The sequence below is a fragment of the Streptomyces sp. PA03-3a genome, assembly GCF_033792735.1.
Lineage (GTDB): Bacteria > Actinomycetota > Actinomycetes > Streptomycetales > Streptomycetaceae > Actinacidiphila.
Genome location: NZ_JARAVM010000031.1, coordinates 1 through 102,381, shown reverse-complemented (window position 1 = coordinate 102,381; position 102,381 = coordinate 1). Strand labels below are relative to the sequence as shown.

The 102,381-nt window shown below is 72.8% G+C and carries 100 protein-coding genes, 2 pseudogenes and 2 riboswitches; of the genes and pseudogenes, 47 read left to right on the top strand and 55 right to left on the bottom strand.

Going from position 1 to position 102,381, the window contains the following annotated elements; all coding sequences use genetic code 11:
- The 4 genes and pseudogenes from PV342_RS31280 to mraZ all read right to left on the bottom strand — a co-directional run.
- Positions 1-212 (bottom strand): annotated as a pseudogene (locus PV342_RS31280) (hypothetical protein); the annotation flags it as partial.
- Positions 213-285: 73 nt separating this feature from the next.
- Positions 286-717: a cell division protein FtsL gene (gene ftsL / locus PV342_RS31275; RefSeq protein ID WP_018557107.1), complete on the bottom strand. Its 432-nt coding sequence runs from the start codon at positions 715-717 to the stop codon at positions 286-288.
- On the bottom strand, positions 714-1,682 hold the full coding sequence (gene rsmH / locus PV342_RS31270) for a 16S rRNA (cytosine(1402)-N(4))-methyltransferase RsmH (RefSeq protein WP_500319584.1): 969 nt from the start codon (positions 1,680-1,682) through the stop codon (positions 714-716). The genes ftsL and rsmH overlap by 4 nt, the downstream gene beginning before the upstream one ends.
- 156 nt (positions 1,683-1,838) lie before the next feature.
- Positions 1,839-2,270: a division/cell wall cluster transcriptional repressor MraZ gene (mraZ, locus tag PV342_RS31265; protein WP_329188399.1), complete on the bottom strand. Its 432-nt coding sequence runs from the start codon at positions 2,268-2,270 to the stop codon at positions 1,839-1,841.
- 235 nt (positions 2,271-2,505) lie between these two features.
- On the opposite strand from mraZ, the gene PV342_RS31260 reads away from it, so the two are divergent.
- From PV342_RS31260 to PV342_RS31245, 4 genes are all read left to right on the top strand, one after another.
- Positions 2,506-3,048, top strand: coding sequence for a beta-class carbonic anhydrase (locus tag PV342_RS31260; RefSeq protein WP_386989268.1), 543 nt, complete (start codon positions 2,506-2,508; stop codon positions 3,046-3,048).
- Between the two features lie 108 nt (positions 3,049-3,156).
- Positions 3,157-4,134: an AAA family ATPase gene (locus PV342_RS31255; protein ID WP_018557102.1), complete on the top strand. Its 978-nt coding sequence runs from the start codon at positions 3,157-3,159 to the stop codon at positions 4,132-4,134.
- A gap of 33 nt (positions 4,135-4,167) precedes the next feature.
- Entirely contained in the window at positions 4,168-5,511 is a 1,344-nt protein-coding gene (locus PV342_RS31250; protein ID WP_500319581.1) for a DUF58 domain-containing protein, read from the top strand.
- Entirely contained in the window at positions 5,511-8,054 is a 2,544-nt protein-coding gene (locus PV342_RS31245; RefSeq protein WP_500319587.1) for a transglutaminase TgpA family protein, read from the top strand. The genes PV342_RS31250 and PV342_RS31245 overlap by 1 nt, the downstream gene beginning before the upstream one ends.
- Positions 8,055-8,237: 183 nt before the next feature.
- Here PV342_RS31245 and PV342_RS31240 read toward each other — a convergent pair whose 3' ends face one another.
- From PV342_RS31240 to PV342_RS31230, 3 genes are all read right to left on the bottom strand, one after another.
- The gene (locus PV342_RS31240; protein WP_386989259.1) at positions 8,238-8,648 is read right to left on the bottom strand and encodes an SCO2097 family morphological protein; all 411 of its coding nucleotides are present in this window, start codon (positions 8,646-8,648) and stop codon (positions 8,238-8,240) included.
- 234 nt (positions 8,649-8,882) lie between these two features.
- Positions 8,883-9,653 carry a methyltransferase gene (locus tag PV342_RS31235; protein ID WP_018557098.1) on the bottom strand — a complete coding sequence of 257 codons (771 nt, stop codon included), beginning with the start codon at positions 9,651-9,653 and terminating at the stop codon, positions 8,883-8,885.
- Positions 9,654-9,739: 86 nt separating this feature from the next.
- The gene (locus PV342_RS31230; RefSeq protein WP_386989255.1) at positions 9,740-10,231 is read right to left on the bottom strand and encodes an SAV_6107 family HEPN domain-containing protein; all 492 of its coding nucleotides are present in this window, start codon (positions 10,229-10,231) and stop codon (positions 9,740-9,742) included.
- Positions 10,232-10,459: 228 nt separating this feature from the next.
- On the opposite strand from PV342_RS31230, the gene PV342_RS31225 reads away from it, so the two are divergent.
- The 5 genes from PV342_RS31225 (at position 10,460) to PV342_RS31205 (ending at position 16,459) form a co-directional block, all read left to right on the top strand.
- Entirely contained in the window at positions 10,460-11,272 is an 813-nt protein-coding gene (locus PV342_RS31225; RefSeq protein WP_400803036.1) for an ATP-binding cassette domain-containing protein, read from the top strand.
- Positions 11,244-13,358, top strand: coding sequence for a YhgE/Pip family protein (locus PV342_RS31220; RefSeq protein ID WP_500319578.1), 2,115 nt, complete (start codon positions 11,244-11,246; stop codon positions 13,356-13,358). The genes PV342_RS31225 and PV342_RS31220 overlap by 29 nt, the downstream gene beginning before the upstream one ends.
- A gap of 43 nt (positions 13,359-13,401) precedes the next feature.
- Positions 13,402-14,013, top strand: a complete 612-nt coding sequence (locus tag PV342_RS31215) for a TetR/AcrR family transcriptional regulator (protein WP_018557094.1) — start codon at positions 13,402-13,404, stop codon at positions 14,011-14,013.
- Positions 14,014-14,304: 291 nt separating this feature from the next.
- Positions 14,305-14,919: a DUF4126 domain-containing protein gene (locus tag PV342_RS31210; protein WP_018557093.1), complete on the top strand. Its 615-nt coding sequence runs from the start codon at positions 14,305-14,307 to the stop codon at positions 14,917-14,919.
- A gap of 10 nt (positions 14,920-14,929) precedes the next feature.
- Entirely contained in the window at positions 14,930-16,459 is a 1,530-nt protein-coding gene (locus tag PV342_RS31205; RefSeq protein WP_500319576.1) for a phytoene desaturase family protein, read from the top strand.
- A 98-nt stretch (positions 16,460-16,557) separates the two neighbouring features.
- Here the strand turns inward: PV342_RS31205 and PV342_RS31200 are convergent, their stop codons facing one another.
- From PV342_RS31200 to PV342_RS31180, 5 genes are all read right to left on the bottom strand, one after another.
- Entirely contained in the window at positions 16,558-17,514 is a 957-nt protein-coding gene (locus tag PV342_RS31200) for a hypothetical protein (protein WP_500319575.1), read from the bottom strand.
- A 56-nt stretch (positions 17,515-17,570) separates the two neighbouring features.
- Positions 17,571-18,488 (bottom strand): methylenetetrahydrofolate reductase [NAD(P)H], encoded by a 918-nt coding sequence (gene metF / locus PV342_RS31195; RefSeq protein ID WP_018557090.1) that lies wholly within the window; start codon positions 18,486-18,488, stop codon positions 17,571-17,573.
- 156 nt (positions 18,489-18,644) lie between these two features.
- Positions 18,645-19,349 (bottom strand): thiamine phosphate synthase, encoded by a 705-nt coding sequence (gene thiE / locus PV342_RS31190; protein ID WP_500319573.1) that lies wholly within the window; start codon positions 19,347-19,349, stop codon positions 18,645-18,647.
- Positions 19,350-19,396: 47 nt separating this feature from the next.
- Positions 19,397-19,762 carry an Rv2175c family DNA-binding protein gene (locus tag PV342_RS31185; RefSeq protein WP_018557088.1) on the bottom strand — a complete coding sequence of 122 codons (366 nt, stop codon included), beginning with the start codon at positions 19,760-19,762 and terminating at the stop codon, positions 19,397-19,399.
- Positions 19,763-19,883: 121 nt separating this feature from the next.
- Positions 19,884-21,089 carry an NAD(P)/FAD-dependent oxidoreductase gene (locus PV342_RS31180; protein ID WP_018557087.1) on the bottom strand — a complete coding sequence of 402 codons (1,206 nt, stop codon included), beginning with the start codon at positions 21,087-21,089 and terminating at the stop codon, positions 19,884-19,886.
- Between the two features lie 82 nt (positions 21,090-21,171).
- Positions 21,172-21,285: riboswitch (TPP riboswitch) on the top strand.
- On the opposite strand from PV342_RS31180, the gene thiO reads away from it, so the two are divergent.
- The 6 genes from thiO (at position 21,281) to PV342_RS31150 (ending at position 27,029) form a co-directional block, all read left to right on the top strand.
- Positions 21,281-22,429: a glycine oxidase ThiO gene (gene thiO / locus PV342_RS31175; RefSeq protein ID WP_018557086.1), complete on the top strand. Its 1,149-nt coding sequence runs from the start codon at positions 21,281-21,283 to the stop codon at positions 22,427-22,429. It overlaps the preceding riboswitch by 5 nt.
- A complete protein-coding gene (thiS, locus tag PV342_RS31170) occupies positions 22,426-22,644 on the top strand; it encodes a sulfur carrier protein ThiS (RefSeq protein WP_018557085.1) in 219 nt (72 codons plus the stop codon). Before thiO ends, thiS begins: the two co-directional genes overlap by 4 nt.
- Positions 22,645-22,648: 4 nt before the next feature.
- Complete coding sequence (locus PV342_RS31165) at positions 22,649-23,452, top strand: thiazole synthase (protein ID WP_386989229.1); 804 nt, start codon at positions 22,649-22,651, stop codon at positions 23,450-23,452.
- A 172-nt stretch (positions 23,453-23,624) separates the two neighbouring features.
- Positions 23,625-25,526, top strand: coding sequence for a Stk1 family PASTA domain-containing Ser/Thr kinase (gene pknB / locus PV342_RS31160; protein WP_500319569.1), 1,902 nt, complete (start codon positions 23,625-23,627; stop codon positions 25,524-25,526).
- On the top strand, positions 25,514-26,416 hold the full coding sequence (locus PV342_RS31155) for a deoxyribonuclease IV (RefSeq protein ID WP_400803013.1): 903 nt from the start codon (positions 25,514-25,516) through the stop codon (positions 26,414-26,416). The genes pknB and PV342_RS31155 overlap by 13 nt, the downstream gene beginning before the upstream one ends.
- A gap of 91 nt (positions 26,417-26,507) precedes the next feature.
- The gene (locus tag PV342_RS31150; RefSeq protein ID WP_500319567.1) at positions 26,508-27,029 is read left to right on the top strand and encodes a DUF4396 domain-containing protein; all 522 of its coding nucleotides are present in this window, start codon (positions 26,508-26,510) and stop codon (positions 27,027-27,029) included.
- Between the two features lie 21 nt (positions 27,030-27,050).
- Here the strand turns inward: PV342_RS31150 and PV342_RS31145 are convergent, their stop codons facing one another.
- Positions 27,051-27,665 (bottom strand): sulfite oxidase-like oxidoreductase, encoded by a 615-nt coding sequence (locus PV342_RS31145; RefSeq protein ID WP_018557080.1) that lies wholly within the window; start codon positions 27,663-27,665, stop codon positions 27,051-27,053.
- A gap of 161 nt (positions 27,666-27,826) precedes the next feature.
- On the opposite strand from PV342_RS31145, the gene bfr reads away from it, so the two are divergent.
- Positions 27,827-28,306, top strand: coding sequence for a bacterioferritin (bfr, locus tag PV342_RS31140; RefSeq protein ID WP_391577209.1), 480 nt, complete (start codon positions 27,827-27,829; stop codon positions 28,304-28,306).
- A 19-nt stretch (positions 28,307-28,325) separates the two neighbouring features.
- On the opposite strand, the gene PV342_RS31135 is transcribed toward bfr, so the two are convergent.
- A complete protein-coding gene (locus tag PV342_RS31135; protein WP_392605462.1) occupies positions 28,326-28,631 on the bottom strand; it encodes a (2Fe-2S)-binding protein in 306 nt (101 codons plus the stop codon).
- 145 nt (positions 28,632-28,776) lie between these two features.
- Positions 28,777-30,126 carry a class II 3-deoxy-7-phosphoheptulonate synthase gene (locus PV342_RS31130; protein ID WP_391577211.1) on the bottom strand — a complete coding sequence of 450 codons (1,350 nt, stop codon included), beginning with the start codon at positions 30,124-30,126 and terminating at the stop codon, positions 28,777-28,779.
- Positions 30,127-30,406: 280 nt separating this feature from the next.
- On the opposite strand from PV342_RS31130, the gene PV342_RS31125 reads away from it, so the two are divergent.
- Positions 30,407-30,925, top strand: coding sequence for a hypothetical protein (locus PV342_RS31125; protein ID WP_400803003.1), 519 nt, complete (start codon positions 30,407-30,409; stop codon positions 30,923-30,925).
- Here the strand turns inward: PV342_RS31125 and PV342_RS31120 are convergent.
- Complete coding sequence (locus tag PV342_RS31120) at positions 30,876-31,400, bottom strand: anthrone oxygenase family protein (RefSeq protein ID WP_500319564.1); 525 nt, start codon at positions 31,398-31,400, stop codon at positions 30,876-30,878. The genes PV342_RS31125 and PV342_RS31120 overlap by 50 nt on opposite strands.
- 254 nt (positions 31,401-31,654) lie before the next feature.
- Here PV342_RS31120 and erm point away from each other — a divergent pair, with 254 nt between their 5' ends.
- From erm to PV342_RS31095, 5 genes are all read left to right on the top strand, one after another.
- Complete coding sequence (gene erm, locus PV342_RS31115) at positions 31,655-32,407, top strand: 23S ribosomal RNA methyltransferase Erm (RefSeq protein ID WP_386989207.1); 753 nt, start codon at positions 31,655-31,657, stop codon at positions 32,405-32,407.
- A 34-nt stretch (positions 32,408-32,441) separates the two neighbouring features.
- Positions 32,442-32,825 (top strand): hypothetical protein, encoded by a 384-nt coding sequence (locus tag PV342_RS31110; RefSeq protein ID WP_400802996.1) that lies wholly within the window; start codon positions 32,442-32,444, stop codon positions 32,823-32,825.
- Positions 32,826-32,867: 42 nt separating this feature from the next.
- Positions 32,868-32,927 (top strand): trp operon leader peptide, encoded by a 60-nt coding sequence (locus PV342_RS31105; protein WP_494400582.1) that lies wholly within the window; start codon positions 32,868-32,870, stop codon positions 32,925-32,927.
- Between the two features lie 99 nt (positions 32,928-33,026).
- Positions 33,027-34,970, top strand: coding sequence for an anthranilate synthase family protein (locus PV342_RS31100; protein WP_400802993.1), 1,944 nt, complete (start codon positions 33,027-33,029; stop codon positions 34,968-34,970).
- Positions 34,971-35,178: 208 nt separating this feature from the next.
- The gene (locus PV342_RS31095) at positions 35,179-35,502 is read left to right on the top strand and encodes a hypothetical protein (protein WP_400802990.1); all 324 of its coding nucleotides are present in this window, start codon (positions 35,179-35,181) and stop codon (positions 35,500-35,502) included.
- Positions 35,503-35,518: 16 nt separating this feature from the next.
- Here PV342_RS31095 and PV342_RS31090 read toward each other — a convergent pair whose 3' ends face one another.
- The 5 genes from PV342_RS31090 to PV342_RS31070 form a co-directional block, all read right to left on the bottom strand.
- Positions 35,519-36,181 carry a uridine kinase family protein gene (locus tag PV342_RS31090; RefSeq protein WP_386989198.1) on the bottom strand — a complete coding sequence of 221 codons (663 nt, stop codon included), beginning with the start codon at positions 36,179-36,181 and terminating at the stop codon, positions 35,519-35,521.
- A 131-nt stretch (positions 36,182-36,312) separates the two neighbouring features.
- The gene (locus tag PV342_RS31085; RefSeq protein WP_026250622.1) at positions 36,313-37,341 is read right to left on the bottom strand and encodes a 6-phosphofructokinase; all 1,029 of its coding nucleotides are present in this window, start codon (positions 37,339-37,341) and stop codon (positions 36,313-36,315) included.
- Between the two features lie 179 nt (positions 37,342-37,520).
- Positions 37,521-38,180 (bottom strand): response regulator, encoded by a 660-nt coding sequence (locus PV342_RS31080; RefSeq protein WP_089221871.1) that lies wholly within the window; start codon positions 38,178-38,180, stop codon positions 37,521-37,523.
- Between the two features lie 17 nt (positions 38,181-38,197).
- Entirely contained in the window at positions 38,198-39,352 is a 1,155-nt protein-coding gene (gene macS / locus PV342_RS31075; RefSeq protein WP_500319560.1) for a MacS family sensor histidine kinase, read from the bottom strand.
- A gap of 112 nt (positions 39,353-39,464) precedes the next feature.
- Positions 39,465-40,178 (bottom strand): lysophospholipid acyltransferase family protein, encoded by a 714-nt coding sequence (locus PV342_RS31070; protein ID WP_106434813.1) that lies wholly within the window; start codon positions 40,176-40,178, stop codon positions 39,465-39,467.
- A gap of 127 nt (positions 40,179-40,305) precedes the next feature.
- On the opposite strand from PV342_RS31070, the gene PV342_RS31065 reads away from it, so the two are divergent.
- The 4 genes from PV342_RS31065 (at position 40,306) to PV342_RS31050 (ending at position 43,392) form a co-directional block, all read left to right on the top strand.
- Positions 40,306-41,091, top strand: a complete 786-nt coding sequence (locus tag PV342_RS31065) for an alpha/beta hydrolase (RefSeq protein ID WP_500319558.1) — start codon at positions 40,306-40,308, stop codon at positions 41,089-41,091.
- Positions 41,084-41,656 (top strand): hypothetical protein, encoded by a 573-nt coding sequence (locus tag PV342_RS31060; RefSeq protein WP_400802980.1) that lies wholly within the window; start codon positions 41,084-41,086, stop codon positions 41,654-41,656. The genes PV342_RS31065 and PV342_RS31060 overlap by 8 nt, the downstream gene beginning before the upstream one ends.
- A gap of 96 nt (positions 41,657-41,752) precedes the next feature.
- Complete coding sequence (locus tag PV342_RS31055; protein WP_400802978.1) at positions 41,753-42,367, top strand: RNA polymerase sigma factor; 615 nt, start codon at positions 41,753-41,755, stop codon at positions 42,365-42,367.
- Positions 42,364-43,392: a CU044_5270 family protein gene (locus PV342_RS31050; RefSeq protein ID WP_500319556.1), complete on the top strand. Its 1,029-nt coding sequence runs from the start codon at positions 42,364-42,366 to the stop codon at positions 43,390-43,392. The genes PV342_RS31055 and PV342_RS31050 overlap by 4 nt, the downstream gene beginning before the upstream one ends.
- Before the next feature lie 6 nt (positions 43,393-43,398).
- On the opposite strand, the gene PV342_RS31045 is transcribed toward PV342_RS31050, so the two are convergent.
- The 6 genes from PV342_RS31045 to PV342_RS31020 all read right to left on the bottom strand — a co-directional run bounded on the left by PV342_RS31045 (position 43,399) and on the right by PV342_RS31020 (position 48,368).
- On the bottom strand, positions 43,399-44,163 hold the full coding sequence (locus PV342_RS31045) for an endonuclease/exonuclease/phosphatase family protein (RefSeq protein ID WP_400802972.1): 765 nt from the start codon (positions 44,161-44,163) through the stop codon (positions 43,399-43,401).
- Between the two features lie 149 nt (positions 44,164-44,312).
- The gene (locus tag PV342_RS31040; protein WP_018557061.1) at positions 44,313-45,254 is read right to left on the bottom strand and encodes an ROK family glucokinase; all 942 of its coding nucleotides are present in this window, start codon (positions 45,252-45,254) and stop codon (positions 44,313-44,315) included.
- Between the two features lie 105 nt (positions 45,255-45,359).
- Positions 45,360-45,761, bottom strand: a complete 402-nt coding sequence (locus tag PV342_RS31035; protein ID WP_018557060.1) for a DUF5304 family protein — start codon at positions 45,759-45,761, stop codon at positions 45,360-45,362.
- Positions 45,762-45,828: 67 nt separating this feature from the next.
- Positions 45,829-47,058, bottom strand: a complete 1,230-nt coding sequence (locus tag PV342_RS31030; protein WP_400802969.1) for an ArsA family ATPase — start codon at positions 47,056-47,058, stop codon at positions 45,829-45,831.
- 1 nt (position 47,059) lies between these two features.
- On the bottom strand, positions 47,060-47,503 hold the full coding sequence (locus PV342_RS31025) for an SRPBCC family protein (protein WP_018557058.1): 444 nt from the start codon (positions 47,501-47,503) through the stop codon (positions 47,060-47,062).
- Between the two features lie 97 nt (positions 47,504-47,600).
- The gene (locus PV342_RS31020; protein WP_400802964.1) at positions 47,601-48,368 is read right to left on the bottom strand and encodes a metallophosphoesterase family protein; all 768 of its coding nucleotides are present in this window, start codon (positions 48,366-48,368) and stop codon (positions 47,601-47,603) included.
- Between the two features lie 283 nt (positions 48,369-48,651).
- Between PV342_RS31020 and PV342_RS31015 the strand changes: the two genes are divergently transcribed.
- Positions 48,652-50,448 carry an AMP-dependent synthetase/ligase gene (locus tag PV342_RS31015; protein WP_400802962.1) on the top strand — a complete coding sequence of 599 codons (1,797 nt, stop codon included), beginning with the start codon at positions 48,652-48,654 and terminating at the stop codon, positions 50,446-50,448.
- An 87-nt stretch (positions 50,449-50,535) separates the two neighbouring features.
- Here the strand turns inward: PV342_RS31015 and PV342_RS31010 are convergent.
- Together PV342_RS31010 and PV342_RS31005 are read right to left on the bottom strand one after the other, a co-directional pair.
- Positions 50,536-50,847, bottom strand: a pseudogene (locus PV342_RS31010) (GMC oxidoreductase); the annotation flags it as partial.
- Between the two features lie 103 nt (positions 50,848-50,950).
- Positions 50,951-52,081, bottom strand: coding sequence for a glycosyltransferase family 4 protein (locus PV342_RS31005; RefSeq protein WP_361006033.1), 1,131 nt, complete (start codon positions 52,079-52,081; stop codon positions 50,951-50,953).
- 133 nt (positions 52,082-52,214) lie between these two features.
- On the opposite strand from PV342_RS31005, the gene PV342_RS31000 reads away from it, so the two are divergent.
- Entirely contained in the window at positions 52,215-53,465 is a 1,251-nt protein-coding gene (locus tag PV342_RS31000; protein ID WP_386989169.1) for a glycosyltransferase 87 family protein, read from the top strand.
- Here the strand turns inward: PV342_RS31000 and PV342_RS30995 are convergent.
- Positions 53,347-54,747 (bottom strand): MATE family efflux transporter, encoded by a 1,401-nt coding sequence (locus tag PV342_RS30995; RefSeq protein ID WP_500319553.1) that lies wholly within the window; start codon positions 54,745-54,747, stop codon positions 53,347-53,349. The genes PV342_RS31000 and PV342_RS30995 overlap by 119 nt on opposite strands.
- Before the next feature lie 106 nt (positions 54,748-54,853).
- Here PV342_RS30995 and PV342_RS30990 point away from each other — a divergent pair, with 106 nt between their 5' ends.
- Entirely contained in the window at positions 54,854-55,378 is a 525-nt protein-coding gene (locus tag PV342_RS30990; RefSeq protein ID WP_018557050.1) for a PadR family transcriptional regulator, read from the top strand.
- Positions 55,379-55,486: 108 nt separating this feature from the next.
- Here the strand turns inward: PV342_RS30990 and PV342_RS30985 are convergent, their stop codons facing one another.
- The 6 genes from PV342_RS30985 to PV342_RS30960 all read right to left on the bottom strand — a co-directional run bounded on the left by PV342_RS30985 (position 55,487) and on the right by PV342_RS30960 (position 62,078).
- Positions 55,487-56,578 carry a M48 family metallopeptidase gene (locus tag PV342_RS30985; protein ID WP_400802949.1) on the bottom strand — a complete coding sequence of 364 codons (1,092 nt, stop codon included), beginning with the start codon at positions 56,576-56,578 and terminating at the stop codon, positions 55,487-55,489.
- Positions 56,575-57,750, bottom strand: coding sequence for a hypothetical protein (locus tag PV342_RS30980; protein ID WP_400802946.1), 1,176 nt, complete (start codon positions 57,748-57,750; stop codon positions 56,575-56,577). The genes PV342_RS30985 and PV342_RS30980 overlap by 4 nt, the downstream gene beginning before the upstream one ends.
- A gap of 31 nt (positions 57,751-57,781) precedes the next feature.
- On the bottom strand, positions 57,782-58,837 hold the full coding sequence (locus PV342_RS30975; protein WP_392605424.1) for a C40 family peptidase: 1,056 nt from the start codon (positions 58,835-58,837) through the stop codon (positions 57,782-57,784).
- 155 nt (positions 58,838-58,992) lie between these two features.
- On the bottom strand, positions 58,993-60,018 hold the full coding sequence (locus PV342_RS30970; RefSeq protein WP_433418986.1) for a C40 family peptidase: 1,026 nt from the start codon (positions 60,016-60,018) through the stop codon (positions 58,993-58,995).
- 315 nt (positions 60,019-60,333) lie between these two features.
- On the bottom strand, positions 60,334-61,737 hold the full coding sequence (locus PV342_RS30965; RefSeq protein ID WP_386989150.1) for an NYN domain-containing protein: 1,404 nt from the start codon (positions 61,735-61,737) through the stop codon (positions 60,334-60,336).
- A gap of 89 nt (positions 61,738-61,826) precedes the next feature.
- Entirely contained in the window at positions 61,827-62,078 is a 252-nt protein-coding gene (locus PV342_RS30960) for a hypothetical protein (protein WP_018557044.1), read from the bottom strand.
- A 114-nt stretch (positions 62,079-62,192) separates the two neighbouring features.
- Between PV342_RS30960 and PV342_RS30955 the strand changes: the two genes are divergently transcribed.
- Both PV342_RS30955 and PV342_RS30950 read left to right on the top strand, forming a co-directional pair.
- A complete protein-coding gene (locus PV342_RS30955) occupies positions 62,193-62,972 on the top strand; it encodes a rhomboid family intramembrane serine protease (protein WP_018557043.1) in 780 nt (259 codons plus the stop codon).
- Positions 62,969-63,250 (top strand): Lrp/AsnC family transcriptional regulator, encoded by a 282-nt coding sequence (locus PV342_RS30950; RefSeq protein WP_018557042.1) that lies wholly within the window; start codon positions 62,969-62,971, stop codon positions 63,248-63,250. Before PV342_RS30955 ends, PV342_RS30950 begins: the two co-directional genes overlap by 4 nt.
- A gap of 37 nt (positions 63,251-63,287) precedes the next feature.
- On the opposite strand, the gene PV342_RS30945 is transcribed toward PV342_RS30950, so the two are convergent.
- The 6 genes from PV342_RS30945 to ctaE form a co-directional block, all read right to left on the bottom strand.
- A complete protein-coding gene (locus tag PV342_RS30945; protein ID WP_400809565.1) occupies positions 63,288-64,682 on the bottom strand; it encodes an aminotransferase class V-fold PLP-dependent enzyme in 1,395 nt (464 codons plus the stop codon).
- 156 nt (positions 64,683-64,838) lie between these two features.
- A riboswitch (SAM riboswitch) is annotated at positions 64,839-64,955 on the bottom strand.
- Between the two features lie 127 nt (positions 64,956-65,082).
- Complete coding sequence (gene trpD / locus PV342_RS30940) at positions 65,083-66,147, bottom strand: anthranilate phosphoribosyltransferase (RefSeq protein WP_500319550.1); 1,065 nt, start codon at positions 66,145-66,147, stop codon at positions 65,083-65,085.
- A 127-nt stretch (positions 66,148-66,274) separates the two neighbouring features.
- Entirely contained in the window at positions 66,275-67,912 is a 1,638-nt protein-coding gene (gene qcrB, locus PV342_RS30935) for a cytochrome bc1 complex cytochrome b subunit (protein ID WP_391577237.1), read from the bottom strand.
- A complete protein-coding gene (gene qcrA, locus PV342_RS30930; protein ID WP_400809560.1) occupies positions 67,909-68,949 on the bottom strand; it encodes a cytochrome bc1 complex Rieske iron-sulfur subunit in 1,041 nt (346 codons plus the stop codon). Before qcrA ends, qcrB begins: the two co-directional genes overlap by 4 nt.
- 8 nt (positions 68,950-68,957) lie before the next feature.
- Complete coding sequence (gene qcrC, locus PV342_RS30925; protein ID WP_018557037.1) at positions 68,958-69,767, bottom strand: cytochrome bc1 complex diheme cytochrome c subunit; 810 nt, start codon at positions 69,765-69,767, stop codon at positions 68,958-68,960.
- Positions 69,768-69,846: 79 nt separating this feature from the next.
- The gene (gene ctaE / locus PV342_RS30920; RefSeq protein ID WP_026250616.1) at positions 69,847-70,467 is read right to left on the bottom strand and encodes an aa3-type cytochrome oxidase subunit III; all 621 of its coding nucleotides are present in this window, start codon (positions 70,465-70,467) and stop codon (positions 69,847-69,849) included.
- 169 nt (positions 70,468-70,636) lie between these two features.
- Between ctaE and PV342_RS30915 the strand changes: the two genes are divergently transcribed.
- The gene (locus PV342_RS30915; RefSeq protein ID WP_386989135.1) at positions 70,637-71,038 is read left to right on the top strand and encodes a hypothetical protein; all 402 of its coding nucleotides are present in this window, start codon (positions 70,637-70,639) and stop codon (positions 71,036-71,038) included.
- Between the two features lie 2 nt (positions 71,039-71,040).
- On the opposite strand, the gene PV342_RS30910 is transcribed toward PV342_RS30915, so the two are convergent.
- From PV342_RS30910 to ctaC, 4 genes are all read right to left on the bottom strand, one after another.
- Positions 71,041-72,306, bottom strand: coding sequence for a L,D-transpeptidase (locus PV342_RS30910; RefSeq protein WP_400809555.1), 1,266 nt, complete (start codon positions 72,304-72,306; stop codon positions 71,041-71,043).
- 120 nt (positions 72,307-72,426) lie between these two features.
- Positions 72,427-72,825 (bottom strand): cytochrome c oxidase subunit 4, encoded by a 399-nt coding sequence (locus PV342_RS30905; RefSeq protein ID WP_400809551.1) that lies wholly within the window; start codon positions 72,823-72,825, stop codon positions 72,427-72,429.
- Positions 72,822-74,564 (bottom strand): aa3-type cytochrome oxidase subunit I, encoded by a 1,743-nt coding sequence (gene ctaD / locus PV342_RS30900; protein ID WP_361012246.1) that lies wholly within the window; start codon positions 74,562-74,564, stop codon positions 72,822-72,824. The genes PV342_RS30905 and ctaD overlap by 4 nt, the downstream gene beginning before the upstream one ends.
- The gene (gene ctaC / locus PV342_RS30895; protein ID WP_361012244.1) at positions 74,561-75,526 is read right to left on the bottom strand and encodes an aa3-type cytochrome oxidase subunit II; all 966 of its coding nucleotides are present in this window, start codon (positions 75,524-75,526) and stop codon (positions 74,561-74,563) included. The genes ctaD and ctaC overlap by 4 nt, the downstream gene beginning before the upstream one ends.
- Positions 75,527-75,794: 268 nt before the next feature.
- Here ctaC and PV342_RS30890 point away from each other — a divergent pair, with 268 nt between their 5' ends.
- Positions 75,795-77,195, top strand: coding sequence for a cysteine desulfurase/sulfurtransferase TusA family protein (locus tag PV342_RS30890; RefSeq protein WP_500319545.1), 1,401 nt, complete (start codon positions 75,795-75,797; stop codon positions 77,193-77,195).
- 128 nt (positions 77,196-77,323) lie between these two features.
- Here PV342_RS30890 and PV342_RS30885 read toward each other — a convergent pair whose 3' ends face one another.
- Positions 77,324-78,298: a carbohydrate kinase family protein gene (locus PV342_RS30885; RefSeq protein ID WP_018557029.1), complete on the bottom strand. Its 975-nt coding sequence runs from the start codon at positions 78,296-78,298 to the stop codon at positions 77,324-77,326.
- A 137-nt stretch (positions 78,299-78,435) separates the two neighbouring features.
- On the opposite strand from PV342_RS30885, the gene PV342_RS30880 reads away from it, so the two are divergent.
- Together PV342_RS30880 and PV342_RS30875 are read left to right on the top strand one after the other, a co-directional pair.
- Positions 78,436-78,639 carry a hypothetical protein gene (locus PV342_RS30880; protein WP_361012239.1) on the top strand — a complete coding sequence of 68 codons (204 nt, stop codon included), beginning with the start codon at positions 78,436-78,438 and terminating at the stop codon, positions 78,637-78,639.
- Between the two features lie 102 nt (positions 78,640-78,741).
- Complete coding sequence (locus PV342_RS30875) at positions 78,742-80,094, top strand: hypothetical protein (protein WP_500319542.1); 1,353 nt, start codon at positions 78,742-78,744, stop codon at positions 80,092-80,094.
- A 91-nt stretch (positions 80,095-80,185) separates the two neighbouring features.
- Here the strand turns inward: PV342_RS30875 and PV342_RS30870 are convergent, their stop codons facing one another.
- Positions 80,186-80,539, bottom strand: coding sequence for a HesB/IscA family protein (locus PV342_RS30870; protein WP_018557026.1), 354 nt, complete (start codon positions 80,537-80,539; stop codon positions 80,186-80,188).
- A 241-nt stretch (positions 80,540-80,780) separates the two neighbouring features.
- Here PV342_RS30870 and nadA point away from each other — a divergent pair, with 241 nt between their 5' ends.
- Both nadA and PV342_RS30860 read left to right on the top strand, forming a co-directional pair.
- Complete coding sequence (gene nadA / locus PV342_RS30865; protein WP_361012233.1) at positions 80,781-81,956, top strand: quinolinate synthase NadA; 1,176 nt, start codon at positions 80,781-80,783, stop codon at positions 81,954-81,956.
- A gap of 15 nt (positions 81,957-81,971) precedes the next feature.
- Positions 81,972-82,856 (top strand): GNAT family N-acetyltransferase, encoded by an 885-nt coding sequence (locus PV342_RS30860; protein ID WP_400809540.1) that lies wholly within the window; start codon positions 81,972-81,974, stop codon positions 82,854-82,856.
- Between the two features lie 62 nt (positions 82,857-82,918).
- Here PV342_RS30860 and PV342_RS30855 read toward each other — a convergent pair whose 3' ends face one another.
- From PV342_RS30855 to PV342_RS30835, 5 genes are all read right to left on the bottom strand, one after another.
- The gene (locus PV342_RS30855) at positions 82,919-86,059 is read right to left on the bottom strand and encodes an efflux RND transporter permease subunit (protein ID WP_500319540.1); all 3,141 of its coding nucleotides are present in this window, start codon (positions 86,057-86,059) and stop codon (positions 82,919-82,921) included.
- Positions 86,060-86,223: 164 nt separating this feature from the next.
- Positions 86,224-86,910: a response regulator gene (locus PV342_RS30850; protein ID WP_018557022.1), complete on the bottom strand. Its 687-nt coding sequence runs from the start codon at positions 86,908-86,910 to the stop codon at positions 86,224-86,226.
- Positions 86,907-88,124: a sensor histidine kinase gene (locus tag PV342_RS30845; RefSeq protein ID WP_500319538.1), complete on the bottom strand. Its 1,218-nt coding sequence runs from the start codon at positions 88,122-88,124 to the stop codon at positions 86,907-86,909. The genes PV342_RS30850 and PV342_RS30845 overlap by 4 nt, the downstream gene beginning before the upstream one ends.
- Before the next feature lie 112 nt (positions 88,125-88,236).
- Positions 88,237-88,515 carry a PspA-associated protein PspAA gene (pspAA, locus tag PV342_RS30840; RefSeq protein WP_018557020.1) on the bottom strand — a complete coding sequence of 93 codons (279 nt, stop codon included), beginning with the start codon at positions 88,513-88,515 and terminating at the stop codon, positions 88,237-88,239.
- Positions 88,516-88,535: 20 nt separating this feature from the next.
- On the bottom strand, positions 88,536-89,327 hold the full coding sequence (locus PV342_RS30835; RefSeq protein ID WP_018557019.1) for a PspA/IM30 family protein: 792 nt from the start codon (positions 89,325-89,327) through the stop codon (positions 88,536-88,538).
- Positions 89,328-89,555: 228 nt separating this feature from the next.
- Between PV342_RS30835 and PV342_RS30830 the strand changes: the two genes are divergently transcribed.
- The 3 genes from PV342_RS30830 to PV342_RS30820 are packed head-to-tail and all read left to right on the top strand — an operon-like array spanning position 89,556 to position 92,042.
- Positions 89,556-90,113 carry a DUF3043 domain-containing protein gene (locus PV342_RS30830; protein ID WP_386989107.1) on the top strand — a complete coding sequence of 186 codons (558 nt, stop codon included), beginning with the start codon at positions 89,556-89,558 and terminating at the stop codon, positions 90,111-90,113.
- 47 nt (positions 90,114-90,160) lie between these two features.
- The gene (locus PV342_RS30825) at positions 90,161-90,892 is read left to right on the top strand and encodes a class I SAM-dependent methyltransferase (RefSeq protein ID WP_400802187.1); all 732 of its coding nucleotides are present in this window, start codon (positions 90,161-90,163) and stop codon (positions 90,890-90,892) included.
- Between the two features lie 49 nt (positions 90,893-90,941).
- The gene (locus tag PV342_RS30820) at positions 90,942-92,042 is read left to right on the top strand and encodes a S1C family serine protease (protein WP_400801898.1); all 1,101 of its coding nucleotides are present in this window, start codon (positions 90,942-90,944) and stop codon (positions 92,040-92,042) included.
- Positions 92,043-92,131: 89 nt separating this feature from the next.
- Here PV342_RS30820 and PV342_RS30815 read toward each other — a convergent pair whose 3' ends face one another.
- Complete coding sequence (locus tag PV342_RS30815; protein ID WP_018557015.1) at positions 92,132-92,338, bottom strand: hypothetical protein; 207 nt, start codon at positions 92,336-92,338, stop codon at positions 92,132-92,134.
- A 69-nt stretch (positions 92,339-92,407) separates the two neighbouring features.
- Here PV342_RS30815 and PV342_RS30810 point away from each other — a divergent pair, with 69 nt between their 5' ends.
- The 3 genes from PV342_RS30810 to PV342_RS30800 are packed head-to-tail and all read left to right on the top strand — an operon-like array spanning position 92,408 to position 96,440.
- Positions 92,408-93,610 (top strand): bifunctional adenosylcobinamide kinase/adenosylcobinamide-phosphate guanylyltransferase, encoded by a 1,203-nt coding sequence (locus PV342_RS30810; RefSeq protein ID WP_386989101.1) that lies wholly within the window; start codon positions 92,408-92,410, stop codon positions 93,608-93,610.
- Between the two features lie 40 nt (positions 93,611-93,650).
- The gene (gene cobT / locus PV342_RS30805; RefSeq protein WP_026250609.1) at positions 93,651-94,694 is read left to right on the top strand and encodes a nicotinate-nucleotide--dimethylbenzimidazole phosphoribosyltransferase; all 1,044 of its coding nucleotides are present in this window, start codon (positions 93,651-93,653) and stop codon (positions 94,692-94,694) included.
- Between the two features lie 39 nt (positions 94,695-94,733).
- Positions 94,734-96,440 (top strand): phosphatidylglycerol lysyltransferase domain-containing protein, encoded by a 1,707-nt coding sequence (locus PV342_RS30800; RefSeq protein ID WP_500319535.1) that lies wholly within the window; start codon positions 94,734-94,736, stop codon positions 96,438-96,440.
- A 57-nt stretch (positions 96,441-96,497) separates the two neighbouring features.
- Here the strand turns inward: PV342_RS30800 and PV342_RS30795 are convergent, their stop codons facing one another.
- Positions 96,498-97,235 carry a hypothetical protein gene (locus tag PV342_RS30795; protein WP_386989092.1) on the bottom strand — a complete coding sequence of 246 codons (738 nt, stop codon included), beginning with the start codon at positions 97,233-97,235 and terminating at the stop codon, positions 96,498-96,500.
- 69 nt (positions 97,236-97,304) lie between these two features.
- Between PV342_RS30795 and PV342_RS30790 the strand changes: the two genes are divergently transcribed.
- The 4 genes from PV342_RS30790 to PV342_RS30775 all read left to right on the top strand — a co-directional run.
- On the top strand, positions 97,305-98,141 hold the full coding sequence (locus PV342_RS30790; RefSeq protein ID WP_400801903.1) for an adenosylcobinamide-GDP ribazoletransferase: 837 nt from the start codon (positions 97,305-97,307) through the stop codon (positions 98,139-98,141).
- A gap of 289 nt (positions 98,142-98,430) precedes the next feature.
- A complete protein-coding gene (locus tag PV342_RS30785; RefSeq protein WP_386989088.1) occupies positions 98,431-99,942 on the top strand; it encodes a leucyl aminopeptidase in 1,512 nt (503 codons plus the stop codon).
- 303 nt (positions 99,943-100,245) lie between these two features.
- Positions 100,246-101,634 carry a dihydrolipoyl dehydrogenase gene (lpdA, locus tag PV342_RS30780; protein ID WP_018557008.1) on the top strand — a complete coding sequence of 463 codons (1,389 nt, stop codon included), beginning with the start codon at positions 100,246-100,248 and terminating at the stop codon, positions 101,632-101,634.
- Between the two features lie 51 nt (positions 101,635-101,685).
- A partial coding sequence (locus PV342_RS30775) for a biotin/lipoyl-containing protein (protein WP_500319533.1) occupies positions 101,686-102,381 on the top strand: 696 nt, incomplete at its 3' end.

The window sequence follows — 102,381 nt, the reverse complement described above, 5'->3', positions numbered from 1 at the left end:
GTCCTGCGCCGGGGCTCCCCGGCCTCGCCGCCGCGTGCGGGGGCTCCGCCGTCGCCGTCGCGGCCCCGGGGCACCTGCCGGCGCCGGGGGGCGGCCCCGCCGCCGTCACCGCGCTCACCGCGGCCCTGGGCGCCCTTCTCCCGGTCGGCCCGGTCACGCCGCTCGCCTCGTTCGCCCCGGTCGCGCGGCGGCTCCCCGTCGCGGCTCACCACGCCCGGGCACCTTCCCGGCCGGCCGGACGGGCGGATCGGGACGGACGGAGGGCGCGGGGCCCCGGAGCTGCCGTCACGGGGTCTCCTTCGGGCTCGTGCTGGGCTTGGCGGACGGCGTCGGGCCCAGGGAGGCGGCCGCGGAGCCGCTGGGCGCGACGGTGGCGGGCGCCGTGCTCGGGCTGGGCGCCGGGACGTACGGCGCGGCGCCGGGGCTGCCGAGGACGGTGCCGTCGGGGGCGAGGAAGGCCGGGTTGCCACCGGGGACCAGGCCCAGCTCGCGGGCCTGCTCGTCGAGCGCGTCCGGCGCCGAGTACCGGTCGACCTCCTGCTGCAGCGCCTGCTCCTCGTCGGTGTACTGGGTGGTCTTCTTCTGCAGCTCGCTCAACTTGAAGGAGTCCCGGTTCACCGCCGAGTTGAGCAGCAGCAGGGTGATCAGGCCCCCGCCCAGCAGCAGCACGATCAGCAGCACGAAGGGCGAGCGCGCCGCCGAGCTGCGCCGCCTCATTTCAGCGCCTCGCGGATCCGCTGGGCGCCGCGCAGGCGGGCCGGGGCGGCCCTGCGGTTGGCGGCGATCTCGTCCTCCGTGGGCAGCTCTGCGCCGCGGGTGAGCAGCTTGAGCCGGGGCTGGTACTGCTCCGGCACCACGGGCAGCCCGGGCGGCGCCGTGGTGGCCGCGCCGGCCGCGAGGACGCCCTTGACGAGGCGGTCCTCCAGGGAGTGGTACGACATCACGGCGATCCGGCCGCCCACCGCGAGCGCGGCGACGGCCGCCGGGATGGCCCGCTCCAGCACCGTCAGCTCCCCGTTCACCTCGATGCGCAGCGCCTGGAAGGTGCGCTTGGCCGGGTTGCCGCCGGTGCGCTTGGCGGCCTGCGGCAGCGCCTCGCGGATCAGCTCGACCAGCCGGGCGCTGGTGGTGAAGGGCTCGCGTTCCCGCTCGCGGACGACAGCCTCCACGATCTTGCGGGCGAACTTCTCCTCGCCGTACTCGCGCAGCACCCGTACCAGCTCGCCCGGCGGATAGGTGTTGAGGACCTCGGCGGCGCTGATGCCGGCCGTCTGGTTCATGCGCATGTCCAGCGGCGCGTCCTGGGCGTAGGCGAAGCCCCGGTCGGCCTCGTCCAGTTGCATGGAGGAGACGCCGAGGTCGAACAGGACGCCCTGCACCTTGGGGACGCCGAGCCGCTCCAGCACCTCGGGGATCTCGTCGTAGACCGCGTGCACGAGGGTGGCCCGGTCCCCGTACGGCGCGAGTCGCTCACCGGCGAGCTTGAGCGCGGCGGGGTCGCGGTCGACGGCGACCAGCCGGGCCTCGGGGAACCGCCGCAGCAGTGCCTCGCTGTGCCCGCCGAGGCCGAGGGTGGCGTCCACGACCACGGCGCCCGGCACTTCGACGGCGGGGGCCAGCATGTCCAGGCAGCGGTCCAGCATGACCGGGACGTGGCGTGGCTCGGACGGGGTGGCGCTCATGAAGCCCTTCTCATCTGCTCGCGGGGACGTACCACTGGGTCCCCGCCCGCTCGTGGGCGGCCATCTGGCACCGGGGAAGGAGTGCCAGCGGGCCGGGGAGCGGGAGGAGGCCGAGCGTCACGTACACGGACGTGAGTCATCAGGCTACGGGCGAGGTCACATTAAGCCGGGAGGCACCTCCTGGGACAACGCCGAAAAGGCGTCTTCCTGACCCGCCAGATAGTCCTCCCAGGCCGCCGCGTCCCACACCTCGACGCGGGTGTTGGCGCCGATCACCGCGCATTCGCGGCGCAGCCCGGCGTAGTCGCGCAGGGGCTGCGGGAGGGTGACCCGCCCCTGCTTGTCGGGGACCTCGTCGTGGGCGCCGGCGAAGAGGACCCGCATGTAGTCGCGTGCCGCCTTGGAGGTGAGGGGGGCGCGCCGGAGCTCCTCGGTGAGGGCGCGGAAGCCCTCGACCGGCCATACGTACAGGCAGCGCTCCTGGCCCTTGGTGATGACCAGGCCGTCCGCGAACTGTTCGCGGAACTTCGCGGGCAGGACCAGCCGGCTCTTGTCGTCCAGCCGTGGCGCGTACGTCCCGAGGAACATCCGCACCTCCCGCGTCAGGTTGGCGACCCACTTCGCGCCACTTTACTCCACCGGTCCCCACGGTCAACGAGAAGCCTGCCCTGGCGCAGGCGCCCTCGCGGGCCCGGGCGGCCGAATCACCCGCACGGGCGAGCGCGCGCGGCGCCTGTGGGTTACCTCACAGTGCACCGGTTTGACCGAGATTTGCCGGACCCCACAGCAGGTCGGAAGAGACCGCGCGCTCTACGGTCGTGTCATGTCGATAAACGCGCATCAGTCCGCGGTTCCCGCAGGCACCGGCACGGCGTCCGTCACCGACCGGCTGGTCGAGGCGAACCGGCGTTACGCGGAGCAGTTCCGCGACCCCGGCATGGACGCCCGCCCGGTGCTCCACGTGGCCGTGGTCGCCTGTATGGACGCCCGCCTCGACCTGCACAAGGCGCTGGGCCTGGAGCTCGGCGACTGCCACACCATCCGCAACGCCGGCGGGGTGGTCACCGACGACACCATCCGGTCGCTCACCATCAGCCAGCGCGCGCTGGGCACCCGCTCGGTCGTGTTGATCCACCACACCGGCTGCGGCCTGGAGTCGCTGACCGAGGAGTTCCGCACGGAGCTGGAGGAGGAGGTGGGCCAGCGTCCGACCTGGGCGGTGGAGTCCTTCCGCGACGTCGACCAGGACGTGCGGCAGTCGATGCGGCGGGTCCGCACGTCCCCCTTCCTGGCCCACACGGACGACGTCCGGGGGTTTGTGTTCGACGTGCACACCGGCCTGCTGCGCGAAATCACAAACGAGTAACGGAAGCGGAGTGACGCGGAGCATAGTTGAAGGAGAGAATGCTTCGTGTGACGGGGAGGGCCGGTCCAGGGATGACCGCGACCCTAGGAACGGGCCGAGGAGAACCGGGTGACGACCTATGACGCACGAGCGAGCCTCAGCGATCTGACTGCCACGGCGGACCGCGTACGCCGGTCGGTGGAGAACGTGATCGAGGGCAAGCCCGAGGTCGTACGGACTGCGCTGACGGTGTTGCTCGCCGAGGGACATCTGCTGATCGAGGATGTCCCCGGCGTCGGCAAGACGATGCTTTCCAAGGCGCTGGCCCGGTCGATCGACTGCTCGGTCCGGCGCATCCAGTTCACGCCGGACCTGCTGCCGTCGGACATCACCGGGGTCAGCGTCTTCGACCAGCAGCGCCGCGACTTCGAGTTCAAGCCGGGCGCGATCTTCGCGCAGATCGTGGTCGGCGACGAGATCAACCGCGCGTCGCCCAAGACGCAGTCCGCGCTGCTGGAGTCGATGGAGGAGCGCCAGGTCACCATCGACGGCAGCACCTATCCGCTGCCGAGCCCCTTCATGGTCATCGCCACCCAGAACCCGGTGGAGATGGAGGGAACGTATCCGCTGCCCGAGGCGCAGCGGGACCGCTTCATGGCCAGGGTCTCCATCGGTTACCCCAGCATGGAGGCCGAACTGGAGATGCTCGACGTGCACGCGGGTGTCAGCCCGCTGGACGACCTGCAGCCGGTCGCCCACGCGCACGAGATCGTCAAACTGGTGGAAGCGGTACGGACGGTGCACGTGTCCCCGGCCGTGCGGCACTACGCGGTGAGCCTGGTGTCGGCCACCCGGGACCACCCGGACCTGAGGCTCGGCGCCTCCCCGCGCGCCACGCTGCACCTGGTGCGCGCGGCACGCGCGGCGTCGGCCCTGGACGGCCGGGACTACGTGCTCCCCGACGACGTCCAGACGCTGGCCTCGGCCGTGCTGGCGCACCGTCTGCTGCCGACCGCGCAGGCGCAGTTGAACCGGCGCACCCCGGAACAGGTCATCGCGGAGATCGTGCAGCGCACGCCGGTCCCCGACCCGTACGGCAACCGGTGACCCGGACGACGGGCGGGGCGCTGGAGGTGCCGCGTGACCGAGCGTGAAAGCGGCTTCCGGGCCGCCCTGGGCGGCCTCACCACGCGGGGCCGCTCCTTCCTCGCCGCGGGGATCGCGGCGGCCGTCTGCGCCTACGTCCTGGGGCAGCCGGACCTGCTGCGGGTCGGCCTGCTGCTGGCCGTGCTGCCGCTGGTCTGCGTGGCGGTCCTGTACCGCACGCGCTACCGCGTCGCCGGCAGCCGCAGGCTGTCGCCCTCGCGCGTGCCGGCGATGTCCGAGGCGCGGGTGCACCTGCGGGTGGACAACGTGTCGCGGCTGCCCACCGGGCTGCTGATGCTCCAGGACCGGGTGCCGTACGTGCTGGGGCCCCGCCCCCGCTTCATCCTGGACCGGGTGGAGCCCGGCGGGCACCGCGAGGTGTCCTACCGCGTCCGCTCCGACCTGCGCGGGCGCTACCCGCTGGGGCCGCTGCAACTGCGGCTGACCGACCCCTTCGGCATGTGCGAGCTGACCCGCTCCTTCAGCGCGTACGACACCCTGACCGTGGTGCCCCGCGTGGAGCCGCTGCCGCCGGTCAAGCTCAAGGGCGACTCCTCCGGCTACGGGGAGAGCCGCACCCGGGCGCTGGCCCTGGCCGGCGAGGACGACGTGATCCCGCGCGGCTACCGCCACGGAGACGACCTGCGCCGGGTGCACTGGCGCTCCACCGCCAAGTACGGCGAGCTCATGGTGCGCCGCGAGGAGCAGCCGCACCGCGCCCGGTGCACGGTGCTGCTGGACACCCGCGCCGTGGCGTACTTCGGCGCCGGGCCCGACTCGGCCTTCGAGTGGGCGGTGTCCGGGGCGGCGTCGGTGGCGATGCACATGCTGGAGCGCGGGTACTCCGTACGGCTGCTCACCGACACCGGCAGCACGGTGCCCGGCTCCGAGGGCTTCGGCGGCACCGACTCCTCGGACGCGGCAGGCGCCATGCTGGACACCCTGGCCGTGATCGACCACTCGGACGGCGCCGGGCTCTCCCGTGCGCTCGACGTGCTGCGCACGGGCAGCGAGGGCCTGCTGGTGGCCTTCTTCGGAGATCTCGACCAGGAGCAGGCCGCGATGGCGGGGCGGATGCGGCAGCGGGCGGGGGCGGCCGTCGCCTTCGTCCTGGGCAGCGCGGCCTGGGGCGCCCTGGACGAGGACGGGACGGCACCGCTCGCGGCCCCGCGGCCGGACGCCGGCGCCGACGCGCCCGAGGGCGCCTCGGCGCGGACCGTGCGGATGCTGCACGAGGCGGGCTGGACGGTGCTCCAGGCCGCCGCCGGCGACCGACTGCCCGATCTGTGGCAGCGGGCCGACCGGCACCGGTCGCGCGAGGAGGCGGGGACGCGATGATGAGCGGACGGGGACGGCTCGCGGTCTGCGCGGCGGCGGCGACGCTGATGACGACCTGCTCGCTGCTGCCGCTGGCGACGCCGAACTCGTGGATCCTTCAGGCCGTCTTCCTGGTGCTGCTGCAGACCGGGGTGGGTGCGCTGACCCGCCGGGCGCCGCTGGCCCGGCCGCTGACCGTACTGGCGCAGGCGGTGTTCTCGCTGCTGGTACTGACCCTGATGTTCGCGAACGAGCAGGCCGTGCTCGGGTTCCTGCCCGGGCCCGCCGCGTACACGCAGTTCGGCAACCTGCTGACGGCCGCGATGCAGGACGTGACCCAGTTCGCCATCCCGGCGCCGGTCACCCCGGGCATCCGGCTGCTGCTGCTCGGCGGGGTGCTGCTGATCGGCCTGGCCGTGGACGCGCTGGCGGTGACCTACGGCAGCGCGGCCCCTGCCGGGCTGCCGCTGCTCGCCCTGTACTCGATCGCGGCGGGGCTCGCCGGGGGCGACGGCACCCGCTGGCCGTACTTCCTGCTGGCCGCCGTCGGCTACCTGCTGCTCCTGCTGGCCGAGGGCCGCGACCGGATCTCCCGCTGGGGCCGCGTCTTCGGCGGCGTCGGATCCGGGGCGCGCGCCGGCTACGGAGGACCGACCGGGGCGGTGGCCCCGGTACGGACCGGGCGCCGCATCGGGGCGATGGCGCTCGGCATCGCCCTGGTGGCGCCGGCCGCGCTGCCCTCCATGGGCGTGGGGCTGCTGCCGACCGGCGGCTCGGGCACGGGGAACGGGCGCGGCGGCGGAACGATCTCCGCGGTCAACCCGGTGGTCGCGCTCCAGGACAACCTGAACCAGTCCGACGACCGGGTGGTGCTCCGCTACCGGACGAACGCCGTCTCCAACGCGGACATGTACCTGCGGATCGTGGCCCTCGACCGCTTCACCGGTGACAAGTGGGAGCCCGCCCAGCGTTCCCTCACCGGCGTGCCCAAGGTGCTGCCCAGCCCCCAGGGGCTCGGCCCCGGCGTGAAGGCCGCCGAGGTCGCCACCTCGGTCGCGGCGGACAAGAGCTACGTCCAGATGTGGCTGCCGCTGCCGTACCCGGCCACCCAGGTGCAGGTCGACGGGCGCTGGCGCTACGAGACCACGGGCCGCACCATCATCGGCGACCGGGGTCAGACCACCTCCGGCGCGCAGTACCAGGTCAGCAGCCTGGCCCTGGAGCCGACCGCGCAGCAGCTGGCGAGCGCGCCGCCGGCCGACGACCGGCTGCGGGCCGAGTACACGAAGGTGCCGGACTCGCTGCCGCAGGTGGTGACGCAGACGGCCCTGGACGTCACCAAGGACGCCGGCAACGACTACGAGCGGGCCCTCGCCCTGCAGCGGTGGTTCACCTCGGGCGCCTTCTCGTACGACACCTCGGTGCGCTCCGGCACCGGGGTGCAGGCGATCACCCGCTTCCTGCGCAACAAGGAAGGGTTCTGCATTCACTTCGCCTTCACCATGGCGGCGATGGCGCGGACCCTGGGCATCCCGGCACGGGTGGCGGTCGGCTTCACGCCCGGCACCGCGGAGGCGGACGGCGCGTACGCGGTCGGGCTGAAGGACGCTCACGCCTGGCCCGAGCTGTACTTCGAGGGTGTCGGCTGGACCCGGTTCGAGCCCACGCCCACCCGTGGCACCCTGCCGGGCTACACCCAGGAGACGACCGCCTCCGACAGCGGGCCCTCGGCGCCCGACACCCCGGAGGAGTCCGCGGGGGCGGGCGCGAGCACCGGACCGACCGTGGCCCCGACCTGCGTGGGCAAGGACGCCCAGCTCGGCAACTGCGACCCCCTGGGCCAGGCCTCGGGCATCGGCGGGGATGACGAGGGGCTGTGGCCGCGGATCCTCGAGTGGACGCTGCGGGTCCTCGCCTGGGCGGTGGTGCCGCTGGTGGTGCTCGTGCTGCTGCTGCCGCTGCTCTGGCGGCGCAGGCAGCGTTTCCAGCGGCTGGGCGGCGGCCAGGACCCGGCCGCCCTGGCGGCGTGGCTGGAGCTCACCGGGCGGGCCCGGGGCACGGCGCCGGACGGCGGGGACGGGCGGGGCGGGGCCCCTAAGGGCCTGACCCCCGGCGAGCTGGACGCCATGGGCGCCCGCGACGGCGCCCGGACCCTGGCGGCCTGGCTGGAGCTGACCGACACCGCCTGGGACTACGGCCTGCGGCCCGACGAGTCCGAGACACCGCGCCGGGTCGCGGGGCGCCTCGTCCGCGACGGGGGCCTTGAAGGGCCCGCCGCGGAGGCGGCGCAGCGTCTGGCCGGCGCGGTGGAGCAGGCCCTGTTCTCGCCGCGGCCGCCGGCCACCACCGGCTCGGCGAAGGACGTGCAGCTGGTCCGGGAGGGACTGCACAGGAACGCGGACGCCAAGACGCGGATCCGTGCCGTGCTGCTGCCGCGGTCCGCGGTCCGGGTCGTGTGGCGGTCCGCGGAGCGCTGGTCCGCGTTCTCGGCCCGCGTGTCGGCCCGGCTGCGGGGTGCGGGCGACGCGGTGATGCGGCCGCTGCGGCAGCGCCGGACCTCCTGAGGGTTCCTCCGGGGGCGGCCGGGTGGCCGCTCCCGGAGGCCGCACGCCGCGGACGCCGGGTGAAGCACGCCGGGCGTCGCATGCTGTGTGTCGGATGCAGCGGCACCCCGGGCGACGGCAGGGCGGCATGGCGAAGGGGCGGGGTTCCGACCGGAACCCCGCCCCTTCGTCTTCGTCCGTATGTCAGTGGCCCTGTTCGTCGCGGCGCCGCTGCCAGCGCTCTTCGATGCGGTCCATCATCTTGCGCCGCGGCTGGTTGCGCCGGCCGCGTCCGACGGCCCCCTGCTGGGGCTGCCCCGCGGGAGCGGCGGCCGCACCCGGTTTGGCGGCACGACGCCAGCCGGTGACGGCGAGAACGGCACAGCCGAGCATCACGAGGAAGCCCACGACGCTGATCCAGGGCTGCTGGGCGATCATGCCGCCCATCAGCAGCCCGATGCCCACCAGGAAGCCCGCCACAGCCAGGTAGACGCGCCGCCTGGTGTAGGTGCGCAGCCCGCTTCCCTCAAGCGCCGACGCGAACTTGGGATCTTCGGCGTACAGCGCTCGCTCCATCTGCTCGAGCATGCGCTGCTCGTGCTCCGAGAGCGGCACGGAGTCCTCCTCCTCGTCGGTCGCGGGGGAGCGACCGGTACGACCCTTCCAGGATAGGCAGGGAATCGCCCCCGTGAAACCCGCCCCACTACGCCAATCCGACGGGGGGTGTTTTCCCCGTCGAACGCCACGTCATGCCAGCATACGGCCCTTGACCGGGAATCGGGGGGCGTGTGACGGACTCCTCCCGCTGGGTGACCGGAAGAGGCGACGCCGACCGCCCCCGGTTCCGGCTCAGCCGCGCTCGGCCAGCACGTGCAGCTGGGTCGCCACGGCGTGGAAGGCGGGCTGCTCGGCGGCGGCCAGTTCCAGCCTCAGCAGGGCGTCCATCGCGCCCGGTTCGGTGTCCACCAGGACGCCCGGCACCAGGTCGGCGAAGACACGGACGCCGTGCACCGAGCCGACCCGCAGCCCGGCGTCGGCGACCAGGGCGGTGAGCTCCTCGGCGGTGAAGCGGCGGGGCATCGGATCACCCTCGCCCCAGCGGCCGTCGGGGTCGTCCAGGGTGTGCCGGGCCTCGCCGAAGTGACCGGCGAGGGCCCGGGCGAGGACGGCGCCGTGGCGGCCGGCGGCGAGCAGGCTGAGGGCGCCAGAGGCGCGCAGGGTGCCGGCGGCGTTCCGCACGCCCTCGGCGGGGTCGTCCACGTACTCCAGGACGCCGTGGCAGAGCACGACGTCGTGACTGCCGGCCGGCACGACGTCGAGCAGCCCGTGGGCGTCGCCCTGGACCCCGCGGACACGTTCGGTGACGCCCGCCTCCGCCGCACGGCGTTCGAGGGCGAAGAGGGCGTCGGGGCTCGGGTCGACCACGGTGACCCGGTGGCCCAGACTGGCCACCGGCACCGCGAAGTTGCCGGTGCCGCCACCGGTGTCGAGCACGTCGAGGACGTCCCGTCCGGCGGCCTTGGCCTGCCGGTCCAGCGCATCGCGCAGGACCTCCCAGACCACGGCGGTACGCAGGGCTGCGCGGGGCCGCAGCGGTTCGGCCCCTCCTGGACGGGACATGCGGACGGCTCCTCGCGGACGGACGGGGCTGGGACCGGTCGGCCCGGCCTGGGACCCACTCTAGTGGGACGCCGCCCGGCGGCCGATCAAGCGGGACGGCCGGTCTGCGGCCGTTCCAGCACGGGTTGCAGCGCCAGCGTGCGCTCCACGAGGCGCAGGAACATCTCCGTCGCGCGGACGAGGTCGTCGGCCTCGCGGGCGCTGGCCGCGCCCTGGATGCCGGCCTCAGCGCGGGCCCGCTGCCGGGCGCCCGCCTCGAACAGGGCACTCCATTCGGCCAGTTCGGGGGCGACCTCGGGCAGCACCTCCCAGGCACTGCGTATCCGCTGCCGGCGTCGCCTGGTGGGTTCGGGGCGGCCGCGCACGGCGAGGACGGCGGCCGCGGTACGCAGGGCGGCCAAGTGTGCTGTGGCGAAGCGGTCGTTGGGGACCTCCAGGACGGCGGCCTCGTCGAGCCCCCGCCGGGCCTGGACGAGCAGGTCGAGGGCGGCCGCGGGGGCGTTGGCCCTGCGCAGCACGGGGTGGACGTCGGCGGCACTGCCGCCTGCGACGGCGCCGCTGCGGACTGACGCGGTCATCACATACCTCCTGTCTTCGCAGGACGTGTCCGACACTTCCCTGTCTTCACCACTCATCGTGAAGCACACCTCTGACAATCGCGCTGACCTGGGAAAACGGCGGCCATGGCCGGACAGCGCCCCGAACGTCCCCGAAGGTTCCCGAACATCCCCGGATTCGCGGTCCGATGACCCCGTGGGCTAGAGTTTTTGCACTGACCAGTCAGTGCAATTGAGAGGGGTGGCCACGTGATCGCCGCCGAGGGGTTCGGGCTCGAGGGGCCCCGGGGCCGGGTGTTCGGGGACGTCACCTTCACCGCGCCGGCGGGCAGCGTGATCGCCGTCGAGGGGCCTTCCGGCTCGGGCCGGACCTGCCTGCTGCTGTCGCTGACCGGGCGCATGCGCTCCACCGAAGGCCGGGCCGAGGTGGCCGGGTTCCGGCTGCCCGGGCAACTCGCCGCGGTCCGCCGCGTCACCGCGCTCGGCCCCGTCACCGGGGTCTCGGAACTCGACCCCGCCCTCACGGTCGGCGAGCACCTGCGGGAACGCGTGCTCCTGCAGCGGCGGTTCGGCGGCTCGCTGCGCGAACTGCTGCGGCCCGGCGGAACCCGCGGGGCGCGCGTCGACGACGCGCTCTCGGCGGCCGGGCTGGACCTGTCGGCACTGCCCAAGGCCGAACGCACCGCCGCCCGGGACCTGGAGCGGCTGGAGGCCCTGCGCCTGGGCACCGCCCTCGCACTGCTGGCCCGTCCCGAGGTGCTGGCGGTGGACGACACCGACCACAAGCTGGCCCCGGCCGAACGCGAGCAGGCCTGGGCGATGCTGCGCGGCATCGCCGCGAACGGCACGACGGTCCTGGCGGTCTGCACGCAGGCACCGGAGGACGCCGTGGTGGTACGCACCCGGGCGCCCGCCGCACACGGCCGCGCGACCGAGGACTCCACCGGCGAGCCCGGTGGCGGGCACGCCGACGAACACGACGACGAGCACCACCCCGAGCACGAGGACGACACCGACGAGGAAGGGGCGGCCGATGCGCACGCCGAGGCTGGCAGCGCTTGAGCTGAGGAAGTTCGGCAGAGGGCGGCTGCCACGCGCCGCCATGGTGTCGGTGCTGCTCCTGCCGCTGCTCTACGGCGCCCTGTACCTGTGGTCGTTCTGGGACCCCTACGCACGGCTGGACAAGATCCCCGTAGCCCTGGTGAACGCCGACGATGGCACCACCGTGGACGGGCGACGGCTCGCCGCGGGCGACTCCGTCGTGGACGGCCTGCGGGAGAGCGACACCTTCGACTGGCACGAGACCGACGCCGCCGAGGCCGCCAAGGGCGTCCGGGACGGCCGCTACTACCTGTCGCTCACCATCCCGCGGGACTTCAGCGCGCGCGTCGCGTCGAGCTCCGGCGACCACCCGCGCACCGGCGCGCTCCAGGTGCGCACCAACGACGCCAACAACTACATCGTGGGGCAGATCTCCCGGACGGTCTTCTCCGAAGTACGGTCCGCCGCCTCCACCAAGGCGTCGAGGAATTACTACGACCGGATCTTCGTGGCCTTCTCCGACCTCCACGACGAGACGGTCGAGGCCGCCGACGGCGCCGACGACGTCACCAAGGGCGCGGGCACGGCCCGTACGGGCTCCGAGGAACTGGGCGACGGCATCGCCGGCGCCGAGGACGGCGCGCGGCGGCTGGCCGGCGGCCTGCGCACGGCGAAGCAGGGCAGCGGTTCCCTCGCCGGCGGGCTGGGAGCGCTCGACACCGGAGCGGGACAGGTCGCCGCGGGGACCCAGTCACTGGCGGACAAGGTCAACGGCGCCTCGGACGAACTGACCTTCGTCAAGCAGCACGTCAAGGAGATCAACGCGGTGGCGCGGGTCGTCGCCCGGGGCTCGCAGGCCGCGCGCGCCGGCATCGACGACCTGCCGGGGCAGGCGGCGCGGGCGGCCGAGGACGCCGAGGACGCCGCCGCGGGGATCCACGACGCCTATGACGAGCAGTGCCCCCTGGGCGCGGTCACCCCGCAGTGCCGGACCCTGAGGGATGCCGTGGACGCCGCCGACGAGGTGGCGGACGTCGCGCGCCGCCTCGACACCTATGTGCACGGGCACTCCGCGGCCCTGGACGGGCTCCGCGACGACCTGGGCGCACTGCACTCGGCGGCCGTGGAGCTGTCCGACCCGGCGCTCGCCGCCAAGCTCCAGAACGCCGTCGACGGCGTCAACCGGCTCAACGACGGCGCCCACAAGGTGGCGAAGGGCCTGCGGACCGCCTCCGCCGGCGCGGGCGCCCTGGACGCCGGGCTACGGGACCTGGCGTCGGGTGCCGACACCCTGGCGGGCGGGATGTACCGGCTCTCGGACGGCAGCAACCGGCTGACGACCGGCCTGACCCGGCTCACCGACGGCAGCGGGCAGCTCGCCGACGGCCTGCACGACGGCGCGTCCCGGATCCCCGACTACGACGACCGGGAGCGCGCCGGCCGCACCGAGGTGATGGCGGACCCCGTCCGGCTCGCCGCACGGTCGCTGCACAAGGCGCCCAACTACGGGACGGGCTTCGCCCCCTACTTCATACCGCTGTCGCTGTGGGTCGGCGCGATGGTCGCCTACATGCTGCTGCCGCCGCTCAGCAGGCGCGCAATGTCCGCGGGCGCCCCCGCCGGGCGGATCGCGGTGGCCGGGTGGCTGCCGGTGCTGGCCACAGGGGTGCTGCAGACGCTGGCGCTGATGGCGGTGCTGCACTGGGCGATCGGCCTGCAGATGGTGCGGGCGGCCGGGACGATCGGCTTCCTCGTGCTGGTGACCGCCTGCTTCGCCGCCGTCGTGCAGTGGCTCAACGCCCGTTTCGGGCCCGCCGGCCGCGTGCTGGTGCTGGCGCTGCTCATGCTGCAGCTCACGTCGGCGGGCGGCACCTACCCGGTGCAGACCAGTCCGGGCTTCTTCAACGCGATCCACCCCTTCCTGCCGATGACCTACGTCGTCGAGGGGCTGCGCCACCTCATCACGGGCGGTGGGCTCTGGCCGGTGTGGCGGGCGGTCCTGGTGCTGCTCGCCTTCACCGCGGGAGCGCTGGCGCTCACCGCGGTGTCGGCCCGACGCAAGCAGGTATGGACGGTCGACCGGCTGCATCCGGAGCTGTCCCTGTGAGGCCGCGCCGAGACGACCGCCCGGAGCGTAGACAATCGTCGTCATGAACAGTGCACGACGGCAGGCCACCCGGCAGCGGCTCTTCCAGGCCGCGGTCACGCTCATCGCCGAGCAGGGTTTCTCCGCGACGACCGTCGACGAGATCGCCGAGCGCGCCGGGGTGGCCAAGGGCACCGTCTACTACAACTTCGCCAGCAAGAACGAGCTCTTCGAGGAGCTTCTGCGGCACGGCGTGGGCCTGCTGACGGCCTCCCTGCGGGATGCGGGCGCCGACGTCACCGCGCGCGGCGGCAGCCACGTGGACGCCATCGACGCGATGATCAGGGCCGGGCTCGCCTTCATCGCGGAGTACCCGTCGTTCACGCAGCTGTACGTGGCCGAGCTGTGGCGGACCAACCGTGCCTGGCAGGACACGCTCATGGTGCTGCGCAAGGAGGCGGTCGCGGTCGTGGAGCAGACGCTGCGCGACGCGGTGGAGGCGGGCGAGCTCTCCGAGGAGATCGACGTGCCGCTCACGGCGGCCGCGCTCTTCGGGATGGTGCTCGTCGCGGCGCTGGACTGGCTGTCCTTCCAGCCCGAGCGGTCGGTCGACGACGTGCACGCGGCTCTGTCGCGGCTCCTGCAGGGACGGGTCGCGGGGCACGCCCGCGCCTGAACGCCGCACGGTGGCGCGCCGCCCCGGCGCGAGCCCGATCCCCCGTCGGGCCGTTCCGGGACGGCGCTCCCCCGTGCACCCCCGCTCCGGCCGGGCGTCGCAGCCGTTCCGCCGCCCCGTGTCGGCGGTGCCGGTGCCGTGCCCTTCCGTTGCCTCCACCTTGGCGTCCGGGCCGGTCCGCGCTCATCCGCGCAGCTACTCAAGTGGGGGTCTGAGTACGGATACTCATCACCGCGTCGTATCGCTCAAAGGCGGCGGCGCCTTTCCGGGGGTTCGGTAGCATCACGGCCCATGTCGGTACTTCCGCTCGTGTTCACCAGCGGCTGGGCGAGCGGGATCAACGCCTATGCCGTGGTCTTCCTGCTGGGCCTGATGGGCGTCACGGGGGTCAGCGACGAGGTGCCGCCGGCGCTGGAGCGCACCGATGTGCTGGTCGTCGCGGGGATCCTGTTCCTCTGCGAGGCGGTCGCGGACAAGATCCCCTACGTGGACACCACGTGGGACGCCGTGCACACGGCGATCCGGCCGGTCGCCGGAGGCGTGGTGGCGGCCCTGCTGGCCGGACAGGACGGCTCGCTCCCGCAACTGGCGGCAGGCGCGGTCGGCGGGACGACGGCGCTGGTGAGCCATCTGGTGAAGGCCGGGCTCCGGCTGGGCGTCAACACCTCGCCGGAACCCGCGAGCAACATCGTGATCAGCCTGGCGGAGGACGCCGGCGTCGCCACGATCATCGTCTTCGCGCTCTTCCACCCGGTGGCCGCGGCCTGCGTCGCGGCCGTGCTGCTGGTGCTGGGCATCATCCTGGTGATCTTCATACTGTCGCGGATCCGCCGTGCCTGGCAGCGCTGGAGGGCCCGAAGGGAACGCCGCAAGGCCGGTCGCGGCGTTGTCGGTGGCTGGGGCTAGAGTCCCCTTCATGGCACGGATTGCGGTGATCGGCGCGGGGATGGGCGCCATGGCTGCCGCCGCCCGGCTCGCGATCGGCGGGCACCGGGTGGCGGTGTACGAGCGCGCCGCCACCCACGGGGGTGCGGTGCGGCGGCTGGAGCGTGCCGGCTTCGGGTTCGACACGGGCCCCGGTCTGCTGCACCTGCCGGCGGTCTACCGCGATTTGTTCGTCAAGACCGGCCGGGAGAGCCTGGAGGACAGCGTCACCCTCACCCAGGTCGACCCGGCGAGCCGCCATGTCTTCTCCGACGGCACGTCCGTGTCGCTGCCCAACGCGTCGCGCGGCGGGGTCGTCGCCGCCCTGGACGCGGCGCTCGGCACCGGCGCGGGCGAGCGCTGGAGCGAGCTGCTGGTGCGGGCCCGGGAGGTCTGGGACGCCACACGCCGCCCCCTGCTGGAGGACGCGCTCGCGGGCGACCCGTCTCCGCTCGGCCGCGACCCGTATCCGGCGCCCGCCGTACGCCGAGGGCTGTTCCGGCGCGGCGCACCCGCCCTGGCCGACGTCGCCCGGCGTGAACTGGACGATCCGCGGCTCGCCGCGCTGCTCGGCTCATATGCCCTGGCGTACGGCTTCGACCCGCGTACCGCGCCCGCGAGCGCCGCCGTGCTGCCGTACATGGAGCAGACCTTCGGCAGTTGGTACGTGCGCGGCGGCATGCGGGCACTGGCCGACGCCGTGCACGCGCGGTGCGTGGCACGGAGAGTGGAGTTCCACTTCGGGACCGCGGTCGCGGGGATCGTGGAGAAGGACGGCCGCGCGGCGGGCCTCGAACTCGCCGACGGCACAAGGGTGGAGGCCGACACCGTGGTCGCCGGTGTCGCGCCGTGGCTGCTGCCTCCGCTGCTCTCGCACGGCGCCGAAGGCGCCCGGCCCGCCGACCGGGTGTGGGACGGAGTCGGCCCCGGCCGCCGCCGCGAGGGCCCCGGGCGCCTCACGGTCTGCCTGGCACTGCGCGGGGCCCGGCCCTCGGACACCGCGCACCGTACGGTCGTGCACACCGCGGACCCGCGGGCCGAGGCGGCCGCCGTGGCAAGCGGCGAGCTGTACGACAGCCCGACGGTCACGGTGCTGCGCCCCGACGACGACACCCTGCGGCCCGACGGCGCCTCGGAGTCGGTCACGCTCGGCGTGACGGTCCCGCCCCACGGCCCCTCGGGGGTGGACTGGCGTGCGCCGGGCCTGGCCGAGCGCGCCGCGGACGCGGTGCAGGCGGTCGCGGCCGCGGTGCTGCCCGATCTGACGGACCGCCTGCTGTGGCGTGCCGTGCACACCCCCGCCGACACGGAAGAGGAGACCGGCACCCCGGGCGGCCGGCTCCCCCGCCCCGCCCTGGCCGGCGCGGACGGGGCACACCTGCACCCCGGCAACCGGCTGCTCGTCCCGGGTCTGTACCTGGTGGGCGGCTGGTCCCACCCCGGCGGCGGCCTCGCCCACACCGGCATGTCCGGTGCCATCGCCGCCGACCTCGTCATGGGCGGTCCGGGCGGCAGCCGCTGAGCCGCGCGCCGGTCTCACGGCCCGCGGCCCGTCGCCGCGGGCTGCCGGTCTCCCGGCCGGAGCGGACCGGCTCCGGCTGAAGGGCCCGCCGTCGGGCGCTAGTTGTAGCGGTAGGGGTCGTACTGGTCGTACTGCCCCTGGCCCTGCTGCTGCGCCTGCTGCTGGCCCTGCTGGTCGTAGGAGTTCTGCTGCTGCGGGGCGTAGGGCTGCTGCTCCCCGCCCTGCTGCGGCACCCACACACCGCCCGCCGGGGTGTCGTAGCCGTACTGCTGCTGAGGGGCGCCCTGCCCCTGGTACGGATCCTGGTAGCCGCCCGCGTAGTTGCCGTACGCCGTCTGCTGCTGCTCCCAGCTGCCGGTCTGCTGCTGCTGGCCGTAGGCGTCGTACGAGGCGGCGGGCTGCTGTTGCTGCTGGCCGCCGTTCCAGTCCCCGTAGCCGGTCGTGGCGTCGTAGTTCTGGTAGCCGGCGCCGGCACCCGCGTACGGGTCCTGGGCGTAGTTCGGCTGCGGCTGCCCGTCGTACATCGGGTACTCGCCGCTCTCCTCGTGCAGGGGCATGGGCTGGTAGACCTGCGTGGAGTCCGTCCCGGGTGCCGCGGCGGCCTGGCCGGCGGTGGCGTAGCTGTCGTAGGACTGCCCGACGCCCGCACCGGCCGGGGCCTCGTTCCCGGGCTCCTCGTACGGCGCCGACAGGCCCTCGGCCGACGGCTCTTCGTGCTGCGCGCCCCGGCCGCGGCGGCCGGCGGCACGGCGCGGCAGCGGCGGTGCGTCGTCGTCCTCGTCGTCGTCGGCGCCCTCCTTGGGAGACCGCAGCGCCCAGCCCTCGACGAAGCCGCGGCGGTAGGAGAGCGTGACGAAGGTCTGGCCGGCGCCGAAGGCGAGCGCACCCACCACGATGACGAGGACCGAGGGCAGATAGACGCCCAGGACGACTCCGAGGAATCCCGCGAAGGCCAGCAGGCGCCACCTCAGCCGTGCCTTGTACTGCAGGAGCACTTCGCCGAGCAGCCACAGCGCGACCACCCCGAAGGCGATGTAGAGCACTGTGTAGGCCATGAGCGCACTTCCTCACCGTTCACCGTCGTCGGCCAACAGGGGCGGCTGGTCCGCCCTCACGACCTCTGGTGCAGTCCCAGATTCTCGTAGATTTCCAACGACGCCGTGGAGTGATTGAGGGTAATGAAGTGCAGCCCCGGGATGTCCTCGGCCATCAGCCGCCGGCACATCTCCGTCGCGTACTCGACCCCGATCGCCCGCACCGCGGCCGGATCGTCCTTGACCGCGAGGATACGGTCCGCGAGCTCCTGCGGGAAAGGCGCGTTGCCGAGCTGGGCGAAGCGCTCGATCTGCCGCACGTTCGTGACCGGCATGATCTCGGGGATGATCGGGGTCTCGCAGCCCGCCTTCCCGACCCGGTCACGCAGGCGCAGGTAGTCCTCGGCGTTGAAGAACATCTGGGTGATGGCGTAGTCCGCGCCCGCCCGGCACTTGTCGACGAAGTGACGCGTATCACTTTCCCAGTCGGCCGAGCGGGGGTGCATCTCCGTGAAGGCGGCGACTCCCACGCAGAAGTCGCCCGACTCCTTGATGAGCCGCACCAGTTCGTAGGCGTAGTCGACGCCTTCCGGGTGCCGCTGCCACTCCCCCATGGGGTCGCCGGGCGGGTCCCCGCGCAGTGCGAGCATGTTGCGGATGCCCGCGTCCGCGTACTGGCCGATGATGTTGCGCAGCTCGGCGATGGAGTGGTCGACCGCCGTCAGGTGGGCGACCGGGGTCAGGGTGGTGTCGGAGGCGATCCGCTCGGTCGCCCGGACGGTGCCCTCGCGTGATTTGCCGCCGGCGCCGTAGGTGACGGAGACGAACGTCGGGCCCACCGCCTCGATGCGGCGGATCGCGTTCCACAGGGTCCGCTCGCCCTTCTCGGTCCTCGGCGCCATGAACTCGAAGGAGTACGAGCGCTCACCGGAGGCCAGCAGCTCACGAATGGTGACCGCATGATCGGTCCTGGTGGAGGCGGTTCCGAGGGCCATGCGCCTCAGGCTAGCGGCGAGAGCTGGGCCGTCCCAACAGGCGACGCCCAAATGTCCACCCCTTGGACATTCAGCGCTCGCGGCGCGAGACGGCCCCGCGGGGCGCCGGGCAGCCGTACGCCACCCGGCCGGCGCGGGCACCCGCCAGGGCCTCGCTCACTCGTCGTACGCGCGCACCCGCCTGGCCAGCTCGGCCGCCGCGGCACCCGGGTCCTCCGCCTCCGTCACGGCCCGTACGACCACGATCCGGCGGGCCCCGGCGTCGAGCACCTGCTCCACATTGGCCAGGTCGATCCCGCCGATCGCGAACCACGGCCGGTCCGTGCCCAGCCCCGCGGCGTACCGGACCAGGCCGAGTCCGGGCGCGGGCCGGCCCGGCTTGGTCGGGGTGGGCCAGACCGGCCCGGTGCAGAAGTAGTCCGCACCGGGCTCCGCGGCGGCCGCGGCCGCCTCGTCCTCGGAGTGGCAGGATCGCCCGATGATCACCTCGTCGCCGAGGATCGCGCGGGCGGCCGGCACGGGCAGGTCGCCCTGGCCCAGGTGCAGGACGTCCGCCCCCGCGGCGTGCGCCACGTCGGCGCGGTCGTTCACCGCGAGCAGCCTGCCGTGGCGGCCGCACTCCTCCGCGAGGACCGCGAGGTACTTGAGCTCCTCACGGGCCTCCAGACCCTTGTCGCGCAGCTGGATGACGTCCACCCCGGCGGCCAGCACGGCGTCCGCGAAGGCCGCGAACTCCGCCAGGCCGCCGCGGCTCCGGCGCGCGTCCGTGCACAGGTAGAGCCTGGCATCGGCGAGCTGGGCGCGGGTGGCGCTGCTCGTGCTGGTGCTCGTACTGCCGCTCGTGCTCGTACGCGTGCTCATGCGGGCGGGACCCCCTCGGTTGGCTGCGTCGGTGGCGGGTCGTGCGGTCAGACGGCGAGCGCCTGGGCGCGCCGCTTCACCTCGGTGCCGCGGTTCTCGCGCAGCGCCTGGACGGGGGTGCCGGGCAGGCTCTCGTCCGGGGTGAACAGCCACTCCAGGGCCTCTTCGTCGCTGAACCCGTCGTCCTTGAGGACGGTGAGGGTGCCCACGAGGCCCTTGACGATCTTCTCCTCGCCGATGAAGTCGGCGGGGATCATCAGCGCCCGGTTCTCACCGCGGCGCACGGCGATGAGCTGGCCCTCCTTGATGAACTGGCGGACCCGGGTCACCTCCACGCCCAGGCGTTCGGCGACGTCGGGGACGTACAGCCAGGAGGGGACGAGGGAGTCAATCTTTGCGTCGATCTCGGTCACAGGACAAGCGTGCCATCCCGGACCGACACCATGGAACCGCTCACGCCCCCCGTTGCTCCGTCCTGACGGGTCCGCTACGCCCCGCCGACGCCGCGGCGGCCCGTCCGGCACGGCCCGCGGCTCAGACGACCGCGGCCCGCAACTGGACCGCCGGGTCGGCGGCCAGGGTCTCGTCGAGGCGGGCGCCGCGCGCGATGAGCTTGCGGGCCTGCGCCAGGTCGCGGGGCCGTCCGACGGCGAACAGGGCGACCAGTTGGCCGTCGCGCAGCCACAGCACCGACCAGGCGGTGCCGTCGGGGTCGCCGCGCAGCAGCATGTGGTCGGAGTCGACGTGGTGTCCGGCGTACTGCACGAAACGCCCGAACTGCTCCGACCAGAAGTAGGGGACGGGGTCGTAGGGCTCGTCGCCGCCCAGGATGTTCGCGGCGGCCGTGCGCGGCCCCTGCACCGCGTTGTCCCAGTGGTGGATCAGCAGCCGCTCCCCGTACCGCGCCGACGGGAAGGACGCGCAGTCCCCCACGGCGTACACCTCCGGCACCGAGGTGCGCAGCCGGTCGTCGGCGAGGACCGAGCGGTCCGGCCCCAGCTCGACCCCGGAACCGGCCAGCCATCCGGTGGCCGGCCGGGCGCCGATCCCGATGACGACCGCCTCGGCGGCGAGCACGCTGCCGTCGGCCAGCCGCACCGCGCCCGGCTCGACGGAGGAGACGACCGCGCCGGTGCGCAGCTCGACGCCCTCCTCCGCGTACCAGCCGCGCATCCGCTCGGCGATGTGCGCGGGCAGCACCCCGGCGAGCGGGCGGTCGGCCGCCTCGACGACGGTCACCTCGCACCCGGCATGACGTGCCGCGGTGGCGAACTCGGCGCCGATCCAGCCCGCGCCGACCACCACGACCCGGTTCCGGCCCTCCAGCACCGGGCGCAGCGCGGTGGCGTCGTCCAACGTGCGCAGCACGTGCACGCCCGGCGTGCCCTCGCTGCCGGGGAGCATGACGGGCTCGGCGCCGCTGGCCAGCACGAGCTTGTCGTACGCGACCGGGCCGCCGTCGGTGAGGACCTCCCGTTCGCCGACGCTCAGGGCGGTCGCGTGCCGCCCGAGCAGCAGCTCGACGCCGATGCCGGCGAAGTCGACGTCCAGCGCCGGGCCCTCCTCGGCGCCGAAGAGCACGCCCTTGGACAGTGGCGGCCGGTCGTAGGGGGCGTGCCGCTCCGCGCCGATCAGCGTGATCGTCCCGCCCCACCCCTGCTCGCGCAGGGACACGGCGGTCTGCACCCCGGCCATCCCGGCCCCTACGACGACGACGCGCTGCTCGCTGCTGGTGGTCACGCGATCACCGTAACGCCGCGGGGGCGCCGCCCGCCGGTACCGGTGCCCTACTCGCCGCGGATGGTGCGTACTAAGGTGGGTCGGGAGCACTCGCGGGAGCCCGGCGCACCGGGCTGAGAGGGCGGCTGAAGCGGCCGCCGACCGTACGAACCTGATCCGGGTCATGCCGGCGAAGGGAGGAGCGGGACATCATGCACCGTCATGACGTCGTCGTGATCGGCGGCGGGATCATCGGACTGGTCACCGCGTGGCGGGCCCGCCGGCGCGGCCTGCGCACGGCGGTCGCGGACCCCGAACCGGGCGGCGGGGCCGCCCAGGTGGCCGCGGGGATGCTGGCCCCCGTGACGGAGGTGCAGTACGGCGAGCAGGCGCTGCTGGAGCTCAACCTCGCGGCGGCGCGGCGCTATCCGTCCTTCGTGGCCGAGCTGGAGGAGACCACGGGGCTCGACGTCGGGTACCGCACCTGCGGCACCCTCGCCGTCGCCCTCGACGCCGACGACCGCGCGCAGCTGCGCGAACTCCACGCCTTCCAGCAGTCCTTGGGTCTGGCCTCGGAGTGGCTCGGCGGCCGCGAGTGCCGCCGGCTGGAGCCCATGCTCGCCCCCGGCGTGCATGGCGGGCTGCGGGTCGACGGCGACCACCAGGTCGACCCGCGGCGGCTGGCGGCGGCGCTGGTGCGCGCCTGCGAGCTGTCCGGGGTGGAGTTCCACCGGTCGCGGGTGGCGCGGGTGGAGGTCGCGGGCGACCGCGCGCACGGGGTCGTCCTGGAGGACGGCACCCGGATCGCCGCCGGGCAGGTGGTGCTGGCGGCCGGCAGCCTCAGCGGCCGGATCGAGGGGCTGCCCGCACGGGTGCTGCCGCCCGTACGGCCGGTGAAGGGGCAGGTGCTGCGGCTGCGGGTGCCGCCGGCGTACGCGCCGTTCCTGTCGCGGACGGTACGGGCCGTGGTGCGCGGCGGCCACGTCTACCTGGTGCCGCGCGAGAACGGCGAACTGGTCGTCGGCGCCACCAGTGAGGAGATGGGCTGGGACACCACCGTCACCGCCGGCGGGGTGTACGAACTGCTGCGCGACGCCCACGAGTTGCTCCCCGGCATCACCGAACTCCCGCTGACCGGGACGCAGGCGGGGCTGCGCCCCGGCACCCCCGACAACGCCCCGCTGCTCGGCCGCGGCGCGCTGGACGGACTGGTGCTCGCCACCGGCCACCACCGCAACGGCGTGCTGCTGACCCCGCTGACCGGCGACGTGATGGCCGAGGTCCTCACCGGCTCGGAGGTCCCCGCGCAGGCCCGGCCCTTCTCCCCCGACCGTTTCGCCCTCCAGGAGCAGCACGCATGACCGCGCCCGTCCTTCTCTCCGTCTCCGTCAACGGCGAGGCGCGCGAGGTCGCCGAGGGCGTCACCCTCGGCGGCCTCGTCGCGACCCTGACCGCCGCCCCGTCCGGGGTGGCGGCCGCGCTCAACGAGACCGTCGTCCCCCGCGCGCAGTGGCCGGCGACACCGCTGCGCGACGGTGACCGCGTCGAGGTCCTCACTGCAGTCCAGGGAGGCTGAACCCATGGCCGACGACCCGCTGACCATCGGCGGCACCACCTTCGACTCCCGGCTGATCATGGGCACGGGCGGTGCGCCCAGCCTGGAGGTCATGGAGCAGGCGCTGCTCGCCTCCGGCACCGAGCTGACCACGGTCGCCATGCGGCGGCTGGACCCGACGGTCAAGGGCTCCGTGCTGACCGTGCTCGCCCGGCACGGCATCCGCGTGCTGCCGAACACCGCCGGCTGCTACACCGCCGGCGAGGCCGTGCTCACCGCCCGCCTGGCGCGGGAGGCGCTGGGCACGGACTGGGTGAAGCTGGAGGTGATCGCCGACGAGCGCACCCTGCTGCCCGACCCGGTGGAGCTGCTGGACGCGGCCGAGACCCTCGTGGACGACGGCTTCACGGTGCTGCCGTACACGAACGACGACCCGGTGCTCGCCCGGAAGCTGGAGGACGTGGGCTGCGCGGCGATCATGCCGCTGGGCTCGCCCATCGGATCGGGGCTCGGCATCCGCAACCCGCACAACTTCGAGCTGATCGTCGAACGGGCGACGGTGCCGGTGGTCCTGGACGCGGGGGCGGGCACGGCCTCGGACGCCGCTCTGGCGATGGAGCTGGGGTGCGCGGCCGTCATGCTGGCCTCCGCCGTCACCCGAGCGAGGGAACCGGTGCTCATGGCGGAGGCGATGCGGCACGCCGTCGAGGCCGGGCGCCTGGCGTACCGGGCGGGACGCATCCCCCGCCGCCACCACGCGACCGCGTCCTCTCCCGCTGCGGGCCTCGCCACGTTCGACCCGGAGCGGCCCGCCTTCGGCGCCCCCTGACCGGCGGCCCGGCGCGCGGCCGCGACCTGCGTGGAACCCCCGGGCCGGGGCCGCGCCCGAACGGGAGACCCCCGCCGCGGGGTCACGGGGCGGTTGCGGTACCGCACGGGTGGGGTACAACCTGGGCGCGTTAGCCCAGAAGGGTCATGTCGGCACCGTAAACTGCACCTTCGTGGACAGGACGACGCTTCGGGACCCGCTCGTCGGGCAGACGCTCGACGGCCGCTACCGGGTGGAGTCCCGGATCGCGGTCGGCGGCATGGCGACGGTCTACCGGGCGCTGGACACCCGCCTGGACCGGCTGCTCGCCCTGAAGGTCATGCACCCCGCCCTCTCCGCCGAGCCCGGCTTCGTGGAGCGCTTCATCCGCGAGGCGAAGACCGTCGCCCGCCTCGACCATCCCAATGTGGTGCAGGTCTACGACCAGGGCACCGACGGGACCTACGTCTACCTGGCCATGGAGTACATCGCCGGGTGCACCCTCCGCGACGTGCTGCGCGACCGCGGCGCGCTGCCGGCCCGCGCCGCGCTGGACATCCTGGAACCCGTGCTGGCCGCGCTCGGCGCGGCGCACCGGGCGGGGCTGGTGCACCGCGACATGAAGCCGGAGAACGTCCTCATAGGGGACGACGGCCGCGTCAAGGTGGCGGACTTCGGCCTGGTCAGGATCGCGGGCACGCACACGGACACCTCCACCAGCGGGGTGCTGGGCACGGTCTCGTACATGGCGCCGGAGCAGGTCGAGAACCTCACGACCGACGAACGCACCGATGTGTACGCCTGCGGGGTGCTGCTCTACGAGATGCTCACCGGCGCCAAGCCGCACCGCGGCAGAAATCCCGTCCAGGTGATCCGCCAGGTGGTGAACGAGGACGTGCCCGCCCCGTCCGCCGCCTCCCCCGGGCTGCCCCCGCAGCTGGACGCGCTGGTGGCCGAGGCCACGGCGCGCGTCGCCGCGCGGCGTCCGGCCGACGCCGCGGAGCTGCTGAGGCGGCTGCACGCGGTACGCCAGGGCATGACGCCCGAGCAGCTGGACCTGATGCCGCCGGCCGCACGCACCCCCGCTCCGGCGCAGGCCGCATCTGCCGGTTCCGAGGAACCGACGACGGTGGTGCACCGCACCGCGCGCCTGGAGCTGTCGCCCGAGCCGACCCGGCAGCAGCCCCGGGTGGGCTCCCGGCCGGCGTCGCGGTCCCGGCGGCGTCCCGGGGTGATCGCGGTCGTGACGACCCTGCTGTTGATCCTCGGGGTCGGCGCGGGCATCTGGTACATCAACGACGGGCAGTTCACCAGGACCCCCGCCGTCGTCGGGCTGCCGCAGGCGCAGGCTGAGCGCCAGCTGCGCGACGCCGGGCTGCGGGTCGAGGTCGTCGAGGCCTTCGACCCGACCATGACCAGGGGAAAGGTGGCCTCCACCGACCCGGGTACCGGCGAGCGCATCCGGGACAACGGCACGGTGACGATCACCGTGTCCAAGGGCCCGGAGCGGGTGACGGTCCCCGGCGTCGTGGGCGAGGAGCTGGCCGAGGCCAGGCGTCGGCTGAAGGCCGCGGGCCTGAGCCCGGGAACCGTGTCCCGGGAGTTCAGCGACGAGGTGCCGCAGGGCCGGGTCATCTCCACCGACCCCGGCTCGGGCGCCGGCCGGCGGCCGGACTCGGCCGTGTCGCTGGTGGTGAGCAAGGGCGTGCCGGTCGACGCCCCCGACCTGCTCGGGCAGCCGCTGGCGGACGCCCGAGCGCAGCTGGAGGAGGCCGGCCTTCGGGTGAAGGTGGACCCACGGCGGGTCTTCTCCGACCAGGCGGACGAGGGCGCGGTCGCCCGGCAGACACCCGGCGCGAACACGCGGCTGGCGGCCGGGGACACGGTCACGCTGACGGTCTCCAAGGGCCAGGAGATGATCGGGGTGCCGGACGTGGAAGGCTTGGACGTCGACGAGGCGAAAGCGAGACTGGAGGCCGCGGGCTTCGACGTCCGCGTCATCCAGTTCTTCTTCACCGGCCAGGTCAACAACCAGTCGCCCGCCGGCGGCACCGAGGCACCGAAGGGCAGCACGATCACACTGTGGGTGCGATAGCCACATCAGGGAGCGGCGCCGCCGCGCTCCGCAACCCCGTCGGCGGCCATGTCGCGGTGGCCGGCGGTCTGGCCGCCACCGGGCTGGCGGAGGCCGCGCGGATGGGTGCCGAGACCGTGCAGGTCTTCGTCGCCAACCCCCGCGGGTGGGCTACCCCGCCCGGCAGTGCGCGGCAGGACGAGGAGTTCCGCGAGCACTGCGCCACGCGGGGCGTCCCCGCGTACGTCCACGCGCCGTACCTGATCAACTTCGGCTCGCACACCGCGGCGACCGTCGACCACTCGGCCGACTCGCTGCGCCACTCGCTGCGCCGGGGGCGGGCGATCGGAGCGCTGGGCACGGTCGTGCACACCGGGTCGGCGACCGGCGGCCGTTCCAGGGCCACGGCGCTGGCGCAGGTGCGGGAGCGGATGCTGCCGCTGCTGGAGGAGCTGACGCACGACGACGACCCGTGGCTGCTGCTGGAGCCGACCGCGGGCCAGGGGTTCTCGCTCTGCTCGCTCGTGGAGGACCTGGGCCCGTACTTCGACGCGCTGGACCACCACCCGCGGCTGGGCGTCTGCCTGGACACCTGCCATGTGTTCGCGGCCGGGCACGACCTCGCGGCGCCCGGCGGGGTCAAGGCGACGCTGGACGAGCTGGTGGCGACGGTCGGCGAGGGGCGGCTGAAGCTGATCCACGCCAACGACTCCAAGGACGTCGCCGGCGCCCACAAGGACCGCCACGAGAACATCGGCGCCGGTCACATCGGCGCCGCAGCCTTCGGGGAGCTGTTCCGGCACCCCGCGACGGAGGGCGTGCCATTGATCGTGGAGACGCCGAACGGCGGCCCCAAGGGCACCGGGATGGCCACCGACTTGGCCGTGCTGAAGTCGCTGCGCCCGGCCTGACCCGTACGCGCGGGAATACCCCGGGGGGGTATACCGTTGAGGAGGGCGACAGGGCACGGCGACACCCGCACTCATCCCTGGGGGACACAGGATGCAGCACGTCGAGCACTCCCACCACGACCACCACGGCACCGCGCACCCCGGCACCGCGCACCACGGCGGCGGACAGGCCGGCGGCCCGGCCTCCTGGGGCACCGCCGTCCAGGCCACGCTGCACTGCCTCACCGGCTGTGCGATCGGTGAGGTCCTCGGCATGCTGATCGGCACGGCCCTCGGCTGGCACAACGTCCCGACGATGGCCCTGGCGATCGTGCTGGCCTTCGTCTTCGGCTACTCGCTCACCATGCGCGGCGTGCTGCGCGCCGGTCTCGACCTGCGCAGCGCCGTGCGGGTGGCGCTCGCCGCCGACACCGTCTCGATCGTCTTCATGGAGATCGCGGACAACGGGACGATCCTGCTGTTCCCGGGCGCGATGGACGCGACGCTGTCGGACGCGCTGTTCTGGCTCAGCCTTGCGCTGGCCTTCGTGGTCGCCTTCCTGGTGACCACACCCGTCAACAAGTGGATGATCGGCCGCGGCAAGGGCCACGCGGTCGTGCACGGATACCACTGACCTCGCGGCAGGGCCCGGCGGCTACAACTCCGGCCCGTCGCCGGGCTCCTCCTGGTACGAGTAGCGCTGCTCGCTCCAGGGGTCGCCGATGTTGTGGTAGCCGCGCTCCTCCCAGAAGCCGCGGCGGTCGGAGGTCATGTACTCCACGCCCCGGACCCACTTGGGACCCTTCCAGGCGTAGAGGCGGGGCACGATCAGCCGGACCGGGAAGCCGTGCTCCGCGGTCAGCGGCTCTCCGCCGCGGTGGGTCGCGAATATCGACTGAGGGTCCGCGAAGTCCGCCAGCCGCAGGTTGGAACTGAAGCCGTACTCGGCCCACACCATGACGTGCGTGACGTCGGGCGCGGGCGGCGCCAGCCGCAGGATCTCGGCAGCGGAGACGCCGCCCCACTCGACCCCGAGCATGCTGAACCTGGTCACGCAGTGGAAGTCGCCCATGACCGTGGTGTACGGCAGCGCGGCGAACTCCTCATGACCCCAGGCGCGCTTGCCGCCGTCCGCCGTGGCGCCGAAGACCTGGAACTCCCACCGCTCGGGCTTGAACCTGGGCACCGGACCGTAGTGGGTGACCGGCCAGCCCCGCTGGAGCCGCTGCCCGGGAGGAAGCTCCCCTTCGCGGCGTTCGGACTGACCCATGCGTCCATGGTGACAGACCTGATGCAGTGCTACCGACCAGCACCTGGGCAAAGTACGACAACCCGGGTCAGCGGAGTAAGTGTGAACTTACTGGATCGCTTCCACCGGCGGTGCGAAGATGCGCCCATCGTGTGGATTCCTCCCGAAAGGACGGGCTTGCCATGCAGGGCGACCCCGAGGTCATCGAGTTCCTGAACGAGCAGCTGACGGGCGAGCTGACGGCGATCAACCAGTACTTCCTGCACGCCAAGATGCAGGAGAACCTCGGCTGGACGAAGCTCGCCACGTACACGCGGCACGAGTCCTTCGACGAGATGAAGCACGCCGAGGTGCTGACCGACCGCATCCTGTTCCTCGAGGGACTGCCGAACTACCAGCGGCTCTTCCACGTCCGGGTGGGGCAGACCGTCACCGAGATGTTCCAGGCCGACCGACAGGTCGAGGTCGAGGCGATCGACCGCCTCCGGCGCGGCATCGAGGTCATGCGGGCGAAGGGCGACATCACGTCGGCCAACATCTTCGAGGACATCCTCGCCGACGAGGAGCACCACATCGACTACCTCGACACCCAGCTCGAACTCATCGAGAAGCTCGGGGAACCGCTGTACATCGCGCAGCTCATCGAGCAGCCCGACAGCTGAGCGGCCGGGCCTCGGCCGTTCAGGCGGCGCCGGCGGCCGCGGGCAGCGGAGCCGTCACCGGCACCGGCAGCGCCGGCGGGACCGGCAGGGAGGCCGGCGCGGGGGCGGCGGGCGCCGCGGGCGTGCCGGGGTTCACCCTGTCGAGCTTCGTACGAGTGGCACAGCCCTCGCCGCGGCCGAGAAGCGCCTGTATCCGGCGCACGCAGGAACCGCAGTCCGTGCCCGCCTTGCAGGCGGAGGCGATCTGGCGAGGGGTGCAGCGGCCGGCGTCCGCATGCTGCTTGACCTGCTCTTCGGTGATGCCGAAGCACGAGCAGACGTACACGCGGTTCTCCCCTCTCTCGATCCCGGCCTGAGGTTAACCTAACCTTACCCCGCCGGTGGAGTGGCTGAAAACCGACGAGGGGCGCGGATCGATGTGATCCGCACCCCTCTCAAGGTCCGCGATGTCCGTGACGGGACGGCCGCCGCTACTGGCCGCGGTACATCTCCGCCACCAGGAAGGCCAGGTCGAGGGACTGGCTGCGGTTGAGCCGCGGGTCGCAGGCCGTCTCGTAGCGCTGGTGCAGGTCGTCGACGAAGATCTCGTCGCCGCCGCCCACGCACTCGGTCACGTCGTCGCCGGTGAGCTCCACGTGGATGCCGCCGGGGTGGGTGCCGAGGCCGTGGTGCACCTCGAAGAAGCCCTTGACCTCGTCGAGCACGTCGTCGAAACGGCGCGTCTTGTGGCCCGAGGCCGCCTCGAAGGTGTTGCCGTGCATCGGGTCGCAGACCCAGGCGACCTGCGCGCCCGAGGCGGTGACCTTCTCCACCAGGTTCGGCAGCAGCTCGCGCACCTTGCCCGCGCCCATGCGCGTGATGAAGGTCAGCCGGCCGGGCTCGCGGTCCGGGTCCAGCCGGTCGATCAGCGCCAGCGCCTCCTCGGGCGTGGTCGTCGGGCCGAGCTTCACACCGATCGGGTTGCGGATCTTCGAGGCGAACTCGATGTGCGCGTGGTCGAGCTGACGGGTGCGCTCGCCGATCCAGACCATGTGGCCGGATACGTCGTACAGCCGGCCGGTGCGCGAGTCCACGCGGGTCAGCGCCGACTCGTAGTCGAGCAGCAGCGCCTCGTGGGAGGCGTAGAACTCGACGGTCTTGAACTCCTCCGGGTCCGCGCCGCAGGCGTGCATGAAGTTCAGCGCGCCGTCGATCTCCCGGGCGAGGGCCTCGTAGCGCTGCCCGGACGGCGAGGACCTGACGAAGTCCTGGTTCCAGGCGTGCACCTGCCGCAGGTCGGCGTAACCGCCGGTGGTGAAGGCACGCACCAGGTTGAGCGTCGCGGCGGACGCGTTGTACAGGCGCTTCAGCCGCTCCGGGTCCGGCACACGGGCCGCCTCGGTGAACTCGAAGCCGTTGACCGAGTCACCGCGGTAGGTGGGGAGGGTCACCCCGTCCCGGGTCTCCGTCGGCTTCGAACGCGGCTTGCTGTACTGGCCGGCGATCCGGCCCACCTTCACGACCGGCACGGACGCGGCGTAGGTGAGGACGGCGCCCATCTGCAGCAGCGTCTTCAGCTTGCTGCGGATCTGGTCGGCGCCGATCTGGTCGAAGGCCTCGGCACAGTCACCGCCCTGCAGCAGGAACGCCTCACCACGGGCCACGGCCCCCAGGCGGTCGCGCAGCTGGTCGCACTCGCCTGCGAAGACGAGCGGCGGATACGACTCGAGGTCCGCGATCACTTCGCGCAGAGCCTCGGGGTCGGGGTACTCAGGCTGCTGCGCCGCGGGCAGTGAGCGCCAGGTCTGGCGCCCGGCGTGGGTTTCAGCGTTCACGGTCACGAAGCCCACATTACGGGGTCGTGTCCGTTCCTTTGCGCACCGGACCAGAGGATGAGACGACCGGGTGACCCCGGCGGAGCCCCCTCCGGCCCACCCCGGGCGGGCCTCCGGGGCGCGGACGGCGTGCCCTTCCAGGGCCCTTGCGCCGGCGCCGCCCGGCGCCCGGTGACAGCGGGTCCGGCCCGTGCGCCTGCCGCCGGGTCCACCCAGTGAGACGCCCACCGGCCGGGGCGTAGGCTGCCCCGCGCACCGCAGCCACCGCGGAAGGGGGGCCGCCGCCATGCCGACGCCGTCCGAGGCGTTCACATACGTCGGACCGGCCGACATCCGCGCCGCCGTGGTGCGGCCCGGCGCGACGGGCCGGGCGGTGCGGTCACCGGACGACCTCCGGGTGTGGCTGGACGGCACCGGATTGGCCGAGCGCGAGGAGCCGTTCACCTACGTCGTCGACCTGACCGGCACCCTCCTCCTGGCACCGCGCCGCAGCGAGCACGTGGCGTGCGCCGGTGGCGGCCCCGTGCTGGCCGCGGGGGAGATCACGTTCGCCGCGGGCGTGGACGGTGGAGGGGAGGTGACCGAGGTCAGCAACCAGTCGACCGGCTACTGTCCCGACCCGGAGGCGTCCTGGCCGCCCCTGGCGGAGGCCCTCGACCACGCGGGCCTCGCCCGCCCCCGGTGGTTCACCCAGGCGGTCGTCTTCCGGCACTGCCCGCGGTGCGGCGAGCGCAACCTGGTCAAGGACGGCGACTTCACATGCGCCCTGTGCGAATCGCCGCTTCCGCCGCGGCCCGGCCGCTGAGGACGAGCGCCCACCCCAGGCAGCCCAGCGCGCCCGTGCACAGGAGCGTGCGCACCAGGTTCCAGCGGACCCAGGCCGCCTCGAACCGCTCGCGCACACCGGCGGCGTCGGCGAGGCCGCCGGGGTCGCCCGCCGCGTCCAGCCGGTCGTTCAGCGGGATGCTGACGCCGAAGGTGACGGCGAGCACCGCCAGGTAGAGCACGGTCGCGGCGATCACCCACGGGAGCGGTCCGCGGCCTCCGTCCCGCAGCCAGAGCACCACGGCGCCGGCGCACAGCAGCAGCGAGCCGCCGAAGACCAGCAGGAACCAGCCGTTCTGGATGGCGGCGTTGATGCGCTGCATCGCGTCGACGAGTGTGCGGTCGGCCGCCTTGGCGAGACCCGGCATGACAGCGACGGAGAAGGCGAAGAACAGCCCGGCCATGAGACCGACGGCGACGGTGGCGGCGACGAGGACGGCGTCTCGGAAAGTCATGCGTTCAGTGAAGCCGCGCCGCGTGAGACGGAACATGGCCCGAACGCTCCACCCCATACGCGAGCGTCCACAGGGACCACGCGGAAAAACCTCGTGCGGAACCGAACGGGACCGGGATACCGTGCCGCACATGGGTTGCACCTACTACATCAGGCTGCGCCGGGCATAGCCGCGGCGCTCTTCGCCGCGGCATCGGGTCCATCGTCGGAACCTCTTATGTCGCGGAGTGCACACCCATGCCTCACCACCGGTCCATGGTGGGTGGCCGACACGAGCTCGGCCAGAACTTCCTCACCGACCGCACGGTCATCGCCTCCATCGAGGCCCTCGTCGCCGCCACCAGCGGGCCCATCGTCGAGATCGGCCCCGGCGACGGCGCGCTGACCCTCCCCCTCAGCCGCACCGGCCGCCCCCTCACGGCGGTGGAGATCGACCCCCGGCGCGCACAGCGCCTCCAGCGGCGGCTCCCGCGCGGCGCGCACGTCGTCAACACCGACGTCCTGCGCTACCGCTTCCCGCGCGAACCGCACGTGATCGTCGGCAACCTGCCCTTCCATCTGACGACCACCATCATGCGGCGCGTCCTGGCCGCCGACCGGTGGGATTCCGCGGTGCTGCTCGTCCAGTGGGAGGTCGCCCGCCGCCGTGCGGGCATCGGCGGCGCCACCATGCTCACCGCCTCCTGGTGGCCCTGGTACGACTTCGCCCTCCACTCCCGCGTCCCGGCGCGCGCCTTCCGCCCGGCGCCCTCCGTCGACGGCGGCCTGCTCACCATGACCCGGCGCCCGGAGTCCCTCGTCCCCGGTGACCGCCACGCGTATCAGGCGTTCGTCCAGCGGGTGTTCACCGGCCCGGGTCGCGGCCTGCGCGAAGTCCTCGCCCGCACGGGCCACTTCGACCGTGCGGCACTACGCGACTGGCTCCGCGCCGAGCGAGTGCCGCCGTACGCCCTGCCCAAGGACCTCACGGCAGCTCAGTGGGCGTCCCTGTGGCGACTGGTGCGGTGAGGTGAGCCGGCCGGGAAGCGGCCATGCTGTGCGCATGCTGCTCCCCGTCGCCGCCGCGCCGATCCAGTGCGTCCAGGCCGTGAGCATCACCGCTGACGTGGTCCCCCGGCCGCGCACCGTGCCAGGGGACACGATCGACGTCTGGGTCGAGGACGAGGCGCGGAGCGTCCTCGGCCTGGTCGGCGAAGTGCCGGAGGGCGAGCGCGCCCGGTGCTTCGTGCCGGGCTACGGGCTCCGCGCCCACAGCGCCCACGAGGTCCTCTTCGAGGTCGCCCTCTGCTTTCGCTGCGACGGCGCACTGCTGCTCGGCCCAAGGCCCGCGGAGTTGCGCGGCATACAGGCCTTCGACGCCGGCAGCGCACCCGGCCGGGAGAGAGAGCACCGGGGCCGTACGTCCCCGCGATGCCCCGAGGCGTGAGACACCCGTCGCATCGTGGGCGCATGCGTTAGGGTGCGGAGCATGTACGCACAGCAGACGCACCTGCAGTGGTGGTGGACCGCGGATCCGGCGGCCCACTAGCAGCGCGTACGCACAGCCAGACGCTCAGGCCGCCCGAGGGGCGGCCTTCGGTGTTTCTGCGGCCGTCCCTTCCCTCGCCGAAGACCGGAAGGAACCGCCGTGGAGAACCACGACCCCAGCACCGCGCCCTTTGCCGCCGCGCTCGTCGAACGGCTGCTGGACCCCGCGTGCCCACCGTTCGCGCTGCTCAGGCGCAGAGCGCCGGGATGCGCCGCGGACAGCGTGGAAGTGCTGCTCGGCCCGGTCGGGACGGCCGAGCGGCTGACCGACATCGCGCTGCCCACCGGCGCCCCCGAGGGGGCCCGGCCCGCGCTCGACGCGCTGGCGCTGGTGCCGTACCGGCAGATCAGGGAGCGCGGCTTCGACGTGCGGGACGACGGGACGCCGCTGCTCGTGCTCCGCCCCCTGGAGACGTACGAGCTGCCGCTGCCCGAGCTCATGGCGGCCCTGCCCGCGCACGCGGTGCGTGTCGAGGGCGGGGCTTTCGACGTCGACGACGACACGTACGCCGGGATCGTGGAGCGCGTCATCGAGGACGAGATCGGGCGCGGCGAGGGCGCGAACTTCGTCATCCGGCGCACCTTTCGCGGCGAGATCCCGGGGTTCGCGGCGGCGGACGCGCTCGCGCTGTTCCGCAGGCTGCTCGACGGCGAGCGCGGCGCCTACTGGACGTTCGTGGTGCGCACCCCCGAGCGGACCCTGGTCGGCGCGAGCCCCGAGGTGCACGTGCGGATGGCCGGCGGCACGGTCGTCATGAACCCCATCAGCGGCACCTACCGCTACCCCGCGCAGGGGCCGGACGCGGAGGGGCTGCTCGCCTTCCTGCGGGACGCGAAGGAGGTGGAGGAGCTGACGATGGTGGTCGACGAGGAACTCAAGATGATGTGCACCGTCGGCGACCTCGGCGGTGTCGTCGTCGGCCCGCGCCTGAAGGAGATGGCGCACCTGGCGCACACCGAGTACGAGCTGCGCGGCCGCAGCACCATGGACGTGCGGGACGTCCTGCGCGAGACGATGTTCGCCGCGACGGTCACCGGCTCGCCGGTGCAGAACGCCTGCCGGGTGATCGAACGCCACGAGCCGGGAGGCCGCGGCTACTACGCGGGCGCCCTCGCGCTGATCGGGCGGGACGCGGGCGGCGCGCAGACCCTGGACTCCCCCATCCTGATCCGCACGGCCGACGTCGACGCCGCGGGCGGCCTGAAGGTCCCGGTGGGCGCGACGCTGGTACGCCGCTCCGACCCGTACGCGGAGGTCGCCGAGACGCACGCCAAGGCGGCGGCCGTGCTGGCGGCGCTGGGGGTCCGGCCCGGACCGGAGCGGGGCCCGGCGGCGGACCGGCCGCGGCTCGGCGACGACATCCGGGTGCGGGCCGCGCTGGACGGGCGCCGCAGGAACCTGGCGCCGTTCTGGCTGCGGATGCGGACCGCCGAGCAGCCCCGCACGCTGTCCGGGCACGCCCTCGTGGTGGACGCCGAGGACACCTTCACCGCGATGCTCGCGCACGTACTGCGGTCGTCCGGGCTGGAGGTCACCGTGCGCCGCTTCGACGAGCCGGGGCTGCGTCAGGCCGCCCTCGCCCACCTCGGCCCGGTCGTCCTCGGCCCGGGCCCCGGCGACCCGTCCGACACCGGCGACCCCAAGATGGCGCTGCTGCGCGGGCTCACCGCCGAGCTCGTCCGCGGCCACCGGCACGGCCTGCTCGGGGTCTGCCTCGGCCACGAACTGATCGCCGCCGAACTCGGCCTCGACATCGTCCGCAAGGACGTCCCCTTCCAGGGCGCCCAGACAGCGATCGACCTGTTCGGGCGGGCCGAGACCGTGGGGTTCTACAACTCCTTCACCGCCCGCTGCGACGACGCGACGGCGGAGGAACTGGCCATGCACCAGGTCGAGCTGAGCCGCGACCCGGTGACGGGCGACGTCCACGCGATGCGCGGCCCGGGCTTCGCGGGCGTCCAGTTCCACCCGGAGTCGGTGCTCACCCTGGGCGGCACGGCGATCGTGGCGGAGCTCCTGGCGGGGGTGACGGTCGCCGGGTAGCGACGGACGCTCGGGGCCGGGCGTCGCCGTCCGGCTCCGCGCCGCGCCTCGTGAACGCGTTCAAGAAATCTGGACCGGAACTTGGAGTCCACGCGAACCCGTTCCCTCCCGCACGGACTGGGCCCGGGTCGCGGCGGTCATGCCCCTGATGCTCCTGCTCTCGCTCGTCGTGCTGCCCGTCCCGCCCGGGTCCTTCCTCGCCTAGGCCGTGGCGACGCACACCGAGACTGCGGGCAGGTTGGGGCGGTACGCGGGCGGGACCGTCCCCGCCGGGGCCACCGACGTCGCCTGCACCGGCAGCGGCAACCTCAACCACCGGGACCGCGAGATCGACTTCCGCATGCCGCGGGAAGGCGCCGAGGAACGTCTGCTCGACGCCTTCCCACGACTGCGGCGGGAGAGCCGGTGCGCCGCCGACGCCTGCTTCCATGTCGAACCGGACGAAGGCGTGCACGCCGGGCGGGCGGGCTGCCTGGAGGCAACGGTGGAGTACGAGGGCGACCGGGCGCACGTCCACGTCCTCGCCATCTGACAGGCGCCCCCGGCGGTCAGACCGCCGCCGCGGGAAGCTGGTGCGTCCGCGGGGTGACCGCGCGGGCACGGCGGGGGCGGGCGGCGGGGACGGGATCGGACAAGGGGTCGGGAACAGCCGACAGGAGCGGGCCGACGAGGCCCAGCACCGCCGCCAGCATCTCCGGGCCCTCGTGCGTGCCGTCCACCACCAGGTCGGCCACCGCCCGGGAGGGCGCGACATGGGCGACGTGCCGGTCCCGGCCGCTCTGCAGATAGTTCAGCAGGGACAGCCGCGGGTCCTGCCGCTGGACCTCGATCTTGCGGAGGATCTTGCGGGCCAGCCGGACGTCGTCGGGGGCGTCCACGTACACCCGCCAGTCCGCGCGTTCCCGCACCGACGGCAGGGTCAGGGCGAAGAGTCCCTCGACCACCACCAGGCGGACGCCGGGCCGGGCCAGCGCCATGTCGATCGCGGCGCTGACGGCGGCCTCGTCGATGGAGCCGGGATGGTTCCAGTCGAGGACGGCGTGCCCGCCGGCGCTGACCGTCCACACGCCCCTGAGGGGATCGTGCGCGGGCACGTAGTAGTCGTCCAGATGGACCAGTGCGATGCTCTCGGGACACTGCAGCGACAGGGCCTCGGCAAGGGTGGACTTGCCGGATGCGGTGCCGCCTGCGACCGCCAGTACACCCGTCATTCCGGGCGCTCCTCATGTGCTCAAGGGGGATAGACGAAGCGGCCGGACAAGCCGGGTGCAGGGAATGTACGGCCGCGTGATCGCCCATGGCAAGCGGGGAAAGCGCAGACGGCGCCGAGGAAACGCCGTGTTTACCCGAAGAAGACTCCGGCCTCCGTGTAGAGCCGGGGGTCGACCGTTTTGAGCTGGGTCGTCGCGTCGCGGAGCGGGACGCGGACGATCTCCGTGCCGCGCAGGGCGACCATCTTGCCCCAGTCCTGGTCGCGGACCGCGTCGATGGCGTGCAGGCCGAAACGGGTCGCGAGCCAGCGGTCGAATGCGCTGGGGGTGCCGCCGCGCTGGACGTGGCCGAGCACGGTGGTGCGGGCCTCCTTGCCGGTGCGCCGCTCGATCTCCTTGGCCAGCCACTCGCCGACGCCGGAAAGCCTCACGTGGCCGAAGGAGTCGAGCGTCTGGTCCTTGAGCACCATGTCGCCGTCCTTCGGCATGGCGCCCTCGGCGACCACGACGATGGGCGCGTAGCGGATCTTGAAGCGGCTCTCCACCCAGGCGCAGACCTGGTCGAGGTCGAAGCGCTGCTCGGGGATGAGGATGGCGTTGGCACCGCCGGCGAGGCCGGAGTGCAGGGCGATCCAGCCGGCGTGGCGGCCCATCACCTCGACGACGAGGACGCGCATGTGCGACTCGGCGGTGGTGTGGAGGCGGTCGATCGCCTCGGTGGCGATGTTGACGGCGGTGTCGAAACCGAAGGTGTAGTCGGTGGCCGCCAGGTCGTTGTCGATGGTCTTGGGCACGCCGACGCAGGGGACGCCGTACTCGTCCGACAGGGCGGTGGCGACACCGAGGGTGTCCTCGCCGCCGATCGCGACGAGGGCGTCGACCTCGTACTTGGCCAGGTTCTCCTTGACGCGGCGCACGCCGTTCTCCGCCTTGAGCGGGTTCGTGCGCGACGAGCCGAGGATCGTGCCGCCGCGCGGGAGGATGCCGCGGACCGCCGGGATGTCCAGCGGCACGGTGTCGCCCTCGAGGGGGCCGTGCCACCCGTCCCTGAAACCGGTGAACTCGTATCCGTACTCCTGGACACCCTTGCGCACGATGGCACGGATGACCGCGTTGAGCCCGGGGCAGTCTCCGCCGCCGGTCAGCACGCCAACTCGCATGATCCATCCCTTCCCGTTCGCACCTTTTGCCTGCGCCCACGACGCTAGCGTGACCGGCGTCACAGGTGGGATGGGCCGTTCGATGAAATCCTTTGCGCCACGGGGATGTTGGCCCGCCGATTTCACCCTTCCGGGCGGCGTGCGGCGTGGGTGCGGGCGCCCCCGGACCGATGGCGGCGCTACTCCTCGTCCAGGCCTCGTTCGATCGCGTAGCGGACGAGCTCCACGCGGTTGTGGAGCTGGAGCTTGCCGAGGGTGTTCTGGACGTGGTTCTGGACGGTGCGGTGGGAGATCACCAGCCGCTCGGCGATCTGCTTGTAGCTGAGTCCCTTGGCGACGAGCCGCAGGACCTCGGTCTCGCGGTCGGTGAGCCGGGGCGCCTCCGGGGTGTCGGACGCGGCGGGGGCGGGGTCGGAGGCGAGGCGGCGGTACTCGCCGAGGACCAGGCCGGCCAGGCCGGGGGTGAAGACGGGGTCGCCGACGGCGGTGCGCCGGACGGCGTCGAGGAGTTCCTCGCGGCCGGCGGACTTCAGCAGGTAGCCGGTGGCGCCGGACTTCACGGCCTCCAGGACGTCCGCGTGCTCACCGCTGGCGGAGAGCACCAGCACCCGCAGGGCCGGGTTGTCGGCGATGACGTCCTTGCAGACCTGGACGCCGGACAGACCGGGGAGGTTGAGGTCGAGGACGAGCACCTCGGGCATGGCCGCCTTGGCCCGCCGGACCGCCTCCGGACCGTCACCGGCGGTGGCGACCACCACGTATCCGGCCTCGGTGAGGTCGCGGGCGACCGCGTCCCGCCACATCGGGTGGTCGTCGACCACCATCACCTTCACGGCCATGACCCCAATCTCCTCCCTCATTTGGCGAGCCTCAACTCGACTTCTGTCCCCTGCCCGGGCACCGACACCAGTTCCGCCGTGCCGCCGAGGTCCCGGAGGCGGCCGCGGATGGACTGGGCGACCCCGAGCCTGCCCTCGGCCTCGGCGGCCGACAGGCGCCCCTCGGGGATGCCGGGGCCGTCGTCGCGGACGCTGACCAGCACGGCATCGGGTTCGTCCTCGACCAGGATCCAGGCGTGCGCGTCCTCGCCGGCGTGCCGGTGGACGTTCTCCAGGGCGGCGCCCACGGCGGCGGCGAGTTCGCGGGCGGCGCGGCCGGGGACGACGACCGGGGTGCCGGGGGCGGAGACGGTGACCCGGGCGCTGCCGTACGGGGTGAGCAGCGCGCGCAGGTCGCGGGGCGCGTCCGCGTCCTGCCCGGCGTCGACTTCGGCGCCTGCGTCCTTGCCGCCGCGGGGGGACGGCAGGGCGGCGGCGCCGTCGATGACCAGGGTGCGCAGGGCGGCCTCCTGCTCGCCCGCCATCCGGCCGAGGGCCTCGGCCTCACCGCCGATCTCGGCCCCGCGCCGCTGCACCATGGCGAGCACCTGCAGCACGTTGTCGTGGATGTCGCGGGCCAGCCGCTCCCGCTCCCGGGTGGCGGCCTCGATCTGCAGGGCGCGGGCGAGGGTGCGCTCGCTGGCGCGGGCGACCTCGACGACGTACCCGATGGCGATGCTGGCGATGGCGACCAGCAGCACGTTGTGGAGGGTGTCGCGGGCCGGGGAGCCGCGTTCCACGATGTTGGCGCCGCCGACGAGGCAGGAGGCGGCGGCGGCCCAGCGCCAGCCGCCCTTGATGGCGAAGGCGAGCACGGAGCCGGCCGTCCAGATCGACGGCAGGGTGGGGCCGCCGTCGACGATGCGCTGGTGCGACTCGACGAGCGGGGTGATGAGGATGCCGGTGAGGGCGACGCCGAGGTCGGCGATGAGGAAGGGGCGGGTGCAGCGCTGGGGCGAGCTCACCTTGCCGACCGTGGCCAGCGTCCACACGGCGAGCACCGCCATGTAGGCCGCGCCCGCCAGGGGGTGTGCGTGCTCGTGGTAGGCGACGGCGTAGAGCCCGATGGCGTACGCGGCGGTCAGCACCCGGTAGCCGGTGAGGGCGCGCCACAGCGGCTGCTCGACCGACATGCGGGTGACGCGCGCCGGCCGCGCCGCGGGCGGCCCTCCGGTTCTCCCCCCGGCCGCGCCCGTCCTCTCCCCGGCCATGGGCCGTCCCCCTGTTTCCCCCGGGCGTGTCCGGCTAGGACCCGCCGTGCTGCTGCTTCTTCGCCGCCTCGGCGATCTGCCGCTTGGCGGCGGTCGCGTAGATGTCCACGTACTCCTGGCCGGAGAGCTTCATGATCTCGTACATCACCTCGTCGGTGACCGAGCGCAGGATGAACCGGTCGTGCTCCATGCCCATGTAGCGGCTGAAGTCCAGCGGCTTGCCGATCCGGATGCCGGGGCGCATCAGCTTGGGCATCACCTGGCCGGGCGGCTGGATCTTCTCCGTGTCGATCATGGCGACCGGGATCACGGGCGCGCCGGTGGCGAGCGCGATGCGGGCCAGGCCGCCGGGCTTGCCGCGGTAGAGCCGGCCGTCGGGCGAGCGGGTGCCCTCGGGGTAGATGCCGAAGAGCTCGCCGGCCTCGATGACCTTTATCCCGCTGTTGATCGCCGCCTCACCGGCGCCGCGAGCGCCGGAGCGGTCCACGGGGAGCTGGCCGACGCCCTTGAAGAAGGCGGCGGTGAGCTTGCCCTTGATGCCCGGCGTGGTGAAGTACTCGGCCTTGGCGATGAAGGTGACCTTGCGGTCGAGCACGGCGGGCAGGAAGAACGAGTCCGAGAAGGACAGGTGGTTGCTCGCCAGGATCGCCGGTCCCTGTTTGGGGATGTGCTCGAGGCCCTCCACCCACGGCCGGAACGCGGCTCGCAGGGGGTGGCCGATGGCGATCTTCATCACGCCGTACAACAACCGATGACCTCCTGTGTCTGACGGGAAGACCTTAACGCCAGATCCGCCGGTGCTCTCCCCCGGTGTCGGCCGTCCGCGTACTGTGAGGTATCGCTTTTCGCGCATTCCACCGAACAGGAGACGTACGGTGCCGCTGATGCCCGGAGCCGAGCCCTACCGCCAGGACGGCGGTGAGGTCGGCGTCCTGCTGTGCCACGGTTTCACCGGCACACCGCAGTCCATGCGGCCCTGGGCCGAGTACCTCGCCGAGCGGGGCCTGACCGTGTCCGTACCGCTGCTGCCGGGGCACGGCACGCGCTGGCAGGACATGCAGCTGACGGGCTGGGAGGACTGGTACGCGGAGGTCGACCGGGAATTCCGCGCGCTGTCCGAGCGCTGTGACCACGTGTTTGTCTTCGGAATGTCGATGGGCGGGGCCCTGACCCTGCGGCTGGCCGCCCAGCACGGCGCCGCGGTCAGCGGCATCGCCCTGGTCAACCCCTCGGTGAAGGCCGACAGCCACCAGCTGAAGGCCGTCCCCCTGCTGCGCCACTTCGTCCCCTCGGTGCCGGGCATCACCAGCGACATCGCCAAGGAGGGCTCGAAGGAGGTCGGCTACGACCGCACCCCGCTGCGGGCGGTGCACTCGCTGAGCCGTTTCTGGAAGTTGGTACGGCACGGGCTGCCGCAGGTGACGCAGCCGCTCCTGCTGCTGCACAGCCGTGTCGACCACGTGGTGCACCCGTCGAACTCGGCGGTGGTGCTGAGCCGGGTGTCGTCGACGGACGTCACGGAGACGGTGCTGGAGCGCAGTTACCACGTGGCGACCCTCGACCACGACGCGGAGACGGTCTTCGAGCAGTCGTACGCCTTCGTGGAGCGGCTCTCGGGTGCGGGAGAGCGAGCGGACAAGGAGGACGCGGCCAGTGGCTGAGCCCGAGGAGGAGGAGCGTCAGGTGCCCGAGGGCGGCGAGCCGGAACGCGCGCCGCTGGACGAGGAGTCGGCGTGGGCCGAGCTCGTCGCGGCGTACGGGAAGGACCCCGAGCCCGGAACGGGTTCCTGGCCGGCGGCCGAGGACGTCCCGGCGGCGGAGCGGGACGGCGAGGGCGGGTCGGACGGCGAGCGCGAGGGGAACGAGACGGCGGCGGACCCGTCCGCGGTGCCTTCGGCGCCGGACGCGACGCGCATCATCCTGCATCCCGTGCTGTCCGGTCCCCGTGACTACGAACTGGACGAGGACGCCGACGAGGGCCACTACGAGCCGCCGGAGCCGCCGCCGCTCCCGGAGGCGGACGTGACGACCAAGTTCGCCTGGCTCGCCGCGGTGGGCGGGCCGCTGCTGATCTTCGGATTCGTCCTCTTCCAGGAGCCGATGCCGTGGTGGGCCCTCACCGTCGGCATAGGCGGCTTCCTCGGCGGCTTCGCCACCCTGGTGACACGCATGCGTCCGGGCGGCGACGAGGACGACGACCTGCCGGGCGGCGGCGCCGTCGTCTGACGGGCTCCCCGGGTCGTGGAACCCGGATCCGCGATACGGCGAAGTACGGGTGAAAGCCCAAGTCTTCGGAGTGTCGTATGGACGAGAGGAGCCCCGGTGACCGTGGAACCAGGCGTCAGGGTGGGGCAGGACAGTGACGCCTCGGTGATCGAACGGTCCTGGGACGAGCCCGAGACCTTCGCCGTACTGTTCGACCGCCACGCCGGGCCGGTGCACCGCTACGCGGCGCGCCGGCTCGGCACGGAGGCGGCGGACGACCTGATGGCGGACACCTTCGTCATCGCCTTCCAGCAGCGCCACCGCTACGACATCGGGCGCGGCGACGCCCGCCCGTGGCTGTTCGGCATCGCCACCAACCTCGTCGGCCGGCACCGTCGCGCCGAGGCGCGGCGCTTCCGGGCGCTCGCCAAGCTGCCGCCCGCGGACGACGGGGGCGGCCGGGACGAGGCTCTCGCGGAACGGGTGACCGCGCGGGTCAGCGCCCAGGGCGTACGCCGTGAGCTGGCCGGTGCGCTGGCCCGGATCCCGGCCCGCAACCGGGACGTGCTGCTGCTGGTGGCCTGGGCCGACCTCAGCTACGAGGAGGCGGCGCAGGCGCTGGGGGTGCCCGTGGGAACGGTCAGGTCACGGCTCAGCCGGGCTCGCAGCAAGGTGCGCGAGGCGTTGGGCGGTTCCGATCCGACAGCCTTCCGAGAGGACTCCCGGTCATGAACGAGCTGCACGAGCCCGGCGGGGCCCACGACCTCGCCGCCCTGAGGGAGTGGGACGCGGGCGCCGCCCCCCTGACCGACCAGGCGCGTCAGCGCGCCCGCGCCCACCTGTTCACCGTCGTGAACTCCGCACCCGCCACCCGTCCCGCCTCCCCCGTACTGGGCCGTCGCCCGCTGCTGCGCCTGGCGGTGACGGGCGCAGCAGCGGCGGCCGCGGGCGCGGTGACGCTGGTCGCGGTCCGGGAGGCGAAGCCGGAGCGGGAGGACGCGCCGCGGATGCGTGCCGTCAGCGCGGCGACCGTCCTCAGCGGCGCGGCCGCGCGCGAGCGGCGGAACGAGAAGGGGCGGGTCGCGGCGCCCCGCGACGACCAGTTCATCTACACCAGGGAGATCATCAAGGAGACCGAGCAGGGCACCGGCCGGGTCAAGACGTACGTCGACGAGAACTGGCGGTCCGTCGACGACTCCCGGCCTTCGTGGATCATGGAACTCGGCAGGGGCTGGTGGAGCGACCCGGACAAGGACGCCGCCGTCCTGGACGACCCGCACGTCGAATCGGTGTCCGTCTGGCCGCCCCAGGACTGGACGGTGCTCAGGAAGCTGCCGACCGATCCCGAGAAGCTGATCATGGCGGTACAGAGCCGGTTGGCGCACCGCAGGAGCCCGATGGACCGGCTCACCCCCCTGGAGTGGTCCGAGATCGAGTTCGGCCTCGCGGGCCTGCTGAAGCTCGTACCGGTCATGCCGATCGGCCTGAGGCCGGCGGCGTTCGAGGCACTGTCGCTGATCCCGGGGGTCAAGGCCGTCCCGGGTCAGAAGGACGCCAAGGGCAGGACCGGCGTGGCGATCGTCTTCGACGATCCGGCGGAGGCCCGCGGCGGCTTCGGCAGCAACTTCGTCTTCGACGCCGAGACGTACGAGTTCCTCGGTTTCAAGGACGTCCGCACCTCCGGAAGCCGGACCTTCGCCCAGTTCTCCTCTCTCGACCGCTGGGCGATCACCGACCGTGCGAAACAGCGCCCCTGACCGCCGTCAGGCGGACGCGGGCACCCTGAGGGCGGCCAGGACCGGGAGGTGGTCCGTGGCCGCCCTCAGGTCGTGGGCGGTGACGCCGGGCAGGCCGTGCGGGACCCCGCAGCCGAGGACCTCGACGCCCGGGGTCGTGAAGATCGCGTCGATCCGCTGGTGCGGGTCCTGCGGGGTGGAGGTGTACTCACCGCCCCACGGCCGGGCCGCCCAGGCGTCCTGCAGGTCGTCGGCGAGACGGCGGAACGTGCGGCCGTGGGGGCGGTCGTTGAGGTCGCCGCCGACGACCGCGTACGGCTCGCCCATCGCGGCGAGCCGGTCCAGCAGCATGCCGCCCTGGTCGTAGCGTTCGCGCGCCTGGAGCGAGAGGTGGCAGCTGACGACGGACAGGCGGGCGCCGCCGACGCGCACGACGGCGGTGGCGAAGCCGCGCCGGTGCAGGCCGGGTGTGCGGGGCAGCAGGACGTCCTCGGCGCGTTCGACGTGCACCCGCAGGGAGGACAGCACGAGGGGGCCGGTGGCGGTGGCCCCGCCGGTGACGGCGACCAGCCCCGAGGCCCGGGCGAGGCGGGCGACGGCCTTGCGCCAGCGGAAGAAGCGCGGTGCCTCCTGGATCAGCGCCAGGTCGGGGTCGCAGGCGCGGATCACCCGGGCGAGCGCGGCGGTGTCGTCGCGCATCGAGCGGATGTTGTAGCTCAGCACGCGGACGACGGCGGAGCCGTCCGGCTCCGTACGGGACGCCGGCAGCTCCGGCGATCGGCCTTCGCTCACGGGGTCACTGTAGCGGCGGCGCGTTCACGCGGGGCGGACACGGTCGCACGGGGCGGGCGTACCCGGCCGGGAAAGGCGGTGCCCCCGTCACTCCTGTGCGTGGAGTGACGGGGGCACCGGTGCCGTACGGGCGGCCGCAGGGCCGGGTACTAGCCCTGGCGGGCGAGGTCGGCCGCGCCGACGAGACCGGCCTTGCCGCCGAGCTGCGCGGCGAGGACCTGGGCGTGCGGCCGGTACTGGCCGCCGACCAGCCAGCGGCGGAAGGACTTCCGGATGGGTTCGAGGACGAGTTCGCCCTCGTCGGAGACCCCGCCGCCGACGATGAAGGCGGAGGGGTCGAAGAGCGAGGCCAGGTCGGCGAGTCCGGCTCCGGCCCAGCGGGCGAGCTCGCGGAAGGAGTCGACGGCGACCTTGTCCCCGTCGCGCGCGGCGCGGCTGATGTGCTGGCCCTGGATGCCCTCGGGCGTGCCGTCGCCGAGCGACAGCAGCAGGGTGGCGTTCTCCGGTTGGGCGACGGCCCGCTGCTTGGCGTAGCGCACCAGTGCCCGGCCGGAGGCGTACTGCTCCCAGCAGCCCTGGCTGCCGCAGCCGCACAGCAGGCCGTCCGGCACCATGCGGATGTGGCCGAACTCCCCTGCCACACCGAAGCGGCCGCGGCGCAGCTTGTTGCCGATGATGATGCCGCCGCCGAGCCCGGTTCCCAGGGTGATGCAGATGACGTCGTCGTGGCCCTGGCCGGCACCGAATCGGTACTCGCCCCAGGCGGCGGCGTTGGCGTCGTTCTCGACGACGACGGGCAGTCCGACGCGCTGCTCGACCTTGTCCTTCAGCGGCTCGTGCCGCCAGCGGATGTTGGGCGCGAAGAGCACGGTGGCGCGCTTGTCGTCGACATAGCCGGCGGCGCCGATGCCGACGGCCTCGACCGTGTGGCCGGCACTGACGTCGTGCACCGCTGTCGCGATGGCGTCGACGACGCCCTCGGAGGTCTGCGGGGTCGGCACTTTGACGATTTCGAGAATCGAGCCTTCCTCGTCGACCACGCCGGCCGCGATCTTGGTGCCGCCGATGTCGACGCCGATGGTGAGTCCCATGTATCCCTCAGTATTCGGTCGAGCCCCGCTGCGTCCAACCGTACCGGAGGGCGGCCTGCGCCCTGTTCGGGCCCGATGTTCCGTGCCGGGTCCGTGTCGCGCCGTTCAGTCCAGGTCGATGCGCTCGCTGGGCGGGGTGTCCCCGCCGGAGGTCCAGCGGCGTTCCTGCCCGCTCACCGCGGCGCGGTAGGCGGCCAGGAGTTCGGCGCCCGCGGCGGCGAGGTGGTCGAAGACCTCGGGGTTGCGTTCGACGATCGGCTCCACGGCCTGTTTGACCTGGGAGATCAGCCCCTGCGCCGCCATCTCCGCGGCGGGGGTGCGAAGCATCGACAATCGGTCGGTGACGGCTTCCGCGAGACGTCGCAGCTCCTCGCCGGCGCTGCCGGGGGTCTGGCCGCTCTGCTGCCGCCTGCGGGCGTTCTCGGCGGCGATGTCCTCCGCGCTCGCCTTGGCCCAGGCGTCGGAATCGGCGTCGGGGCGGCCCGCGCGGTCCGTTGATTCGCTCATGGTGGCTCCGTAAGGCTCCGGCTTGGTACCCACGACGGTACCCGAACAGGGGCGGCGCTTTCAGCGCTCAGCGGGGCCAAAGACCGGGATCCGGGGCGAACCGGACCTGCAGCGCGCCGTCGCGGAGCGCCGCACCGGCCACGGTGCAGCGGCGCAGCGCGGAGGGCAGCGGGAGGATGCGGCGGTATCCCTCGGCGTCGACGACGAGTTCGTCGCCGCGGCGTACGAGGTCGACGGTGTCGCGTGTCGCGCCCGGCAGCGGCAGCCGCCAGAGGAAGTGGCCCTCGGTGGCGAGCCGGTCCTCGGTGGTCCACGGCGGCGCGGCGGGCCCCTCGGGCGCGTCGGCGGGCGGCTGCGCGGCGAGGCGGGCGAGGTCCTCGGCGCCGCGGGGTTCGCGGCCGAGGTGGGGCAGTTCGTGGAGCGCGGTGGTGGTGCCGGCGAGTTCCGCGCGCAGGGCGCGCACTTCCTTGCGGCGGTGTCCCGCCAGTTCGGCCAGCCAGGGGTCGGGGGACCCGTCGGGCAGCAGGCGGTTGGCGACGACGGCCTCGAGGCGGTGGCCGTACAGGGCCAGTCCGGCGCGGGCCCGGCTCACGGCGCCGGCGGCGTGCGCGCCCGGGGCGACGACCAGCCGTACGGTCGTGGCGGCGTCCTCGATCACGGCCTGGGCGGCGGCCAGTTCCCGGTCGGCGCGGGCGGCGGCCTCGTAGGCCCAGGCGCCGGGCGCGGGGACGCCCGCGAGCTGGGCGAGGACGGGCCGCAGGGCGCGGGCGGCCTGCCGTTCCCGGGGGACGAGCCGGGCGATGTAGCGGCGCAGTTGCGCGGGCAGCGCGAGCGCGGCGAGGGCGTCGTGGACCGGTGGCAGGTCGACGACGACGAGGTCCCAGCCGCCGGCGGTGTCCCGCAGGGCGCGCAGCAGCGCGAAGGCGTCCGCACCGGGGAGTTCGGTCAGTTCCTCGGGGTCCAGCGGGGCCGCGCCGAGCAGGTCGAGAAGGGAGCCCAGGCGCTGCTGGACGGCCGCGGCGTCGGCCCGGAAGGCGGCGGCCGCGTCGATGCGCGCGGCCCACAGACCCGGTACGGACGCGACGGGGGCGAAGGGCGGCACGGCCCCCTCGTCCGTCCGCGGACCGCCGCCGCCGGCCGGGGCGGGCACCGGGCCCAGCACCCTGTCGAGGGAGGCGTCGCGGTCGGCGGAGAGCAGCAGCACGCGCCGTCCGGGCGCGGCCGCGGCCACGGCCGTGGCGGCGGCGACCGTCGTGCGCCCGGCGCCGCCCGTGCCGGTGACCAGCAGCGTCCGCACGTCAGCCCTGGGACTCGACGCGCTTCTTCAGGCCGGCGAGGGCGCGGTCGATGATGACCTTCTCGGCCTTGCGCTTGATCATGCCGAGCATCGGGATCTTGACGTCGACGGTCAGCTGGTAGGTGACCTCGGTGCGCTTGCCGTCCTCCAGCGGGACCAGGATGTAGGCGCCGTCCAGGGTGCGCAGCATCTGGGACTTGACCAGCGTCCAGCGGACCTCGTTGTCGCCCGCCCAGGTGTAGGCGAGGGTGTGGTCGTCCTTGATGGCGCCCGCGTCAAGGAGGAGCCGGACCTGCTCGGCACGGCCGTCGGCGCCGGCGGAGAGGATCTCGGCCTCCTTCACCTCGCCGGTCCACTCCGGGTACCGGGCGAAGTCCGCGATGACGCCCATGACATCGGCCGGGGCCGCGTCGATGGTGATGCTCGACCTGGTGTGTTCCGCCATCGCCGTGGCCCCTCCGGGACGTCGCGTCGTACCTGCTGTTGTATGCCTGCCGGTGAAGGCTACCGCCTGGTCGGGCGGCCGCAGACCGCCGGGGCCGTCACCACCGCAGCGCCCAGGGCGTTCGGGTGGAGTTGAAGTGGCCGACGTTGACGCATTCGGTCGACCCCAGGCGCATCCGCGGCACGAGCGGCTGGTGGACGTGGCCGAAGAGCGCGTACTTGGGGCGCACCCGGCGGATCGCGTCGAGCAGGGCCTCGCTGCCGCGTTCGAGGCGGCGGGCGACGGTGTCGTAGCAGAGCTCGGGGACGGCGGGCGGGATGTGCGAGCAGAGCACGTCGACCTCGCCGAGGGCCTCCACCTTGGCGGCGTACGTCTCGTCGTCGATCTCGTACGGGGTGCGGTAGGGGGTGCGCAACCCGCCGCCGACGAAGCCGAAGACCAGGCCGCCGATCTCGATGGTGGTGCCGTCGAGCACCGTGGTGCCGGGCCGGGCGTACTCCGGCCAGAGCGCGGGGATGTCGACGTTGCCGTAGGTGGCGTAGGTGGGGGTGGGGAAGGCGGCGAACAGCTCGGCGTACTGCCGGCGCACGGCGGACTCGATGGCGGTGCGCCGGTCGGTGCCGAGCCCCGACCACAGCTCGCGGTCGAGGGCGCGGGCCTCGTCCCAGCGCAGCGCGGTGCGCAGCCCGACCATGCGGGAGGCGTTCTCGGTGCCGAAGAGGTCGGGGAAGATGCCCCGCGAGTGGTCGGCGTAGTCGAGGAAGAGGATCAGGTCGCCGAGGCAGATCAGCGCGTCGGCGCCGTCGCCGGCCCTGGCGAGGGCATCGGAGGCGCCGTGGACGTCGCTGACGACATGGACCCGCATGACGATCACTCTAGGACGCGGCGGACGGCGTTGGGGAGGGCACACCGGGGCCCCGGTTACCTGCGGGTCACAGGGGGGCTCGACTAGGCTTCCGACCAGTGGATCCGCACTGTGCCGCAGCGGGCATCCGGCGTGTGACGACGATGTGACACACAAAACATCTACACGGCACCCCCTACCGCAGAAGCTTTACCGGTGGGTAACGTCCAGGCCGTCCGTTCCACGCTCAACCATGCAGTGGACGCAGCCAGCACCGCCGCCGGCGCCGATGAGGAGCAGCAGTTTGCGCGAGTTCAGCCTTCCGGCTCTCTATGAGGTCCCCGCGGACGGGAACCTGACGGATCTCATCCGGCGCAACGCCGCGCAGCATCCCGACGTTCCCGTCATCGCCCGGAAGACCGCGGCCGGCGACTGGGCGGACGTCACCGCCACGGCCTTCCTCGCCGAGGTCCGCGCCGCCGCCAGGGGCCTGATCGCCTCGGGCGTGCAGCCCGGCGACCGGGTGGCCCTGATCTCCCGCACCCGCTACGAGTGGACCCTCCTCGACTTCGCCGTCTGGACCGCGGGCGCGGTCACCGTGCCGGTCTACGAGACCTCCTCTGCCGAGCAGATCGAGTGGATCCTCGGTGACTCCGGCGCCGTCGCGGCCGTCGTGGAGAACGAGGCCCACGAGAAGTCGGTGGAGTCGGTGCGCGACCGCCTGCCGCAGCTCAAGCACGTGTGGCGGATCGAGGCGGGCGCGGTCAAGACCCTCGGCGCGGCCGGCACGGACGTCGCCGAGGCGACGCTGGACGAGCGCAGCGCCTGGGCCAGGGCGGACTCCCCGGCCACCATCGTCTACACCTCGGGCACCACCGGCCGCCCCAAGGGCTGCGTGCTCACGCACCGCGCGTTCTTCGCCGAGTGCGGCAACGTCGTGGAGCGCCTGAAGCCGCTCTTCCGCACCGGCGACTCCTCGATACTGCTCTTCCTGCCGCTCGCGCACGTCTTCGGCCGGCTGGTCGAGGTCGCCGCCGTCATGGCACCGATCAAGCTCGGGCACGTCAGCGACACCAAGAACCTCACCGACGAACTGGCCGCCTTCCGGCCGACGCTGCTGCTGGGCGTGCCGCGCGTGTTCGAGAAGGTCTACAACTCCGCGCGCGCCAAGGCCCAGGCCGGCGGCAAGGGGAAGATCTTCGACAAGGCCACCGACGTGGCGATCGAGTACAGCCGCGCGCTGGACTCGGCGAGCGGTCCCGCGCTCGGCCTGAAGTTCAAGCACAAGGTCTTCGACCGGCTGGTCTACAGCAAGCTGCGCGCCGTGCTCGGCGGCCGCGCCGAGTACTCGATCTCCGGCGGGGCGCCGCTGGGCGAGCGGCTGGGCCACTTCTACCGCGGCATCGGCTTCACCGTGCTGGAGGGCTACGGCCTGACCGAGTCCTGTGCGGCCACCGCCTTCAACCCCTGGGACCGCACCAAGATCGGCACCGTCGGCCAGCCGCTGCCCGGCTCCACGGTCCGCATCGCCGACGACGGCGAGGTCCTGCTCCACGGCGAGCACCTGTTCTCCGGGTACTGGAACAACGAGGCGGCCACCGCCGAGGCCGTCACCGACGGCTGGTTCCACACCGGCGACATCGGAACGCTGGACGAGGACGGCTACATCACCATCACCGGCCGCAAGAAGGAGATCATCGTCACCGCGGGCGGCAAGAACGTCGCCCCGGCCGTGATCGAGGACCGGATCCGCGCCCACGCGCTGGTCGCCGAGTGCATGGTGGTCGGCGACGGCAAGCCCTTCATCGGCGCGCTGGTCACCCTGGACGAGGAGTTCCTGCCCCGCTGGGCCGAGCAGCACGGCAAGTCCGGCCGCGGCGTGGCGGAACTGCGCGAGGACCCCGAACTGCTGGCCGAGGTGCAGTCGGCGGTCGACGACGGCAACGCCGCGGTGTCCAAGGCGGAGGCGGTGAAGAAGTTCCGCGTCCTGGCGACGCAGTTCACGGAGGAGTCTGGTCACGTGACGCCCTCGCTGAAGCTCAAGCGCAATGTGGTGCTGCGGGACTTCGCGGACGAGATCGCCGCGATCTACGGCGGGTGAGCCCGCGCTGACGGGCCCCACCCTCGTTGCCGGTGGCCGCCGTACGCCTCGCGCGGACGGCGGCCGCCGGCGTTCCCAGGTGATGCCGTCCTGGGCCAGGACCCTGGCCATGGTGCGCTCGGCCAGGGCGGTGATGGTGACGAACGGGTTGAGCCCGATGGAGCCGGGGACGAGCGAGCCGTCGACGACGTACAGGCCGTCGTAGCCCTTCGCGCGGCCATAGGCGTCGGTGGCCCCGCCGAGGACGCAGCCGCCCAGCGGGTGGTGGCAGAAGTCGTCGGCGAAGACGCGGTTGCCGCCGAACAGGTCGTAGCGGTAGATGGTGGCGTTGGCCCGGTTGACGCGGTCGCAGAGGGTCTTCGCGGCGGCGACGGAGGGCTGGTTCCGGGAGCGGCTCCAGGTCTGCAGGGCGGCCATGCCCAGTATCTGACGATGCGCCAGATCTGCCGTCATGACGCATCATGGGCGGCAGATTCCGCCCATACCGTGCGCACACGGGCTTTTACAAGAGGGCCTTGAGCCGCCCGGCGAGCAGATCCCACCGCCAGGCGTCCTCGACCCACTTGCGCCCGCGCTCGCCCATCCGGCGCCGCAGCTCCGGGTCGTCCAGCAGCGCCAGGATCCGCTCGGCGGCCTCCCCGGGCTCCCCGCCGCGCACCACCCAGCCGGTCTCGCCGTCCAGCACCGCGTCCGGCGCTCCGCCGGAGTCGCCCGCGACGACCGGCAGCCCGGTGGCCGAGGCCTCCAGGTAGACGATGCCGAGGCCCTCGACGTCCAGCCCGCCGCGGCGCGTGCGGCACGGCATGGCGAAGACGTCGCCGGCGCCGAAGTGCGCGGGCAGCTCCTGCCAGGGCACGGCCCCGGTGAACCGCACCGACTCCGCCACCCCGGTCCGCTCGGCGAGCCGCTTCAGGTCGTCCGCGTACGGGCCGCCGCCCACGACCAGCAGGACGGCGTCCGGCTGGGCGGCCAGGATCCGCGGCATCGCCTCGATGAGGGTGTCCTGGCCCTTGCGCGGCACCAGGCGGGAGACGCAGACGACCACGGGCCGGTCGGTGAGCCCGAGCCGGGCGCGCACCGCCTCGCCGCCGGAGGCCGGGTGGAAGGTCTTCTCGTCCACGCCCGGCGGGAGCTGCACCATGCGCCCGGCGGCCTCGGGCGTCAGCGCCCGGGCGATCCGGGAGCGGGTGTACTCGCCCAGATAGGTGATCGTGTCGGTGCCCTCGCCGATCCGCCGCAGCAGCGTACGGCTCGCGGGCAGCTGCGCCCACCCCGCCTCGTGCCCGTGGGTCGTCGCCACCAGCCGGCGCGCCCCCGCCTTGCGCAGCGCGGGCGCCATCAGCCCGAGCGGGGCCGCCGCCCCGAACCACACCGATGTGCAGCCGTGTTCGCGCAGGAGCGCGGCGGCCCGCCGGGTCACCCTCGGGGTCGGCAGCAACATCGTCGTACGATCACGTACGACCGGGAAGGGCTGCTCGGCGTCGAACGCGGCGACCTCGGAGCCGTCCCGCCAGGTCGACGCGTACACCACCACCCGGCCGGGATCGAGGCGCAGCGCCATGCTGTGCACGAACGCCTGGATGCCACCGGGACGTGGCGGGAAATCGTTGGTGACGATCAGGGTCTTGTCCATACGTCGCCGAGGGTATCCGGTGCGGTCCGCGGCAACCGACCGCGGTACCGGCGCGTCTAAGCTCCACACGCCTGTCCACAGGTGAGACCGGCATCGTGCATCATCACAGCAGAACCGATTCGACGAGGTGGACATGGCAGGCGACAGCGGCAAGCGGCTCCCGGTCGGGCCGGTCCTCGCCTGGGTGGCCACCAGGGTCCTGCTGCTGCTCTACGTCTTCAAGGTGCTCAGCCTGTCCCCGCTGGACGTGACCACCGACGTCTCGGTGATCTACCACGGCTGGTACGAGGTCCTGAAGGCTGGCGCCTTCCCCCACCACGACGTCACCTGGCAGTACCCGCCCGCCGCCGCGCTCGCGGTGCTCTCCCCCGCGATGCTGCCGTTCCTCGACTACGCGACCGCCTTCTTCTGGCTCGCCTGCGCCGCCGACCTCGTCGCCTTCGCGCTGCTGCTGCGCGGTTCGCGCGGCGAGGGGCGGCGGCCGGCCGGTGCGTATGTGTGGGTGCTGGGCGTGCCGCTGCTGGGGCCGACCGCGTACGCGCGCTACGACGTCATGGTCACCGCCGTCGCCGTGGCCGCGCTGCTGGCGACGGTGCGCCGTCCCAGGGTCGCGGGCGCGCTGATCGCGTTCGGCGCGATGCTCAAGGTCTGGCCGGTGCTGCTGCTCACTGGGGTCCGCGACCGCCGGATCTGGGCGGCGGCCGCGGCCGGGGCGGGCGTCCTCGCCCTGGGCTTCTGGCTGTGGATGCCGGGGGCCTTCGCCTTCCTGCGCTTCCAGGGCGAGCGGGGCACCGAGGTGGAGTCCCTGGGCTCCCTGGTCTTCCACATCGCCCGGCACCACGGCTGGGAGGGCCAGGTGCTGCTGAACTACGGCTCCGTGGAGTTCCTCGGGCCCTACGTGGGCCTGGTCAGCGACATCGCGCTCGGGCTGACCGCGGTGGCCTTCGGCTGGCTGCTGCTGTGGCGGCTGCGGGCGCGGACGTACGGCCCGCAGACGGCCTTCGACGCGGCGTTCACCGCGGTGCTGCTGTTCACCACGACCAGCCGGGTGATCAGCCCGCAGTACATGATCTGGCTGATCGGCCTGGCGGCCGTATGCCTCACGCTGCGGGCCAGTGTGATGGTGCTGCCCGCGGTGCTGGTGCTGGCGGCGACGGTGCTCACCCTGTACGAGTTCCCGGTGCGCTTCGCCGACGTCGTCGGCAGCACCGATCTCGGCATCACGCTGCTGCTGCTCCGCAACGGACTGCTGGTGGCCGCCTCGGTCATCGCCTGCCGCCGGCTGTGGGTGGCCTCGGCCCGTCTGCCGTCGAGGCCGCGCAGGGCGTCCGAGACGCGTCTGCCGGAGCACGACCAGGACGCCGAGAAGCTGCTGACCTGGTGAAGGCCGCCGTCACGGCCAGGCACTGCAGTCCCGCGGCCACGGCCATCGCCACGCCGACGCCCACGAGCCCCAGCCCGGCCGGGACGGCGAGCGCGTAGGCGAGCGGCAGCTGCACCGCCGTGCCGACCAGGGTCACCCGGACCAGCAGCGCGGCCCCGCCGCCGCCCTGGAGGACACCGCCCGGCGCGATGAAGCACGCCAGCAGCACCAGGTAGGGCCCCAGGGTGCGCAGGAACGCCGTTCCTGCCGCGGCCACGCCGGGCTCCGCACCGAAGGCGGCCATGATCCAGGGCGCGGCGGGCTGCAGCACGACCGCCGCGAGGAGTCCCAGGCCGGCGCCGAGCAGCAGTGCCTGGCGGCCGATCGCGCGCCGTTCGTCGCGGCCGGCGCCCAGGTGGTAGGCGGTGTGGATGGACGCCGCCTGGCGTACGGCGTAGAAGCCCATCGTCGCCACGTACACCGCCTTGGTCGCGATCCCGTATGCCGCGACCCGGTCGACGCCCAGCCGGGCCACGATCGCCACCAGGGTGAGCGTGCCGGCCATCCGGACGAGGAAGTCCGCCGCCATCGGCGCCCCCGTCACGGCGGTACGGCGCAGCGCGGCCGCCACCGGCTCGGCGGGCGGGACGGTCGCGGCCCGCCGCACCAGGGGGTTGCGGCGCAGCAGCGCCAGCCCGGCGGCCAGGGCCGCGGCGCGGCCCGCGACGGTGGCCACGGCCGCGCCCCGCACCCCGAGGGCGTGGATCAGGAACGGGTCGAGGAGCAGGATCAGCCCGTTGGCGAGCAGGGCGAGCCGCATCGGGGTACCTGTGTCGCCCGCGCCCTTGAAGACGCCGTCCAGGGTGTTCTGGGCGTAGAACACCGCCGTGCCGGGGAGCGAGACCGCGAAGTACCCGGCCGCGAGGCGGACGGCCGCCGGGTCGCCGTGCCCGCCGAGCAGCAGGGCCGCCAGCGGCTCCCGGCACAGGAATCCGCCGACGGCGACCGCCGGGGCCAGCAGCGCGCACAGCGCCCAGCCGCCGCGCACCGCCGCCCCGACCGCCGCCGGGTCCCGCGCCCCGGCGGCCCGGGAGACCAGCACCGTCGTCCCCTGCGCGGCCATCAGCACGACTCCGAGCAGCACGTTCTCGGTGTTCGTGGCCACCGCCACGGCCGCGACGGCCGCTGCCCCGCCGCCGAGCCGGGCCACCCACAGCACGTCGATGATCCCGGCGACGACGCCGGCGAGCAGTTCCAGGTAGACCGGGCCCGCCAGCGCGGTCAGTCGGGCGCGGTGCGTCATGGTTTCCCTCCCCCGGGTACCTCGTTTCGAGATACCACGTTTAGAGGTACCATCATGGGCACTGCACTGGCAAGTCCGAACGCATGATCGGGAAAGGTGGCGAACAGTGCTGGAGCTCACCATCCTGGGCTTCCTCTACGAGGAATCCCTGCACGGCTACGAGCTCAAGGAGCGCATCGCCGCACTCAACGGCCACGTCCGCCCCGTCAGCGACGGCGCGCTCTACCCGGCCATCAACCGCCTCACCGCGGCCGGGCTGGTCGGCCAGCACACCGAGCCCGGCGTCGGAGCCGCCCCGCGCCGCGTGCTCTCGCTCACCGACGCCGGGCGCACGCGGCTGCTCGCCCGGCTCCGCGACCCCAAGCCGATCGAGATCACCGACGCCACCCGCTTCTTCGCCGTGCTGGCGTTCCTGAGACACCTCCCCGACACCACGGCCCAGGCCGGGGTGCTGCGGCGCCGCCTGGAGTTCCTGGAGACCCCGGCCAGCTTCTTCTACGACCGCGGCAAGCCCGTGCGCGCCGAGGACACGGGCGACCCCTTCCGCCAGGGCATGCTCCGCATCGCGCGCGCCACGGGTCGCGCGGAGCGCGAGTGGCTCACGGAGGCCCTGGCGGAGCTCACCGCCTGAGCCAGGTCCGGGCGAGGCCCGCGCGCGGTCCGGGCTGCCCGCCCGGGGAGGCGAGCGGTCCCGCGCAGTCTGCGCGGACGGCCCGCGAAGGGCGATCCGCGCACCGAGCTAACCCGCGGCGGCCGCGTAGGCGCGGGCGGCGGCGATGCGCTGGACCGCGGTGGGGTGCGTGCCGAAGAGGACGTGCAGAAGGCGCGGGGGGTCGGGGTCGGAGACGTTGGTGACGGTGAGCCGGCGCTGCATGGCGATGAACCGCTCGGCGTCCCCGGTGAGTTCCAGCGCGTGCGTGTCCGCCCGCCGTTCGACGCGCCGGCTCAGCGCGCAGCCGAACGGCCCGGCGCACGCCGACAGCACCGCTGCCACCGCCGCCAGCAGGAACAGCCCGCGCGGGTCGTCCGTGCCGTGGGAGGAGGCGGCCATGACGGCGGAGAGCACGCACACCCCCGCTCCCGCGCCGAGGGCGCCGAGCAGGGTGCCGCGCGGCACGTCGCGGTGCTTGACGTGTCCCAGTTCGTGGGCGACGACGAGTTCGACCTCGGCCGCCGGGGCCGTGCCGAGCAGCGTGTCGTAGGCGACGATCCGACGGGTGCGCCCGAAGCCGGAGACATAGGCGTTGAGCGCCGTCGTGCGCCGGGACGCGTCGGCGACGAGCACCGCCCGTACGGGGATCCGGTCCCGCTCGGCCAGCGCCAGCAGCGCGTCGCGCAGGGGCCCGTCCTCCATCGGCCGGAAGCGGTTGAAGAGCGGCTCCAGTACGACCGGGGCGAGCCAGGACAGCACGACGGCCGCGCAGACGGCGCCCAGGGCCGCCCAGGCCCAGCCGAGGCCGTAGTAGCCGTACAGCGCGGCCAGCACGAGCGGAACGGAGACGAGCAGCCCGCGCAGGACGTCGACGGCCCAGCCGCCCCAGCCCTGCGTGACGAGCCCGTAGCGCCGCCGGATGACGCGGACCCGGGCGGAGAACGGCAGGGTGACCGCCTGCTGGAGCAGCACCAGCAGCAGGCCGCCGGCCAGCACGCGCAGGGCCCGGGCGTCGCCGAACAGCCCGGTGAGGGCGGCGCCCGCGGGGGTCAGCCCCAGCACCAGCAGCAGTGCGAGCCCGGCGAGGCGGCCGCCGAGCAGGAAGGGCAGCTGCGCGCGGCGCAGGGCCCTGCCGCGGGCGGTCTCCTCCGGTGTGAAGTCCCCGTCCGTGCCGCTCATCCCAACTCCCCCTCGACGTAGGCCCGCCAGCGCTCGGTGAGGGTGTCCTCGTCGATGCCGAGCGTGCCGCGCAGATCCGCACCGGAACGGTACAGCGCGACCAGCCGGTCGGCGCCCCAGGTGCCGGCGATGAGCCGGCAGGCCAGCCAGGCGCCTTCGTACGCCTGGGCCTGCGTGGTCGCGCCGGGCGCGAAGTCGGCGTCCGCGGGGAGGTGGCCGGGCGGGCCCGAGGCCGTGACCTCGCGGCGCAGCTCGGGCGCCAGGCTCGCCGCCGTACGGCCGGAGTCCCGGTAGGCGACCCAGTCGGCGAAGCCCTCGGAGAGCCACATGGGGGTGCGGGAGGTCGTCGCGGCGCGCGTGGCGACGTGGGTGGTCTCGTGGGTGAGCACGACCTGGCGGCCGAAGGCCGACAGCCCGGCGAAGGCCTCGGGGTTGACGATGACGCGTCCGGCGGGGGCGGTCCCGCTGCCGCCGGCCTCCCCGGTGGTGACGGCCGCGACGCCCGCGTAGGTCTCCGCCGGGGCGTCCAGCAGCTCGCCCATGCGCCGCAGTGAGGAGGGCACCTCCAGCACCACCCGTCCGGTCCACCCCTTCCCGCCCCAGGCCCGCCGCACCTGAGGGACGGCCCGGTCCGCGTCGGTGGCGTACCCGGCCAGCTCCTCGCGGTCGCCGGTGCCGAGGACGAGGCTGTGGCTGCCGCGGACGACGTGCAGCGCCCCCTGCTCCCACAGCAGGCCGCCCGGGTCGCCGTCGCCGGCCACCCGCCAGCCTTCGCCGCCGTCGGTGCGCAGCAGCAGGGACTCGTCCGTGGTGACCGGGGCGCTGTCGTAGCCCTTGAGGCGGTAGCGCAGCTCGACGCGGGCGGTCACCGGGTCGGCGCCCTCCATGGAGACCAGCCGGTACGACCAGGCGGCGAGCGGGAGCTCCCGGAGGTTGCGGAAGACCCGGCGTTCGGCCTCGCGCCGGGCGGGCGTCACATCGGCCAGATACGCCTTCTCGTCACGGTCCAGGACCGCGTCGGCCCGCCGTTCCAGCAGTTGCCGGACGACCGGGTCCCCGGGGCCCGCGTGCTCCGCCGCACCGCCGCCCGAGCGTCCGCAGCCCGCGAGGAGCACCGCCGCGGCGCACAGCGCGGCGGCCGCGGCGCGGGTCGGCGAGCGGAAGAGGGCCACGCCGCCGATCGTACGGTCCCGGCGGCGACGCTCACGTGGGCCGGGTCACCGCCGAGATCGGCAGCATGGCGACGGGGTCGTAGCGGACCCGGGCGCCGGGGTAGGGGGCGTGGATGACCCGGCCGTCGCCGACGTACATGGCGACATGACTGGCGTCGCCGCGGTAGAGGACGAGATCGCCGGGGCGCGCCTGGCTGAGCGGCACGTGCCGTCCGGCGCTCAGCTGGGCCTGCGAGGTGCGGGGCAGGCCCACGCCGGCCTGGCGGTACGCCCAGACCATCAGGCCGGAGCAGTCGAAGGAGCCGGGGCCGGTGGCACCCCACACGTAGGGGGCGCCGACGGCGGAGCGCGCGGCGGCGACGGCGGTCGCGGCGCGCAGCGACAGAGGGCCGAGATCCGGGATGTCGACCGTGCGGCCGGAACGGGAGGCACGGGCCTCCAGGCGGCTGGCGAGCCGGGCGCGCTCCTGCGGGGAGAGGGAGTTGACCAGGCGCGCGGCCGCCATCAGCTTGCGCTGCACGGCCTTCTTCCGGGCGGTGAGGGTGGTGCGGGCCCGCTCGAGCTCGCCGAGCCGGTCGGTGGCCCGGGAGCGTTCCTGGTCCAGGAAGCGCTGGGCGGAGCGGAGTTCGCCGAGTCGCGCGTTGCCGCGGTTGCTGATCCGGTCGAGGGTGGCGGCCCGGTCCAGATAGGTCGCCGGGTCGGGCGAGAGCAGCAGGGCGAGGGTCGGGTCCACTCCCCCGCCGCGGTACTGGGCCCCGGCGAGCGTGCCGAGGTCGTCCCGGAGCCGGTTGACCCGCTCCTGGCCGCGCGCGGCGCGGTCCTGGAGCACCTCCACCTCGCGCCGGAGCCGCTGGGTGTTCTCGCGGGCGGCGTTGAACTGCTCGGTGGCCCGCTCCGCCTGCGTGTAGAGGTGGTCGATGCGGGCCGCGACATCGCCCGGGGTGTCCGCGGGGTCGGCCGCGGCCGTCTGCGCGGTGGTGGCCGCGCCCGCCATCGCGGCGGCGGCGGTGGCCGCCGCCGTCAGGACCGTGGCCCTGGAGGCACGCGGAGTCCGGCCGGGCTGCGGAATGCGTCGATGGGATGGCACGTCGACTGACAGTAGTCAGCCGGACACGGGGAGTTCAAAGACCGGGTACGGCCGGGCGGCCTGACGGTGCCCTGCTTGCGCAGGTCACCGCCGGGCCGTCACCGTACGAGATCACCCGATAGGTTCAACGGGCTCCGCTGCTTCGGGCCCGGACCTCAGATGCGGACGCCGAACTGGAACGGCATGTTGTTGATGGACTCGTAGCGCACGACGGTGCCGGTGCGCGGCGCGTGCAGGACCTGGCCGTTGCCCGCGTAGAGCCCCACGTGGTGCAGGTCGCCGTAGAAGATGACGAGGTCGCCGGGCATCAGCTGGCTCATCGACAGCCGGGTGCCGGCGTTGGCCTGGGACTGGGAGGTGCGCGGTATGCCGGCGCCGGCCTGGGCGTAGGCCCAGGAGGTGAGGCCGGAGCAGTCGAAGGAGCTCGGGCCGGTGGCGCCGTAGACGTACGGCGAACCCAGCTTGGTCTTGGCGGCGGACAGGGCCGCGGCGGCCAGCGAGGAGGCCGGGAGGTCGTTGCCCAGGTCGACCCGCTCGTTGGAGCGGTTGGCGCGGTTCTCCGCGGCCTCAAGGGACGCCCGCTGGGCGGCGGTCAGCGAGTTGAGCAGCTTCTGCGCCTCGCTGAGCTTCGCCTGGACTTCCTTCTTCTTCTTGCCCAGTTCGGTGCGGGTCTCGTCGAGCTCGTCGAGCTTGCTCGCGGCCTCCGCCTTCTGCTGGTTGAGGGTGCGCTTCTTCTCGGCGATCTGCTGGAGTCCCTCGGCCTGCTTGGTGCTCAGCTGGTCGAGAGTGGACGCCTTGTCGAGGTAGCTGTCCGGGTCGGCGGAGAGGAAGAGCTGGAGCGAGGGGTCGATGCCGCCGCTGCGGTACTGGGCGCTGGCCAGGGTGCCGAGGTCGTCCTGCAGGTCGTTGAGCTCGGACTGCTGGCGGGCCACCTCGTCCTGCAGGTCCTCGACCTGCTTCTGCAGCTTCTGCTGCTTCTCCTTGGCGCCGTTGAACTTCTCGGTCGCCTGCTCGGCCTGCTCGTAGAGGCCGTCGACCTTGGCCTTCACGCTCTTGACGGAGGGCTTGGCGGGAGCGGCCTGGGCCGCCTGCGCGGACAGGGCGACGGCTGCTGCGGCGGTCGCGGTGAGCACGGTGACACGTGTGCGACTGGCCTGCTTGGGACGACGGTGGGACGCCACTCGGGCGAGCTCCTTCTTCCTCCAGCCGCCTGCCGCATGCATCGGGAACTGGGTTCCCCGGCCCTGAGCGTCGGCGTCCCCCGTCGTACGCGCGGCACTTCAGATCGGCGGGACCTCCGCCGTCATCCTGAGTGGATGATCGACTGGGCAGAGGTTCGAGGCACGACCATAGTGACCATCTTGTGATCGGATCAAATCCCTGAAGAAAAAAAGTCGCTCGACCGCGGTTTCTTTACACATATCGCACGTGCAGTGATGACGAGTTGACGCTGAGTCCACAAAAAGCGCCTCACGCACCCCACAGTGTGCTCCAGGTCACACCCGGGCAAGTCGCTTCAGCAGCAAGGTGGATGCGACCGGGCGGGCGCCGGCACGGGCCACACCGTCAGCAACTTCGCGATCGGAAGAAACCACCACAATCGGACGACCGGGAGGTTCCGCCCGAACCAGACGGCGGATCAACTCGTCCGCGGTCTCACCGGCCTTGCTGAACAGCACCCGCACCCCGCGCGGCGGCGCCAGCAGCACCGGGGCGTCCAGATCGGCCCCGTCGAAGACGCAGGTGACCTCGGCGCCGCTCTGCGCCGCGAGCACCGCCAGGCCGCCCAGCAGCCGCAGCCGCTGCTTCTCCAACGGCAGCGCCGGATAACCGGTCTTGGTCACGTTGTAGCCGTCGACCACCAGATGGGACTGCGGCAGCGCCAGCAGCTGGTCCAGCAGCGCCGGATCGTCCTCCGACAGGGCGCGCCGCGCGATGTCCTTGGGGCTGATAGCCCCCGGCATCACCGCGTCGACGGTGTCCGCGGGCCGGGCGCCCAGGGTGTCGCGCGGCGGCAGCGCCAGCTCCCGGCGCAGTCCCGACGCGGCGTCGAGGACGGTGTCCAGCAGCAGCCGCAGGCGCATGTCCTCGGTGCTGCGGCCCTCCCGGGCCGCCCGGCGGGACGCCTCCACGGCCTGCTCGGCCTCGGCGAGCCGGGCCCGCAGCCGGCGTGCCTCACCGTCCGCCGACGCCTTCTCCGCGGCCGCGGCCGCGCGCGTCTCGTCCAGTTCGGCCTCGACCTTGCGCAGCGCGGCCTCGGCCCGCTTCACGTCGCTCGCCGCGCTGCGCAGTTTGCGCTGCAGGGACTCGGCCTCCTTGCGGGCCGCCTCCAGTTCGGTGCGGACGCGCACGGCCTCGTTACGGGACTGGGTCCGGGCCTCGTCCAGTTCCGCCTTCAGCTGCCGCAGCTCTCGCTGCGCCTCCTCGCCCGCCCGTTCGGCGCTGACCCGCTGGGCCTCCTCGCCCGCGGCGGCCACCAGCTTGGCCCAGCCCGCGGGACGCAGCAGATACGCGGCGGCCGCCACGTCCAGCGGGTCGACCGCGGGGGGCGGGGTGCCGGCGTCCAGCGCCTCGCACAGCTCCGGCTCGGCCTCGCGCAGCCGGGCACCCACCCGCTGCCGGAAGGACGGGTCGCCCTCCAGCGCCGTGGCCAGCGCCGTCGCGGCGAACTTGGCGCGGCGGCTCGGGGTGAACCGGGCGTAGGGGCGCAGCACCGCGGGCAGCTCGGCCGGGGTCAGCCCGCCGAACGCCTCCGCCGCCAGGGCGACCACGCGGTGCCGTACGCCCTCGGGCAGCGGACGGTCCAGCGACTCGCCGTGGACGGACTCCTCCGGCGCAGCCGCGGTCTCGGGCGCGGCGGCTTCCTCGCCGCGGCCCGGATTACCGCCGGTCCCGTCCACCCGTCACTCCCGTCCAGTCCGTGGGCGCCTCCCCGGCCTCCTTCAACCTCTCTGGCCGCGCCGCATTCTTCTATTGTCCCCGGCCGCGCTCAGGCCTGCGTCGCCGCCGCCGTGTCGGGGCGGTCGACCAGTTCGACCTGGTCCACGGCGTTGCACCAGCGGCAGCGCACCGACTCCACGGTCTCGCTGAGCACCTCGCGCTCCTCGACCGAGGGCTCACCCGCCAGATCCAGGTGGACGTACTCGACGACCTTGCTGGAGCGGGTGACGTCGAACCGGGTCAGATTGCCGCACAGGGTGCAACGCCAGCGGGTCGTGACGGTCGGCAGGGGCACCGGCATCGGTCGTCTCCTCGGTCGTGCGGATGCGTTCCGGTCACCCTACGGCCTCGGTGGTCCCGCGCGCTGCGGCGAGGCGCCCCGCGACCGTTACACCCGTTCCGTCATGATCGGTCCATGGTCATCCCGGTGTACGACAAGAACCCCGTCCACCGCACACCCGTGGTGACGTACGCGCTGATCGGGCTGTGCGGGGTGCTCTTCCTCATCAGCCCGTCCTCCGGGCTCAACTACATGTACGGCATGGGCCACGATCAGGTGTGCGCCCAGGCGACGTACTTCGCCCGCTGGGGTGTCATCCCCACCGAGCTCTGGCACGGCCACGTCCCCCCGGCCCAGGTGCCGATGCCGAACGGCTGCCCGCCGCTGAAGTCCTTCGCCACCTCGCCGTTCGTGTCGGTGCTCACCGCGCTGTTCGTGCACGGCGGTTGGTTCCACCTGCTCGGCAACATGCTCTTCCTCTGGGTCTTCGGCGACAACGTCGAGAACCGCATGGGCCGCTTGCGCTTCCTGCTCTTCTACATCGCCTCCGGCTACGTGGCGACGTACGGCTACGCGCTCGGGCACACCTCCTCCACCCAGACCCTGGTCGGCGCGTCCGGAGCGATCTCCGGGGTGCTCGGCGCGTACCTCTACCTCTACCCCAAGGCCAGGGTGACCAGCGTCTTCCCCTTCCTCTTCTTCCTGCCGCTGCGCTTCCCGGCCTGGATGGTGCTGATCTTCTGGTTCGTCCTGCAGTGGCTCGCCGGCGAGATCCAGCAGACGGGTCCCGGGGTGGCCTACCTCGCCCACATCACCGGCTTCGTCTGCGGCTTCCTGTGCGCGTGGGTGTGCTATCGCGCAACGCCTAAGCTTGAGCCCGCAGCCAGGGCGAGCCAAGGAGACCTACAGCCGTGATCACCGCGATCGTGCTCATCAAGACCAGCGTCGACCGTATCCCCGAGATCGCGGAGTCCATCGCCGCGCTCGACAGCGTCAGCGAGGTCTACTCCGTCACGGGGACGTACGACCTGGTCGCCATGGTGCGGGTGGCCCGGCACGACGAGCTCGCGGACGTCATCCCGGGCCGGATCAGCAAGATCCCCGGCGTCGAGGCCACCGACACCCACGTGGCGTTCCGCACCTACTCCCAGCACGACCTCGAGACGGCCTTCGCCATCGGCCTGGACGCCTGACCGAGCCGCCCTGCGCGGCGCACCCGGGCCGGGCCGCTCAGGCCCGGTCCCGGTCCGGCACGCAGCGGCCGTCCTCGGTGCGGTAACGCCACTTGGCCCCGTCCGACACCAGCTCCCGCACCGCGTCGACGAAGCGTTCCACGTGCTCGTCCGGGGTGCCCGCGCCGAAGGAGACCCGGATGGCGTTGAGCGTGGGGGCGCCCCCGGCCGAAGGGTCCGGGAGCTCGCCCGAAGGGGCCTCGGGGGCACCGCACTCGCCCGGCTCCTGGTCGGCGGCGCCGAGCAGGGTGCGCAGCAGCGGGTGCGCGCAGAAGAGGCCGTCGCGGACTCCGATCCCGTACTCCGCGGAGAGCGCCGCCGCGAAGTGGGAGCTGTTCCAGCCCTCGACGACGAAGGAGACGACGCCGACCCGGGGGGCGTCGTCCCCGAACAGCGAGAGCACCCTGACCTCGGGGACCTCGGCCAGTCCGGCCCGCACACGGGCCACCAGCGCCTGCTCCCGCTCGACCAGCCGGTCGAACCCGGCCTCCGTCAGCGCGCGGCAGGCCGAGGCGATCGCATAGGCGCCGATGACGTTGGGCGAGCCGGCCTCGTGCCGGGCGGCCGTGGTGTGCCAGTCGACGTCCACCCCGCCGTCCGCACTGCGGGCCACCCGCCGGGAGGCGCCGCCGCCGGCCAGGTAGGGCTCGGCCGCGCACAGCCAGTCGGCGCGGCCGGCGAGCACTCCGGAGCCGAAGGGCGCGTAGAGCTTGTGCCCGGAGAAGGCCACCCAGTCCACGTCGAGTTCCGCGACGTCCACCGGGTGGTGCGGGGCGAGCTGCGCCGCGTCCAGCACGATGCGGGCGCCGTGGGCGTGGGCCGCCGCGGCCAGCTCCCGCACCGGCCAGAGCTCACCGGTCACATTGGACGCCCCGGTCACACAGACCAGAGCCGGTCCGTCCGCCGCCCGGGCGGCCAGTGCCCGCTCAAGCGTCGCCACCGCCTCCGCCGGGGTGCGGGGGGCGCCGAGGTAGGTCACATCGGCCTCCCGCCACGGCAGCAGGGACGCGTGGTGCTCGGTCTCGAAGACGAAGACGCTCGTGCCGGCCGGTACGGCGGCGGCCAGCAGGTTCAGCGAGTCGGTGGTCGAACGGGTGAAGATCACCTGGTCGCCGGGGCGACAGCCGAGGAACTCCGCGACCGTTGCGCGGCTCTGCTCGAACAGGTCGGTCGACAGCTGCGAGAGGTAGCCGGCCCCCCGGTGCACGCTGCCGTAGTACGGCGCGTAGGCCGCCACGTCGTCCCAGACCCGCTGCAACGCGGGCGCGCTGGCCGCGTAGTCGAGGGCGGCGTACCCCACCTCGCCCCCGGTCACGAGCGGCACGAGGACTTCGCGCCCCAGGACGGGCAGCGGAGCGTGGACGGACGAGGGCAGGGCAGGGCGCGGCGACATGGCGAAGTCTCCTGTGAGCAGGCGGGGGTGAAGGAACGTCAGTGATGACGGAACAGCCCTCGGCACGACGGGCGGACGCCCGGGGAGAGGGTGGGGAGGGGCGGCTGGGGGCCGGAAGGGCCCTAGCGCATTCGCTTGCTCATGGAGGAACTCCTCTGACCGCGCTTGCCGCAGACCTTGCTGCCTGCGGCCTGGTCATCACCCGGGGCACCCCGCCACGGAAGGAGGGTTGCCGGACAGCGGGCCGGGGCCGTTTCGCTGTCACTCGTGACCTGCGCAGCATCATGCCACAGGGGCACGTCGCCGCAAGCCGCGGTCCGCATCCCGGACGGCCCGCCCTGGACCGGACAGCGCGCAGGGCCGGGGCGAAGGCCCCGGCCCTGCGTGGTGGTTCGCGTCGTCAGGCCTGCGTGGCCGCGGCCCAGCGCTCGAGCGTTCGTGCTGCCGCCCCGGAGTCGACCGACTCGGCCGCCCGGGCGATCCCGGCCGCGATCCGTTCGGTCAGCGGACCGCCCGCGCCCTCCAGCGCCACCAGCGCGGCCGCCGAGTTGAGCAGCACCGCGTCACGCACCGGGCCGGTCTCGCCCGCCAGCAGCCGGCGGGCGACGTCGGCGTTGTAGGCGGCGTCCGCGCCCCGCAGCGCCTCGATCGGCACCAGTTCGATGCCGACGTCGCGCGGGTCGAAGGACTCCCGCTCGACCTTCCCGTCCCGCACCACCCACACCTGGGAGGTGGCCGTGACGGTGAGCTCGTCCAGCCCGTCGTCGCCCCGGAACACCAGCGCGGAGGAGCCGCGGCGGGCCAGCACGCCCGCGATCAGACCGGCCATCCGGGTGTCGAAGCACCCCACGGCGGAGGCGCCCACCCGGGCCGGGTTGGTCAGCGGGCCGAGGATGTTGAAGGAGGTCGGGATGCCCAGGTCGCGGCGGGCCGGGGCGGCGAACCGCATCGCGGGGTGGAACTTCGCGGCGAAGCAGAAGGTGATCCCGGTTTCCTCGGCGACCTCCGCCACCCGGCCAGCGGGCAGGTCGAGGTTGATGCCGAGCTTCTCCAGGACGTCGGAGGCACCGCTGGCGCTGCTGGCCGCCCGGTTGCCGTGCTTGACGACCTTCGCGCCCGTGCCGGCGATCACGATGGCGGACATCGTGGAGATGTTCACCGTCCTGGCACGGTCGCCGCCGGTGCCGACGATGTCCACGGCGGGGCCGGGGATGTGCAGCGGCTCCGCGTGCGCGTACATCGACTCGACGAGGCCGGTGACCTCCTCGACCGTCTCCCCCTTGGCCCGCAGGGCCACCATGAAGCCGGCTACCTGGGCGTCCGAGGCCTCGCCGCTCATGATCCGGTCCATCGCCCACGCCGCTTCGGCCGCCGTGAGGTCCTTGCCGTTCAGCAGCGCGCCCAGGACGTCGGGCCAGGAGCCGCCCGCCACGGATGCGCCTCCGGCGGGGTTCACAACGCTCATGGTCCACTCCATGGGGGTCTGACGTGCGGCGGGAAACCTTCGGCTCCAGCCTATCGGCGCGGGGGAACGGGAAAGGGCCCCGTCCATCGGATGGACGGGACCCTGCCCGGTGGCACAGCTTCAGTGATCAGTGGTGACCGTGGCCGCTCGTGATCTCCTCGTACTCCTCGACGGTGGGCTTGTCGATCTGCGTTCCCTCGCCGTAGTAGCCGCGGGACAGCTTCGCGCGCAGCTTCGCCGTGGGGCCGACCTTCTTCTCCACGCCGTTCTCGTCGACCTCGGGGCCGACTTCGAGCGGCTTGGGCTGCTCGTGCTGGGTGAGCTTGAACAGCGCGCCCTGCTCCAGCGGCTCGTGGATCTCGATGAACTCACCGTGCGGGAGCCGCTTGATGATGCCGGTCTCGCGACCGTGCAGCACCTTGTCCCGGTCGCGCCGCTGCAGACCCAGGCAGATCCGCTTGGTGACGAAGAAGACCAGCACCGGCAGCACGAAGAACGAGACCCGGACCACCCAGGTGATCGCGTTGATCGACAGATGGAAGCGGGTGGCGAAGAGGTCGTTGCCGCCACCGACGAGCAGGATCAGGTAGAGGCTGATCCAGGCGGCGCCGATGCCCGTGCGGACGGGACGGTTGCGCGGCCGGTCGAGCAGGTGGTGCTCGCGCTTGTCACCGGTGACCCAGGACTCCAGGAACGGGTAGACGCCCATGAAGCCCAGGACCAGCGGGAAGATCACCAGCGGGATGAACACGCCCAGGACGAGTGTGTGACCCGCGAAGTTGATCTCCCAGCCCGGCATGATGCGGATCAGGCCCTCGGAGAAGCCCATGTACCAGTCGGGCTGGGCGTCGGTGGACACCTGGTCCGGCCGGTAGGGGCCGTACGCCCACACCGGGTTGACGGAGACCAGCGCGGACATGGCCGCGATGACACCGAAGACCACGAAGAAGAAGCCGCCCGCCTTGGCCGTGTAGACCGGGAAGAACGGCATGCCCACGACGTTCTTCTCCGACTTGCCCGGTCCGGCCCACTGCGTGTGCTTGTGGTAGAAGACCAGGATCAGGTGGGCCACCAGCAGGCCCGCCATGATGCCGGGGATCAGCAGCACGTGGATCGTGTAGAACCGCGGCACGATGTCGGTGCCGGGGAACTCACCGCCGAAGAGGAAGAACGAGAGGTACGTGCCGACGATCGGCACGGACAGGACCGCGCCCTCCATGAAGCGGATACCGGTGCCCGACAGCAGGTCGTCCGGCAGCGAGTAGCCCATGAAGCCGTCGAACATGCCGAGGAACAGCAGCAGGAAGCCGAAGACCCAGTTGATCTCGCGCGGCTTGCGGAACGCACCGGTGAAGAAGATGCGCATCATGTGCACGAGCATCGCGGCCACGAAGACGATGGCCGCCCAGTGGTGGATCTGCCGGACGAGCAGACCGCCGCGCACGTCGAAGCTGATGTGCAGGGTCGACGCGTACGCCTCGGACATCTTGATGCCCTGCAGCGGCGCGTAGGAGCCGTCGTAGACGACCTCGTTCATCGCCGGGTGGAAGAACAGCGTCAGGTAGACGCCGGTCAGGATGACGATGATGAAGCTGTAGAGGGAGATCTCGCCCAGCATGAAGGACCAGTGGTCCGGGAAGATCTTCCGCAGGTTGGCCTTGCTCAGGCTGTAGATGCCCAGCCGGCCGTCGGCCCAGTCGGCGACGCGTTCGCCGGCGGGCGCCTTTCCGCGCGGCTTCGCGCTCGCGCTCGTGTTGGTGCTCATCCACGCTCCCAAAAGGCCGGGCCCACGGGCTCTTCGAAGTCGCCCAGAGCCTCGAGGTAACCCTCGCCGTTCACGCTGATGTGCAGCTGCGGCAGGGCGTGACCGGCGGGGCCGAAGATCACCCGGGCACCGTCGGACAGGTCGAACGTCGACTGGTGGCAGGGGCAGAGCACGTGGTGCGTCTGCTGCTCGTAGAGGCTGATCGGGCAGCCGACGTGGGTGCAGATCTTGGAGAACGCCAGGATGCCCTGGTGCGCCCAGTCGCGGGACTTCTTGTCCTTGATGTCGTTCGGCTGGATGCGGACGATCATCAGGGCCGCCTTGGCGACCTGCTCCTGGTAGTCGTGCTGCTCCTCCTCCAGGCCCTCGGGCACGGCGAAGGTCAGCGAGCCCACGGCGACGTCCTCGGGACGCAGCGGCTTGTTGGTGTTCTGGTTGATCAGCAGCCTGCCCTTGGACCACAGCGTGTGGCGGAGCTTGTCCTCCGGCAGCGGGCCGAGGTCGCGCAGCAGGAACACCCCGGAGAGCGGCACCAGGGTCAGCGCGCCGAGCATGGTGTTGCGGATCAGCTTGCGGCGGCCGATCTGGCTCTCACCGGCGCCCGTGGCGAAGTCCGCCATGACCTTGGCCCGGACCTCGGGGCTCGCCGCGATCGGGTGGCGGTCGTCGGCGACCTCGACGTCCGACATCAGCGTGCGGGCCCAGTGGACCGCGCCGGCGCCGATGGCGAAGAGCGAGACGCCCAGGGTCATGCCCAGCGCGAAGTTCAGCGCGCTGATGTGGCCCAGCGGCCAGATGTAGACGATCTTGTCGATCGGGATGACCACGAAGCTGGCGATGAAGCCCAGCGTGGCGAGCATCGACACGGTGAACAGGAACGCCACCGTGCGCTCGGAGGACCTCGCGGCCTTCTCGTCGATGTCCTGGCGGCGCGGCTGGTGAGCCGGGAAGCCCGGGTCCGCGAACGGGTTCTCCGCGGTCGCGACCTGGCCGCCGCCCTCGTGTGCCGGCCTGTCCGGCAGGTTCTCTTCTGACATGTCCTGACTCATGACTTCTTCGCCTTGGTGGTGTGGGCCGCGAGCCAAATGGCGCAGGCGATCAGGGCCCCGAGGCCGAAGATCCAGCCGAAGAGACCCTCGGTGACCGGGCCGAGGCTGCCCAGCGACATGCCGCCGGGGCTCGGCGCGCCCTCGCCGTTGACGGCGTCGAGGTACGCGATGATCTCCCGCTTGTTCTCCTCCGGCATCGTCGTGTCGGGGAAGGACGGCATGTTCTGCGGGCCGGTCAGCATGGCCTCGTACAGGTGCTTGTTGCTCACGCCCTCGAGCGTGGGCGCGTACTTGCCGTGCGTCAGCGCGCCGCCCTTGCCCTGGTAGTTGTGGCACTGGGCGCAGTTGGTGCGGAACAGCTCCCCGCCGCGCGCGGCGTCGGCGCCGGCCGGGTCGTACTGCTCCTCGGTGGGCGTGACCGGGCCGGGGCCCAGCGAGGCGATGTACGCCGCGAGCTGGTCGATCTGCTTCTGCGTGTAGATGACCTTCTTGCGCGGCACCTGGGCGCCGGGCTGCTGGGCCGGCATGCGGCCGGTGCCGACCTGGAAGTCCACGGCCGCGGAGCCGACGCCGACGAGGCTGGGGCCGTCACTGCCGCCCTGCCCCGACGTACCGTGGCAGCTGGAGCAGCCGACGGTGTACAGCTTCTTGCCCTCTTCGATGGCGAGGGACTGGGAGCTGTCGTCCGCCTGAGCCTTGGGCGCCGGCGCGAGCGCGGCGTACAGCCCCCCGATGGCCGTGAGCGCGACAAGTAGGACGACAAGCGCCGCCAGCGGGTGGCGCCGTCGTGCGGAGAGCTTTTTCACGGATTACCCCGGTGTCAGGATCTCTTGCGTCGATGTTCTGGATGTCGTGACCGTCAGCGCGACTCGCGCGCGGGTCCGACTACTTGATCAGGTAGATCGTGGCGAAGAGGCCGATCCAGACGACATCGACGAAGTGCCAGTAGTAGGACACGACGATGGCCGCGGTGGCCTGCTCGTGGGTGAACCGCCGTGCCGCGTAGGTCCGTCCCAGGACCAGCAGGAAGGCGATGAGACCACCTGTCACGTGCAGACCGTGGAATCCGGTGGTCAGGTAGAACACCGAACCGTACGGGTCGGAGGAGAGCGAGAGGCCGTCCTCCTTGACCAGGTTGGTGTACTCGAAGATCTGACCGCCGATGAAGATCGCGCCCATGACGAAGGTCACGATGAACCACGAGCGCAGCTTCTTCACATCGCCGCGCTCGGCGGCGAACACACCCATCTGGCAGGTGAAGGAGGAGAGCACGAGGATCGTGGTGTTCGTCGCCGAGAACGGGATGTCCAGGACGTCGGCGTGCGCCTTCCAGTACTCGGCACCCGTGACCGAGCGAAGGGTGAAGTACATCGCGAAGAGGGCCGCGAAGAACATCAGCTCGGAACTCAGCCAGATGATGGTTCCGACGCTGGTGAGGTTCGGCCGGTTGACCGACGGGTGCGCGTGCCCGGTTTCTACTGCTGTTGCTGTCGCCACGACCGACATTATGTCGGTCCCTTATCTCGCGCTCACTCCGGGGGGTGCCATTCGGTGTGTCAAGGCCCTTGAGGTAGGGAAAGGCGTCGCCCGAAGGAGCTAACCCTCCTCGAAGCACCGTGCTCGGGAGTAAGGTTCGGCCACAGGCAGGCGACTCCACGAGGGCGAGGAGGCACGGATGCAGACGACCGCGACGGTGCTGGTCTACAGCGACGACAGGAACACCCGGGAACAGGTCCGTCTGGCCGTCGGCCGCCGCCCTGCGAGCGATCTGCCGCCGGTCGAGTACCTGGAGTGCGCGACCCTCCCGGCGGTCCTCAGCGCCCTGGAGAGCGGCGGCATCGACGCGTGCGTGTTCGACGGCGAGGCCGTCCCGGCCGGCGGCATGGGAGTGTGCCGCCAGGTGAAGGACGAGATCTTCCGCTGCCCGCCGGTGCTGGTGCTCATCGGGCGTCCCCAGGACGCCTGGCTGGCCAGTTGGAGCCGGGCCGACGCGGCGGTGACCCACCCCGTCGACCCGGTCGCGCTCAACGACGCCCTGGCGGGGCTGCTGAGGCAGCGGCTGGCCGTCGACGCCTAGCCTCACATCTCGGGCTGCAGACGGGCCTCAGGGGCGTCGGTACGGTCGGCCACGGCCGGGTCGGCGCCCTTGCGCGCTCCCGTCGCACTGCCCTTGCGCCACTCGCTCCAGGACAGGTTCCAGTCGCCGAAGCCGTTGCCGAAGGCGGGCATGTCCTCGCCGAGGCTGTGGACGACCGAGACGACGTCGCCGACCCGCACGTTGTCGAAGAACCAGTGGGCGTTGGCGGTGCTCATGCCGACGCAGCCGTGGCTGACGTTGGCGATTCCCTGCGAGCCCACCGACCAGGGCGCGGCGTGCACGTACTCCCCGCTCCAGGTGACACGGGTGGCCCACTGCACGGGCAGGTCGTAGGAGTCGGAACTGCCCGAGGCGATGCCGACGGTCTCGCTGCGCATCCGTACGTTGGCCTCCTGACCCAGCACCACCTTGATGCCGTTGCGGGTCGAGAACCCGGGCTTGCCGGTGGTCACCGGGATGGTGCGGACGAGCTTGCCGTTGCGCTTGAAGGTCATGGTGTGCGTGGCCGCGTCGGTGACGGCCTCGACGCGGTCGCCGGTGCGCAGCGTCAGCGGCTTGACGTCGCCTCCGTAGAGCGAGCCCTTGATGTGCACCTTGTCCAGGGTGCTGCGGACGTCGATACGGGCGTGTGCGGGCCAGTAGGTCTTGGGGCGGTAGTGCAGGGTCTTGTCGTCGACCCAGTACCAGGCGCCCTCGTCGGCCGCCGGTGAGGCGTTGACGTGCAGGTTGCGCTCGACCACGCTCCGGCCGAGGGTGTCCTTCACGGCGGCGCTGAGTTCGGCGGTGATGGGCTGGCCGACGCCGTAGGTGCCGCTCTCCGGGCCGAAGGTGACCTTCAGGTGGCGCTTGGTACCCGTGGTGTCGACGGAGAGCGTCTTGCGGCCCTGGCGGCCCTTTCCGTCCTCGGTGGTCACCTTGACGACGTAGTGCGCCGCCGCGGAGAGCTTGGAGGTGCTGCGCCAGCGCTTGCCGTCCCCGGACAGCTTGCCGCTCACGTACCGCCCCGAACCGTCGGAGGCCGTCACGTCGGTGATGCGGTGGCCTTCACCCTTGACGGTGATTTCCAGCGGCTTCTTGGGGTCGGCCTTCTTCGACCCGGCGGCTCCTCCGGTCCACACGACCTGGCCGGCGGCGTCGTAGGGGGCTTTGGCGAGGGGATCGCCGCCGCCCGAACAGGAGGCCAGCGGCGCGGAGAGTGTCACTGCAGCGATCGCGGTCGCCATGCGGCGCGGAGAAAAGTGACCCATGGTCACCACGCTAAGCAGAGACGATCTCGGGCGCCCGTCGAGCGCGTGCGAACGGGCGATGGCCCGGACCCCCTGCCGGGGGTCCGGGCCATCGCCGTGCGGTGCGTGGGCGCCGGGCGCTCACTGGGTGCGGTTCTCACCCCGGTAGTACTCGAAGACCCAGCCCCACAGGCCGACGATGATGAACGGCGAGGCGAAGTAGATCAGCCACCAGCCGAAGATGATGCCCAGGAAGGCCATGGCACCACCGAAGGCCAGCAGGAGCGGCTGCCAGCTGTGCGGGCTGAAGAAGCCCAGTTCGCCGGAGTCGTCCGCGACGTCCGCGTCCTCGCGGTCCTGCGCACCGGTGTCGGCACGCCGGGCGGTGAAGGCCAGGTAGAAACCGACCATCACGGCGAGGCCGAAGGAGAGGAAGAGCGCCGTGGTGCCGACCGGCTCCTTGGACCACAGGCCGTAGACGACGGCCATGCCCAGGAAGAAGACGGACAGCCACAGGAACAGCTTGCCCTGGAACTTCACTTGCCGCTCTCCTTCTCGTCGCCGCCGGAGACGGCCGGAGCCGCGCCGACGTTCTCCAGCTGGTCCAGAGCGGCCATCTCCGGGTGGTGGAGGTCGAAGGCCGGGGATTCGGACCGGATGCGCGGCAGCGTGAGGAAGTTGTGCCGCGGCGGCGGGCAGGAGGTCGCCCATTCCAGCGAGCGGCCGTAACCCCACGGGTCGTCGACCTCGACCGGCTTGCCGTACTTCGCCGTCTTCCACACGTTGTAGACGAACGGCAGCATCGACAGGCCCAGCAGGAAGGAGCTGATGGTCGAGATGGTGTTCAGCGTGGTGAAGCCGTCGGCGTTCAGGTAGTCCGCGTACCGGCGGGGCATGCCCTCGGCACCCAGCCAGTGCTGGACGAGGAAGGTGCCGTGGAAGCCGATGAACAGCGTCCAGAAGGTGATCTTGCCCAAGCGCTCGTCGAGCATCTTGCCGGTGAACTTCGGCCACCAGAAGTGGAAGCCGGAGAACATCGCGAAGACGACGGTTCCGAAGACGACGTAGTGGAAGTGCGCCACCACGAAGTACGAGTCGGAGACGTGGAAGTCCAGCGGGGGCGAGGCCAGGATGACGCCGGTCAGACCACCGAAGGTGAAGGTGATCAGGAAGCCGATCGCCCAGAGCATCGGTGTCTCGAAGCTCAGTGAGCCCTTCCACATGGTGCCGATCCAGTTGAAGAACTTCACACCGGTCGGTACCGCGATCAGGAAGGTCATGAAGGAGAAGAACGGCAGCAGCACACCACCGGTGACGTACATGTGGTGGGCCCACACCGTCGCCGAGAGGCCGGCGATGGAGATCGTCGCCGCGATGAGGCTGACGTAGCCGAACATCGGCTTCCGGGAGAAGACCGGGATGACCTCACTGATGATGCCGAAGAACGGCAAGGCGATGATGTACACCTCTGGGTGCCCGAAGAACCAGAACAGGTGTTGCCAGAGCAATGCGCCGCCGTTGGCGGCGTCGAACACATGCGCCCCGAACTTGCGGTCGGCCTCCAGGGCCAGCAGCGCGGCGGCCAGCACCGGGAAGGCGAAGAGCACCAGCACACCGGTGAGCAGCACGTTCCAGGTGAAGATCGGCATGCGGAACATCGTCATGCCGGGGGCGCGCATGCAGATGATCGTGGTGATGAAGTTGACCGAGCCGAGGATCGTACCGAAGCCGGAGAACGCCAGACCCATGATCCACAGGTCGCTGCCGATGCCCGGCGAGCGGACCGCGTCGGTCAGCGGGGAGTAGGCGAACCAGCCGAAGTCGGCCGCGCCGTTCGGGGTGAGGAAGCCGGCGACGGCGATCAGCGAGCCGAACAGGTAGAGCCAGTAGGCGAACATGTTCAGCCGCGGGAACGCGACGTCGGGCGCGCCGATCTGCAGCGGCATGATCCAGTTCGCGAACCCGGCGAAGAGCGGGGTCGCGAACATCAGCAGCATCACGGTGCCGTGCATCGTGAAGAGCTGGTTGAACTGCTCGTTGGACACCACCTGGGTGCCCGGGCGGGCGAGTTCGGCGCGCATGACGAGCGCCATCACGCCGCCGATGAGGAAGAAGAAGAACGACGTCGCCAGGTAGAGCGTGCCGATCGTCTTGTGGTCCGTGGTGGTCAGCCACTTGACGATGGCGTTGCCGGGCTGCTTCGTGCGGACCGGCAGCTCGTCCGCGTACGCGTCGTCGTGCGCGGCGGCCGCACCGTGGGGTTCGTTGAGAATGCTCACTGGGTCTTGGTCTCCGCGTTCTTGGCGTTGCCGGTGGTGGCAATGCCTGCCGGGACGTAACCGGTCTGGCCCTTCTTCGCCAGGTCCTTCAGGTGCTGCTTGTAGGCCTCCGGGGAGACGACCTTGACGTTGAAGAGCATCCGGGAGTGGTCCACGCCGCACAGCTCGGCGCACTTGCCCACGAAGGTGCCCTCCTTGGTGGGGGTCACCTGGAAGACGTTGGTGTGGCCGGGGATGACGTCCATCTTCATCAGGAAGGGGACCACCCAGAAGGAGTGGATGACGTCACGCGAGGTGAGGACGAACCGGACCGACTCGCCCTTGGGGAGCCACAGGGTCGGGCCCGGGTTGCCGGTGTCCTGGTTCCTGGAGGCGGGCGTCCCGAAGTCGTAGACGCCGTCGGCGCCCGCGGGCGCGTTCAGCTTCTTCGCGGAGATCGAGGAGAGCTCCGCGGGCACCGTGCCGGCCTTCGGCGTCGACGGGTCGCCGTCCACGTCCTCGACGTAGTTGAAGGCCCAGCTCCACTGGAAGCCGACCACGTTGACCACGTGGTCGGGGCGCGCCGAGGTCTCCAGCAGCTTGGACTCGTCCCGGGCGGTGAAGTAGAAGAGCACCGAGATGATGACCAGCGGGACCGTGGTGAAGAGCGCCTCGATCGGCATGTTGTAGCGGACCTGCGGCGGGATCTCCACCTTGGTGCGGCTGCGCCGGTGGAAGATGATGCTCCAGAGGATCAGTCCCCAGACGAGCACGCCGACCGCCAGCGCGGCGGCCCAGGAGCCCTGCCAGAGGGACAGGATCCGGGGTGCCTGCTCCGTGACGGGGCTGGGCATGCCGAGGCGGGGGAAGTCCTCGTATGTGCAACCTGTGGCGGTCGCAAGGACCAGGCCCGCGGCCAGCGCCTGCGGCAGAATCCGCCGCATCGGGCGCCGCGACGAGCGGTCGGAGCCGTAGGGACTCACGTAGCGCCTTCCCGAGAGTCTCGCCCACGCGTCCGGATGCCCGGCCTGTGCTGGTCGGTCGCCCTGGCGCGGGCAGTGGTGTGGATGTTTATGCGGACCAAACCCTACTGGACTCGATTTTGGGGCGCGCGGGGAGGGGGGCCAACGCGCCGGGGCGGCCCCCGAAGGGGTGTCGGGCACCGCCGCGCACCTGCGGAGGGCCCCGGTTCGGGGGCTTTTGACTGGTCCCCAGGAGCTCGGTGGGACGCCGGGGCGTAGCGTGCAGCACGTGCCCTACTTCGACGCCGCGTCCGCCGCACCACTACATCCCGTCGCCCGGCAGGCCCTCCTCGCCGCGCTCGACGAGGGATGGGCCGACCCCTCCCGGCTCTACCGCGAGGGACGCCGCGCCCGGCTGCTCCTGGACGCCGCCCGGGAGGCCGCGGCCGAGGCCGTCGGCTGCCGTCCGGACGAACTCGTTTTCACTCCTTCGGGTACGCGTTCCGTGCACGCGGGGGTGGCCGGGGCGCTCGCCGGCCGGCGCCGGGTCGGCCGGCACGTGGTCGTCTCGGCCGTCGAACACTCCTCGGTGCTGCACGCGGTGGAGGACGCCGACGTCACGGAGGTGGCCACCGACCGCACCGGCCTGGTCGACGCCGGCGCCTTCGGCGCGGCGCTGCGCGAGGACACCGCGCTGGCCTGCCTGCAGTCCGCCAACCACGAGGTCGGCACGGTGCAGCCGGTCGACGCGGCCGCCGAGCTGTGTCGGGCCGCCGGGGTGCCGCTGCTCGTCGACGCCGCCCAGTCACTGGGATGGGGGGCCGTGACGGGCGGCTGGTCGCTGCTGACGGCGAGCGCCCACAAATGGGGCGGGCCGTCCGGGGTGGGCCTGCTGGCGGTCCGCAAGGGCACCCGCTTCGCCGCCCAGGGGCCCACGGACGAAAGGGAGTCGGGGCGCGCGCCCGGCTTCGAGGACCTCCCCGCGATCGTCGCCGCCGCGGCCTCCCTGCGGGCGGTGCGCGCCGAGGCCACCGCGGAGGCGGCACGGCTGTCCGCCCTGGTCGACCGCATCCGCACCGCGGTGCCCGAACTCGTCCCGGACGTCGAGGTGGTGGGCCACCCCGAGCTGAGGCTGCCGAACGTGGTGACCTTCTCCTGCCTCTACGTGGACGGCGAGGCGCTGCTCCACGAACTGGACCGGGAGGGCTTCTCCGTCTCCTCCGGGTCGTCGTGCACGTCCAGCACGCTGACGCCCAGCCATGTGCTGAAGGCGATGGGCGTGCTGTCCGAGGGGAACGTGCGGGTCTCGCTGCCGGCGGGCACGGAGGCGGGCGACGTGGACCGCTTCCTGGAGGTGCTGCCGGGAGTGGTGCGTGGAGTGCGGGAACGGCTCGGCGCGCCGGCGTCCGGGCCCGCGGCGGGGGCCGGGCGGACGGCCGGGGCGCAGGGCGAGGGCGAGGGCGAGCCGGACCTCGTCGTGGACTCGCTCGGCAAGCGGTGTCCGATTCCGGTCATCGAGCTGGCGAAGGTCATCGGGGACGTGCCGATCGGCGGCGTCGTGTCGGTGCTCTCGGACGACGAGGCCGCCCGGCTCGACATCCCGGCGTGGTGCGACATGCGCGAGCAGGAGTACCTCGGGGCGCACGCCGCGCCCCGGGGCACCGCGTACTGGGTGCGCCGCGTCTCCTGACGCCGCCGGGCCGTGGCGCGCCGGGCGTGCCCCGGGGGGCGCAGGCGTACGCGAGCAACCGGCCCGGGCAGCAGGACGGCGGCACCGCGCCTGTGCGGTGCCGCCGTCGTGCCGCCCGGGGGCGCGGGTCAGTGCAGGTGGGCGCGGACCTCCTGGGCGGCGTCGTCGCCGTAGGCCTTGGTGAAGCGGTCCATGAAGTGGGCCCGGCGCAGCTGGTACTCCTGGGTGCCGAGGGTCTCGATGACCAGCGTCGCCAGCATGCAGCCGACCTGCGCCGCCCGCTCGGGGCCGACGCCCCAGGCGAGGCCGGAGAGGAAGCCGGCGCGGAAGGCGTCGCCGACGCCGGTGGGGTCGACCTTGGCGTCCTCCTCCGGGCAGCCCACGACGATCGGCTCCTCGCCGGCCCGCTCGATGCGGACGCCGTGCGAGCCCAGCGTGGTGACGCGGGTGCCGACCCGGCCGAGGATCTCCTCCTCCGTCCAGCCGGTCTTGGACTCGATCAGGCCCTTCTCGTACTCGTTGGAGAAGAGGTAGGCCGCGCCGTCCAGCAGTATCCGGATCTCGTCGCCGTTCATGCGGGCGATCTGCTGCGAGAAGTCCGCCGCCCACGGGATGCCGCGCGATCGGCACTCCTCGGTGTGGCGGAGCATCGCCTCGGGGTCGTCGGCGCCGATGAGCACCAGGTCGAGGCCGCCGACGCGGGCGGCGACCGAGTGCAGCTCGATGAGGCGGGCCTCGCTCATGGCACCGGTGTAGAAGGAGCCGATCTGGTTGTGGTCGGCGTCCGTGGTGCAGACGAAGCGTGCGGTGTGCAGCACCTCGGAGATGCGGACGGAGGCCGTGTCGACGCCGTGCCGGTCGAGCCAGGCGCGGTACTCGTCGAAGTCGGCGCCGGCGGCCCCGACGAGGACGGGCCTGACACCCAGCTGGCCCATCCCGAAGCAGATGTTCGCACCGACGCCACCGCGGCGTACGTCGAGCGTGTCGACCAGGAAGGAGAGGGAGACCGTGTGCAGCTGGTCGGCGACGAGCTGGTCGGCGAATCGGCCGGGGAAGGTCATCAGGTGGTCGGTGGCGATGGAGCCGGTGACTGCGATACGCACGGCTGGGACGCTCCTGCGGAGGCGGACGGCGGACGGTACCTGTCCACGCTACCGGCTGGACCGGTGGGCGCCGACATGGCGAAACTACCTGATAGTAGGCCTTTCTCCCGTGACCCCACGTGCCTATGGTCGTGTCTATGACCACTCCTCTTCCCATCGCACCGCTCGACGACCCCGAGTCGCTCGCCGAGCTGATCGGTGACTGCCGCAAGATGGCCGAGCACTGGGAGGTCCCCGCGGAGAGGGAGTCCGCGCGGGTCAGCCCGGCGAGTCTGCACGGGATCACGGTGCCGGCCGCGTCGTCGCACGTCGTCGAGGGCATGGCCGACTTCGCCGACTGATCGGAACCGCGAGGCGCTCCGGCCCGTCCAAGTGGCGTCCCCCGGTCGAAGGACCGGGACGTCATCAGTTGTACGCAGCTGAGCGGAGCCCAGGGAGCCATCGTGGAGAGCGAGCAGACGCGACCGCGCCGCCGGCACAGGTCACCGTGGGTGACGTCGACGGTCGCCGTCGCCGTGCTGGCCGCCGGAGGCGGCGGCGCCTACTGGGCCTCGTCCGACGCAGGGGGCATTGCCCCGCGCGCCTCGGGCGGCAGCGGGGACGCTACGCCGGAACCGCTGGAACTCGACGGCGCCACCGGCGGCACCGGCGCCGAACTCACCGTCCGCGGCGATCTGCCCGACGGCCCGTCGTCCGCGGCGGTGCAGCGCCCGGGCAGCGTGTCGCGTGCCGCGGTGGAGCGGCTGGCACGGGCCCTGGGAGTGCCCGGCACGGTGAAGTCCGACCACGGCGCCTGGAAGGCCGGAGGCACGCCGGACGGCGGCGGCCCGGTGCTCCGGGTGAACAGGGACGCCCCGGGCACCTGGGCGTACTCGTACTACGGCGGCAAGCCCCGCACGAGCCGCGCGCCGGCCCAGGACGACCTCGCGGTGCCGGCGGCGGAGGCACTGCGCAGGGCGGCGCCGGTCTTCGCGGCGCTGGGGCTGAAGGGCGCACGGACGGACGCGAGCGAGGTCTCGGGCGTGCTGCGCACGGTCACCGCGGACCCGCGGGTGGCGGGGCTGCCGACGCACGGCTGGCGCTCGGCCCTGCAGGTCGCCTCCGACGGGCTGCTGGTCACTGGGCACGGCATGATGGCGCCGCTGACCAGGGGCGACACCTATCCGGTGGGGTCGGCGAAGGAGGCGCTGAAGCTGCTGGAGCGCCCCGGGACGGGCGGTGACCTGGGGATCGGCGACTGCCCCACCGTGGTGCCGAAGCCGTCCCGGGCGCCCGGCGAGGACCCGACGCTGCCGCAGGTGCTGCCCTGCGTGCCGGGCGCGCACCGGCAGATGGAGGTGCGGAAGGCCGAGTTCGGCCTGTCGGCGCAGTTCGTGGCCGGGCGGCAGACGCTGGTGCCGTCCTGGCTCTTCGAGGTGGTGCAGGAGGGCGTGACGCGCCCCTCGGTGCTCGCCCAGCCCGCGGTGGACCCGGCGTACCTGCGGGACGCGAAGGCCTCCCCCGCGCCCTCGGGGACGGCGGCGCCGGCCGCCTCCACGGCGAAGGTCGAGTCGTACCGCGCCGAGGGCACGGAGCTGACACTGCGCTTCTGGGGCGGGGTCTGCAGTGACTACACCGCCTCGGCCGACGAGTCCGGCGCGGTGGTGAAGGTGAAGGTCACGGTGGTGCAGAAGGATCCAGGCAAGGCCTGCATCATGATCGCCGAGCGGTTCTCCCGCACGGTGCGGCTCGACACACCGCTGGGCGACCGCAGGGTCGTCGACCTGTCCGACGGCAGCACGGTGCCCCGTAAGTAGCCCGCACACGCGCCCGGCGGCCGCCGCCAAGAGCGTCAGGACATGCCGAAGGCGGCGGGCACCTGGGGTGCCCGCCGCCTTCGTGCGGCGCTCAGTGGAACGAGTCGCCGCAGGCGCAGGAGCCGGTGGCGTTCGGGTTGTCGATCGTGAAGCCCTGCTTCTCGATCGTGTCGACGAAGTCGATGGAGGCGCCGCCGAGGTACGGGGCGCTCATGCGGTCGGTGACCACCTTGACGCCGCCGAAGTCCTTCACGACGTCGCCGTCGAGCGAACGCTCGTCGAAGAACAGCTGGTAGCGCAGGCCGGAGCAACCGCCCGGCTGGACGGCGACGCGCAGCGCGAGGTCGTCGCGGCCCTCCTGCTCGAGCAGGTTCTTGACCTTCGAGGCCGCCGCGTCGGACAGGAGGATGCCCTCGCTCTGGCTGGTCTCGTCCTGAACCGTCATCTGATCCACTCCCGGGTTGTACGGATGCTGCCACAACGGTGAACCGGTGGCCGCCCGGATTCATTCCTCCGGGTCCGATGGGTCTTCGCGTCATCCATGCTCGCACACCGGGCCCTCGCGGGTAATGCGTCACATTGACACGAGGGCCATCGTCATTCTGACGCGAACGGGTTATGATAGATAGCGTCAAACAGACGAAAAGGTTTGCGTCGCAGTTCCGCAGAGAAAGGGCTCCGGGCCCGTGACCACCACATCCGAACCGCTGGACGTCCAGCCGACCCCGCTCGCCCTGCTCCTCCTGGGGCGCGAGTCCGACCCACGCAGCGAGCGCGGCGTCGACTGTCCCGGCGACCTGCCCGCCCCCTCGGACCCGGATCTCGTGGAGCGCGCCCGCGCCGCGAAGGCCAAGCTCGGCGAGAAGGTCTTCGTCCTGGGCCACCACTACCAGCGCGACGAGGTCATCCAGTTCGCCGACGTCACCGGTGACTCCTTCAAGCTGGCCCGTGACGCCGCCGCCCGCCCCGAGGCCGAGTACATCGTCTTCTGCGGTGTGCACTTCATGGCCGAGTCCGCGGACATCCTGACCTCCGACGCCCAGCAGGTCGTCCTCCCCGACCTGGCGGCCGGCTGCTCCATGGCCGACATGGCCACCGCCGAGCAGGTCGCCGAGTGCTGGGACGTGCTCACCGAGGCGGGCGTCGCCGGCGTCACCGTGCCCGTCTCCTACATGAACTCCTCCGCCGACATCAAAGCCTTCACGGGCCGGCACGGCGGCACCATCTGCACCTCCAGCAACGCCAAGCGCGCCCTGGAGTGGGCGTTCGAGCAGGGCGAGAAGGTGCTGTTCCTGCCCGACCAGCACCTCGGCCGCAACACCGCGGTCCGGGAGATGGGCTTCTCCCTGGAGGACTGCATCGTCTACAACCCGCACAAGCCGAACGGCGGGGTCACCGCCGAGCAGCTGCGCGACGCGAAGATGATCCTGTGGCGCGGCCACTGCTCGGTGCACGGCCGCTTCTCGCTGGAGTCGGTGGAGGACGTGCGGGCCCGCATCCCCGGCGTCAACGTCCTGGTGCACCCCGAGTGCAAGCACGAGGTCGTCAGCGCGGCCGACCACGTCGGTTCGACCGAGTACATCATCAAGGCCCTGGAGGCGGCCCCGGCCGGCTCGTCCTGGGCGATCGGCACCGAGCTCAACCTGGTGCGCAGGCTCGCCAAGGCGCACCCGGACAAGCAGATCGTCTTCCTCGACAAGACCGTGTGCTTCTGCTCGACGATGAACCGGATCGACCTGCCGCACCTGGTGTGGGCGCTGGAGTCGCTGGCCGACGGCAAGGTCGTCAACCGCATCCAGGTCGACCGGGAGACCGAGCACTTCGCCAAGCTGGCGCTGGAGCGGATGCTCGCCCTGCCGTAGGGGCAGGATGGGCGCATGATCCTGCGCCCGTTGCACGACACCGACGAGGACGCCGCGGCGATCGCGCTGGTGGCCGCCGCCGCGTTCGGCGCCTCGCGCGCGCTGCGCGGCGGCGGCCCGCCCGAGGAGACACCCCCGGAGCGGGCCGCTCTGCTGCGGCGGCGCAACCGGTACCTGGCGCGCACCGATCCCGGTGGCTGCTGGCTGGCCGTCGACGAGACCTCCGGCATGCCGCTGGGCGTGTCGATGTCGACGCGCCGCGAGGGGACATGGGGGCTCTCCCTGTTCGCCGTCCTGCCCTCCGCGCAGCGGCAGGGGGTCGGCCGCGAACTGCTCGCCGCCGCCCTCGCGTACGGGCGCGGCTGCCTGCGCGGCATCATCTGCAGCTCCGCCGACCCCCGGGCGGCGGCGACCTACCGGCGGGCGGGCTTCGCGCTGCACCCGGCGATGCGCCTGGAGGGCGCGGTCCGCAAGGGCGACCTGCCGGCCCCGGACGGCGCGGTGCACGAGGGCTCGGCCAAGCACCGCGACCTGATGGACTCCGTGGACCGCCGCACCCGGGGCGGCGCGCACGGCCCCGACCACGACCAACTGCTCACCGAGTGCCCCCTGTTGGTCGTGGACGACCTCGCCGGCAGCGGCTACTGCTACGTCGACGTGGACGGCCGCATACGGCTGCTGGCCGCGACCTCGCGCCGGCTGGCGTCCCGGCTGCTCACCGCCGCGCTGCTGAGCCTGCCCGAGGGCACCACGGCACGGGTGCCCAACCTGACGGCGGAACAGCAGTGGGCGGTGGACGTAGGGTTGACGGCCGGGCTGGAGCTCGGCACATCCGGATGGGTCTGCCTGCGAGGGATGCGTCCGCCCGAGCCGTACATCCCCTCGGGATTCTTCCTGTAGACGGGGCGGGGCCCGGGGCGTTCACGAACGCCCCGGGCCCCGCCGCCGATCCACGCCGGGTCTCAGACCCCGGCCAGCTCCGGCTCCTTGCGCGTCTCCCCGTCGCCCGGGCCGCCGGCCCTGGACGCCCGCTTCAGCGCCTTGCGCTTGGCGCGGCGTTCCTTGCGGATCTCGACCATCGTGTAGAGGGTCGGGACGAGCAGCAGGGTCAGCAGCGTCGAGGTGAGCAGACCGCCGATGACGACCACGGCCAGCGGCTGGGCGATGAAGCCGCCCTCGCCCGTCACCCCGAGAGCCATCGGGAGCAGGGCGAAGATGGTCGCCAGCGCGGTCATCAGGATCGGCCGCAGACGGTGCCGGCCACCCTCGATGACGGCCTCCACCACGCCGTACCCCTGGGCGCGGTACTGGTTGATGAGGTCCATCAGCACGATCGCGTTGGTCACGACGATGCCGATGAGCATCAGCATGCCGATCAGCGCCGGAACGCCCATCGGGGTGCCGGTGACCAGCAGCAGGCCGATCGCGCCGGTCGCGGCGAACGGGATCGACACCAGCAGCACCATCGGCTGGATCAGGCTGCGGAAGGTGCCGACCAGCAGCATGAAGACGATGGCGATCGCGGCGAGCATCGCGAGCCCGAGCGCCAGGAAGGCGTCGTCCTGGTCGGAGGAGACACCGCCGATCTCGGCCGTGGCGCCCTTGGGCAGCTTCAGCGACTTGATCTTCGCCTGCAGCGCCGCGCTCACCGCGCCGGTGTTGTCACCGGTCGGCTTGGCCGTGATCGTCGCGGCGCGGGCCCCGTCGATCCGGGTCTTCTGCACCGGGCCGGGGGCCTCGACGACCTCGGCGACCTTGGCGAGCTTCACCGGTCCCGCGGGGGTGGCGATGGTGAGGGCCTTGAGCTCGGCGACCGTGCCGGCCTTCTGCTCCGAGAGCACCCGCACGTCGCGCTCGGTGTCGTCCAGCACCGCGGTGCCGACGGTCGTACCGCGCACGGCCTGGGTGACGGCGGCGCCGATGGTGGCGTCGTTCAGGCCGTAGCGGGCGGCCTCGGCCTGCTTGGCGTGGACCTCGATGCGCGGCACGCTCTGCGCGAGGTCGCTGGTGACGTCGGTGACGTCGTCCAGTCCGGCGACGGCGTCGCGGACCTGGGCGCTGGCCTTGGCCAGGGTGCCGGCGTCCGCGGCCTTGACCACGACCGACAGGTTCTGGCTGCCGAAGCCGCCGCCGGCGGAGACCGAGGTCGTGCCGGCGCCGTCGAGGGTCTTCAGGCCGGCGCGGATCTCGTCGAGGGCGCCGGCGCTGTCGTCGGCGTCCTTCAGCTTCACCTGGAAGCTGGCCTGGTTGGCGCCGGTGCCGCCGCCGAATGCCGCCAGGAAGCCGGAGGAACCGACGGTGACCTGGTAGTCCTGGACCTGGTCGATGCCCTCCAGGAGCTTCTCGACCTTGCGGGCCGCCGCGTCGGAGGCCGCGAGGCTGGTGCCCGGCGGGAGTTCCTGCTTGACGGTCAGGGTGTCCTGGTCGCCCTGGTCGAAGAAGTTGGTCTTGAGCATCGGGGCGAGGCCGAAGGTGCCCAGCAGGACCGCGACGGCGATCACGATGCTGGTGACGCGGCGCCGAGTGGCGAAGCGCAGCACCGGCACGTACAGCCGCTGCAGCAGGCTGCGGGCCTCCTGCTCCTCGGCCCTGCGCCGGATCTCGTCCGGGTCCACGGTGCCCGCGTCGGCCGGGGGCTTGAGGAACCAGAACGAGAGCACCGGGACGACCGTCAGCGACACCAGCAGCGAGGCGAGCAGCGCCGCGGCCACGGTCAGCGAGAACGAGCCGAACAGGGCGCCCACCATGCCGCCGACCAGGCCGATCGGCACGAAGACGGCGACGGTGGTGAGGGTGGAGGCGGTGACCGCGCCGGCCACCTCGCGCACCGCGGCGACGATCGCGGACTGCTTCTCCTCACCGTAGGCGAGGTGCCGCTTGATGTTCTCCAGCACCACGATCGAGTCGTCGACGACCCGGCCGATGGCGATGGTCAGCGCGCCCAGGGTGAGCATGTTGAGCGACAGACCGCGGGTCCACAGCACGATCAGGGTGAGCACCACGGAGAGCGGGATGGAGACCGCGGTCACCAGGGTCGAGCGCAGCGACGCCAGGAAGACCAGGATGATCACGACCGCGAAGAGCAGGCCGAGCAGGCCCTCGGTGGTCAGTCCGTCGATGGACTTGGAGACGGCCGGGCCCTGGTCGCTGACGACGGTGAGTTCGGCGCCCTTGCCGAGGTCGCGCTCGAGGTCGGCCAGCTTGTCCTTGACGGCCGAGGAGATCGCGACGGCGCTGCCGTCCCGGTCCATGGTGACGGCGACACCAAGGCTGGGCTCGCCGTCGGTGCGGGTGATGGAGTCGGCGGCGTCGGGGCGCTCCGCGACGGTGGCGACGTCCCCGAGGCGGACGGGCTTGGGGGACGCGGGGATCCGCAGGTCCTCGATCTCCCGCACCGAGGCGTACTCGCCGCCGACCTGGACGGTGCGGCTCTTGCCGCTGTCGTCGAAGGAGCCGGCCGGGACGGCGTGGCCGCCGGCCTGCAGCGCCTGCACGAGGGCGGCGCCGCCGAGCTTGCGGGCGGCGAGCTCGCCGTCGTCGGGGGTGACGGTGACGATCCGGTCCTGGACGCCGGTGACGGTCACCTGGCCGACGCCGTCGATGTCCTGCAGCACCGGGACGACCGAGCGGTCGAGCGCGTCGGCCAGTGCCTGCTGGTCCATGCCGCTGGAGGTGGCGGCGAGGACGACGGTCGGGATGTCGTCCGTCGAGCCGGCCACGACCTGCGGGTCGGCGTCCTCCGGCAGCCGCGAGGAGACGCGGTTCACGGCCTGCTGGACGTTGGCCACCAGCTTGTCGCTGTCGATGCCGTAGTCGAACCGGGCCATGATCACGGCAGCGCCCTCGCTGGCCGTGGACGTGATGCCGGTGATGCCGTCGACGCCCTTGACGCCGTTTTCGATCGGCTCGACGACCTGCTTCTCGACGACGTCGGGGGACGCGCCCGGGTAGGCCGTGATCACCGACACCATGGGCAGGTCGATGGAGGGCAGCAGCTGCTGCTTGAGGGACGGTATCGCGATGGCGCCGAAGCCGATGGCGACCACCGCCATCAGCGCGACCAGGCTGCGCTGGGCGAGGCTGAATCGGGACAGCCAGGACATCGTGGTGCGGTCTCTTCTCTGTGCTCAGAGTGCTCGGATGGTCTCGGGTTGCGGACTTTTGTCAGCCCACGCCACTTTCTCCTGCCGCGGAGGGTGGTTTCCTCAGCCCGAGGTCGTGATTGCCCGCGGGGGCGTACTGCGGATGCGGTACGCGCCGGTCGTACTCAGCGCGGGGCGGCCCGCACCAGACCCGACTCGTACGCGGCGACGACCAGCTGCGCGCGGTCGCGGGCGCCGAGTTTGGCCATGGTGCGGTTGACGTGCGTCTTGACGGTGAGGGGGCTCACCCCGAGCCGTTCGGCGATCTCGTCGTTCGGCAGCCCCATCGCCACCTCGACCAGCACCTCGCGCTCGCGGGCGGTCAGGGCGTCCAGGTCGGGGGCCGCCGGTCCGCCCTCCGAGGGCAGCGGGCGCTGCCCTCCGCTCTGTGCCAGGAACTGGGCGATCAGGCTCTTCGTCGCCGAGGGCGACAGCAGCGCGTCGCCCGCGGCGACGGTGCGGATCGCGGAAAGCAGCTCGTCCGGCTCCGCGCCCTTGCCGAGGAATCCGGCGGCGCCGGCGCGGATCGCCTGGGCGACGTACTCGTCGGCCTCGAAGGTCGTCAGGACGAGGACCGCCACATGGGTCAGGTCCTCGGCCGCGGTGATCTCGCGGGTGGCGGCCAGGCCGTCCGTGCCCGGCATGCGGATGTCCATCAGGACGACGTCCGCGCCGGTGCCGCGGGCCAGGGCGACGGCCTCGGCGCCGTCCGAGGCCTCCCCGACGACCTCCATGTCGGGCTCGGACTCCACGAGCACGCGGAACGCGCCCCGCAGCAGCGCCTGGTCGTCCGCGAGCAGCACCCTGATCATGCGGGGATTCTCCCATCCCCCGCCGGGCCGGCCGGCCGGGCGGGGGCCGTGAGCGGCAGGCGGGCGTGGACGCGGAAGCCGCCCTGGGTGCGCGGGCCGGCCTCGCAGGTGCCGCCGAGGGCCGCGGCGCGCTCGCGCATGCCGATCAGGCCGTGCCCGCCGCCCGCGGTACCCGGGGCCTGCGGGCTGCCGCCGCGGTCGACCACGGTGACCTCCAGTTCCGCGGCGCCGCGCGCGATGCGGATCTCGGCACGGGCGCCCGGCCCGGCGTGCTTGTGGACGTTGGTGAGCGACTCCTGGATGACCCGGTAGGCGGTGAGGTCCACGCTCGCGGGAAGCGTGCCGGGGTCCTCCTCGACGACCTCCACCGGCAGCCCGGCCCGGCGGAAGCCGTCGACGAGCTGGTCCAGCACGCCGAGGCCGGGCGCCGGTTCCATGGGGGCGGCGGGATCCCCGGACTGCCGCAGCAGGCCGACGGTCGCACGGAGCTCGTCGAGCGCGGAACGGCTCGCCTCGCGGACGTGCGCGAGGGCCTGCTTCGCCTGGTCGGGGCGGCTGTCCATGATGTGGGCGGCGACGCCCGCCTGCACGTTGACCAGGGCGATGTGGTGGGCGACCACGTCGTGCAGCTCCCGGGCGATCCGCATCCGCTCCTCGGCGACGCGGCGCTTGGCCTCCTCCTCCCGGGTGCGCTCGGCCCGCTCGGCGCGCTCCTCGACGGCGGCGACGTACGCACGGCGGTTGCGGGTGGCCTCACCGGCGGCGGCGGCCATGCCGCTCCACGCGAACAGGGCGATGTTCTCGGCGGAGTACCAGGGCCGGGCCCCGAAGAGCATGGCGATCGCGGGCAGCAGGAGGCAGGTCGCCAGGCCCAGCCGGAAGGTGGTGGTGCGGTCGGTGTGCGTGGAGGCGGAGAAGAGCGCGACGACCACGGTGGCGGCCACCGGCGCGCGGCCCTCCCCGGTCGCGGTGAGCAGGTACACCACGGTGACCGCGCCGGTGAAGGCGAGGACGCCCAGCGGACTGCGCCGGCGCAGCAGCAGCGCGGCGGAGCCGACGACGGCCAGCAGGATGTCCGGGGCCGAGGCGTCGTACCGCTCGGTGTGCGGCCCGATGAACATGTTGCCGAGGATCACCGCGAGGACGGCCAGCGCCAGCCCGGCGTCGAGGGCGATGGGGTGGGCCTGCGGCCACAGCCTGGCCCGGTCCCTCATGGATCGATGGTGCACGCTCATCAACGGTACGGGTCCCCCACGGACGGCCGTGCCCCGGCCCGGTGCGGTACCGGGCCGGGGCACGTCGGCGAGTGCGCTGGTCTGCGAGGTGTCAGCCGGGGATGAGGCCTTCGTCCCCGAGCAGTTCCCGGACCTCCTCCAAGGTGGCGTCCGAGGCCGGCAGGATCAGCTGGGACGGCTCCAGGGAGTCGTCCGGCAGCGGTGTGCCGAGCCGCCGGACGGCGTCGAGGAGCGCGGTGAGCGTGCGCCGGAACCCGGCCTCGTCACCGCTCTCCATCTCCGCCAGGAGCTCGTCGTCGAGCTTGTCGAGTTCGGCGAGGTGGCTCTCGTCCACCGTCACCTGGCCCTCGCCCATGATCCGTACGATCACGACGCCCTCCTCCGGGGTGTCTACTGCTTGTCGAACCGGGGCTGGTCCTGGGGCTGCGACTGGGTCTGTCCCTGCTGCTGCCCGCCCTCGATGGCCTGCTGCGGGGAGCCGCCGGCCAGCTCGGCCTTCATGCGCTGCAGCTCCAGCTCGACGTCGCTGCCGCCGGAGAGGCGGTCGAGCTCGGCCTGGATGTCGTCCTTGGCGATCCCGGTCGGGTCGTCGAGGGCGCCGGAGGCCAGCAGCTCGTCCAGGGCGCCGGCCCGGGCGCGCAGCTGCTCGGTCTTGTCCTCGGCCCGCTGGATCGCCAGGCCGACGTCGCCCATCTCCTCGGAGATGCCGGAGAAGGCCTCGCCGATCTGGGTCTGGGCCTTGGCCGCGCTGTAGGTGGCCTTGATGGTCTCCTTCTTGGTGCGGAAGGCGTCCACCTTGGCCTGCAGCCGCTGGGCGGCGAGGGTGAGCTTCTCCTCCTCGCCCTGCAGCGTCTGGTGCTGCGTCTCCAGGTCGGTGACCTGCTGCTGGAGGGCGGCACGGCGCGACAGAGCCTCGCGGGCCAGGTCCTCCCGGCCCAGGGCGAGCGCCTTGCGGCCCTGGTCCTCGTACTTCGCGGACTGCTGCTGCAGCTGATTCAGCTGCAGCTCCAGGCGCTTGCGCGAGGTGGCGACGTCCGCGACACCGCGGCGCACCTTCTGCAGCAGCTCCAGCTGTTTCTGGTACGAGTAGTCGAGCGTCTCGCGCGGATCCTCGGCCCGGTCAAGGGCCTTGTTGGCCTTCGCGCGGAAGATCATCCCCATCCGCTTCATGACACCGCTCATGGGCCTCGCGCGCCCCCTTCATTCAGCTCGCCAGCACACCTCTACAGACCCCACAGTACGGGCCCTGGTTCCATTACCCCACTGTTCTGTTGCGGATGCGCTCATCCTTAGGAACGATCACAGTTCGATGACCTCAGGCCCAGGGAGTAGGTGAGGGGCTGGGGGTCTCGTCGGCGAGCACGTAACCTTGGAGTCGTGTTCCGACGTCGTTCCCAAACCGAGCAGACCGTGTCCACCACTGTGGTGGAGGACCGGCAGCCCCGCGACCCGCAGGCTCCCAAGGGCCGCCCCACCCCCAAACGCAGCGATGCCCAGACGCAGCGTCGCAAGGCGGTGACCGCACCCACCGACCGCAAGGCCGCCACCAAGCAGGCCCGTGAGGCCAGGCGCGCCGACCTCGCCAAGCAGCGCGAAGCGCTGATGAACGGCGACGAGCGCTACCTGCCCGCCCGTGACAAGGGCCCGGTGCGCAAGTTCGCCCGCGACTACGTGGACTCGCGCTTCCGTGTGGCGGAGTTCTTCCTGCCGCTGGCCGTGGTCATCCTCGTGCTCAGCATGCTCAGGAACCCGGCTCTGCAGAACATCTCCCTGCTGCTGTGGCTCGTGGTGATCGTGCTGATCGTCGTCGACTCGGCCGTCAGCGGCCTGCTGCTCCGCCGCGAGCTGGCGAAGCGCTTCCCGGACAAGCCCACCAAGGGCGCCGTGGCCTACGCCCTCATGCGGACCCTCCAGATGCGCCGACTGCGCCTGCCGAAGCCGCAGGTCAAGCGCGGCACCAAGCTCTGAGCGGGAACGGCGGGTTCGCCGCCGCCGCGGGCCCGTGGCTGGAGCGGCTGGGCGGACTCCGGAACACCGTGCGCCAGGAGCTCGTCGCGCGCCAGCTCGACGAGCAGATCACCGCGCGCTTCCCCGTGGGGCGCCGGCTCAGGATCCTCGACGTCGGCCCCGGCCAGGGCACCCAGGCGCTGCGGCTGGCCCGCGCGGGTCACCTGGTCACCGGCCTGGAGGCGGACGCCGAGATGGCGGCCGTCCTGCGCGAGGCGGTGGCCGCCGAGCCCGAGGGCATACGCGAGCGGATCACCCTCGTCGAGGGCGACGGCCGGGAGACCGGCCGCCACTTCGGGCCCGGCAGCTTCGACGTGGTGCTCTGCCACGGCGTGCTGATGTACGTGCCCGAGCCGGACGCCATGGTCGCCGCGCTCGCCCGCGTGCTGGCCCCCGGCGGGCTGCTGTCGCTGCTGGTGCGCAACGCCGACGCCCTGGCGATGCGGCCCGCGCTGCAGGGCGACTGGGCCGACGCGCTGGCGGCCTTCGGCGGCGACACGTACACCAACCGGCTGGGGCTGCCCGCCCGCGCCGACCGGCGGGCGGACCTGACGACGACGCTCAGCGCCATCGGCGCGCCGCTGCACGCCTGGTACGGGGTGCGGGTCTTCACCGACACGGCGCCGGACGAGGCCGTGGAGGTGCCGGAGGAGCTGCTGACCGCCGAGGAGCTGGCCGGGCGCACCGATCCCTACCGGGGAGTCGCGGCACTGCTGCATCTGTGCGGCGTACGGAGCTGATCGGGGCGGGATACCCGGGACGGAGCGCCGCGAACGCGACACTTCGGTCATGCGCGATTCCAAGCCGAACCGATGGCGGCCGCCGGCGGCACTGCGGACGGCGGCCCTGCTGCTGGCCGTCGCGTGCTGCGGGAGCCTGGCCGCCGGATGCACGGAGGACTCCCCCTCACCCGGCGCGGCGTCCTCCGCGCCCGCGCCCGTCTCCGCCTCCGAGCTGGCCGGCGCCCGCGATCTGGAGCGCTCCTACCAGCAGGTGGTCAAGGCGGTGCTGCCGTCCGTCGTCCAGATCAACACGTCCGAGGGACTGGGCTCCGGCATCGTCTACGACACCAAGGGCCACATCGTCACCAACGCCCATGTCGTCGGCAGCGCCGACACCTTCGAGGTCACCCTCGCCAACAGCGACACCCTCCACAAGGGCCGGCTCGTGGCCGCCTATCCCGAGCAGGACCTCGCCGTCATCGAGCTGGAGGACCCGCCGGACGGGCTGCGCGCGGCGGCCTTCGGGCGGTCCCGCGACGTCCAGGTCGGGCAGATCGTGCTCGCCATGGGCAGCCCGCTCGGCCTGAACAGCAGCGTCACGCAGGGCATCGTCTCGGCCGTAGGCCGTACGGTCAGCGAGACCGGGGCCGAGGGCGGCACCGGCGCCACCCTGGCCGACATGGTGCAGACCTCGGCGCCCATCAACCCGGGCAACAGCGGCGGCGCGCTGGTCAACCTCTCCGGCCAGGTCATCGGCATCCCGACGCTCGCGGCGCTCAACCCCACCATGGGCGACTCCTCCGCGCCGGGCATCGGCTTCGCCATCCCGGCGGCGACCGTCACCCGCATCGCGGACCAGATCATCGAGCACGGCAGGGTCGTCGACTCCGGCCGCGCGGCGCTGGGCATCGCCGGGCGCACCGTGCTCGACGAGAACTTCCAGCCCGCCGGGGTGGGCGTCGTCGAGGTCACCAGGGGCGGGGCGGCCGAGAAGGCCGGCATCAGGCCGGGGGACGTCATCACCGGGGTCGGGGACGACGACATCACCACGCTGCAGTCGCTGTCCGAGGCCCTGGTGCAGCACGCGCCCGGCGACACCGTGGACGTCACCTTCCAGCGCGGCGGCACCCAGAAGACCGTCAAGGTCACGCTGGGGCAGCTCCAGTAGTGCCGGGTGCCCGGCAGGGGGCCGGGGTCGTGGGACGTCCCACGACCCCGCCCCGGCGGCCGGCTTTCCCGGCCGCCGCGGCACGGCGGCTACTCGTCGGCGTGCAGGCTCATCGGGCCGTAGATCTTCGTGCTGTCCTCGAAGAGGTGGACCTGGTCGGCGCCGCCCTGGAGGAGGTCCTTCCAGACCTCGCCGATCCATGACTCGGCGTCACCTTGCGTGGTGAACTCCTCGGGCTCGACCGCGGGGGTGACCTCCGTGCCGTCGGTCTTCTCGAAACGCCACGTCCACGCCATGTCCGTCTCCTCGTCCCTGGGGGTGCCTGCCCGGCAGCGTAGCGTGCGCGGACGCGAGAGGATCTGCACGTGGAACTGACTCTCCTCGGCACCGGGGGCCCCGACGGCCTGCCCCTCCCCGGCTGCCCGTGCGCCGCGTGCGAGACGGCGGTGGGCGACGACGCGCGGGCGGCGACCTCGCTGCTCGTGGACGGGGTGCTGCTGCTCGACCTGACGCCCGGTCTCGCTTTCGCGGCGGCGCGTTCCGGTCACTCGCTCGCCGGGGTGCGCCAGGTGCTGCTGTCGCACCCGCACGACGGGCCGGCCGTGGAGATCCCGGCGGGGCTGCCCGCGCCGGGCCGGGTGGCGCCCGGGCAGGAGATCGCGCTGCCGACCGGCCACCGGGCGCGGGCGGTCCCGGTCGACGCGCCCGGCTCCGGGTACGAGGTGACGGGACCCGGGGGCGAGCGGCTGCTGTACCTGCCGCCCGAGTGCGCGCCCGCGGGGCTGCCGGAGGCCGTGGAGCCGTACCGGGCGGTGCTGCTGGACGCGGTGGGCCGGCCGGACGCGCTGGCGCGGCTGCGCGCGGCCGGCGCGGTCGGGAGCACCACCGACGTGGTCGCCGTCCACCTGGACCACCGCGTCCACCCGGGGCCGGAACTGCGGCGCCGGCTGGCCGCGCTCGGCGCACGCGCGGTGCCGGACGGCACGACGCTGACGGTCGGCGACATCCACGACGTACCCGATGTGCCGCGGCGCACGCTCGTGCTGGGCGGCGCGCGGTCGGGCAAGTCGGTGGAGGCGGAGCGCAGGCTGTCGGCCTTCCCCGACGTGGTGTATGTGGCCACCGGCGGGATCCGGGGCGGCGACCCGGAGTGGGCGGAGCGGGTGGCGCTGCACCGGGAGCGGCGCCCGCAGTCCTGGCGGACGGTGGAGACCTGCGACCTGCTGCCGCTGCTGGCCGAGGCGGACGGGCCGGCGCTGCTGATCGACTGCCTGTCGCTGTGGCTGACGCACGCCATGGACGAGCTCGGCGCGTGGGACGACGGCGCGTGGGCGGGGGGCGCCGAGCGCGAACTGCGGCGCCGTGTCGGGGAACTGACCGCGGCCTGGCGCGCGACCCGCCGTACGGTCGTGGCGGTCAGCAACGAGGTCGGCTCCGGGGTCGTCCCGGCCACGGCCAGCGGGCGCAGGTTCCGGGACGAGCTGGGACGGCTGAACGTCGCGCTGGCCGACGAGTCAGAGCACGTGGTGCTGGTGGTCGCGGGACAGGCACTGCCGCTGCGGGGCTGACCTCGGCGCGCGGCCCCTCGGACCGGTAGTGTTCGACCCCGTGAGCGGCCTGAACCTTGATGACTTCGCGACCCTGGTGGAGCGTCCGGACGCCGGTGTGCGCCGTGACGCCCGCGATCGCTGGCAGCGGCTGGTGCGTCCGGCGAGCGCGCTGGGCGGGCTGGCCGAGCTCGCCGACTGGCTTTCGGCGGCCCAGGGCGTGGCGACCGTACGCCCGATCGAGCACCCCAAGGCGGTGCTCTTCGCCGCGGACCACGGGGTGGCGGCGCTGAAGGTGTCGGCCCGCACCGAGGGCACCGCGGTGGAGCTGGTGCGACGGGTCCTGGACGGGGCCTCGCCGGTCAATGTGCTGGCCCGTCAGTACGGCGCGGGGGTCCGGGTGGTGGACGTGGGCGTGGACGCCCCGGCCGAGGACCTGCCCGCCGACGTGACGGCGCACCGGGTGCGGCGCGGTTCCGGCCGGATCGACGTGGAGGACGCGCTGACGGCCGAGGAGGCCGAGGCGGCGTTCCGGGCGGGTATGGCGGTCGCGGACGAGGAGGCGGACTCCGGCACGGACCTGGTGCTCCTCGGCGACCTGAGCGTCGGCGGCACCACGGTGGCCGGGGTGCTGGTCGCGGCGTTGTGCGGTACGGACGCCTCGGTGGTGACCGGCCGCGGTTCGGGCATCGACGACATCGCCTGGATGCGCAAGTGCGCGGCGATCCGCGACGCGTTGCGCCGGGCCCGGCCCGTGCTGGGCGACCAGCTGGAGCTGCTGGCGGCGGTCGGCGGCGCGGACGTGGCGGCGATCACCGGTTTCCTGCTGCAGGCCTCGGTGCGGAAGCTGCCGGTGGTGCTGGACGGCGTGGTGTCGGCGGCGTGCGCGCTGGTCGCGCAGCGCATCGCCTTCCGTGCGCCGGACTGGTGGCTGGCCGGGCAGGCCAGCGGTGAGCCCGGTCAGGTCAAGGCGCTGGACCGGCTGTCCATCGAGCCGCTGCTGGACCAGAAGGTGACGGCGGGTGAGGGCACCGGCGCGCTGCTGGCGCTGCCTCTGCTGAAGGCGGCGGCCGCCCTGTCGGCGGAGCTGCCGGAACGTTTCTGACGCATCACTAAACGTGCCGTTCCCATAGGATCCGGACTTATGGGAACGGCCGTCTCGGTCCGGCGTGAGCGCTGCGCGGTGTTCACCGTCGGGTATCTGCGCGTGGTCGGTGTGGTCGACCTGCTGGGTGCGGTGTGGGTGTCCCTCGACAACGACATCCGGCGGCACGACGTCGACGAGTACTTCACGCCGTACCTGCTGACCGCCGGGTACACCCCCGCCTTCCTCGCGCTCTTCCTGGCGGTCACGATGCGCCGCAGGAAGCGCGCGGCCTGGCTGCTCAACCTCGTCCTCGCCGGGCTCTACCTGCTGTTCCTGGCCGCTGCGACGGCCGTGCCCGAGGTCCGCGGCCACCCGCAGAACTGGGTGTCGCTGGGGATCACCGCCGCCTTCTGCGCCGCGCTGCTCGCCGGGCGCCGCGCGTTCCGCGCCAAGGGCGACCCCGCCAACCCCCGGCTGGCCGCCGCGGTCGCCGTCGGCGGTGTCGCGGCCGGCGGGCTGCTCGCCGCCGGGCTGGTCACCGTCACCGACACCGGGCACGGCTCCACCTTCGGCGAGCGGTACGCGTACGCCATGCTCCGTGTGGTCTCGCTGGCGAACGCCGCGGACTCCTTCCCCGGGCTCTCGGCCCCGGGGTGGGTCGACGTCGTCATCAACGCCCTGAGCGCGGTGCTGTTCCTGCTGGTGCTGTACGCGGCGTTCCGCTCGCCGCGCGGCCGCGAACTGCTGGGCCCGCAGGACGAGATGCGGCTGCGCGCCCTGCTGGACCGGCACGGCGAGCGGGACTCGCTCGGCTACTTCGCGCTGCGCCGCGACAAGAGCGTGGTCTGGTCGCCCTCGGGCAAGTCGGCGATCGCCTACCGCGTCGTCGGCGGGGTGTCCCTCGCCTCCGGCGACCCGATCGGCGACCCGGAGGCCTGGCCCGGGGCGATCGGGGCCTGGCTCGCCGAGGCCCGCGAGCACGCCTGGGTCCCGGCGGTGGTGGGGGCCGGAGAGGAGGGCGGCACGGTGTACGCCCGGCACGGGCTGGACGCCCTGGAACTCGGCGACGAGGCGGTCGTGGAGGTCGCCGACTTCACCCTGGAGGGCCGCGCGATGCGCACCGTGCGGCAGGCGCACCACCGGATCGGGCGCGCCGGGTACACCGTCCGCGTACGGCGGCACGAGGACGTCCCGGAGCGGGAGATGGCGGCCCTGGTGGAGCGCGCGGACCGCTGGCGCTACGGGCAGACCGAGCGGGGCTTCTCCATGGCGCTGGGACGTCTCGGCGACCCGGCGGACGGCCGCTGCGTCATGGTGGAGTGCGCGGACGAGGGGGGCGAGCCGCGGGCGCTGCTCAGCTTCGTGCCGTGGGGGCGGCACGGGCTGTCGCTGGACCTGATGCGCCGCGACCGGGACTCCGACAACGGGCTGGTGGAGTTCATGGTGATCGAACTGATCCGGCGCGCGGAGGAGTTCGGCGTCGAGCGGCTCTCGCTCAACTTCGCCGTGTTCCGGTCGGTCTTCGAGCGCGGGGCGAGACTGGGCGCCGGACCGGTGCTGCGGATGTGGCGGGCGCTGCTGACCTTCTTCTCCCGGTGGTGGCAGATCGAGTCGCTGTACCGCGCCAACGCCAAGTACCGGCCCGTCTGGGAACCGCGTTTCCTGCTCTTCGAGAAGGGCGGCGAACTCCCGCGCATCGGCCTGGCGAGCGCTCGCGCCGAGGGGTTCCTCGCCGCGCCCAGGATGCCCTCGGCCCGGCGGTGAGCGGGCCCGGGCGCGAGCGTGCGGGGTGGTCGCGGGGCTGTCCGGCCGCCGTCCCGCTCAGCGTTCGGTGAAGCCGCCGAGCCAGTCCTGGAGCCGCCTCAGCGGTCCCGCCCAGCGTGCGTCGTGGCGGGCGGCCCGGGCCTCGGCCCGCTGGGCCGCCCGGGGCCTGCGGGAGTAGAGCCGCTCGGCCCACAGCGAGTCGGGGCGCGCCAGCCGGAGCGCGGCGAACAGCGCGACGAAGGGCACGAAGACGCCGAGGACGGCGGAGCGCAGCTTGCCCTTGACGAGGGCGAGGAGGACGAACAGGAAGTTGACGGCGATGGTGAGGATCACCGAGACGCGGCTCTGCTGCTCGTCCGGGGTCACCGAGTCGACGCCGAAGGGGACCAGGCCGAGGAGCATCATCAGGACGACGGAGAAGGTGACGACGACGGCCTCCACGCTCTTGCGGCCGCGATCGCTCCAGTACACGTCGTCGAGGTAGAGCACGAGCGCGAACTCGTCGAGCACCAGGCCCGCTCCGGCGCCGAACAGGACCGCGGACAGGCCGGCGCCGAAGCCCTGTGAGGAACTGGCGACGCCCCCGAAGCCGCCGATCGTCATGAGGATGATCCCGGGCACCACGTGGTGGATGTGGGTGCCGCCGGAGGAGATGTTGCGGAAGGGGCCCCTGCCGGCCCGGATGAGACGGGTGATCATCCGCGTGACCAGGAAGGTCAGCACGAACGCGCCCAGCGCGAGGAGCAGCGGCAGCTTTCCCGGCTCGATGATGTTGCGGTACCACCAGTCGCTCATGCCGATTGCTCCAGATTCGCCCCGTATGCGGCACTATACGGTTCCACCCCGGCGGTTACCCTGCACGCCATGACCGCCGGCCCCGCCCCCGACCCCGCGCCCGACCCCGCGCCCCTTGCCGCTTCCCCGGCCGCGACCGCGGCCGAGGGACTGCGCTTCGCCTTCGGCACGCTGACGGTGCTGCGGGTCCACGTCGGCCGCTGGGACCGCCCGGCGGCCCGCGCCGGGATGCTCTGGGCGCCGCCGGTCGGGCTGGTCGTGGGGCTGTGCGCGGCGGCGGCCGGCGGACTGCTGCTGCTCCTCGGCTCGGGGCCGCTGCCCGCCGCGGTCGCGAGCGCCGCCGTTCCGGCCGCACTGACGCGCGGGCTGCACCTGGACGGGCTGGCCGACACCGCGGACGGACTGGGCAGCGGAAAGCCCGCCGAGGACGCGCTGCGCATCATGAAGCAGTCCGACATCGGGCCCTTCGGGGTGCTCACCCTGGTCCTCGTCCTGCTGGCGCAGGTCGCCGTGCTCGCCGAGCTGTACGGCGAGTCCTGGACCCGGGGCGCGGTGGCCGCCGCCCTGGCGGGGCTCACCTCGCGCGCCGCGATGACGCTGGCCTGCCGCGACGGTGTGCCGCCGGCCCGGCCCGGGGGGCTCGGCGCGGCCGTGGCGGGCGTCGTCCCCGTCCGTACCGCCTGGGCGCTCGCCGCGCTGACGGTGGTGGTCTGCGCGGCCTGCGGGACCGCCTTCGGCGCGCCGGACGCGGTGCGCTGCGCGGCGGCCGCGGTGCTGGCGCTGGCCGCGGCGGAACTGCTGCTCCGGCGGTGCCGCCGACGTCTGGGCGGCGTCACCGGTGACGTCTTCGGCGCGTTGTGCGAGACCGCGGCGACGACCTCGCTGCTGGTGCTGACCCTGGGCTGAGCGCCGCGCGACGACCGCGCCGCGGCGTCGGCGGATGCCCCAACTCCCGCCGGGCGAAGGGGTGTCGGGCACCCTCGGGGGGTGCCGCGCGGACGCGCCCCCCTAGGGAAAACCCGCGCCTTCGCGGTCATGGGCGCAGGTCGTGGTCGCAAGTGACAGGAGTGAGCGTAAGGTCGGTCCTGCACCCCGTTCCGTGCCGCGAAGGACGCCCGGCATCGGGACACGAGGGGAGCCGGACGGAGTCCGGCGTCAAGTATTGGACCCCCGAAGGAACAGGATCCGCATCACCGTGACTGCACTGACTCTCAGCACCTCCTCCGCGGCAGCGCTGCGCGCTGACGCCGTCGTCGTCGGCGTGACCAAGGGCGCCAAGGGCCCCGAGGTCGCCGCCGGGGCGGAGGCGGTGGACCAGGCCTTCGCCGGGCGGCTCGCCGCGACGCTCGAGACGCTGGGCGCCTCGGGCGCTGAGGGTGAGGTGACCAAGCTCCCCGCTCCGGACGGCCTGAAGTCCCCGGTCGTGCTGGCGGTCGGGCTCGGCGAGGCCCCCGCCGACGGCGCCGCGTACAACACCGAGGCGCTGCGCAAGGCCGCCGGTGCCGCCGCCCGCGCACTGTCCGGGTCGAAGAAGGCCGCCTACGCGCTCCCGGTGCAGAACGCGGACGCCGCGCAGGCCGTCGCCGAGGGCGCGCTGCTCGGCGCCTACGTGTACACCGCCTACCAGTCCTCCAACGGCAAGGCGCCGCTCGCCGAGGTCGCCCTGCTCGGCGCGAAGCCGCGGGACAAGGCGTACAAGGCCGCCGCCGAGCGGGCCGCCGTCATCGCGGCCGAGGTCAACCGCGCGCGTGACCTGATCAACATGCCGCCGAACGACCTCCACCCGAAGTCCTTCGCCGCCCTCGCGCAGGAGGCCGCCAAGGAGCACGGCCTCAAGATCGAGGTCCTGGACGAGAAGGCCCTGGTCAAGGGCGGCTACGGCGGCATCATGGGCGTCGGGCAGGGCTCGGCGAACCCGCCCCGCCTGGTGAAGATCGCCTACACGGGCGCCAAGGGCCGGGGCGCCAAGCACCTGGCGCTGGTCGGCAAGGGCATCACCTACGACTCGGGCGGCATCTCCCTGAAGCCGGCCGGCCACAACGAGACCATGAAGTGCGACATGAGCGGCGCCGCCGCGGTGCTGTCCACCGTGGTCGCCGCCGCGCGCCTGGGCCTGCCCGTCAACGTCACCGGGTGGCTGGCGCTCGCCGAGAACATGCCCTCGGGCAGCGCCGCCCGCCCCGGCGACGTGCTGAAGATGTACAGCGGCAAGACCGTCGAGGTGCTCAACACCGACGCCGAGGGCCGTCTGGTGATGGCCGACGCCCTCACCCGCGCCTCGGAGGAGAAGCCCGACGCGATCATCGACGTGGCCACCCTGACCGGCGCCATGGTGCTGGCGCTCGGCAACCGCATCTTCGGCGTCATGGCCAACGACGACGCCTTCCGCACCGCGCTGCACGAGACCGCGACCGAGGTCGGCGAGCAGTCCTGGCCGATGCCGCTCCCGGCCGACCTGCGCAAGGCGATGGACTCCCCCACCGCCGACATCGCGAACATGGGCGAGCGCATGGGCGGCGGCCTGGCGGCCGGCCTGTTCCTGAAGGAGTTCGTCGGCGAGGGCATCACCTGGGCCCACCTGGACATCGCGGGCCCCGCCTTCAACGAGTCCGGCCCCTTCGGCTACACCCCCAAGGGCGGCACCGGCTCCGCCATCCGCACCCTGGTGCGCGTGGCCGAGAAGGCCGGCGAGGGCGAGCTGCTCTGACCGCGGTGTAAGCCTCGGCACATTCCGTACGGCCCCGGGTATGGCATCCGGGGCCGTACGCGTTCGCCAAGAGCGAGCAAAGAGTGCAACCACTCCGTATTCCGTGGGGGATACCGGCGAGTAGCACCGGCCGGGGACGTTCCGTACGTCTCAGACACCGGCCCGGTGCCTCGTCCGCCCCGAACAAGTGCGAAGATGTTGTCTCGGCACGACAGGGCCCCGTTTAACAGAAGCGGCCGAACAAAAGCCGCCGCCCGGTCACGACGGACCGGCTCCGGCGTATCCATGCATGGAGGACGTGACGTGGCGAACGACGCCAGCACCGTTTTCGACCTAGTGATCCTCGGTGGCGGTAGCGGCGGCTACGCCGCGGCCCTGCGCGCGGCGCAGCTCGGTCTGGACGTCGCCCTGATCGAGAAGGACAAGCTCGGCGGCACCTGCCTGCACCGCGGCTGCATCCCCACAAAGGCTCTGCTGCACGCCGGTGAGATCGCGGACCAGGCCCGCGAGGCCGAGCAGTTCGGTGTCAAGGCCACTTTCGAGGGCATCGACATCGCCGGGGTCCACAAGTACAAGGACGACGTGATCTCGGGCCTCTACAAGGGCCTGCAGGGCCTGGTGGCCTCCCGCAAGGTCACCTACGTGACCGGCGAGGGCCGGCTCTCCTCCCCGACCTCCGTGGACGTCAACGGCCAGCGCTACACCGGCCGGCACGTCCTGCTGGCGACCGGCTCCGTGCCGAAGTCGCTGCCCGGCCTGGCCATCGACGGCGACCGCATCATCTCCTCCGACCACGCGCTGGTCCTGGACCGCGTGCCGAAGTCGGCGATCATCCTCGGCGGCGGTGTCATCGGCGTCGAGTTCGCCTCGGCGTGGAAGTCCTTCGGCGCCGACATCACCATCGTCGAGGGCCTGCCGCACCTCGTGCCGGCCGAGGACGAGAACAGCTCCAAGCTGCTGGAGCGTGCCTTCCGCAAGCGGGGCATCAAGTTCAACCTCGGCACCTTCTTCTCCAAGGCCGAGTACACCGCCGACGGCGTCAAGGTCACCCTGGCCGACGGCAAGGAGTTCGAGGCCGAGGTCCTGCTCGTGGCCGTCGGCCGCGGCCCGGTCTCCCAGGGCCTGGGCTACGAGGAGGCCGGGGTCGCCATGGACCGCGGCTACGTCCTCGCCGACGAGTACATGCGCACCAACGTGCCCACCATCTCCGCTGTCGGTGACCTCGTCCCGACCCTGCAGCTGGCCCACGTCGGCTTCGCCGAGGGCATCCTCGTCGCGGAGCGGCTGGCCGGTCTGAAGACCGTGCCGATCGACTACGACGGCGTGCCGCGCGTCACGTACTGCCACCCCGAGGTCGCCTCCGTGGGCATCTCCGAGGCCAAGGCCAAGGAGCTGTACGGCGCGGACAAGGTCGTCACCCTGAAGTACAACCTGGCGGGCAACGGCAAGAGCAAGATCCTCAAGACCGCGGGCGAGATCAAGCTCGTCCAGGTCCGCGACGGTGCGGTGGTCGGCGTCCACATGGTCGGTGACCGCATGGGCGAGCAGGTCGGCGAGGCCCAGCTGGTCTACAACTGGGAGGCCCTGCCCGCGGAGGTCGCGCAGCTCATCCACGCGCACCCCACGCAGAGCGAGGCCCTCGGCGAGGCCCACCTCGCGCTGGCCGGCAAGCCGCTGCACTCGCACGACTGACACACGGACACGCAGAACCATCCGCACAGATCGTTAGGAGCAACCGAAACCATGGCGGTTTCCGTAACCCTGCCGGCGCTCGGCGAGAGCGTGTCCGAGGGCACCGTCACACGCTGGCTCAAGGCCGAAGGTGAGCGCGTAGAGGCCGACGAGCCGCTGCTCGAGGTGTCGACCGACAAGGTCGACACCGAGATCCCGGCGCCCGCCTCCGGCATCCTCTCCTCCATCAAGGTGGCCGAGGACGAGACGGTGGAGGTCGGCGCCGAGCTGGCCGTCATCGACGACGGCACGGGTGCCCCCGCTGCCGCCCCCGCCCCGGCCGCCGCCGAGGCGCCCGCGCCGGCTCCGGTGCAGGAGGCCCCCGCCCCCGCGCCGGCTCCCGTCGCCGAGGCTCCCGCCGCCGCCCCCGCCCCGGCCGGCGGTGCCGAGGGCACCCCGGTGCTGCTGCCGGCACTGGGCGAGTCGGTGACCGAGGGCACCGTCACCCGCTGGCTGAAGTCGGTCGGCGAGAGCGTTGACGCCGACGAGCCGCTGCTCGAGGTCTCCACCGACAAGGTCGACACCGAGATCCCGTCGCCGGTCGCCGGCACCCTGCTGGAGATCCTCGTCGGTGAGGACGAGACCGCCGAGGTCGGCGCCAAGCTCGCCGTCATCGGTGCCGCCGGTGCCGCTCCCGCCGCCGCCCCGGCCCCGGCCGCCCCCGCGCCGGCCGCCGCTCCGGCCCCGGCGGCTCCCGCAGCACCGGCC

Excerpts from the sequence above, each read along its gene's own strand:
- PV342_RS31040 (WP_018557061.1), bottom strand. The coding sequence starts at position 45,254 with ATGGGACTCACCATCGGCGTCGACATCGGCGGCACCAAGATCGCGGCC.
- PV342_RS31165 (WP_386989229.1), top strand. The coding sequence starts at position 22,649 with ATGGCCGACGACCCGCTGACCATCGGCGGCACCACCTTCGACTCCCGG.
- thiE (WP_500319573.1), bottom strand. The coding sequence starts at position 19,349 with ATGAGCACGCGTACGAGCACGAGCGGCAGTACGAGCACCAGCACGAGC.
- PV342_RS31145 (WP_018557080.1), bottom strand. The coding sequence starts at position 27,665 with ATGGGTCAGTCCGAACGCCGCGAAGGGGAGCTTCCTCCCGGGCAGCGG.
- PV342_RS31215 (WP_018557094.1), top strand. The coding sequence starts at position 13,402 with ATGAACAGTGCACGACGGCAGGCCACCCGGCAGCGGCTCTTCCAGGCC.
- PV342_RS30880 (WP_361012239.1), top strand. The coding sequence starts at position 78,436 with ATGACCACTCCTCTTCCCATCGCACCGCTCGACGACCCCGAGTCGCTC.
- PV342_RS31235 (WP_018557098.1), bottom strand. The coding sequence starts at position 9,653 with ATGTCCCGTCCAGGAGGGGCCGAACCGCTGCGGCCCCGCGCAGCCCTG.
- PV342_RS30795 (WP_386989092.1), bottom strand. The coding sequence starts at position 97,235 with ATGAGCGACTGGTGGTACCGCAACATCATCGAGCCGGGAAAGCTGCCG.
- PV342_RS30850 (WP_018557022.1), bottom strand. The coding sequence starts at position 86,910 with ATGATCAGGGTGCTGCTCGCGGACGACCAGGCGCTGCTGCGGGGCGCG.
- macS (WP_500319560.1), bottom strand. The coding sequence starts at position 39,352 with ATGTCGGTCGAGCAGCCGCTGTGGCGCGCCCTCACCGGCTACCGGGTG.
- bfr (WP_391577209.1), top strand. The coding sequence starts at position 27,827 with ATGCAGGGCGACCCCGAGGTCATCGAGTTCCTGAACGAGCAGCTGACG.
- ftsL (WP_018557107.1), bottom strand. The coding sequence starts at position 717 with ATGAGGCGGCGCAGCTCGGCGGCGCGCTCGCCCTTCGTGCTGCTGATC.
- trpD (WP_500319550.1), bottom strand. The coding sequence starts at position 66,147 with ATGAGCGTTGTGAACCCCGCCGGAGGCGCATCCGTGGCGGGCGGCTCC.
- PV342_RS30910 (WP_400809555.1), bottom strand. The coding sequence starts at position 72,306 with ATGGGTCACTTTTCTCCGCGCCGCATGGCGACCGCGATCGCTGCAGTG.
- PV342_RS31230 (WP_386989255.1), bottom strand. The coding sequence starts at position 10,231 with ATGACCGCGTCAGTCCGCAGCGGCGCCGTCGCAGGCGGCAGTGCCGCC.
- PV342_RS31005 (WP_361006033.1), bottom strand. The coding sequence starts at position 52,081 with ATGGACAAGACCCTGATCGTCACCAACGATTTCCCGCCACGTCCCGGT.
- PV342_RS31090 (WP_386989198.1), bottom strand. The coding sequence starts at position 36,181 with ATGACGGGTGTACTGGCGGTCGCAGGCGGCACCGCATCCGGCAAGTCC.
- PV342_RS30815 (WP_018557015.1), bottom strand. The coding sequence starts at position 92,338 with ATGGCGTGGACGTGGCGTTTCGAGAAGACCGACGGCACGGAGGTCACC.
- PV342_RS30995 (WP_500319553.1), bottom strand. The coding sequence starts at position 54,747 with ATGACGCACCGCGCCCGACTGACCGCGCTGGCGGGCCCGGTCTACCTG.
- mraZ (WP_329188399.1), bottom strand. The coding sequence starts at position 2,270 with ATGTTCCTCGGGACGTACGCGCCACGGCTGGACGACAAGAGCCGGCTG.
- PV342_RS31085 (WP_026250622.1), bottom strand. The coding sequence starts at position 37,341 with ATGCGAGTTGGCGTGCTGACCGGCGGCGGAGACTGCCCCGGGCTCAAC.
- PV342_RS31080 (WP_089221871.1), bottom strand. The coding sequence starts at position 38,180 with ATGGCCGTGAAGGTGATGGTGGTCGACGACCACCCGATGTGGCGGGAC.
- PV342_RS30860 (WP_400809540.1), top strand. The coding sequence starts at position 81,972 with ATGATCCTGCGCCCGTTGCACGACACCGACGAGGACGCCGCGGCGATC.
- PV342_RS30985 (WP_400802949.1), bottom strand. The coding sequence starts at position 56,578 with ATGAGCGGCACGGACGGGGACTTCACACCGGAGGAGACCGCCCGCGGC.
- PV342_RS31050 (WP_500319556.1), top strand. The coding sequence starts at position 42,364 with ATGAACGAGCTGCACGAGCCCGGCGGGGCCCACGACCTCGCCGCCCTG.
- qcrB (WP_391577237.1), bottom strand. The coding sequence starts at position 67,912 with ATGAGCACCAACACGAGCGCGAGCGCGAAGCCGCGCGGAAAGGCGCCC.
- PV342_RS31220 (WP_500319578.1), top strand. The coding sequence starts at position 11,244 with ATGCGCACGCCGAGGCTGGCAGCGCTTGAGCTGAGGAAGTTCGGCAGA.
- PV342_RS31210 (WP_018557093.1), top strand. The coding sequence starts at position 14,305 with ATGTCGGTACTTCCGCTCGTGTTCACCAGCGGCTGGGCGAGCGGGATC.
- PV342_RS31125 (WP_400803003.1), top strand. The coding sequence starts at position 30,407 with ATGCCGACGCCGTCCGAGGCGTTCACATACGTCGGACCGGCCGACATC.
- PV342_RS31245 (WP_500319587.1), top strand. The coding sequence starts at position 5,511 with ATGAGCGGACGGGGACGGCTCGCGGTCTGCGCGGCGGCGGCGACGCTG.
- PV342_RS31110 (WP_400802996.1), top strand. The coding sequence starts at position 32,442 with ATGCTGCTCCCCGTCGCCGCCGCGCCGATCCAGTGCGTCCAGGCCGTG.
- PV342_RS31120 (WP_500319564.1), bottom strand. The coding sequence starts at position 31,400 with ATGACTTTCCGAGACGCCGTCCTCGTCGCCGCCACCGTCGCCGTCGGT.
- PV342_RS31200 (WP_500319575.1), bottom strand. The coding sequence starts at position 17,514 with ATGGCCTACACAGTGCTCTACATCGCCTTCGGGGTGGTCGCGCTGTGG.
- PV342_RS31205 (WP_500319576.1), top strand. The coding sequence starts at position 14,930 with ATGGCACGGATTGCGGTGATCGGCGCGGGGATGGGCGCCATGGCTGCC.
- PV342_RS30915 (WP_386989135.1), top strand. The coding sequence starts at position 70,637 with ATGCAGACGACCGCGACGGTGCTGGTCTACAGCGACGACAGGAACACC.
- metF (WP_018557090.1), bottom strand. The coding sequence starts at position 18,488 with ATGGCCCTCGGAACCGCCTCCACCAGGACCGATCATGCGGTCACCATT.
- PV342_RS31150 (WP_500319567.1), top strand. The coding sequence starts at position 26,508 with ATGCAGCACGTCGAGCACTCCCACCACGACCACCACGGCACCGCGCAC.
- erm (WP_386989207.1), top strand. The coding sequence starts at position 31,655 with ATGGTGGGTGGCCGACACGAGCTCGGCCAGAACTTCCTCACCGACCGC.
- PV342_RS31035 (WP_018557060.1), bottom strand. The coding sequence starts at position 45,761 with ATGAGCGAATCAACGGACCGCGCGGGCCGCCCCGACGCCGATTCCGAC.
- PV342_RS30790 (WP_400801903.1), top strand. The coding sequence starts at position 97,305 with ATGACCGCCGGCCCCGCCCCCGACCCCGCGCCCGACCCCGCGCCCCTT.
- PV342_RS30870 (WP_018557026.1), bottom strand. The coding sequence starts at position 80,539 with ATGACGGTTCAGGACGAGACCAGCCAGAGCGAGGGCATCCTCCTGTCC.
- PV342_RS30820 (WP_400801898.1), top strand. The coding sequence starts at position 90,942 with ATGCGCGATTCCAAGCCGAACCGATGGCGGCCGCCGGCGGCACTGCGG.
- PV342_RS30960 (WP_018557044.1), bottom strand. The coding sequence starts at position 62,078 with ATGCCGGTGCCCCTGCCGACCGTCACGACCCGCTGGCGTTGCACCCTG.
- thiO (WP_018557086.1), top strand. The coding sequence starts at position 21,281 with ATGCACCGTCATGACGTCGTCGTGATCGGCGGCGGGATCATCGGACTG.
- PV342_RS30955 (WP_018557043.1), top strand. The coding sequence starts at position 62,193 with ATGGTCATCCCGGTGTACGACAAGAACCCCGTCCACCGCACACCCGTG.
- PV342_RS30845 (WP_500319538.1), bottom strand. The coding sequence starts at position 88,124 with ATGAGGGACCGGGCCAGGCTGTGGCCGCAGGCCCACCCCATCGCCCTC.
- PV342_RS31025 (WP_018557058.1), bottom strand. The coding sequence starts at position 47,503 with ATGGCGGAACACACCAGGTCGAGCATCACCATCGACGCGGCCCCGGCC.
- rsmH (WP_500319584.1), bottom strand. The coding sequence starts at position 1,682 with ATGAGCGCCACCCCGTCCGAGCCACGCCACGTCCCGGTCATGCTGGAC.
- PV342_RS31260 (WP_386989268.1), top strand. The coding sequence starts at position 2,506 with ATGTCGATAAACGCGCATCAGTCCGCGGTTCCCGCAGGCACCGGCACG.
- PV342_RS30945 (WP_400809565.1), bottom strand. The coding sequence starts at position 64,682 with ATGTCGCCGCGCCCTGCCCTGCCCTCGTCCGTCCACGCTCCGCTGCCC.
- ctaE (WP_026250616.1), bottom strand. The coding sequence starts at position 70,467 with ATGTCGGTCGTGGCGACAGCAACAGCAGTAGAAACCGGGCACGCGCAC.
- PV342_RS31020 (WP_400802964.1), bottom strand. The coding sequence starts at position 48,368 with ATGCGGGTCCATGTCGTCAGCGACGTCCACGGCGCCTCCGATGCCCTC.
- PV342_RS30800 (WP_500319535.1), top strand. The coding sequence starts at position 94,734 with ATGGGAACGGCCGTCTCGGTCCGGCGTGAGCGCTGCGCGGTGTTCACC.
- PV342_RS31000 (WP_386989169.1), top strand. The coding sequence starts at position 52,215 with ATGGCAGGCGACAGCGGCAAGCGGCTCCCGGTCGGGCCGGTCCTCGCC.
- PV342_RS30855 (WP_500319540.1), bottom strand. The coding sequence starts at position 86,059 with ATGTCCTGGCTGTCCCGATTCAGCCTCGCCCAGCGCAGCCTGGTCGCG.
- thiS (WP_018557085.1), top strand. The coding sequence starts at position 22,426 with ATGACCGCGCCCGTCCTTCTCTCCGTCTCCGTCAACGGCGAGGCGCGC.
- PV342_RS30835 (WP_018557019.1), bottom strand. The coding sequence starts at position 89,327 with ATGAGCGGTGTCATGAAGCGGATGGGGATGATCTTCCGCGCGAAGGCC.
- qcrA (WP_400809560.1), bottom strand. The coding sequence starts at position 68,949 with ATGTCAGAAGAGAACCTGCCGGACAGGCCGGCACACGAGGGCGGCGGC.